This window comes from Arthrobacter sp. B3I4, from assembly GCF_030816855.1.
In the GTDB taxonomy this organism is placed as follows: Bacteria; Actinomycetota; Actinomycetes; order Actinomycetales; family Micrococcaceae; genus Arthrobacter.
Window position 1 is genome coordinate 2,209,422 of sequence record NZ_JAUSYK010000001.1, and the last position, 110,701, is coordinate 2,320,122.

The 110,701-nt window shown below is 66.2% G+C and carries 117 protein-coding genes, 6 tRNA genes, 4 pseudogenes and 1 riboswitch (2 of these 128 only partly in view); of the genes and pseudogenes, 63 read left to right on the forward strand and 64 right to left on the reverse strand.

Going from position 1 to position 110,701, the window contains the following annotated elements; genetic code table 11:
* Together QFZ61_RS10455 and QFZ61_RS10460 are read right to left on the reverse strand one after the other, a co-directional pair.
* Positions 1-171: the 5' end (the start) of a hypothetical protein gene (locus QFZ61_RS10455; protein WP_307035773.1), read on the reverse strand. Its footprint begins 369 nt before the window's first position; the window shows 171 of its 540 coding nt (coding positions 1-171); the start codon lies at positions 169-171; its stop codon lies beyond the left edge, outside the window.
* Between the two features lie 72 nt (positions 172-243).
* Positions 244-564 carry a hypothetical protein gene (locus QFZ61_RS10460; protein ID WP_307035775.1) on the reverse strand — a complete coding sequence of 107 codons (321 nt, stop codon included), beginning with the start codon at positions 562-564 and terminating at the stop codon, positions 244-246.
* Positions 565-1,045: 481 nt separating this feature from the next.
* On the opposite strand from QFZ61_RS10460, the gene QFZ61_RS10465 reads away from it, so the two are divergent.
* From QFZ61_RS10465 to QFZ61_RS10475, 3 genes are all read left to right on the forward strand, one after another.
* The gene (locus tag QFZ61_RS10465) at positions 1,046-1,345 is read left to right on the forward strand and encodes a hypothetical protein (RefSeq protein ID WP_307035777.1); all 300 of its coding nucleotides are present in this window, start codon (positions 1,046-1,048) and stop codon (positions 1,343-1,345) included.
* A gap of 275 nt (positions 1,346-1,620) precedes the next feature.
* On the forward strand, positions 1,621-2,325 hold the full coding sequence (locus QFZ61_RS10470) for a hypothetical protein (RefSeq protein WP_307035779.1): 705 nt from the start codon (positions 1,621-1,623) through the stop codon (positions 2,323-2,325).
* A 12-nt stretch (positions 2,326-2,337) separates the two neighbouring features.
* Positions 2,338-3,015: a helicase associated domain-containing protein gene (locus QFZ61_RS10475; RefSeq protein ID WP_307035781.1), complete on the forward strand. Its 678-nt coding sequence runs from the start codon at positions 2,338-2,340 to the stop codon at positions 3,013-3,015.
* A gap of 14 nt (positions 3,016-3,029) precedes the next feature.
* Here QFZ61_RS10475 and QFZ61_RS10480 read toward each other — a convergent pair whose 3' ends face one another.
* The 28 genes and pseudogenes from QFZ61_RS10480 to QFZ61_RS10610 all read right to left on the reverse strand — a co-directional run bounded on the left by QFZ61_RS10480 (position 3,030) and on the right by QFZ61_RS10610 (position 17,294).
* On the reverse strand, positions 3,030-3,200 hold the full coding sequence (locus QFZ61_RS10480) for a hypothetical protein (RefSeq protein ID WP_307035783.1): 171 nt from the start codon (positions 3,198-3,200) through the stop codon (positions 3,030-3,032).
* Positions 3,197-3,427 (reverse strand): hypothetical protein, encoded by a 231-nt coding sequence (locus QFZ61_RS10485; RefSeq protein WP_307035785.1) that lies wholly within the window; start codon positions 3,425-3,427, stop codon positions 3,197-3,199. The genes QFZ61_RS10480 and QFZ61_RS10485 overlap by 4 nt, the downstream gene beginning before the upstream one ends.
* Positions 3,428-3,518: 91 nt before the next feature.
* The gene (locus QFZ61_RS10490; RefSeq protein WP_307035787.1) at positions 3,519-4,049 is read right to left on the reverse strand and encodes a hypothetical protein; all 531 of its coding nucleotides are present in this window, start codon (positions 4,047-4,049) and stop codon (positions 3,519-3,521) included.
* Positions 4,046-4,204 (reverse strand): hypothetical protein, encoded by a 159-nt coding sequence (locus QFZ61_RS10495; protein WP_307035790.1) that lies wholly within the window; start codon positions 4,202-4,204, stop codon positions 4,046-4,048. Before QFZ61_RS10495 ends, QFZ61_RS10490 begins: the two co-directional genes overlap by 4 nt.
* Positions 4,201-4,407 (reverse strand): hypothetical protein, encoded by a 207-nt coding sequence (locus QFZ61_RS10500; RefSeq protein ID WP_307035792.1) that lies wholly within the window; start codon positions 4,405-4,407, stop codon positions 4,201-4,203. Before QFZ61_RS10500 ends, QFZ61_RS10495 begins: the two co-directional genes overlap by 4 nt.
* Before the next feature lie 96 nt (positions 4,408-4,503).
* The gene (locus QFZ61_RS10505; protein ID WP_307035794.1) at positions 4,504-4,866 is read right to left on the reverse strand and encodes a hypothetical protein; all 363 of its coding nucleotides are present in this window, start codon (positions 4,864-4,866) and stop codon (positions 4,504-4,506) included.
* Positions 4,867-4,927: 61 nt separating this feature from the next.
* On the reverse strand, positions 4,928-5,224 hold the full coding sequence (locus QFZ61_RS10510) for a hypothetical protein (protein ID WP_307035796.1): 297 nt from the start codon (positions 5,222-5,224) through the stop codon (positions 4,928-4,930).
* Positions 5,221-5,541 (reverse strand): hypothetical protein, encoded by a 321-nt coding sequence (locus tag QFZ61_RS10515; protein ID WP_307035798.1) that lies wholly within the window; start codon positions 5,539-5,541, stop codon positions 5,221-5,223. The genes QFZ61_RS10510 and QFZ61_RS10515 overlap by 4 nt, the downstream gene beginning before the upstream one ends.
* Positions 5,538-5,948: a hypothetical protein gene (locus tag QFZ61_RS10520; protein WP_307035799.1), complete on the reverse strand. Its 411-nt coding sequence runs from the start codon at positions 5,946-5,948 to the stop codon at positions 5,538-5,540. The genes QFZ61_RS10515 and QFZ61_RS10520 overlap by 4 nt, the downstream gene beginning before the upstream one ends.
* Positions 5,949-6,117: 169 nt before the next feature.
* Entirely contained in the window at positions 6,118-6,525 is a 408-nt protein-coding gene (locus tag QFZ61_RS10525) for a hypothetical protein (protein WP_307035801.1), read from the reverse strand.
* Between the two features lie 74 nt (positions 6,526-6,599).
* The gene (locus tag QFZ61_RS10530) at positions 6,600-9,134 is read right to left on the reverse strand and encodes a DNA methyltransferase (RefSeq protein ID WP_307035803.1); all 2,535 of its coding nucleotides are present in this window, start codon (positions 9,132-9,134) and stop codon (positions 6,600-6,602) included.
* Positions 9,131-10,681 (reverse strand): DNA cytosine methyltransferase, encoded by a 1,551-nt coding sequence (locus QFZ61_RS10535; protein ID WP_307035805.1) that lies wholly within the window; start codon positions 10,679-10,681, stop codon positions 9,131-9,133. Before QFZ61_RS10535 ends, QFZ61_RS10530 begins: the two co-directional genes overlap by 4 nt.
* The gene (locus tag QFZ61_RS10540; protein WP_307035807.1) at positions 10,678-11,067 is read right to left on the reverse strand and encodes a hypothetical protein; all 390 of its coding nucleotides are present in this window, start codon (positions 11,065-11,067) and stop codon (positions 10,678-10,680) included. Before QFZ61_RS10540 ends, QFZ61_RS10535 begins: the two co-directional genes overlap by 4 nt.
* Positions 11,067-12,059 (reverse strand): annotated as a pseudogene (gene dnaN / locus QFZ61_RS10545) (DNA polymerase III subunit beta); the annotation flags it as partial. The pseudogene dnaN and the gene QFZ61_RS10540, both read right to left, overlap by 1 nt.
* Before the next feature lie 192 nt (positions 12,060-12,251).
* Positions 12,252-12,554 carry a glutaredoxin family protein gene (locus QFZ61_RS10550; protein WP_307035809.1) on the reverse strand — a complete coding sequence of 101 codons (303 nt, stop codon included), beginning with the start codon at positions 12,552-12,554 and terminating at the stop codon, positions 12,252-12,254.
* 78 nt (positions 12,555-12,632) lie between these two features.
* The gene (locus QFZ61_RS10555; protein ID WP_307035811.1) at positions 12,633-13,157 is read right to left on the reverse strand and encodes a single-stranded DNA-binding protein; all 525 of its coding nucleotides are present in this window, start codon (positions 13,155-13,157) and stop codon (positions 12,633-12,635) included.
* On the reverse strand, positions 13,157-14,113 hold the full coding sequence (locus QFZ61_RS10560; RefSeq protein ID WP_307035813.1) for a hypothetical protein: 957 nt from the start codon (positions 14,111-14,113) through the stop codon (positions 13,157-13,159). The genes QFZ61_RS10555 and QFZ61_RS10560 overlap by 1 nt, the downstream gene beginning before the upstream one ends.
* On the reverse strand, positions 14,110-14,328 hold the full coding sequence (locus QFZ61_RS10565) for a hypothetical protein (protein WP_307035815.1): 219 nt from the start codon (positions 14,326-14,328) through the stop codon (positions 14,110-14,112). The genes QFZ61_RS10560 and QFZ61_RS10565 overlap by 4 nt, the downstream gene beginning before the upstream one ends.
* The gene (locus QFZ61_RS10570; RefSeq protein ID WP_307035817.1) at positions 14,328-15,176 is read right to left on the reverse strand and encodes a hypothetical protein; all 849 of its coding nucleotides are present in this window, start codon (positions 15,174-15,176) and stop codon (positions 14,328-14,330) included. Before QFZ61_RS10570 ends, QFZ61_RS10565 begins: the two co-directional genes overlap by 1 nt.
* On the reverse strand, positions 15,173-15,343 hold the full coding sequence (locus QFZ61_RS10575; protein ID WP_307035819.1) for a hypothetical protein: 171 nt from the start codon (positions 15,341-15,343) through the stop codon (positions 15,173-15,175). The genes QFZ61_RS10570 and QFZ61_RS10575 overlap by 4 nt, the downstream gene beginning before the upstream one ends.
* A 73-nt stretch (positions 15,344-15,416) precedes the next feature.
* Positions 15,417-15,542 (reverse strand): hypothetical protein, encoded by a 126-nt coding sequence (locus tag QFZ61_RS10580; RefSeq protein ID WP_307035821.1) that lies wholly within the window; start codon positions 15,540-15,542, stop codon positions 15,417-15,419.
* A complete protein-coding gene (locus tag QFZ61_RS10585; RefSeq protein ID WP_307035823.1) occupies positions 15,539-15,691 on the reverse strand; it encodes a hypothetical protein in 153 nt (50 codons plus the stop codon). Before QFZ61_RS10585 ends, QFZ61_RS10580 begins: the two co-directional genes overlap by 4 nt.
* Positions 15,688-16,035, reverse strand: coding sequence for a hypothetical protein (locus tag QFZ61_RS10590; RefSeq protein ID WP_307035825.1), 348 nt, complete (start codon positions 16,033-16,035; stop codon positions 15,688-15,690). Before QFZ61_RS10590 ends, QFZ61_RS10585 begins: the two co-directional genes overlap by 4 nt.
* A 122-nt stretch (positions 16,036-16,157) precedes the next feature.
* Complete coding sequence (locus QFZ61_RS10595) at positions 16,158-16,373, reverse strand: hypothetical protein (protein ID WP_307035827.1); 216 nt, start codon at positions 16,371-16,373, stop codon at positions 16,158-16,160.
* On the reverse strand, positions 16,370-16,576 hold the full coding sequence (locus QFZ61_RS16965; protein WP_373427148.1) for a helix-turn-helix domain-containing protein: 207 nt from the start codon (positions 16,574-16,576) through the stop codon (positions 16,370-16,372). The genes QFZ61_RS10595 and QFZ61_RS16965 overlap by 4 nt, the downstream gene beginning before the upstream one ends.
* Positions 16,563-16,835, reverse strand: coding sequence for a hypothetical protein (locus tag QFZ61_RS10600; RefSeq protein WP_307035828.1), 273 nt, complete (start codon positions 16,833-16,835; stop codon positions 16,563-16,565). Before QFZ61_RS10600 ends, QFZ61_RS16965 begins: the two co-directional genes overlap by 14 nt.
* Positions 16,832-17,008 carry a hypothetical protein gene (locus QFZ61_RS10605; RefSeq protein ID WP_307035830.1) on the reverse strand — a complete coding sequence of 59 codons (177 nt, stop codon included), beginning with the start codon at positions 17,006-17,008 and terminating at the stop codon, positions 16,832-16,834. The genes QFZ61_RS10600 and QFZ61_RS10605 overlap by 4 nt, the downstream gene beginning before the upstream one ends.
* 16 nt (positions 17,009-17,024) lie before the next feature.
* Positions 17,025-17,294 carry a helix-turn-helix transcriptional regulator gene (locus QFZ61_RS10610; protein ID WP_307035832.1) on the reverse strand — a complete coding sequence of 90 codons (270 nt, stop codon included), beginning with the start codon at positions 17,292-17,294 and terminating at the stop codon, positions 17,025-17,027.
* A 252-nt stretch (positions 17,295-17,546) separates the two neighbouring features.
* On the opposite strand from QFZ61_RS10610, the gene QFZ61_RS10615 reads away from it, so the two are divergent.
* From QFZ61_RS10615 to QFZ61_RS10635, 5 genes are all read left to right on the forward strand, one after another.
* Positions 17,547-18,020, forward strand: a complete 474-nt coding sequence (locus tag QFZ61_RS10615) for a hypothetical protein (RefSeq protein WP_307035834.1) — start codon at positions 17,547-17,549, stop codon at positions 18,018-18,020.
* Between the two features lie 8 nt (positions 18,021-18,028).
* Entirely contained in the window at positions 18,029-18,400 is a 372-nt protein-coding gene (locus tag QFZ61_RS10620; RefSeq protein WP_307035835.1) for a hypothetical protein, read from the forward strand.
* A 50-nt stretch (positions 18,401-18,450) separates the two neighbouring features.
* Positions 18,451-18,813, forward strand: coding sequence for a hypothetical protein (locus QFZ61_RS10625; RefSeq protein WP_307035838.1), 363 nt, complete (start codon positions 18,451-18,453; stop codon positions 18,811-18,813).
* Positions 18,814-19,232: 419 nt separating this feature from the next.
* Positions 19,233-19,478 carry a DUF3263 domain-containing protein gene (locus QFZ61_RS10630; RefSeq protein WP_307035840.1) on the forward strand — a complete coding sequence of 82 codons (246 nt, stop codon included), beginning with the start codon at positions 19,233-19,235 and terminating at the stop codon, positions 19,476-19,478.
* Positions 19,479-20,618 (forward strand): site-specific integrase, encoded by a 1,140-nt coding sequence (locus QFZ61_RS10635; RefSeq protein ID WP_307035842.1) that lies wholly within the window; start codon positions 19,479-19,481, stop codon positions 20,616-20,618. It abuts the gene before it with no gap.
* A gap of 111 nt (positions 20,619-20,729) precedes the next feature.
* Here QFZ61_RS10635 and QFZ61_RS10640 read toward each other — a convergent pair whose 3' ends face one another.
* Complete coding sequence (locus QFZ61_RS10640; protein ID WP_307035845.1) at positions 20,730-20,876, reverse strand: hypothetical protein; 147 nt, start codon at positions 20,874-20,876, stop codon at positions 20,730-20,732.
* Positions 20,877-21,156: 280 nt separating this feature from the next.
* Between QFZ61_RS10640 and QFZ61_RS10645 the strand changes: the two genes are divergently transcribed.
* The 3 genes from QFZ61_RS10645 (at position 21,157) to QFZ61_RS10655 (ending at position 23,889) form a co-directional block, all read left to right on the forward strand.
* Positions 21,157-22,650 (forward strand): glyceraldehyde-3-phosphate dehydrogenase, encoded by a 1,494-nt coding sequence (locus QFZ61_RS10645; protein WP_307035847.1) that lies wholly within the window; start codon positions 21,157-21,159, stop codon positions 22,648-22,650.
* Positions 22,651-22,718: 68 nt separating this feature from the next.
* Positions 22,719-22,928, forward strand: coding sequence for a hypothetical protein (locus tag QFZ61_RS10650; RefSeq protein WP_307035849.1), 210 nt, complete (start codon positions 22,719-22,721; stop codon positions 22,926-22,928).
* Between the two features lie 163 nt (positions 22,929-23,091).
* Complete coding sequence (locus tag QFZ61_RS10655) at positions 23,092-23,889, forward strand: HNH endonuclease family protein (protein WP_307035851.1); 798 nt, start codon at positions 23,092-23,094, stop codon at positions 23,887-23,889.
* Between the two features lie 148 nt (positions 23,890-24,037).
* Here QFZ61_RS10655 and QFZ61_RS10660 read toward each other — a convergent pair whose 3' ends face one another.
* The 3 genes from QFZ61_RS10660 to QFZ61_RS10670 form a co-directional block, all read right to left on the reverse strand.
* Positions 24,038-24,292, reverse strand: a complete 255-nt coding sequence (locus tag QFZ61_RS10660) for a hypothetical protein (protein ID WP_307035853.1) — start codon at positions 24,290-24,292, stop codon at positions 24,038-24,040.
* Positions 24,293-24,307: 15 nt separating this feature from the next.
* Complete coding sequence (locus tag QFZ61_RS10665) at positions 24,308-24,556, reverse strand: SRPBCC domain-containing protein (protein WP_307035855.1); 249 nt, start codon at positions 24,554-24,556, stop codon at positions 24,308-24,310.
* 101 nt (positions 24,557-24,657) lie between these two features.
* Positions 24,658-25,626 (reverse strand): 1-phosphofructokinase family hexose kinase, encoded by a 969-nt coding sequence (locus tag QFZ61_RS10670; RefSeq protein ID WP_307035857.1) that lies wholly within the window; start codon positions 25,624-25,626, stop codon positions 24,658-24,660.
* Positions 25,627-25,849: 223 nt separating this feature from the next.
* Here QFZ61_RS10670 and ppk2 point away from each other — a divergent pair.
* A pseudogene (gene ppk2 / locus QFZ61_RS10675) lies at positions 25,850-26,676 on the forward strand (polyphosphate kinase 2).
* A 6-nt stretch (positions 26,677-26,682) separates the two neighbouring features.
* On the opposite strand, the gene def reads toward ppk2, so the two are convergent.
* The 4 genes from def to orn form a co-directional block, all read right to left on the reverse strand.
* The gene (gene def, locus QFZ61_RS10680; protein WP_307035859.1) at positions 26,683-27,255 is read right to left on the reverse strand and encodes a peptide deformylase; all 573 of its coding nucleotides are present in this window, start codon (positions 27,253-27,255) and stop codon (positions 26,683-26,685) included.
* 36 nt (positions 27,256-27,291) lie between these two features.
* Positions 27,292-28,446 (reverse strand): acyl-CoA dehydrogenase family protein, encoded by a 1,155-nt coding sequence (locus QFZ61_RS10685; protein WP_307035861.1) that lies wholly within the window; start codon positions 28,444-28,446, stop codon positions 27,292-27,294.
* 97 nt (positions 28,447-28,543) lie between these two features.
* Positions 28,544-28,616: transfer RNA gene (locus QFZ61_RS10690), tRNA-His, on the reverse strand.
* A 132-nt stretch (positions 28,617-28,748) separates the two neighbouring features.
* Positions 28,749-29,396 (reverse strand): oligoribonuclease, encoded by a 648-nt coding sequence (orn, locus tag QFZ61_RS10695; RefSeq protein ID WP_307035863.1) that lies wholly within the window; start codon positions 29,394-29,396, stop codon positions 28,749-28,751.
* A 172-nt stretch (positions 29,397-29,568) separates the two neighbouring features.
* Here orn and mptB point away from each other — a divergent pair, with 172 nt between their 5' ends.
* Complete coding sequence (mptB, locus tag QFZ61_RS10700; protein ID WP_307035865.1) at positions 29,569-31,134, forward strand: polyprenol phosphomannose-dependent alpha 1,6 mannosyltransferase MptB; 1,566 nt, start codon at positions 29,569-29,571, stop codon at positions 31,132-31,134.
* Here mptB and QFZ61_RS10705 read toward each other — a convergent pair.
* The 3 genes from QFZ61_RS10705 to QFZ61_RS10715 all read right to left on the reverse strand — a co-directional run bounded on the left by QFZ61_RS10705 (position 31,127) and on the right by QFZ61_RS10715 (position 32,809).
* The gene (locus tag QFZ61_RS10705; RefSeq protein WP_307035867.1) at positions 31,127-31,804 is read right to left on the reverse strand and encodes a DNA alkylation repair protein; all 678 of its coding nucleotides are present in this window, start codon (positions 31,802-31,804) and stop codon (positions 31,127-31,129) included. The genes mptB and QFZ61_RS10705 overlap by 8 nt on opposite strands.
* A gap of 223 nt (positions 31,805-32,027) precedes the next feature.
* Entirely contained in the window at positions 32,028-32,531 is a 504-nt protein-coding gene (locus QFZ61_RS10710) for a lipopolysaccharide assembly LapA domain-containing protein (protein ID WP_307035869.1), read from the reverse strand.
* 205 nt (positions 32,532-32,736) lie between these two features.
* Positions 32,737-32,809, reverse strand: a tRNA-Arg gene (locus QFZ61_RS10715).
* Positions 32,810-33,024: 215 nt separating this feature from the next.
* On the opposite strand from QFZ61_RS10715, the gene QFZ61_RS10720 reads away from it, so the two are divergent.
* Together QFZ61_RS10720 and ettA are read left to right on the forward strand one after the other, a co-directional pair.
* Complete coding sequence (locus QFZ61_RS10720) at positions 33,025-33,567, forward strand: single-stranded DNA-binding protein (RefSeq protein ID WP_307035871.1); 543 nt, start codon at positions 33,025-33,027, stop codon at positions 33,565-33,567.
* 182 nt (positions 33,568-33,749) lie between these two features.
* A pseudogene (ettA, locus tag QFZ61_RS10725) lies at positions 33,750-35,433 on the forward strand (energy-dependent translational throttle protein EttA).
* Positions 35,434-35,530: 97 nt separating this feature from the next.
* Here ettA and tesB read toward each other — a convergent pair.
* Positions 35,531-36,511 carry an acyl-CoA thioesterase II gene (gene tesB, locus QFZ61_RS10730; RefSeq protein ID WP_307035873.1) on the reverse strand — a complete coding sequence of 327 codons (981 nt, stop codon included), beginning with the start codon at positions 36,509-36,511 and terminating at the stop codon, positions 35,531-35,533.
* A gap of 63 nt (positions 36,512-36,574) precedes the next feature.
* On the opposite strand from tesB, the gene QFZ61_RS10735 reads away from it, so the two are divergent.
* Positions 36,575-37,234, forward strand: a complete 660-nt coding sequence (locus QFZ61_RS10735) for a hypothetical protein (protein ID WP_307035875.1) — start codon at positions 36,575-36,577, stop codon at positions 37,232-37,234.
* On the opposite strand, the gene QFZ61_RS10740 is transcribed toward QFZ61_RS10735, so the two are convergent.
* Positions 37,231-37,863 (reverse strand): hypothetical protein, encoded by a 633-nt coding sequence (locus QFZ61_RS10740; protein ID WP_307035877.1) that lies wholly within the window; start codon positions 37,861-37,863, stop codon positions 37,231-37,233. The genes QFZ61_RS10735 and QFZ61_RS10740 overlap by 4 nt on opposite strands.
* 42 nt (positions 37,864-37,905) lie before the next feature.
* The gene (locus tag QFZ61_RS10745; protein WP_307035879.1) at positions 37,906-38,283 is read right to left on the reverse strand and encodes a GNAT family N-acetyltransferase; all 378 of its coding nucleotides are present in this window, start codon (positions 38,281-38,283) and stop codon (positions 37,906-37,908) included.
* A 268-nt stretch (positions 38,284-38,551) separates the two neighbouring features.
* On the opposite strand from QFZ61_RS10745, the gene QFZ61_RS10750 reads away from it, so the two are divergent.
* Positions 38,552-39,259 (forward strand): Pr6Pr family membrane protein, encoded by a 708-nt coding sequence (locus tag QFZ61_RS10750; protein ID WP_307035881.1) that lies wholly within the window; start codon positions 38,552-38,554, stop codon positions 39,257-39,259.
* A gap of 6 nt (positions 39,260-39,265) precedes the next feature.
* Here the strand turns inward: QFZ61_RS10750 and QFZ61_RS10755 are convergent, their stop codons facing one another.
* Both QFZ61_RS10755 and QFZ61_RS10760 read right to left on the reverse strand, forming a co-directional pair.
* Entirely contained in the window at positions 39,266-39,724 is a 459-nt protein-coding gene (locus tag QFZ61_RS10755) for a globin (protein WP_307035883.1), read from the reverse strand.
* Position 39,725: 1 nt separating this feature from the next.
* Positions 39,726-40,352: a mechanosensitive ion channel family protein gene (locus QFZ61_RS10760; protein ID WP_373427197.1), complete on the reverse strand. Its 627-nt coding sequence runs from the start codon at positions 40,350-40,352 to the stop codon at positions 39,726-39,728.
* A gap of 135 nt (positions 40,353-40,487) precedes the next feature.
* On the opposite strand from QFZ61_RS10760, the gene QFZ61_RS10765 reads away from it, so the two are divergent.
* On the forward strand, positions 40,488-41,495 hold the full coding sequence (locus QFZ61_RS10765) for an NAD-dependent epimerase/dehydratase family protein (protein ID WP_307035887.1): 1,008 nt from the start codon (positions 40,488-40,490) through the stop codon (positions 41,493-41,495).
* Here the strand turns inward: QFZ61_RS10765 and QFZ61_RS10770 are convergent.
* Together QFZ61_RS10770 and pepN are read right to left on the reverse strand one after the other, a co-directional pair.
* Complete coding sequence (locus tag QFZ61_RS10770) at positions 41,483-41,968, reverse strand: OsmC family protein (protein WP_307035889.1); 486 nt, start codon at positions 41,966-41,968, stop codon at positions 41,483-41,485. The two genes, QFZ61_RS10765 and QFZ61_RS10770, sit on opposite strands and share 13 nt — an antisense overlap.
* 13 nt (positions 41,969-41,981) lie before the next feature.
* Positions 41,982-44,534: an aminopeptidase N gene (pepN, locus tag QFZ61_RS10775; protein WP_307038120.1), complete on the reverse strand. Its 2,553-nt coding sequence runs from the start codon at positions 44,532-44,534 to the stop codon at positions 41,982-41,984.
* A 141-nt stretch (positions 44,535-44,675) separates the two neighbouring features.
* On the opposite strand from pepN, the gene QFZ61_RS10780 reads away from it, so the two are divergent.
* The 3 genes from QFZ61_RS10780 to QFZ61_RS10790 all read left to right on the forward strand — a co-directional run bounded on the left by QFZ61_RS10780 (position 44,676) and on the right by QFZ61_RS10790 (position 47,211).
* Positions 44,676-45,677, forward strand: coding sequence for a hypothetical protein (locus QFZ61_RS10780; RefSeq protein WP_307035890.1), 1,002 nt, complete (start codon positions 44,676-44,678; stop codon positions 45,675-45,677).
* A 128-nt stretch (positions 45,678-45,805) separates the two neighbouring features.
* Entirely contained in the window at positions 45,806-46,300 is a 495-nt protein-coding gene (locus QFZ61_RS10785; protein ID WP_307035892.1) for a ribose-5-phosphate isomerase, read from the forward strand.
* Complete coding sequence (locus QFZ61_RS10790) at positions 46,300-47,211, forward strand: Fpg/Nei family DNA glycosylase (protein WP_307035894.1); 912 nt, start codon at positions 46,300-46,302, stop codon at positions 47,209-47,211. The genes QFZ61_RS10785 and QFZ61_RS10790 overlap by 1 nt, the downstream gene beginning before the upstream one ends.
* 56 nt (positions 47,212-47,267) lie before the next feature.
* Here the strand turns inward: QFZ61_RS10790 and QFZ61_RS10795 are convergent.
* Positions 47,268-47,338: transfer RNA gene (locus tag QFZ61_RS10795), tRNA-Gly, on the reverse strand.
* Positions 47,339-47,468: 130 nt separating this feature from the next.
* Here QFZ61_RS10795 and QFZ61_RS10800 point away from each other — a divergent pair.
* From QFZ61_RS10800 to QFZ61_RS10840, 9 genes and pseudogenes are all read left to right on the forward strand, one after another.
* Positions 47,469-47,543: transfer RNA gene (locus QFZ61_RS10800), tRNA-Pro, on the forward strand.
* A gap of 68 nt (positions 47,544-47,611) precedes the next feature.
* On the forward strand, positions 47,612-49,021 hold the full coding sequence (tig, locus tag QFZ61_RS10805) for a trigger factor (RefSeq protein ID WP_307035896.1): 1,410 nt from the start codon (positions 47,612-47,614) through the stop codon (positions 49,019-49,021).
* 257 nt (positions 49,022-49,278) lie between these two features.
* Complete coding sequence (locus tag QFZ61_RS10810; RefSeq protein WP_307038121.1) at positions 49,279-49,884, forward strand: ATP-dependent Clp protease proteolytic subunit; 606 nt, start codon at positions 49,279-49,281, stop codon at positions 49,882-49,884.
* 38 nt (positions 49,885-49,922) lie between these two features.
* Positions 49,923-50,582, forward strand: a complete 660-nt coding sequence (locus QFZ61_RS10815; protein ID WP_307035898.1) for an ATP-dependent Clp protease proteolytic subunit — start codon at positions 49,923-49,925, stop codon at positions 50,580-50,582.
* Positions 50,583-50,791: 209 nt separating this feature from the next.
* A complete protein-coding gene (clpX, locus tag QFZ61_RS10820; protein WP_307035899.1) occupies positions 50,792-52,072 on the forward strand; it encodes an ATP-dependent Clp protease ATP-binding subunit ClpX in 1,281 nt (426 codons plus the stop codon).
* 142 nt (positions 52,073-52,214) lie between these two features.
* On the forward strand, positions 52,215-52,820 hold the full coding sequence (locus QFZ61_RS10825) for a DsbA family protein (protein WP_307038123.1): 606 nt from the start codon (positions 52,215-52,217) through the stop codon (positions 52,818-52,820).
* Positions 52,821-53,242: 422 nt separating this feature from the next.
* Positions 53,243-53,779 (forward strand): annotated as a pseudogene (locus QFZ61_RS10830) (trehalase-like domain-containing protein); the annotation flags it as partial.
* Between the two features lie 12 nt (positions 53,780-53,791).
* The gene (locus QFZ61_RS10835; protein WP_373427198.1) at positions 53,792-55,114 is read left to right on the forward strand and encodes a glycoside hydrolase family 15 protein; all 1,323 of its coding nucleotides are present in this window, start codon (positions 53,792-53,794) and stop codon (positions 55,112-55,114) included.
* 61 nt (positions 55,115-55,175) lie between these two features.
* The gene (locus tag QFZ61_RS10840; RefSeq protein ID WP_307035902.1) at positions 55,176-55,472 is read left to right on the forward strand and encodes a putative quinol monooxygenase; all 297 of its coding nucleotides are present in this window, start codon (positions 55,176-55,178) and stop codon (positions 55,470-55,472) included.
* Between the two features lie 95 nt (positions 55,473-55,567).
* On the opposite strand, the gene valS is transcribed toward QFZ61_RS10840, so the two are convergent.
* The gene (valS, locus tag QFZ61_RS10845) at positions 55,568-58,183 is read right to left on the reverse strand and encodes a valine--tRNA ligase (RefSeq protein ID WP_307035904.1); all 2,616 of its coding nucleotides are present in this window, start codon (positions 58,181-58,183) and stop codon (positions 55,568-55,570) included.
* Positions 58,184-58,268: 85 nt separating this feature from the next.
* Between valS and QFZ61_RS10850 the strand changes: the two genes are divergently transcribed.
* The gene (locus QFZ61_RS10850; protein ID WP_307035906.1) at positions 58,269-59,045 is read left to right on the forward strand and encodes an SDR family oxidoreductase; all 777 of its coding nucleotides are present in this window, start codon (positions 58,269-58,271) and stop codon (positions 59,043-59,045) included.
* 3 nt (positions 59,046-59,048) lie between these two features.
* On the opposite strand, the gene QFZ61_RS10855 is transcribed toward QFZ61_RS10850, so the two are convergent.
* On the reverse strand, positions 59,049-59,540 hold the full coding sequence (locus tag QFZ61_RS10855; protein ID WP_307035908.1) for an endonuclease/exonuclease/phosphatase family protein: 492 nt from the start codon (positions 59,538-59,540) through the stop codon (positions 59,049-59,051).
* The gene (locus tag QFZ61_RS10860) at positions 59,428-60,090 is read right to left on the reverse strand and encodes a hypothetical protein (protein WP_307035909.1); all 663 of its coding nucleotides are present in this window, start codon (positions 60,088-60,090) and stop codon (positions 59,428-59,430) included. Before QFZ61_RS10860 ends, QFZ61_RS10855 begins: the two co-directional genes overlap by 113 nt.
* A gap of 366 nt (positions 60,091-60,456) precedes the next feature.
* Here QFZ61_RS10860 and ileS point away from each other — a divergent pair, with 366 nt between their 5' ends.
* Genes ileS through ndk form a run of 4 tightly spaced genes read left to right on the forward strand, consistent with a single transcriptional unit; the run spans position 60,457 to position 66,046 of the window.
* On the forward strand, positions 60,457-63,789 hold the full coding sequence (ileS, locus tag QFZ61_RS10865) for an isoleucine--tRNA ligase (RefSeq protein WP_307035911.1): 3,333 nt from the start codon (positions 60,457-60,459) through the stop codon (positions 63,787-63,789).
* Positions 63,789-65,147: a folylpolyglutamate synthase/dihydrofolate synthase family protein gene (locus tag QFZ61_RS10870; RefSeq protein ID WP_307035913.1), complete on the forward strand. Its 1,359-nt coding sequence runs from the start codon at positions 63,789-63,791 to the stop codon at positions 65,145-65,147. The genes ileS and QFZ61_RS10870 overlap by 1 nt, the downstream gene beginning before the upstream one ends.
* A gap of 3 nt (positions 65,148-65,150) precedes the next feature.
* Positions 65,151-65,594, forward strand: a complete 444-nt coding sequence (locus QFZ61_RS10875; RefSeq protein ID WP_307035915.1) for a DUF4233 domain-containing protein — start codon at positions 65,151-65,153, stop codon at positions 65,592-65,594.
* A 38-nt stretch (positions 65,595-65,632) separates the two neighbouring features.
* A complete protein-coding gene (ndk, locus tag QFZ61_RS10880; protein ID WP_307035917.1) occupies positions 65,633-66,046 on the forward strand; it encodes a nucleoside-diphosphate kinase in 414 nt (137 codons plus the stop codon).
* 132 nt (positions 66,047-66,178) lie between these two features.
* Here ndk and QFZ61_RS10885 read toward each other — a convergent pair whose 3' ends face one another.
* Positions 66,179-66,853: a vitamin K epoxide reductase family protein gene (locus tag QFZ61_RS10885; protein WP_307035920.1), complete on the reverse strand. Its 675-nt coding sequence runs from the start codon at positions 66,851-66,853 to the stop codon at positions 66,179-66,181.
* Positions 66,854-67,325: 472 nt separating this feature from the next.
* On the opposite strand from QFZ61_RS10885, the gene QFZ61_RS10890 reads away from it, so the two are divergent.
* The 16 genes from QFZ61_RS10890 (at position 67,326) to QFZ61_RS10965 (ending at position 85,435) form a co-directional block, all read left to right on the forward strand.
* On the forward strand, positions 67,326-70,958 hold the full coding sequence (locus QFZ61_RS10890) for an Rne/Rng family ribonuclease (protein ID WP_307035922.1): 3,633 nt from the start codon (positions 67,326-67,328) through the stop codon (positions 70,956-70,958).
* 179 nt (positions 70,959-71,137) lie between these two features.
* Positions 71,138-71,236: riboswitch (TPP riboswitch) on the forward strand.
* Positions 71,226-73,016, forward strand: coding sequence for a bifunctional hydroxymethylpyrimidine kinase/phosphomethylpyrimidine kinase (locus QFZ61_RS10895; protein WP_307035924.1), 1,791 nt, complete (start codon positions 71,226-71,228; stop codon positions 73,014-73,016). It overlaps the preceding riboswitch by 11 nt.
* Before the next feature lie 365 nt (positions 73,017-73,381).
* Positions 73,382-73,690 carry a 50S ribosomal protein L21 gene (rplU, locus tag QFZ61_RS10900; RefSeq protein ID WP_116768429.1) on the forward strand — a complete coding sequence of 103 codons (309 nt, stop codon included), beginning with the start codon at positions 73,382-73,384 and terminating at the stop codon, positions 73,688-73,690.
* Positions 73,691-73,749: 59 nt separating this feature from the next.
* Positions 73,750-74,013, forward strand: coding sequence for a 50S ribosomal protein L27 (gene rpmA, locus QFZ61_RS10905; RefSeq protein ID WP_009372867.1), 264 nt, complete (start codon positions 73,750-73,752; stop codon positions 74,011-74,013).
* Between the two features lie 114 nt (positions 74,014-74,127).
* A complete protein-coding gene (gene obgE, locus QFZ61_RS10910; RefSeq protein WP_307035925.1) occupies positions 74,128-75,717 on the forward strand; it encodes a GTPase ObgE in 1,590 nt (529 codons plus the stop codon).
* Positions 75,707-76,852: a glutamate 5-kinase gene (gene proB / locus QFZ61_RS10915; protein ID WP_307035926.1), complete on the forward strand. Its 1,146-nt coding sequence runs from the start codon at positions 75,707-75,709 to the stop codon at positions 76,850-76,852. The genes obgE and proB overlap by 11 nt, the downstream gene beginning before the upstream one ends.
* Before the next feature lie 26 nt (positions 76,853-76,878).
* A complete protein-coding gene (locus QFZ61_RS10920; RefSeq protein WP_307035928.1) occupies positions 76,879-78,213 on the forward strand; it encodes a glutamate-5-semialdehyde dehydrogenase in 1,335 nt (444 codons plus the stop codon).
* A 91-nt stretch (positions 78,214-78,304) separates the two neighbouring features.
* A complete protein-coding gene (locus QFZ61_RS10925) occupies positions 78,305-78,538 on the forward strand; it encodes a hypothetical protein (RefSeq protein WP_307035930.1) in 234 nt (77 codons plus the stop codon).
* Position 78,539: 1 nt separating this feature from the next.
* Positions 78,540-79,220, forward strand: coding sequence for a nicotinate-nucleotide adenylyltransferase (gene nadD / locus QFZ61_RS10930; RefSeq protein WP_373427199.1), 681 nt, complete (start codon positions 78,540-78,542; stop codon positions 79,218-79,220).
* Between the two features lie 7 nt (positions 79,221-79,227).
* On the forward strand, positions 79,228-80,664 hold the full coding sequence (locus QFZ61_RS10935; protein WP_307035931.1) for a hypothetical protein: 1,437 nt from the start codon (positions 79,228-79,230) through the stop codon (positions 80,662-80,664).
* A gap of 106 nt (positions 80,665-80,770) precedes the next feature.
* Positions 80,771-81,172 carry a ribosome silencing factor gene (gene rsfS, locus QFZ61_RS10940; RefSeq protein WP_307035933.1) on the forward strand — a complete coding sequence of 134 codons (402 nt, stop codon included), beginning with the start codon at positions 80,771-80,773 and terminating at the stop codon, positions 81,170-81,172.
* Positions 81,173-81,288: 116 nt separating this feature from the next.
* A tRNA-Ala gene (locus QFZ61_RS10945) sits at positions 81,289-81,361 on the forward strand.
* A gap of 162 nt (positions 81,362-81,523) precedes the next feature.
* Positions 81,524-81,596: transfer RNA gene (locus QFZ61_RS10950), tRNA-Ala, on the forward strand.
* A gap of 120 nt (positions 81,597-81,716) precedes the next feature.
* Positions 81,717-82,823 carry an NAD(P)-binding domain-containing protein gene (locus tag QFZ61_RS10955; RefSeq protein WP_307035935.1) on the forward strand — a complete coding sequence of 369 codons (1,107 nt, stop codon included), beginning with the start codon at positions 81,717-81,719 and terminating at the stop codon, positions 82,821-82,823.
* Between the two features lie 68 nt (positions 82,824-82,891).
* Positions 82,892-84,055, forward strand: coding sequence for a methyltransferase (locus QFZ61_RS10960; protein ID WP_307035936.1), 1,164 nt, complete (start codon positions 82,892-82,894; stop codon positions 84,053-84,055).
* A 177-nt stretch (positions 84,056-84,232) separates the two neighbouring features.
* Positions 84,233-85,435 (forward strand): ROK family transcriptional regulator, encoded by a 1,203-nt coding sequence (locus tag QFZ61_RS10965; protein WP_307038130.1) that lies wholly within the window; start codon positions 84,233-84,235, stop codon positions 85,433-85,435.
* A gap of 48 nt (positions 85,436-85,483) precedes the next feature.
* Here QFZ61_RS10965 and QFZ61_RS10970 read toward each other — a convergent pair whose 3' ends face one another.
* Together QFZ61_RS10970 and QFZ61_RS10975 are read right to left on the reverse strand one after the other, a co-directional pair.
* Positions 85,484-85,681, reverse strand: a complete 198-nt coding sequence (locus QFZ61_RS10970) for a hypothetical protein (protein ID WP_307035938.1) — start codon at positions 85,679-85,681, stop codon at positions 85,484-85,486.
* 108 nt (positions 85,682-85,789) lie between these two features.
* Positions 85,790-86,296 (reverse strand): DUF2004 domain-containing protein, encoded by a 507-nt coding sequence (locus QFZ61_RS10975; protein WP_307035939.1) that lies wholly within the window; start codon positions 86,294-86,296, stop codon positions 85,790-85,792.
* A 98-nt stretch (positions 86,297-86,394) separates the two neighbouring features.
* On the opposite strand from QFZ61_RS10975, the gene QFZ61_RS10980 reads away from it, so the two are divergent.
* Entirely contained in the window at positions 86,395-87,822 is a 1,428-nt protein-coding gene (locus QFZ61_RS10980; protein WP_307035941.1) for an aldehyde dehydrogenase family protein, read from the forward strand.
* Positions 87,823-87,858: 36 nt separating this feature from the next.
* Here QFZ61_RS10980 and QFZ61_RS10985 read toward each other — a convergent pair whose 3' ends face one another.
* Complete coding sequence (locus QFZ61_RS10985) at positions 87,859-88,779, reverse strand: LysR family transcriptional regulator (protein WP_307038132.1); 921 nt, start codon at positions 88,777-88,779, stop codon at positions 87,859-87,861.
* 172 nt (positions 88,780-88,951) lie between these two features.
* On the opposite strand from QFZ61_RS10985, the gene QFZ61_RS10990 reads away from it, so the two are divergent.
* The 9 genes from QFZ61_RS10990 to nrdF all read left to right on the forward strand — a co-directional run bounded on the left by QFZ61_RS10990 (position 88,952) and on the right by nrdF (position 98,909).
* Positions 88,952-90,385, forward strand: a complete 1,434-nt coding sequence (locus QFZ61_RS10990) for an NAD(P)/FAD-dependent oxidoreductase (protein ID WP_307035943.1) — start codon at positions 88,952-88,954, stop codon at positions 90,383-90,385.
* On the forward strand, positions 90,382-91,113 hold the full coding sequence (locus QFZ61_RS10995; protein ID WP_307035945.1) for a DUF1365 domain-containing protein: 732 nt from the start codon (positions 90,382-90,384) through the stop codon (positions 91,111-91,113). Before QFZ61_RS10990 ends, QFZ61_RS10995 begins: the two co-directional genes overlap by 4 nt.
* Positions 91,110-92,504: a cyclopropane-fatty-acyl-phospholipid synthase family protein gene (locus QFZ61_RS11000; RefSeq protein ID WP_307035947.1), complete on the forward strand. Its 1,395-nt coding sequence runs from the start codon at positions 91,110-91,112 to the stop codon at positions 92,502-92,504. Before QFZ61_RS10995 ends, QFZ61_RS11000 begins: the two co-directional genes overlap by 4 nt.
* Positions 92,501-93,730, forward strand: a complete 1,230-nt coding sequence (locus tag QFZ61_RS11005; protein ID WP_307035949.1) for a cyclopropane-fatty-acyl-phospholipid synthase family protein — start codon at positions 92,501-92,503, stop codon at positions 93,728-93,730. Before QFZ61_RS11000 ends, QFZ61_RS11005 begins: the two co-directional genes overlap by 4 nt.
* A gap of 441 nt (positions 93,731-94,171) precedes the next feature.
* Positions 94,172-94,417, forward strand: coding sequence for a glutaredoxin-like protein NrdH (nrdH, locus tag QFZ61_RS11010; protein ID WP_018773329.1), 246 nt, complete (start codon positions 94,172-94,174; stop codon positions 94,415-94,417).
* 42 nt (positions 94,418-94,459) lie between these two features.
* Positions 94,460-94,948 carry a class Ib ribonucleoside-diphosphate reductase assembly flavoprotein NrdI gene (gene nrdI / locus QFZ61_RS11015; RefSeq protein ID WP_307035954.1) on the forward strand — a complete coding sequence of 163 codons (489 nt, stop codon included), beginning with the start codon at positions 94,460-94,462 and terminating at the stop codon, positions 94,946-94,948.
* Between the two features lie 38 nt (positions 94,949-94,986).
* On the forward strand, positions 94,987-97,107 hold the full coding sequence (gene nrdE, locus QFZ61_RS11020) for a class 1b ribonucleoside-diphosphate reductase subunit alpha (protein ID WP_307038134.1): 2,121 nt from the start codon (positions 94,987-94,989) through the stop codon (positions 97,105-97,107).
* 36 nt (positions 97,108-97,143) lie between these two features.
* Complete coding sequence (locus QFZ61_RS11025; protein ID WP_307035956.1) at positions 97,144-97,938, forward strand: NUMOD3 domain-containing DNA-binding protein; 795 nt, start codon at positions 97,144-97,146, stop codon at positions 97,936-97,938.
* A complete protein-coding gene (nrdF, locus tag QFZ61_RS11030) occupies positions 97,935-98,909 on the forward strand; it encodes a class 1b ribonucleoside-diphosphate reductase subunit beta (RefSeq protein WP_307035958.1) in 975 nt (324 codons plus the stop codon). Before QFZ61_RS11025 ends, nrdF begins: the two co-directional genes overlap by 4 nt.
* 832 nt (positions 98,910-99,741) lie before the next feature.
* Here the strand turns inward: nrdF and QFZ61_RS11035 are convergent.
* The 4 genes from QFZ61_RS11035 to QFZ61_RS11050 form a co-directional block, all read right to left on the reverse strand.
* A complete protein-coding gene (locus tag QFZ61_RS11035; RefSeq protein WP_307035960.1) occupies positions 99,742-100,776 on the reverse strand; it encodes an AAA family ATPase in 1,035 nt (344 codons plus the stop codon).
* Between the two features lie 62 nt (positions 100,777-100,838).
* On the reverse strand, positions 100,839-101,588 hold the full coding sequence (locus QFZ61_RS11040; protein ID WP_307035962.1) for a DUF4386 domain-containing protein: 750 nt from the start codon (positions 101,586-101,588) through the stop codon (positions 100,839-100,841).
* 3 nt (positions 101,589-101,591) lie between these two features.
* Positions 101,592-102,665: a hypothetical protein gene (locus QFZ61_RS11045; RefSeq protein ID WP_307035964.1), complete on the reverse strand. Its 1,074-nt coding sequence runs from the start codon at positions 102,663-102,665 to the stop codon at positions 101,592-101,594.
* A gap of 89 nt (positions 102,666-102,754) precedes the next feature.
* The gene (locus tag QFZ61_RS11050) at positions 102,755-103,819 is read right to left on the reverse strand and encodes a spore photoproduct lyase family protein (protein ID WP_307035966.1); all 1,065 of its coding nucleotides are present in this window, start codon (positions 103,817-103,819) and stop codon (positions 102,755-102,757) included.
* A gap of 121 nt (positions 103,820-103,940) precedes the next feature.
* Between QFZ61_RS11050 and QFZ61_RS11055 the strand changes: the two genes are divergently transcribed.
* A complete protein-coding gene (locus tag QFZ61_RS11055; protein ID WP_307035968.1) occupies positions 103,941-104,897 on the forward strand; it encodes an NAD(P)/FAD-dependent oxidoreductase in 957 nt (318 codons plus the stop codon).
* A 197-nt stretch (positions 104,898-105,094) separates the two neighbouring features.
* Positions 105,095-105,850 (forward strand): EAL domain-containing protein, encoded by a 756-nt coding sequence (locus QFZ61_RS11060; RefSeq protein WP_307035970.1) that lies wholly within the window; start codon positions 105,095-105,097, stop codon positions 105,848-105,850.
* 800 nt (positions 105,851-106,650) lie between these two features.
* Here the strand turns inward: QFZ61_RS11060 and QFZ61_RS11065 are convergent.
* The 4 genes from QFZ61_RS11065 to QFZ61_RS11080 form a co-directional block, all read right to left on the reverse strand.
* Positions 106,651-107,058 (reverse strand): four-helix bundle copper-binding protein, encoded by a 408-nt coding sequence (locus QFZ61_RS11065; protein ID WP_307035972.1) that lies wholly within the window; start codon positions 107,056-107,058, stop codon positions 106,651-106,653.
* Between the two features lie 115 nt (positions 107,059-107,173).
* Entirely contained in the window at positions 107,174-108,415 is a 1,242-nt protein-coding gene (gene rlmN / locus QFZ61_RS11070; RefSeq protein WP_307035974.1) for a 23S rRNA (adenine(2503)-C(2))-methyltransferase RlmN, read from the reverse strand.
* 97 nt (positions 108,416-108,512) lie between these two features.
* Positions 108,513-109,487 (reverse strand): aldo/keto reductase, encoded by a 975-nt coding sequence (locus tag QFZ61_RS11075; RefSeq protein WP_307035977.1) that lies wholly within the window; start codon positions 109,485-109,487, stop codon positions 108,513-108,515.
* 189 nt (positions 109,488-109,676) lie between these two features.
* Positions 109,677-110,701, reverse strand: partial view of a DNA polymerase IV gene (locus tag QFZ61_RS11080; protein WP_307038136.1) — the 3' portion only. Its footprint extends 31 nt past the window's final position; the window shows 1,025 of its 1,056 coding nt (coding positions 32-1,056); the start codon falls outside the window, past its right edge; it ends in the stop codon at positions 109,677-109,679.

Sequence of the window (110,701 nt, forward strand, 5' to 3'; positions counted from 1 at the left end):
AAAATGCATTGCACGTATGTCATCGGCGATTCCAGATGCGACCTTCGAACGATCCAGCAGTGTCTGCTTCCTGGCTTCAAGGGTCGGCGCGAAGACGTACTGCGCAATGACAGTCGTGAAGAAGGCAACGACGACGGCCGTGCCGGATGTCCACAGGGTCTGGTCATTCATTCGCTCGGCCCTGTCCCTGAGCCCGCACCGCTCGGTAGCAGGAGTCATCGAGATATTGATCAGGTCGCACGTCTATTGGCCTCTTCGTAGTTCGTTCAGTGCCTTGACGATCTCGCGCATCTTCTTCAGCTCTTCGGTTGGCTCATTGAGGTTCACGCCGGCTGCTGCTTCGGGTGTCAGGCCGAGAGTCGCAGGATCATGGTGGAACGTTTCGGTGTAAGTGCGAGAATCGGGGCCCGAGTAGGTAACCGTCATGTCGACGGGGATGTCGAATCCGGTTGCTCCCGATGAGCCTTGCGCGTCCCTTTTGCCGAGTGACCAGTATGTGCGGATGCTCGTGTCTGGTGGGAGGATCTGGGGGTGCTCGAACATTTTGCGGAGCGCTGTGGTCACTGCGTCCCTCCTCCGGCCAACCGGACACCTGAACGGTGAGGTTCTTGGCGGAGGAGCGGCCCGAGTTGCGAACGATGAGGTCCCATGCGGCGTCCCCCCCAATGCTGGGAACGATTCTGGCGTACACGTAGGGACGCGTTTGCTCGATGCTGTCTAGCTCCATCTGGCGGTTGGCCGCTTTGCTCTGCTCGAGCGTGGCTTTGGCGACTCGCCAGGCAAGATAAGCGCCCACCACGAGCAGAAGGGATAAGACAGCCGTCGCGAGGGCGGAGTATGCGGAGACCCAGGCGGCGTCAGCTGCAGATTGGGCGGCCTCGGCGGCGCGGCGGGCAATCTCATCGTCGTTCATGTGCTCATCCTGTCAGAGGTGATGATAGTTGATTATCGCTTCTCAGCCGTTTTCGGATCGTAAGGGCTACCATTTCGCATGCACATCACTCCTGATTTAGCGGCCCTAGTCGCCCAGGTTTATCCAGCACTCATGCTCGCCATCCTCATCGAGGGGCGGCTGCCGATCGTGTCACCCTCGACGCGAAGGTTCTTCTCTTTCGTGCATCACGTACGGTTTGCGGCCGTCAGTGGTGGCACCACGTCGACGTTCCTATGCCTTTACGTATTTGGGGTGCAGGCGCCGAACCCAGGCACGGACGTCATCGTCTCTATCACTGCCGTGGCATTGTTCTTCACCCTCGTGTTCATGACCGGGACAATCTTGGAACGGCAGCGATCAGAGGCCTTCGTGAGGTTCCCGGGCGAAGAAGAAGCCGCCAAGGGACGCTGAGTCCTCAGCGGAGCTCACCATCGCAGTCTCCGTTGTCACGGCCCGTGAGGATGCCCTTGATCTTGCCGTAGTCGAAGATACCAGCGCCCCAGTCGACTTCCATTGCGTGTAGGGCTTGGACGTTCCGGCGCTCCGCCTCACACTCCGGCACGTCAGGGATTGGGGTCACGGAGGTCACGGCCCCGCCGTGACCTCCGGCGTAAGCTGCATCATTGAGTCGCGGGACATCATGTAGTCTCCTTGATCTGGCTCGATAGAACTTTTCTGGGGGGGCAATGAATTCCGCACGACGGCTGCTGGTGCTGATCGACGGCTGGAGGACGAGCACGGCGAGCACTTCGGTTGCGCGACGAGGCGACGGCAACCCGGCATCCATGCAGTTCTGGGCCGAGCACCGACTCGCCATGCAATTGATGGATGACGTTGAATCGGCACTGAACGCGTTGGCGACGACCGGGACTGACATGTCCGCCTATCGTTCCGCGGTTCCAGCCTGGTATTCGGCCATCTTCTCGATGCCGTTGCCCTGGCACACACAGGGCACGAACCCGCGAGAGCTCATATCCGAAGACAAACTGAACATGCTTGGTGCACTCGCCAGCCTCCTCGATGTCGTCAACTGGGAGCCTGCCTGGCCAGGTGAAGAGGCCGACATCTTCGAGACGCTTACTCATGCGGAGCAGCTTCTTCGTGACGACCTTTCCATAGCTGATGCTACGAAGCGGTATCTTCTCGGCCTGATTGAGGAACTCAGGTATGCCGTGCAAAACATGGACGAGAACGGAAACGCACCGGCCCGAAAAGTTTCCATGGAGCTCGTCGGTGCCATGACCACGTTGGCGGTTACAACGCCCAATCCGAACGACCGAAAGAAGTGGTTTACCGTGGCGATGAAGATAGCGAAGCTTGTGGGGGTCTCCGCCGTAACGAAAGTCGTTGAGGGCGGTATAGATGAAATTATCAGAATGCTCGAGGCCTAAAGTGGTCTGATAATGACTGCGGGGGGATCGTTCCGGGGGCGCGAGTCGCTTCATCCTGAGTGGGATCTGATGTACCGGAAGGGCCTCACCGTGGCCCGGATCGCGGACCTGTGTTCCGTGGTCCGGCAAACGGTGGGCTGGCACATCCGGGCGCAGCGGGCGCTCCACCCGGACATGGAGGCGGAGCACCTGGCGAACCGGCCGGCGCAGAGGCCGCGGCCGCCGAGCGGCGCCTGGCTGGCGAACCTCCGTGCGGTGGCCGAGTACTGGCAGGCGCATGAAAGGTACCCTACGACGGCCGACCACGATGGTGTCGCCCGAGGGCTTGGCCAGTGGCTTATGGTGCAAAGGGCTCGTCTCCGGGCCGGCACCCTTCCGGAGGATCGGCAACAGCTTATGTCTGTCCTGCCCGGCTGGGCCGATAACCAGCGGGCTCGACTCGCCGGTGAACGCTGGAAGGCCCGACTTGGGCAGCTGATCGCCTTCCGAGCCGCTGAGGGGCGGTGGCCCACCTTCCGCGCTGCCAAAGATGAGCAAGAGCGTGTGCTGGGGGTGTGGCTTCATGCTCAGCGGCAGGCCTACGGCACAGGGCGGCTGACGGCTGAGCAGCTTGGCCTTCTGGACGAAGTGGTCCCCGGCTGGAACGCGTGGCGGGTGAAGCACCTCGCCAAGCGCACTTCCGGAAGGTAGCCGGTCAGCCTCGCTCATTGTGTTCCTTCCTGGTGGGCGGTCAGCCCTTCGATCTGGTGGCAGGTCTGGCCCGCGGCAGCCATGCAGCAGTGCCCGGCATGCACCCGGGCCGGTTCCGTCCAACACCGGCAGGGCTCCCCGTCGCCGCCGGCCAGCGAGTTCAGGTGCTCCGTGTAGTCGCTCACAGGCCGGGCTCCTTTCTGACCAGTCCGGACCGCTCGGGCACTAATGCGCTGGCGTTCGGAAACAGGTCGGATGCGGCGGCGAGTTGTGCGACATCCTCGGCGTTGAGAGCGAACGAGTGCAGCCGGTCAGCTACCGCCTGAGCCTCATTGATGGAGGCTTGCAGCTTGTCCGCTTCTTTGCCGGCCATGTCACGCAGGCGATACAGGACGTCGATCAAGTCGCTCATGCCTTCACCCGCGGTTGCAGGTGCCGGCCGGGGACGAGTTGCTCCCCGAAGAGGCATGCGAGGCGGCGGCGGAGCGTCCAACGCGCCGCCCTCACGTCGTAGCCCCCTTCTTCAGGTCGTTGTATGCCCGGCCCCGCCAGTAGTCCCGGATATGGGCGCAGGAGTGGTCCCAGTCATTGCCGCCGTTCGCAGTGAACAGCTCAAGGGCCTTTGCGTTGACCCGATCCCGCTCTTCCTGCGGTATGACCCGGCGCGCTGACCAGTACCCGTCGCCTTCGTAGTCCAGTTCGATCTGGTGGACGCCCAGGCCGGCGTTCTCGGCTTCCTCCTGCATGGCGTCACTCGCGGAGTCAGCAGCTGTGGCGGCACAGTCGTTGGATTCGGTCATCCAGTCGCCTTCGATGTTCTGGTGAAGGACGCCATGGCGGGTGAACTCGCCGTCGTCTTCCTCGGCTTCAGTCGGACTGTAGTCGGCGCACTGCTTGCATTCCCACCAGACGCGGCAGCTGCCATCGTCCGGGCATTCGACGGTGAATTGCACCGAATCGATGTAGTCCTCCTCCGGAATGCCCTCCACGTCGGTGTTGGGCACTGCGGTGACGGTGACGGTGTGGGCGCTCATGCGGCTGCCAGCTTGTCGCGGAGGGGCTGCATCGTCCCGGCCTGGTAGGCGTCGAACGCCTGAGCGTAGGCGGCATGCGTCGGGTAGTCCCGCGGCTGCGGTGCTTCAAGGGCCGCCGAGAACAACGCGTTCCGGGCCTGCTGACGGGAGCTCATGCGACACACCCAAGCTTCGCGGCCCGGTACTCGGCCTCCACAGAGGCGAGGCGGGTCCGTGCCTCCTGCGCCTCGGACGCGGCGCGGGAAGCGTCAGCGTCCGCCCGCTCACTTGCGACCTTCGCAATACGGACCTGGCGGTACAGCTTCGCCGCCTCAAGTTCCGGCACAGGCTGCCGGGTGGTTGCTGGTGTGGTGGTCATGGGTTTCCTTTTCGTGGACCGGGGGAGTTGCAGCTCCGAATTGCCGGGATGATGTGTACTCGTAAGTGTAACAAGTTGAACTTGTTTGAGCAACGACTATGAGTCGATGTGGTCGCGGTTTCCGTTCAGGATCGCCACGAACTCGCCGAGCGTCATCGTCACCCACTGATCCTCCGGCCGGCCCTTCCCGTGCCGCTTGTGCACCACCACGCCGGCCAGGGCGTCATCGTTGCCCCGCTCCACCTCGGCCTCAGCCGCCCATGGGCCGAGCAGCGTCTTCGCCGTGTTCTTGCATTCGATGACGAGGCGCTGGCCGAGGTGCCGGAGCCCGGCGATGTCTCCGCGGTCCTTCGAGCCGTTCTTTGTCCTCCGTTCGATCCGGTCGTCAACATGCTTGTTCAGGTAGCCGGCCGTCAGCGTCTCGAACGTTGCGCCCTTCTGGCGGTGGTACTTGGTCATCGTTCCTGCTTTCGTAGATCAGTACTTGTGAGCGTAACGCGCTGTACGCGTTTCTGAGGGCCTAGCAACGGTTCGGACGGCCAACCACCCCGGACCGCCCGTGCGGACGCGTCCAGCCCGGCGCCGCGGCCCGCTCGCGATGCGCCGCACGGAACGCCTCCAGTTCCACCCGCGTGGTCTCCACCCACGACCACGCATCATCCCGCTGCAACTCCGCCGCCACCCTGTCCTGACCACCCGACGAACGGACCCGATCCGACCACGCCTCATACACGTCGAGGGCTTCCTGGTAGCGCGCTCGGAGGGTCTGCTCTGTGTGGTGTGTGGTTGCCCCTACGGGGTGGGTCTGGATGGTCATGCCTTCGCTCCTGTGCATTCGCAGTTGCCGTCTTCGTCGTGGTGGTCTTCGTCGGCGTCGTTGTGGATGAGTTCGGTCTGGCTGAAGACGAGGGGTCCGTTGCCGTAGGGGTCGAGGTACTGGGTGGCTATCGCTTCGCCGTCTGCCGCCCACGCGGTGATGTCGTGGCCGCGTCCTGGGCGCACTTCTTCGGCGTACACAATTCCCCAGAAGCCGAGGTGCGAGCCATGCATGTTCTCGACCCTGCGTGCGGCTAGTTCGAGCGCGGCCCTCTGCTTTTCGGTCAGTCTGGGGAGGTCGTGGTTCCAGATGCTCATGATGCTTGCTCCTTTTCGGTGTGGTGTTTGCCGAGTGCCTCTGTGGGCCTGAGTCCGGCTTTGATGTCTGCCCAGCAGCAGCGGCAGTTGTGGGCCTGGAAGGTTGGGTGGTCTTCGCAGGGCGGCCCTGGTGGTTGGGGGTTGGGGGTTTCGCCGATGGGGTGGTCCCAGTGGCGGCCTGGCTGGTAGATGACTGCGGGGGTGCGGGCGGTGTGTGTGCCGTCTGGGTTGCGGCGGTTCGCTGCGGTGACTGCTGCGAGGACGAGTAGCGGGTACGGGGCGGGGTGGTCCCGGTTCCGGCCGATGAGGGTCATGAGTGCTGGGGTGCCCCATTCGGGCCGGAGCTGGTGGAGGATCCCGGCCAGCGCCTCGGCCTGGGGTTTGGTGATGGGCTGGTGGTCAGTCAAGTGTTCACGTCCTTCCCGCGTCACTTAGGTGACGATTGACTGATTTCTTCTTACAACTGGTGAGTAAAAACAGTGATGAGCGTTATCTCTTAGGTGAGTAAGAGTGGTTAGTGGTTAATGGTGCTAATCCGCTGCTAAGGGTTTGCTATGGCAGGTGCTTTAGCAGGTGCTAACCGGTTCGGGAGGCTCGGCAGTACTCGCAGCTGATGTCGACGATGCCCTTTTTTTCGTGGTGCCTGGTGTGCGCCCCTATTGCCCCGGCGGTGGATTTCTTCGCCTTGTGCAGTTCGATCTCGACCTTTGATTTCTGGTGCACGAGGTAGTCGTGCATGTAGTAGACACCGGTGGTTTTGGTGGTTTCCACCCAGCCGTTGAGGAGCTCGTCGGCGACTTTCTTCCCTTGGGCGTGGAGGACGGCGTGCTCGATGAGGCCGTCCGTCTGGAACTCGTTGCAGGTGCCCCACAGCTCCAGCAGGTAGAGCTTGGCCTTGTCCGAGAGGCGTCGGAACTTTGGGTGCCGGAACAGCTCATTCGTGACCGTGATGTATGGCCGTTTGTCCTTGTCAGCCTTCTCCACGATGGTCCTTTCTGGTGGTGCTGAACCAGCCGCGCCCGTTTTGCAACAAGCGCGACTGGTTACTGCGGGCATGGCTAAACGGCGGCCTTGAAGGTGTTGTCTTCCACTGTGGCCAGGTCGAACAGGGTGGGCATGTCCTGCTTCCGTTCTTCGGCTTCGAGGTATTTGACGGAGTCGAGGAAGTATCCGGGGTTCAGTTCGCTCGACCGGCCCTGCCGGCCGAGCTTCAGGGCCCGGAGCGGGACGGTTCCGAGGCCGCCGAAGGGGTCGAACACGAGGTCTCCGGGGTTGGTGTACCGCTCGATGAGCCGGTCGACGATGTCGAACTGGAGCGGGCAGACGTGCATCTGGACGTTGCGGCGTTTCTGCTCGCCGTTGAGGGTGAGCATCCGGTTCACGTCGTGCCAGACATCCGGCGCCCAGGACCCGGGCATGAGGGACATGAACGTGGCCGGGAGCGCGCCCTTGCCCTGCAGCGCCTCGCCAATCCGGACGTGGGTTTCGTAGTCGTAGACCTCGGTCAGGGTCTGCTCCGTGAACAGCCTAGAGCGCTGCTCGACGGGCAGGCCTGCGAGCTCGTCAGGGGTGAGGTGCCGGTTGCCGCTGGAGCGCCAGTTCGCGTGTGCGTCGACCTGCCACCGTGCCAGCGAGTAGTCGTCAACGGACTTCACCACCCGGTCGTCCGCGTACCCCTTCGACCGGTCTGTCTGGGGCTTGTGGAAGAGCAGGATGTACTCGGGGGAGCCGACGCCCATCTTCGTGCCGTCCTTCCGCATCTCCGTGTAGCCGAGGCGGTAGGTCTGGTTGTTTTCGCGGACGACGTCGGTGACGACGGTGATCATCCCCATGTAGTCGAAGCCGTGCTTTACCCCGTGGAAGAGCGCCTCGGCATGGAACGGGGAGACCGTGGGGATGCCAGCGCCGGTGACGTTGCCGAAGTTGATCCGGTCCTTGACGTGGCAGGCGTAGATCCGGCCAGGCTTGAGGACCTTCAGCAGCTGCGGGGTGAGGAAGTCCATCTGCGCCCAGAAGTGGTCGTTGTCGTCGGTGTGCCCGAAGTCGCTGTAGTCGGGCGTGTACTCGTAGTGGTTGGAGAACGGGATGGATGTGACGATCATGTCGACACTGTTCTCGGCCATGTGGTGGGTGGTTTCGTCCACGCAGTCGTTGTTGGCCAGGGTCCAGCCTTCGCCGAAAGTTTCGATGCGTTCGACGCCCATGGTGCGGGTCAGTGCTTCGGTGATCGAGTTCCGGGAGAGGCCGTACTGCTTGATGATGTCGGTCATGGTGGAGGTCAGCTCTCTGTGTTGCGCCCATTTGTCTTTCAGGGCGGTGACGACTTCGCCTTCGGATTCGGCGTGGATGAGGTGCGCGGTGCAGGGGCGGGTCTGGCCGAAGCGTTGGATGCGGTGGCAGGCCTGGATGGTGTCGTTGAACTTGTAGGTGACGCCGGCGAAGACGGCGACGTTGGCCTGCTGCAGGTTCAGGCCCTGGCCGAGCATCACAGGCTTCCCGATGAGGGCGTAGGTCTCCTTGTCCCGCCACTGGTCGAGGCGCCGCTCGGCCTCATCGGTGTCGAGCGAGCCGTGGACACTGGAGTAGCTGATGCCGGCGGCTTTGAGGGCCGCCTCGATCGCGTCCTGTTCGGCGTTGAGGTCGCACCAGAGGATGATCTGGCCGTCGTCGCTCGCATGGTGCGCGGCGACCATTTCCATGAGCTTCGCGATCCGGGCGGGGAGGCTGTCACGTTTCTCCTTGGCCACCCCCTGCAGGTCTTTGGCGCCGCCGCGGAAGAGCCGCGCCTGCCCGTCGCGATCGACTCCGGCCGTCGTGTGGTCCACGGGGACCTCTACCCAGTCGATGGCCAGCGGCGGCAGATCGTAGCCTTCGTCGGAGTAGCCGAGGTCGGAGGGCTTTTGCAGGAAGATCGACCACGAGTTCAGCCACATGAAGAACTCTTCCCGTTTGTGCGGGTAAAGCGTGAGGTTGTTCGCCTGCGTGGAGTCGCGCTGGAACCACCGGGTGAGCGCCTGGCCGGTGTCCATGACGCCGAGGAACCCGGCGTAGTGGATGAGCTCCTTGTACCGGTTGGGTGACGGGGTCGCAGTGGCCACGAACCGGTAGGCGACGTCGGCGAAGAGGCTGAGGAAGGTCTGGTAGGTCTTGGAGCCGAAGCTGCGCAACACCCCGGCCTCGTCGAGGCTGACCGCGGTGAACTCGTTGACGTCGAGTTTCCCGTCGCGGACGGTCTCGTAGTTGGTGATGTAGATGCCGTCGCCGTCGATGTCCTCAGCCCGGCGGATGAAGCGCACGTCGATGTCGAGTTTGCGGCCGTCGCGGATGAACTCGCCGCGGACCCCGAGGGGCGCGACGATCAGGGCCCGGCCGCCGGCGTGCGCGAGGGTGAGCCGCAGCGTCTCCAGCTGCATTATGGACTTGCCCATGCCGAACGCGGCGAAGATCGCCCGCCGCCCGCCTTCGACCGCCCAGCGGACAATGTCCCGCTGGTGGTCTTTCAGGATGGGGTTAACGGCCGTCGCCGGGACAGGCTGGCCATAGTCACGTTCGAAGTCGGCCTTCGCCTTCAAGAACTCGGTGTACTCGCTCATGAGGCCACCAGCGTTTCCGCCATGCAGGCTACGAGGTCACGGGCGGCCGGGGGTGTGACGGCGTTGCCGGCCATCTTGACCTGTTCGCGTTTGTTGCCGAGCATGATGTATTCCTTCGGGAAGGCCATGCCTGCCTTGATTTCGTGGGGTTCGAGCATCCGGAACTCGCAGTTGTCGATGTCGGGGACTTTCCATTCGGCCAGGCCGTGGTGGAGCCCGTTGGCGGCGAACGTGTCGAGCGGCTGCCCGACGTCCTTGGGTGCGTTGGTGCCGCGGAGGGTGGTGATCATCGCGAACCGGTCATGCGTGGTGATGGTCGGGATTGCCTTGGAGGTGGGGTGCATTTGACCGTTGCCGTAGTACTCCATGAGCATGTGGTCCCGTGGCGCCGTGAGGACCCCGGTCTCGTTGCGGGTGGTCTGGGTCCGCATCGCCTCGTGAACGGCCTGAGCCTGTTTCCCTTCGCGGCCCTCCACGGGAATGAGCAGCGACTCGTGCAGGCCGCCGGCCACGAGGGTCCGGAGGGGATCGCCGACGGTGGCCGTGCGGGTGTTGTCCGATCCGCTCAGGTTGTTCACGATGAGTGGGGTCAGGAGCCCCCGCGTGTAGCTCGTCGTCTGCGTGGCGAACGCTTCACGATCGACCGGTGTCAGGATCTGCGAGCCTCGCACGGAGTCGATGGCCAGGCGCTGGTTGCCGTACTTAGCGAGCCCGGCCCGGATCCGCGCCAGAGTCTTGTCGGCGAGGGGGCGCTTTCGGTCCCCGATGCGCTCGCCGCGCAGTGACCAGTCGATCGCGTGGGAGGCCGGCAGCCAGCCCGGCTCGACAACCTGGTTACGGCAGGCGGCCTTCGGGCAGCGGTAGACGTACTGGGCCCGGTAGCGTCCCCACTGCTCCGTCTTCTTGAACACCTGCAGCGCGTCCACGATCTCGTCGCAGCTCGAGCAGTAGGCCTTGGGCCGGAAGTACTTTTCCACGTCCGGCGCCTTGTTGCCTTTGAGCCAGAAGAGCACGTACATGCGGTCCCTGGACTGGGGTGCGGGGAGGCCGCCGTGCTGGGCGTGCATGGAGTTGAGGTACTGGATGCGGTGTTCGTAGCCGAGTGACTTCATGGCCATCAGCCAGGCGTCGAACATGACCCATTTGGCGGCGTCTACAACGTTCTCGGTGATGATGGCCCGGTACTTGTGGACTTCGGCGAACCGGGGGACATCCCACATGGTGGCGCGGGATCGGTCGGCGGCCTCGTCGGGCAGGGCGTCGCCGAACAGGTCGGGCTGGTTGGTGATGCGCTTCCGGCCCTTGGCCACGGAGTGGTTGGTGCATTCGGGGGAGGCCCAGAGGATGTCTGAGTGGCCGATGTAGCGGGGGTCGGTTTCTTTGATGTCGGCCTGGACGTGGATGGTGTCCGGGTGGTTCGCGTTGTGGGACTCCAGTGCCTTGTCCCAGTGGTTGAGGGCGGTCTTGACGGTGATCCCTGGGAGCGACGTCGCTCCGGTGGAACTGCCGCCGGCGCCGCAGAACATGTCAGTCATGGTGAGGCTCATGGTGTCTTCCTGAATTCGTCGGTGAGGTGGTTGCAGGGTTCGTAAACGCAGCTGGCCCAGAGGGTCAGACCGTGCGCGTGCTCGTGCCAGTCGGAGAGTCGTCGGCGGTTCGTCTCGTGGTCGGGAACGTCCGTGTCGTCGTAGCTGCCGCCGCAGTCGTCTTCGTGGTGGTAGCCGAGGGCTTCGAGGTCTTCTTTTTCGATCTCGAAATCAACGTCGACGTCCACCGTTTTCGAGCCGCTGAGGGTGCGGCCTTTCCGCCACTGGTAGTCCCGGTTCCATTCCTCTCGGGGAAGTTCCAGCACGGCCTTCTGCTCGGCGCGCTTGGCCTGGGTAAGGGTCTTCCGGATCTCGGCCAGCTTCTGGGCTGGCGTCTGCTCGGCCATTAGAGCCTCACCGGCATGAGGAGGTGGCGGAGCCCTTCTTGGCCGGATACGAGGGCGGGCTTCTTGGTGTTGTCCTGGAAGCCGAGGACGACGGCGGACGCCGGGGTGACGGCCAGCGACCATGCGAGGTACATCGGGTTGAACGCGACCTCGACGTCGTCTCCGGAGACGAGGCACTGGATGGTTTCGGTACCCGTAGCGTCTTCGCCGGTGCCCGCGTCCACGGTCATGGAGCCGTCTTTGGTGGTGAGCCGGACCGGGGTGTTGCGCTCGGCAACGAGGGAGACGCGGCCGAGGACGTCGGCGAACTCTGCGCGGTCCACGGTGACGTCAGTCGCGGTCGTGTCCGGGAAGAGGGTCTTGATCTTGGGGAAGTCGCCGTCGAGCATGATCGCCGTGGTGGCGCGGTTACCCGTGCGGATGCCGACGAGGTTCCCGTCCGCAAGGAAGGACGCTTCCCCGGCCAGAGTCTTGACGACGTCGGTGAGCCAAGATGCACGCACCAGGAGGTCGACGTCGCCTCCGGCGGGCTGCCAAGGGATGGTGACCTCGGCTAGTCGGTACCGGTCAGTCGTGCGCATGGTCAGCTCGTCGCCATCGGAGACGATCTGCACGCCCATGAGGACGGGCACCGAGTCGTCGGTGGAGGCGGCGCCGATGACCTGGCCGACGGCCGCGGCGAACACGTCGCCGTCGATCTTGCCCGCAACGGGCGGGAGGTCGGGCATGGGCGGGAACTCGGAGACGGGCATCGCGGCCATGGTGAACACCGCCGATCCGGCCGTGAGCGTGGCCCGGCGGTCGTCGACTGTCACGGTGACGGTCTTCTTGCCGAACTTTCGGATGATGTCGGTGAACATGCGGCCCTGCAGCAGGACCGTGCCCGGCTCGGCCACCTCAGCAGCGACCTGGGTGCGGGCGGACTTCTCGTAGTCGAAGCCGCTGATGCGGAGACCGCCCTGCTGGGCTTCGATCAGGAGGCCGGAGAGGACGGGGACTGGAGGGGCGGGCGCTGATGCCCTTGGAAGCGAATGCGGCGGCGTCGGCGAGGGCGTCCGCGGTGAGGGTGAATTTCAAGGTGAGGTCACTTTCGTAGTGGGAGCAGCGTTCTTAGTCGGAGCAGCGGCACTCGGCCGTTTGCGGGTTGATGACCCCGTTGCAGGACGGGCAACGTTCCTGCCCGCTCATGCGGCGTCTGCCCGGTGGGTGATGTGCTCTTCGATGAGGTCTTTGCGGAGCCCGTACCAGTGGTGGTCGCCGTCGAGGGTCGAGACGTAGACGACGGGGGCGCCGGTGTAGCCGAGGGTCTCCTTGACGTAAGCAAGAGCGCTGGCGTCCACGGTGACGTCGACTTCGGTGTAATAGATGCCTGCGTCGTCGAGTTTCTTCTTAGTGATCCGGCAGGGCTGGCACTGCGGCTTGCTGTAGAGGACGACGGCGACGCCGTCGCGTGCCTGGATGCGCTGGGTGAGGTCGGTGACAGTCAAGGGTTCTCCTAGTTGGACTGGTAGCGGACGCCTGCGACTGGTTTCCCAGGGCAGGCGTCCGCGAGGGGTCGGGGGTGTTTAGTAGGGTGGTTCGTCGTCGGCGCCGTTGGCCCATCCGCCGGCGGTGCTCGCTCCGGGTGTGGCCCAGGCGTCCGGCGAGTTATTGCCGGTCGAGCCCTGATTGCCGCCCCAGCCGCCACCGGAGCTCTGGTTACCGCCGCCCCCGGCAGCATTCTGCCGCTGCGTCCGGTTCACCTTGGCGTTCGCGTACCGCAGGGACGGGCCGATCTCGTCGACCTCCAGTTCGATCACGGTCCGCTTCTCGCCCTCCTTAGTTTCGTAGGAGCGGGACTTCAACCGGCCAGACACGATCACGCGCATGCCCTTCGTGAGGGACTCGGCCACGTTCTCAGCCGCCTCCCGCCATACCGAGTAACGAAGGAACAGGGTCTCCCCGTCGACAAACTCGTTCTTCTGCCGGTCGAACGTCCGCGGCGTCGAAGCGATAGTGCCGTTTGCGACCGCCGACCCTGAAGGGGTGAAGCGAAGCTCGGGATCGTTCGTGAGATTGCCGATCACAGTGATCGTGGTTTCGCCCGCCATCAGTTCGACGCCCCTGCAAGCCACTGCGCGTCGGCGTCCAGCTCGCCCTGCTCATCGACCGGCGGGTTCTCGGCCTCTTCGATGAACCGTGAGGCTTCAGCCTTCGTCAGGTCCTTGGACGTTACGATGGCTCGGCCCGTGAAGTTGGAGAGCTCCGCCAGACCGGATTCGCGGTCGCTGGCGCCGAGCTTGCCGAGGATGACGTGGATCTTGGTGAGTTGGGCAGTGGTGGCCAGCGGCTCGGCGGGCTGCTCCGACTCAGGCTCATCCTGCGGGGCCTCGTGGACTACGTTGGGGAGGTCCGGTGTTGGCGCAGCTGCTCGCTTGATGGTGCGCTTCGCCTTGGGCGCCTCAGTCTCGGCCGGCGCCTGTTCGCCGAGGTCGTCGAGCTCGACCTCTTCGACCGACGTCGCCGCGATACCGGTGAGCACGTCGGGGGCGATGACACGGCAGATCTCGGCCTGGCACTTCGCGGTGAGCATGCCGATGGGGTCAGTCTGGTACTTCTTGTTCGAGGTGTACCCGGCCTTCTGTGCGCGGGCGATGGTCCACTCCACGCGGGTGAAGGTGGTCTCGCCCTTGCGGCGGCCTTCGTAAATGACGCGCTGCTCGGTCGCTTCGATCCGGCGGATCGTGTGCCCTGCCTGCATGACGAGGGCGGCCATGGTGCGGGCGTACATCGAGGGGCGTCCGGAGACGACAAAGATGTTCGCCAGCGCGTTCATCGGGTCGAGGCCCAGAGACTTGCCAGCGAGGATCGCCGCGGCCGCGGCTTCCGGCTTCCCACGGAACGATGCGGGCACGAACTCGGTGCTGCACAGCGCGGTGCCGAGCTGATGGGCGGCGCCGAGCTCCTGCGCCCACTCCATGAGTGACACGGTCGCGGGGGTCGGCGCGAGGCCGGCGGCGTTGAATGCGGCGACGGGGGCCGCCTGGGGGATTGCTACTTCGCTCATGCTTCGATCGCTTTCTGGTAGCGGCTGCGGATGCCAGCCTGCATGGTTGTGAGTGTTTCGATGAGGAGTTCAACGGTGGCGGGGTTGAGGAGGATCTCGTGGTCGCCGCTGGGGTGGCGCTTGCGGTCCCAGGTATCGAGGGCGATGCTTTCGTCCTCGTAGTAGAGGGAGAGGCCGCGCTCGTGTTCGTGGTCGACGTACTCGAAGGTGGCCATCACGCTGCAACCTGGGCGGCTGGCGTGACCGGGGCGCCGACGATGGCTTCCCGGAGCTTGGTGGTCTTGTGGGTGTAGGCCGCGGCCAGGAACATCGCGTAGTGCCCCTTCATCTCGTCCCGGTTCTTCGCGAGCGGGTACAGGGTGGTGCCGAGCGGGGCGTCCCCGTACCGGGCGTTCTCGCCGGCCCGGTCCATGGGCGTCACGTGGGCGACGTAGGTCGCCACGATCTCCGGCATGGGGTGCTCATTGCCGTCCTCGTCCATGTAGAACTCGGCGAGCGAGTAAGCCCCGCATTGCAGCCCGGTTTCGCCGTAGACGAACTTGGAGGTCTTGAGGTCGATCATGACCGGCATACCGTCGTTCAGCAGGGGGGAGGTGGCGATCATGTCGAACTTCCCCGCGTACCAGTCCTTGCGGGACGCGACCGGCCGCTCCATGAGGAGCGGGGTGATCTGGAAGCGGTCAAGGAAGTCCGCGTAGCCCTCGACGTACCCGGCCAGCTCATCCGGGACGCCTTCGACGGTGCCGGTGGTGGCCAGGGCTTCGGCGAAGTCGTGCACCGCGGTGCCGCGAACGCCTGCGTCGTCGCGGACCTTCGCCGGGATGGCTGCCAGTTCCCGGACCATGTCGACGTCGTCCCGGCTGCGGAGCGAGTCGATCTCCGCCGGGTTCGCTTCGACGTACTCGGCAACGGTTTTCCCGGCCCAGTAGACGAGTGCCGGCTTCGGGATGCCGCCATTCAGGATGGTGGTAACTCCGGTGACGGGGAGCCCGTCGAGCTTGTACCGGTGCCCGTTGTGGGTGAAGGTCAACCCCTTCGGCGGAATTTTGGTCTTGGTGGTCATCGTGTCAGCTCCAATTTCTGGGCCCGGGCGTCGATCCCGGGGCGGGCGGGGTGCGTGTAGTCGGGGGTGGCGTGCTGCGGGGTTGGGTCTTCGTGGCCGGGGCAGAAGCAGACGTCCAGGCGGCAGGTCTCGCAGCGGTAGTGGCCGCCGCAATAGCAGACCGTCATGACAGGTCCGTTCCGCAGGCCGAGCACGTCATCGCGCCCTTGTCGTACGTGGTGGCCGGGTGCTCGCAGGCGTTCACAGTCCGGCCAGCTTCCCGGCGATCAGGACGGTGCCCGGGAGGACGAGGAAGGCGGCCAGGGCACCGAGCCCGTCGCGGACCCATTCGCCGCGTGCGGTGAGGTGGATGCGCTTGCAGATCATGGCTGCTCCTTCTTTGCTTCCGCGTGCTGGATGCTGTTCTGACCGGTGATGGTGCAGATCTGGGCGAGAGTCTGGGCCTGGGTGAGTTCGCCGCGGAAGTGCCGGTCAAGGACGGCGTTGATCTGGTCGATCGCGTCGTGGTCGTTCACGCCGCGAGCTCGTATCGGGTTTTGAAGCTGGAGACGACGTCGTTGATCGCTGTCGTCAGCTCGGATTCGAAGTAGTCGGCGAGCTCGGCGGAGTTGTCGAGGGTGCCGGCGGCGTTGACCACGAGCATGTCGTGCGTGTTGTCTGCCAGCCGGGCTAGGTCGTCGAGCCAGTTGAAAGCGTTTTCGACATCAGACGGAAGCACGAAGATTTCGAGTGCGCCGGTCAGGCGGCAGGCGAGACGCTCGGCGTCCTGGTCGGCGTTGTTGTGGGATTCCCAGTACCCTACGATCAGATGCCGTGCCACAGCTACGGCCTGTTCTTTGGTAAACTCGTACTCGTTCATCGAAGTGATCCTTTTCGTGGTTTCGGTGGGCGTGAGGTCCATGGGTTGCAGCCCGTGGACCTCTTTTTGTTGATGACCCGACTCTATCTACTACTTGTGACAAAAACAAGCGCAACTTGTTTTTACGCCGCGTTGAGCGGCGGCTTATCCCTCAGCTGGTACGCCCACTGCGCCGACGAGCCCAGCACGGCGGCCACCTCTGGGGCAGTGCAGCCAGCGTCGAATGCCTGCCGCACGGCGGCCCGCTTCCGATCCTGGGCCGCGGACGCAGCTGACTCCGCCTCCACCGCAGCCTCGTGCGCTGACGCCAAGGTGCTAAGCGCTTCATCCTTGCTCACTGGTTACTCCTCGTCGCCTGGTAGTGGTCGATCGCTTTGGGTGGGATCCGCCACGGGCTCGTCTTTCCGCCCGTCTTGTACGCCCCGCGGAGGGCCTGCGTCTGGCAGTGCCGTTTGATGGTTTGGACCGGTTCGGCCAGCATCTCTGCGACTTCCTGCAGCGTGTACGCCCGGCGGGGGAGTGTTGGGCTAGGCGCCGGCATCGGGCACCCCTCTCCATGCGTGGAGGAACCCTCCGTGCCGTGACTTCCTGGTGCTGGAGGAGTAGTCCGCCTTGGTGATGATCCCGCGGCGGCTCGCCGTCCCGAAGACGCTGCCCCACTGGTTGGGATGCGGGGGCTCCCCAACACCTCGTGCCCGGAGTGTGTCGGCGGTGAAAGTGGCCCCTGATTTGGCCAGGGCTTCAAGGTGGTCGAAGGCGTTCGCCTTCCAGTCCTCTTCGAGGACGGCTGCTTGCGTCACGAGAGCTCCGCTTCTGTTGGTTTGGTGAGTGTCCAGCCCATGAGCGTTTCCAGATCGAGTAGGGCGTTGTGGAGTTCGTCGGCCGTGACCATTGCACAGGCGTTGCCTTCGATGAGGTCTCTCAGTGCCTGGGTCGGTGCGGCGACAGTGGTGATCGTGGATGTGTCTGCCATGGGTGTCCTGTCTGGGTTAGGCGTTGGCGAGCTGGCGTTTGGTGCCTGCCGCGTTTGTCATTCTCGGCACGCGTGAGTCGACGTTCTTGATGAAGAGCTCGTCGACGTCACGGCGCAGCCATTTGGCGATTTGGTTTGCAAGGTCCTCGGAGCACTGCGTCATGGTCCCGCATTCGAGTGCGGAGATCGCAGCCTGGGTGCATTTGCAGAGCAGCGCTAGCTGGCGCTGCGAGTAGCCTTCACGTTCCCGACGCTTCTTGAGCGTGGCCGTGCTGATGGGCTTCATAAAGACCTCCCCCCGGAGTCGTGTTCTTGGCCGGCGTACTGAGCAGCGCCGGTCCTTGAGTTTTCCTTGGTACATGTACATCTTTCATCCTTTCGCATTTGCTGACAAGTGAAGCGTGCCGCACTTGTCGCTTACTTGTCAACAACACGCGCTTGTTTGCCCCGCAAATACAGGGATGCAGGGGATTTACTTGTATTTGGAAAACTTTCGATTGTTGGCACAAGTAGTACAACCGGTATGAGGATGAAGCCCATGGACAGCACACCAAAGACGTTGAAGGAAATCGCCCAGGCGGCTTCCGACAACAACGGGGGCGCTAGGGGGCGTCAGCTGGGCCGAATAGCAGAACGAAAAGGTCTCACACTGTCCTACACGACAGTCGACAAGATCATTGCCGGCACGTACACGTCACGTCCGAGCCGCAAGACCTTGGAGGCGCTTTCGCGACTATCAGGAGTACCAGTGGCACAGGTTTATGAAGCAGCCAACGAAGTACCGCCGCAAGCCCGGCTTGCCGACCAGCTTCCCCCGGACGTGGACACGCTATCGCCCGAACAGCGGAAAGTGATCATCGACATAGCCCGCGTGTTCCTCAAAGAGAACCGCACCATCCGGCGCCTCGAACTCGAGGTCGCCAGCACCGAGACCAACCAGGACGACTACCGGCTCGCAGCCCGCGAAGCCGACGAACACATCGGGCACGACCAACTGCCAGAAGATACGTAGGGGGACCATTGAAACGACACCTCGTCGTCGTGACAGTTGTGGCCGGCATGGCACTGGCCGGCTGCGGCGTCACCAAAGACGCCGAATACAAGGACATCAGCGAGCTGGGCAAGGCGTACGAGCAGGCCGTCGGCGACGGAGTGAAGTGCTCGGGCACGGCACCGAACATCGAGAAGAACGGCTGGACCCAGGACCAGTGCGGACCCACGGGCATCGTCATGATGTTCACCTCGGATGCCAAGCGCGAGGAAATCAAGCAAAAGAACCCCCTGAAGGCTGGCCGGCGCTGGGTGCAAGGAAAGAACTGGCTGATCGCCGCTGACCAGTACCAGGCAGAGAAAGCCCAGAGCGCCCTCGGCGGCCAGCTGCTTACCAGCTAGCCCATCCGTCGCCAGCTCCACAAGCATCACCCACGAAAAGGACCACACCCATGTCAGAAGGTAAGGCGCTGCAAAGCCTCATCAAAAACCTCCGCGGTGAGCGGAACAACGTAGAGTTGTCCCGTGACTGCGGGGGCATCCCCACCCAGTCCCGGCTCCAGCAGATCTCCACCGCTCCCATCAAGCTCTTCCCGGACCCGGAAACCATCCTGGGCCTGGCCCGCGGCCTCAACGTCACCGTCGGCGAAGTGGTCGGCGCCTGCGCCAAGGACCTGGGTCTCAACATGGGTGGCCCGGACGAATCGGCCCTCGTGCTGGCCGGCGCCCGCGACCTCCCGGATTCCGCGCAAAACCTGCTGGTCGGCATGTCCCGGGAACTGCAGTCGGCCTACCGTTCCAAAGCCTCACGCTAAAACTGTCAGACACCCGCTGTAAGTTCTTGCCCCATGGGGTTCGAACGGAAAGCGGAGGAGATGGGCGTCCGCATCGTATCCGGATACCCGCCGCATGGCTGGTGGGGAAGCTACGACCCGGACCACCACCGCATCACCCTCAGGCCCGACCTCGGCTACGTGCAGCTGCGCTCGACGGCCTGGCACGAACTCGGGCACGCGCACTACCGCCACATCGGTTGCACCCCTAAGCAGGAGCAGCAGGCCCGCGCATGGGCCGCCCCGCCACATCATCCGCCCGGCCGCCTTCATCGACGCTGCCCGCATCACGGACGACCTCGTGTCCATCGCGCACCGGCTCCACGTCATGCCCGACGATGTGCGCGCCTTCGAACAATCCCTCACTCTGGAGGAACTCATCTACTTCCGAAAGGAGATCAATGGACACGCTGACTGGCCGCGATAAAGGTCTGATCCGGCTCGCGGCCGCACCATTCAAATACCCGGCCGCCCGGGAACGGCAGGCCCGCGAAGAATACGCCCTGTCCGGCACGCGGTTCTGGCAGGAAGTGAACCGGATCCTTGACCTGCCGGATGCGTACGCCTGGAACCCGCAGGCCGTCGGCAGGCTCAAGGACCAGCGCACGCAGACCCGGCAGCGACCTCCTGTGCGGAGGCTGGTCTGATTGGCCAGGGTAGAAGACCTCTGGGTCCGGAAAGACAGAACCCGCACACCCGTCTACGGCAAGGGCATGCGCTACCGGGCCGAGTGGACCCCTCCGGGGGAGAACAAGCACCGCAAGAGCTTCGCCACGAAGGCGGCGGCCATGGACTTCCTCGCCGAGCAGGTCACCGGGATCAACCGTGGCACCTACGTGGCGAAGCGCCGCAAGGTCCTGCTCGCCGATTACGCCGACACGTGGCAGAAGAACCAGCTGCATCAGCGCCAATCCTCGCGTGGGCAGATCGCCCCAAAGTTCAAGCACTACATTCTGCCCAGCTTCGGGCACCGGGCGCTGGACGCTATCCAACGCGCCGATGTGCAGGAAGCTGTGGGGGAGTGGTCCGCAACGCTGGCCCCGTCCACGGTGAAAGTCACGTACGGGTACTTGGCGTCCATGTACAAGGCCGCGGTCCTTGACGGCGTTGTGGCCGTGAGTCCGTGCGTGGGGATCCGGCTGCCAACGGTGGAGGACGTCGCAGTCGTGCCGTTGCGCACGGAGACGGTGCAGGAGCTGGCTGACAGGATCTGGCGGCCGTACCGGCCCATGGTGGTGTTCTGCGCCGCTACCGGCCTGCGATCCTCCGAGCTGCGCGGTCTGACCTGGGACCGGGTCGATTTTGACGCATCGATGATCAGTGTGGACAGGCAGCTCGTGGGGAACAATTCGTCCGCCCCGGAGTGGGGTCCGTTGAAAACGAAGTCCAGTCGGCGCCGAATCCATGTTGGCGCCCAGACCATGCAGCTGCTCAAAGATCTCCGGGAAGGGCCGCAGGGTGCTGGGGACGTCGTGTTTCACTCGTCCGGCAGGGCGATCATGAGGGGCACCGCAGGGGAGGCATGGCGCGACGTACGGAAGAAGGTGGCGGGTCTGGGTGACGGGTGGCATGAGCTCCGCCACTATCACGCGAGCCAGCTGATCTCCGGGGGCATGTCCGTCGTGGCCGTTGCCCACCGCCTCGGACACAAGGATGCGACGGAGACGTTGAAGACCTACGCGCATTTGTGGCCGTCGGATGACACCCGGGCGGCTGCCCTAACGGATGGGCTGATTAGCCTGGTTGCCCATGATTTGCCCATGACCGGGCCGGAATCCCCACAGTAGCGGCGAATTAGTCAGAACCCGGCGTATCGGTCAACCCATCCCACCAACCGCAAGAGGCCGGCACCGACGGTGCCAGCCTCTTGGGGGTTAAAGCCGAATATCGGAGCAGGCCTAGACCCGCCGCTTCACCCAGCCCCATACCGCTGTGGCGACAAACAGGACCAGGCCGATGATGGCCAGCCAAAGCAGGCCCTTCACGACGAAGCCCAGGATCGAAAGGATGAGCCAGATGACAAGTAGTGCAACGATGAGTCCCATTCGGCCATCCTACGTCGGGGGACTCGGGAGGGCGTGCAAGGGCGTGTGAGTGATTTCACGCCGTCCCCGCCCGTCGGTACCACAGGGCCGCCCTAGAATGGAGAGTGAACGTAGAAGTTCTGCCATCGGTTCTGCGTTCGCAGCCGGTGGCTTTCTCTTTGCGCTCGACGCAGGCGGGCGGGGTGGACCGAATCCCCGTGCCGCCCAGGTTCCGGAGACCCGCCGGCAGCCGACTTCCACGTACGAGGACGTATGTGGTGGATTCTAGGAAGGTAGTTCTGTGAGCCAGACGTCAGATTCTTGTCTTGATACGTGGATGGGCCGGGAGGCGCTCGCCGAGGCCATGATTCCGGTGATCGGCCGGCTGTACCGCGAAAACAACGTGGTGACGTCCATCCATGGCCGGAGCCTGATCAACAAGTCCACCATGAACATTCTCAAGGCGCACCGCTTCGCCCGCCGGATGAGCAAGGAAGAGCTGCGCCTCGAAGAGACCGCGCCCCTGCTCGATGCCCTCACCAAGCTGGACCTCGGCGCTGCCGCCATCGATATCGCCCGGCTGACCGAGAAGTACCGCGCCGAAGGCAACGGCGCCAGCCTGGACGAGTTCCTGCGCGAGGAACTCGCCGACGTCGTCGGCAAGCGCGGCGGCGACGACCGCACCAGCACCGACGTCGTTCTCTACGGCTTTGGCCGCATCGGCCGGCTCCTGGCCCGCCTCCTGATCGAAAAGGCCGGTGGCGGCCACGGGCTGCGGCTGCGCGCGATCGTCGTCCGCCGCGGCTCGGACAATGACCTCAGCAAGCGCGCCAGCCTGCTGCGCCGTGACTCGGTGCACGGCTCCTTCGAGGGCACCATCAAGGTCGACCTGGAAAACGACACGATCACCGCCAACGGCGTCCAGATCCAGGTCATCTACTCGGACAACCCCGCCACCGTGGACTACACCGCCTATGGCATCCAGGACGCGCTGGTGGTCGACAACACCGGCCGCTGGCGCGACGCTGAGGGCCTGTCCCAGCACCTGCAGAGCAAGGGCGTTGCCCGCGTGCTCTTGACCGCTCCGGGCAAGGGCGAGCTCAAGAACATCGTGCACGGCATCAACCACGCGACGATCACCGACGAGGACAAGATCGTTTCGGCGGCGTCCTGCACCACCAACGCCATCACGCCGGTGCTGAAGGCCATCAATGACCGCTACGGCGTCGTGCACGGCCACGTTGAGACGGTCCACTCCTTCACCAACGACCAGAACCTGATCGACAACTTCCACAAGGGCGACCGCCGCGGCCGGTCCGCCGCGCTGAACATGGTCATCACCGAGACCGGTGCTGCCAAGGCAGTGGCCAAGGCGTTGCCGGAGCTGCTCGGAAAACTGACCGGCAGCTCCATCCGCGTGCCCACCCCGGACGTATCGCTGGCCATCCTGAACCTGAGCCTGGAAAACGGCACCACCAAGGATGAGGTCAACGACTACCTGCGGGAAATGTCGCTGCACTCCGAGCTGCGCAAGCAGGTGGACTACATCGATTCGCCCGAGGTGGTCTCCACCGACTTCGTCGGCTCCCGCCGCGCCGGCATCGTTGACGGCCTCGCGACCATCTCGAACGAGAAAAACCTTGTGCTGTACGTCTGGTACGACAACGAGTTCGGCTACAGCTGCCAGGTGGTCCGCGTTATGGAGGAAATGGCCGGCGTGAACCCCCCGTCGTTCCCCGCCAAGGACGCCGCCGCCGTTCTTGAGGCCGCAGGCCTGCCGGTCCAGGTCGGCTAGCCACCCAGGGTTGATCTTTCCCGGCCGTTTCTCTGGAATCGGCCGGGAAAGCGAACCACAATGGAGCCATGGAACAGAACCCGGCTCTGGAACACGAAACAACCCTCGAGCATGCGCTCGACGTCGCGCGGAAAAACGCCAAAGAAGCCAAGCGCCTCGTCGACGACGCACGCGCCAAACGCGCCGCCGGCGAGATCGACGACGCGCGGGTCAGCCAGCTGGAAGCGCTGCTGAACCTTGCCGACGAGGACCTCCGCCGGGTCACCAGGGAGCAGTAAGCCCCGGGCCCGCACGGCTGTGCAGCCGTGCAGCCTGGTCAACGGCGGCGGACGGCAACCCGCGACGGCACTTGTCCTGCACATTGTGGATAAGCGGCAACCGCACCGTGATCCCGCCTACGCTGTTGGGGGTGCAGCAGGCCCACGCCGTGCGGGACTCCCCGTGACCGCCACTTGGAACGACTTCCGGCGCGCACGGCGCCGGTCCCGCCAGGCGTGGGTCCTGTTGGCTGCCGGGGCGCTGGCAACGCTCGCAGCGCTCAGCTGGTTCTTCACCGTTGGCCAGTTTCTCCTGGCCGAACCGCCGCCCGCCGGGCCCACGGAAGCCCCGGTTCTGGCGGCAGGCTGGATGAAAGCCGTCGACGCTGTCCAGTCCGTACCTGCCGGCCGTGCCGCCGACGTGCTGGAAACCCTGCCGGTCAAAGGCCGGGCAGCGGGAAACACCTACGACCGCAGCGTCTTCGGCCAAGCCTGGCTCGACGTCGACCGCAACGGCTGCGACACCCGCAACGACATCCTCCGCCGTGACCTCACCGGCGCCCGCTTCACCGACGGGTCCCGCTGCCGGATCGGTGCAGGAACCTTCCAGGAGCCCTACACCGGCCGGACCACCCAGTTCCAGCGGGGGACGGACTCCAGTAAAGCGGTGCAAATCGACCACGTCGTCGCCCTCGGGGACGCCTGGCAAAAGGGTGCCCAGCAGCTCTCAGCCGTGCAGCGTCAGCACCTGGCCAATGATCCGCTGAACCTCGTGGCGGCGGACGGCCAGGCGAACCAGGACAAGAGCGCCGCCGACGCCGCCACCTGGCTGCCGCCGAACAAGTCCTTCCGCTGCCACTACGTCGCCCGGCAGATTTCGGTCAAGGCTGCCTATCGGCTATGGGTGACGCCGGCTGAAAAGGACGCGATGAAGCGTGTTCTCGGTGCTTGCCCTGGTCAGCAAACCATCGTGCCGCACTGAGGCCCCGCGCTGAGGCCCCGTGCTGAGGACCCGGTGAAATTTAGTCCCGTTGACCGGCGTCCCCGCTTCACCTTGCCACCGGTAGAAACTGTCATCGACCTCTACAAGGTGATGCCTTAGGTGCGCCAGCCTGGAGATTTTCAGCCTTCTAGGTGAGACGTGCGGCCAGTTCCTGGTAAGCGGGGTGAAGTTCTTGCCACCTGGCCCGCGCGTCGCAGCGGTCGCGGCCCGCTAGGAAGGCGGCAAGATCTTCGAGGTGAATCTGGTCTCCTGCTCCGTAGGCGGCGATCTGCGCCAGGGGCAGGCCCTGGTCTTCCAAGACCAGGATGGTCTGGCCGCCGTCAGTGGCTAGGGTGACCTCGATGATGCCTTCCGGTTCGTCCGGAGAGCTGGTCAGGATCATCAGCCGCTGCCGGGGCTAGCACGCCTGAACGCGACAGGTGCCTTCCCATCCGCTGGCAAAGTAGCGCGCACGGAAAACACCGCCCTCGCGGAGATCGCCCTCTACCTCGCCGAGCCAGCGGGCGAGAAGAACGGGGTCTGTAAGGGCCGACCAGAGGTCCTCGATAGCGGTGTCGAATCGGTCTTCAAGCCGTACGATGCCCTTGCCGTCCGCTGCTCGCAGGTCGCCGAGAGTGCCCACGCTTCGAGGTGTGTTGGTGGTCATCGTGTGCTCCTTTTGGTCACCCTTGGTGCGTGCTCAATATCCAAACCATACGGGTACCCGTCAAGGTTCTTGGCGGACAAGCGGCTGCGGTCAGAAGACGGTCAGGCGCCGAGGTCCTGCGTTGCCAGTTCGGCCTCCAGACGCTCGACATCTTCCCGGTGGCACAGCTCGGTGGCCTGGGTGGTGACGGTCGCGCTGCCGGCGGCGACGGCGGACCGGAACGCCTCCGCCAGGCTGCGGCCCTGCGCCAGGCGGAGCACGAAGGCGGCCAGGAAGCTGTCGCCCGCGCCGACGGTGCTCTGCACCCGGACCTGCGGGACCGCCAGCCGGAGCGTTTGCTCCCGCGAGGCCAGGACAGCACCCCTCCCGCCGAGGGTCAGGGCTACGTGCTCGGTGGATCCGTCGGCCACCAGTGCCATCGCGGCCTCGAGTTCGCTTTGTTCGCTGTCCAGTGTGGTGCCAAAGTGCAATCCGAGTTCCCGGCGGCTCGGTTTGACCAGGAAAACCCCTTCGGCCAGGGCAGCGGCCAGGGCCGGGCCGGAGGCATCCACCACGCAGCGCGCGCCCTGTTCCTTGGCCAGACGTGCCACCTCGGCATAGAAATCATCCGGAACCCCCGGAGGAAGGCTTCCGCTGGCGACCACATAGCCGCCCGGCTGGATCGAGTCGGCCACCAGCGTCAGGCACAGGCGCCATTCGGACTCGCTCAGTTCCGGGCCCTGGAGCACAAACCGGAACTGCTCGCCGGTGGAACCCTCATCGACGGTGAAGTCCTGCCGGGTGCTGCCCTGGATGGGCACCACCAGGGTGGGCAGCCGCTCGGCCTCGATGAGCCTGCGGTAGGCCTCGCCGGTGGGACCACCGGCGGTGTAGACGGCCAGCGGCCGCCCGCCGAGCCGCTGGACCACCCGGGCAACGTTGACGCCGCCGCCGCCCGGGTCCAGCCGGCTGGGTCCGCAACGGAGCTTGTGGCCGCTCAGTACCTTTTCCGTCGTGGTGCTGATGTCCAGGGCTGGATTCACGGTGACCGTGAGGATAGGCAACATCCGCGCCGGTGTGGAAGCATCCATGCGCCCAGCATAGGAGACGCAGCCGTGGTGCGGGCCGGAACCCCTTGTAGGCGGGCGGCCGCGGGGAGAAAATGGGCGCGGCAGGGCAGGCGGCACCACACCGCGGGGCGCGACCAGGGCGGACACGATGGCACACGGCAAGGGAGCACGCGGCAAGGGAGCGGCCGGCAAAGGGGGCCCAGGCAAGGGGGGTTCCGGTGGGGAGGGCGTCCGGAAGCGAGCAATGGTACCGGCGTCGGGAAAGCCCGAGCGGTTACCGCGCCGCGTTTACGAGGCCGAGCTCTCCCGACTCCAGGCGGAGCTGGTGGCGCTGCAGGAGTGGGTGCGCAGCACGGGCGCGCGCGTGCTGGTCCTTTTGAAGGACGCGACGCCGCGGGCAAGGGCAGCGCGATCAAGCGGGTCACGGAATACCTGAACCCACGCGTGGCCCGCATCGTCGTCCTGCCGGCGCCCACCGAACGGGAACGCGGCCAGTGGTACTTCCAGCGGTACGTGGAGCATCTCCCGGCCGCCGGGGAGATCGTCCTGATGGACCGCTCCTGGTACAACCGCGCCGGCGTCGAACGGGTGATGGGATTTTGTACGCCCGCGGAACACAAGCGGTTCATGGCCCAGTGCCCGGTCTTTGAGCGGCTGCTGGTGCAGGAAGGCATTCTGTTGTTCAAGTACTGGTTCTCGATCAGCCACGAGGAGCAGGAACGGCGCTTCAGGTCCCGCCTGGAGGACCCCTTGCGGCAGTGGAAACTCTCGCCCATGGACCGGGAAGCGATCCTGCGGTGGGAAGACTACTCGCGGGCCAAGGACGACATGTTTATGCAGACGGATACCGCCGAATCACCATGGTTTGTCGTCGAAGCAGAGGACAAGCGCCGGGCCCGGATCAACATGATCGCCCATTTGTTGTCCAGCATCGACTACACCGAAGTCCGGACGGAGCCGGTGACCTTGCCGGAACGGCCGCGCGCAGTCGACTACACGCGCCCGCCCCGGGACCTCTTCCGCTACGTGCCGGACAGCGCAACGCTGCTGCAGGAGCCGGGGGAGGAGTAGCCCGGCTCAGTGGCCGAAGGGATCCGGGTCCACGCCCGGCATCCAGGTCAGCCCCGGCACGCCCCAGCCGCTTTTCTTGGCCTGCTTCATGGCCTTGCGGGCATAGCGGTCGACCAGCCGGTTGACGTACAGCTTGCCGTCGAGGTGGTCATATTCGTGCTGGATCACGCGGGCGAACCAGCCCGTGGCCTCGAACTCGACCGGCTTGCCGTCACCATCGAGACCCTGCACCCGGGCCCATTCGGCGCGTTTCAGCGGGTACTGGCCGCCAGGGAAAGACAGGCAGCCTTCTTCTTCCTCGTCCGGGTCCGGGAGCGCCCCGGAGACCTTGGACAGCGTCAGCACCGGGTTGACGACGACGCCGGCCGGAGGGGCGCCGTCGTCGTTGGCGTATTTATATACGAAAAGCCGCTTGCCGACGCCGACCTGGGGCGCCGCGAGCCCCACACCGTTGGCCGCGTCGTTCGTCTCGAACATGTCCGCGATCAGGGTGCGCAGCTCATCGTCGAAGACGTCGACCTCGGCGGCCCGGCGGTGCAGCACGGGCTCGCCCCAGATGGTGATGGGTAGGACTGTCATAGCGAAAGAGTTCCTTTGATGCTGGTGCTGGTGTAGTCAGCCGGCGATGGTGCGGCCGACGACGTCGCGCATGATCTCGTTGGTGCCCCCGAAGATGGTGAGCAGCCGCGTGGCGAGGTAGGCCTGTGCCACCGGGTATTCCAGGATGTAACCGTAGCCGCCGTGCAGCTGCAGGCAGCGGTCGGTAACGGATTTCGCCCGCTCCGAGGCCCACAGCTTGGCCCGCGCCGCTGAGGCAGCGCCCAGTTCGCCGGCGTTGAAGGCGAGCATCGCCCGGTCCACGTACCCTTCGGTGACCTCGACCTCGGTGAGGATGTCGGCCAGTTCAAAGCGGCTGTTCTGGAAATCGATGATCCGCTCGCCGAAGGCATTGCGGTCCTTGGTGTAGGTCACGGTCGCTTCGTAAACAGCACGCGCGACGGCGGAACCGGCGACGGCGATGGCCAGCCGGCCCTGCGGCAGCTGCTCCGCGCAGTACTGCAGCCCCTTGCCTTCTTCTCCGACCAGATCCGCGTGCGGCACCCGGACGTTGTCGAAGAAGAGCTCGGCCGTATCGGACGCCTTGAGGCCCATCTTGTCCAGCTGCCTGCCGGTGTTGTAGCCCTCGCCCTTGCGGACCATGAACAGCGAGAAAGACCCGGCCCCGCCGCGTCCGCTGCTGCCGTCGGTCCGGGCCAGGACCAGGGAGGCGTCGCCGGAGATCCCGTTGCCGATGAACGTTTTCTGGCCGCTGATCAGCCAGTCGTCGCCGTCGCGCACGGCCTTGGTGCGTACGCCGCGCAGATCGGACCCCGCGCCCGGCTCGGTCCAGGCGACCGAGGTCACCGTCTCGCCCGAGACCATGCCCGGCAGCCAGCGGTGCTTCAAATCGTCCGAGCCGTACGCCAGCAGGTGGGGGAGGACCATGTCGTCGTGCAGATGGAAGGCCAGGCCCACGGCGAGGTGGTTGCTCTTGGCGAACTCCTCGTCCAGCACGGCCCGGAACCGGTAGTCGGCCATGCCCAGGCCGCCGAACTCCTCGGGGACCGCCAGGCCCAGCAGGCCCTGTTCACCCGCCGCCGTCCACAGCTCGCGGGGCATGATGTGGTCCTGGTCCCACTGACCGTAGTGCGGGGCAACTGCCCGGGTGTTGAACTCCGCGGCCATCTCACGGAACATCTCGTGGTCTTCTTCAAAGAGCTGGCGCTTCACTGCGGTTTCCTTCCGTGCACGGACAAACAACAAAGGCCGCACCGGATATCCGGTGCGGCCTTTGGCAAGGTCAGACAGTTCTGCCGTCCTTGGTGAGGGTGAGCGACGGGGGTTGAACCCGCGACCTCCTGGACCACAACCAGGCGCTCTGCCAACTGAGCTACGCCCACCATGTGCCCCGCCATGCCCTCCGGAGATCCGGCGGGTTGAAAAGGCAACGACAAATAGCTTACCTGCTGTTCGGGAGTACTTTCGCCACTTTCCGGGAAAACCTCGGAAATTTACCGTAAACGTGGCGCAGATTACTCCGCAGGCGCGGTTGCGGGTGCTTCGGCGGGTGCTTCGGCGGGTGCCATGACCGACTTGGCGATCCGCTGTGCGGTCGCGCTGTCCGGTCCGGGTGCCGGGACGAACACGGCCTCACGGTAGTACCGGAGTTCGTCGATGGAGTCCTGGATGTCCCCCAGGGCCCGGTGGCCGCCGAGCTTGGCGGGGGACTGGAAGTACGCCCGGGCGTACCAGCGGCGGGACAGTTCCTTGATGGTGCTGACGTCGATTACGCGGTAGTGCAGGTGCTCCACCAGTTCGGGCATGTCACGGACCAGGAAGACGCGGTCGGTGCCCACGGAGTTGCCGCCCAGAGGTGCCTTCTTCGGGTCCGGCACCCACTTCTTGATGTAGTCGAGCACCAGGGCCTGGGCCTCGTCCATGGTTTTGCCGTGCGGAAGCTCCGCCAGGAGCCCCGACCGGGTGTGCATGTCGCGCACAAAGTCGTTCATCTGGGCCAGCGCGGCGTCGTCGGGTTTGATTACGACGTCGACGCCGTCGCCGAGGATGTTCAGTTCCGAGTCCGTCACCAGGGCAGCCACCTCAATCAAGGCGTCATTCTTGGTGTCCAGGCCGGTCATTTCGCAGTCGATCCACACGATGCGTTCATTAGAAATAGGCACCCGCCAAGCGTACCGTTCCCTCGCCGCAGAGCGGTCCGGTGCTAGGATTTCGGGTACGCGGCGGTCGAAGTTTTTCGTCATCGCGGCGTGCCCCCTGGCTGCTTCGCCGGCCGGAAGAGGGCCGGCACCAGCCCCACAACACCAGCCCCACAACAGATTGGACGATCCTGAGATGACGGCGCCTGTACCTGCGGCGGGGGAAAAGGCCGTCGGTACGTCCCGGACCTCATCAAAGGCAGTTCTTGCCGACGTCGACAACGCCCGCTCGCCCATCCTGGCGGGATTCATGGGTTCCATGTTCATGGCAGTCGGCTCGCTTGGTGTCGGCTGGCTGGCACCGGTTTCCGAACTGCGCCGGCTGCCCCTGTTCATCTGGATGCGCACCGAAGCCGTGGGCGTCGGGCTGAGCATCGTGCTCCTCGCCGTGGGCGGCATGCTGCTGGTCCGGGCGTGGCTAAGGCTGGGGCAGCGTGTACGTCACTGGGGCGAGGGCGCCCGGACGGCAACGCTGGCGGCGGTGGCGGCGTGGGGGCTGCCGATGATGTTCTCGGTGCCTTTGTTCAGCCGCGACGTCTATGCCTATATCGGCCAGGGCCGGTTGATGGTCGAGGGATTCAACCCCTACGAGAACGGCATTTCGGCGCTGTCGAACTACTTCCAGCTGGGCGCGGACAAAATGTGGACCGAAGCGCCGGTGCCGTACGGGCAGCTTTTCCTCTGGATCGAACAGTTCGTCGTCTGGTCCACCAACGTGCACCCCGAAGCCAGCATCATGCTGTTCCGGTTGGCTGCCCTGATCGGCATCGTGCTTTGCATCATCTACGTGCCCAAACTGGCGGAGCTCCACGGCGTCAACCCGCACCGGGCGCTGTGGCTAACTGCCGCCAACCCGCTCTTCCTGACGAACTTCATCGCCAGCGTGCACAATGACGCGCTGATGATCGGCCTGGCCTTGGCGGGCCTCTACTACTGCGCCACCAAACGGGTGCTCTTCGGCCTGGTCCTGGTCACGTTGTCCATCTCGGTCAAGCCCATCACCATCGTTTTCCTGCCGTTTATCGGCCTGTTGTGGGCGGGAAAGAACGCCAGTTGGCCGCGAAAGTTCGTCTTCTGGGCCCTGACCGCCGGGATCAGCCTGGCGCTGCTGTACGCCATGAGCCTGGTCAACGGCTTCGGGTTTGGCTGGATCAACGGGCTCTCCGCGCCCGGCAGCATCTGGATCTGGTACGCGCCGGTGGGTCTGCTCGGGCTCATTGTTGCCTCAATTTTCAACGCCTTCGGCTGGGACGGCTGGGGGATGGCCAAGTGGGTGTACGACGCCGGCAAGCTGCTCGCGCTGGGCATCGTCGCCTGGCAGATTTTCCGCGGGGACTTCGACCGGCTGATGCGCCGCCTCACCCTGGCGTTCGCCGCCGTCGTGTTCCTGGCACCGATGATCCAGTCCTGGTACGTCGTCTGGCTCATCCCGCTGTTCGCCGTCACCGGCATCAGGGACGACTGGCAGGTGAAGGCGCTTTACTTCATGGTGTCCTTCTTCATGGTCTACGCCATCTCGGACCAGCTCGAAGTCTTCCCGTACCTGCAGACCGGGGACCTCGGGCTCGCCCTCGCACTTGCCCGGAACGCCGCGGCCATCATCGCTCTGCTCTTCGCGCTGTATTTGATCTTCCTGGACCCGAAGACCAAGCAGCTGTTCAGCAAGCCAGCAGAACCTGTCACCACCAGGCCCGTTATCTAAGCTTGCGCAACGCTTCCTTGCGCGACAACGGACTCAGCTTCGGGTGCTGCTGCACGAAGCTGCGCACCCAGTCCGGATCCGTGGCCGAGAAGTCGCGCAGCGCCCAGCCGATCGCCTTGCGGATGAAGAACTCGGATTCGGCCAGATTGGCCTCGATGACGTCGCCGAGCAGGTCCCGGTCGGTGGCGTTCTTCGCCCCGAGCTGCGCGGTAATGGAGGCCCGCCGGATCCAGAAATCCCGGTCGGTGCTCCAGCGACGCAGTACCGCGGCCATCTCCGTCGGATGCGCCCGAAGCAGTTGCCGGAGGCGGTGCGCGACGCCGTCGACCAGATCCCACCAGGCACCGCTGCGGATGATTTCCTCGTAGACCGGAAGCATCGCAAGCTCACCGGCCGCCGGACGCCAACCCGTGAGGTCGATTGCGGCGTAGCGTTCCTCCCGCCACCGAGCCTCCCGCCACAGGGCAAGGACAACCGCCTTGAGCTCTTCCAGCGCAGCCGGCGGGGACGCTGCAACCGCGTCGCGAACGATCCTGCGGACCTCGGGCGCGCGCACGCCAAGCATCGGCATGTCCGACTTCAGATACCTTTGCGCCGCTGCCGCCCGCGCCGGATCGGCAGCGGCCGACAGCGAGGAACGGATCAGTGAGACCAGGTCGGGCCCAGACATGGAATCACTCTAGAGGAACGACGCCGGGCCGCCAGCGGCGGCCGCATGGGCCGGGCGCGCGGTCCAACGACGCCGGGCCGCCCGCAGTGGCCACCTATTGCGGGCGGCGCGCGGCCCAACCACACCGGGCCGCCCGCAGCGGCCGCGCGTTGGCGGTTGTTGCGGACGGCCCGGTTATCTCAACGGTGCTGTCGCTGCTGGGTCGGAGCTAGCTCCGAGCGGTTCAGCGCGTCCGCGCGCTCTGGCCGACGCGCTGGCGGTGCGCTGCACGACGCAACTGGATGATGCGCGCAGCGCCCGCGATCGCCACCAGGATCCCGCCGCCGACCGCGGCGATGAAGAGGGCAATGCCGAGGGGGACGGATCCCTGAAGACCAAAGAACGCCACCTGAACATAGACCTGGTTTTGCAGGATGAAGACGATCAGCAGGACCAGGACCACGAGCGCGCTGGCAACCGCGACCCAGACCATGCCGGCGCGGGTGACCTTGTGATGCTCAGCGGCTGGCGCGCGCGTGCCGGCAGTCGCGGTGCGGGGAGCCTCCGCGGGCGAAGTCGCCACGGCGTCGGACCGGGCACCTGTTACCCCGCTGGTCCCGGCCGCCGGGCCGCCGGCTGGGTAGCCGGTGTCGGGGGTTTCGGCCGAAGCGTTTCCGGTAGTCGGGTATCGCGTGTTCGAGCCTTCGACAGGCTCCTGGGGATCGAATCCACGGGGTGTTTGGGTCATGGCGGCCATACCTTTCGGTTGCTCGCGGGACGGGCAGGCTTTCAAGTGCCCCGCTTGTTACTCCAATCCTAAGGGTACTTACGACTTTGAGCGTGGAGGGGGATCAGGTTCTTCGTTGTTTGCGGCCCTGGCCCGGCCGCGACGGAGCCGGCAACAAGAAAGCGGCCCTGGCCGGCGGATAGTCCGCGACCAGAGCCGCACAATGTGCCCCAGGAGGGAATCGAACCCCCGACCGGCGGATTAGAAGGCCGCTGCTCTATCCCCTGAGCTACTGGGGCATGGCGCCAGCCTGGTTGCTGCCGGGCGATGCCTCAAGAAGTTTACCGTGCCCGGCACGCGCAGCACGTCAGGGACGCCCGGTGTTCACGACCCGGGGTCCGGGCAATGGACCGGTCCGGGTTTTCCACATAGCCCAGTTGCCCACTGCCTCGCGTCCGGCCCCGGCAGGAGGCTGGGAGAGCCAGGAAATAACCCATCGAGACAGGACAGACCAATGAATGACAGCATTACGGTCCGCGGCTTTGTTGCCACCGACATTAAGAGTTCGACGACGCCGGGCGGTGTTGCAACCGCCTCCTTCCGGCTGGGTTCAACCGGGCGCCGCTTTGACCGCGCCACCAACACCTGGGTGGACCTGAATACCAACTGGTTCACGGTGCAGGGATACCGGCAGCTCGCAGGAAACATGGGTTGCAGCATCAAGAAGGGCCAGGCTGTCATAGTCGTCGGTCGGCTCAAGGTCCGCAGCTGGGAATCCGACGGCCGGGTCCACCACGCCGTTGATATTGACGCCGATTCCGTGGGCCACGACCTCATGTGGGGCTCCGCCAATTTCACCCGGAACGCCGGCCACAACCCGGCGAACGCCCGGGATGCAGCCTTCCCGGGGCGGATCGAGGGCGGGCCCGGCCTGGACGACCCGTTCCGCCACCTTTCAGCCGTCGGGGAGGGCGGGGACGTTGAGGGTGAGGCTGATGCCGACGACGAGCTGGAATTTGACGAGGAAACCGGCGAACTGAAGGAGCCTGCAGCCTGAGAGGACAAGCAGCCGCGCCGGTTGCGGAACGGCGCCGTGGCGGTGACGGACCTGCTGTGCCGGCAGAAGTTCATTGCCGGGCGGGTTCGCCAACGTCACCGTCGGGGTGAGCCCGCGGCCCGGACTCCGGTGCCAGGCGCGCAAATGTGAGATATCGGCTTCAAGCCACTAGATTTGTAGGCATGGCGGAATTTATCTACACAATGAGCAAGGCCCGTAAGGCCGTTGGCGAAAAACTCATCCTCGACGATGTGAGCATGTCCTTTTTCCCCGGCGCCAAGATTGGTGTCGTTGGCCCTAACGGAGCCGGTAAGTCCACCATCCTCAAGATCATGGCCGGGCTGGACACCCCCTCCAACGGTGAGGCGCGGCTGAGCCCCGGCTACACCGTCGGTATCCTGCTGCAGGAGCCGCCGCTGAACGAGGAGAAGACCGTCCTGGGCAACGTCCAGGAAGGCGTTGGCGAGATCTACGGCAAGATCCAGCGCTTCAACGAGATCTCCGAGGAAATGGCCAGCCCGGACGCTGACTATGACGTCCTCCTCGAGGAGATGGGCCAGCTGCAGGAGGCCATCGACGCCGCCGACGCCTGGGACCTCGACTCCCAGCTGGAGCAGGCCATGGACGCTTTGCGCTGCCCGCCGGCCGACGCGGACGTTACGCTGCTCTCCGGTGGTGAGCGCCGCCGGGTCGCCCTCTGCAAGCTGCTGCTGCAGAAGCCCGATCTTTTGCTGCTGGACGAGCCCACCAACCACCTTGACGCCGAAAGCGTGCTGTGGCTCGAGCAGCACCTTTCCAGCTACCCCGGGGCTGTCCTCGCCGTCACCCACGACCGTTACTTCCTCGACCACGTCGCCGAATGGATCGCGGAAGTGGACCGCGGGCACCTCTACCCGTACGAGGGAAACTACTCGACTTACCTCGAGAAGAAGCGCGCCCGACTCGAAGTCCAGGGCAAGAAGGACGCCAAGCAGGCCAAGCGGCTTACCGAGGAACTGGAGTGGGTCCCGCTCCAACGCCAAGGGTCGGCAGACCAAGTCCAAGGCCCGTCTGGCCCGCTACGAGGAAATGGCCGCCGAGGCGGACCGCACCCGCAAGCTCGACTTCGAAGAGATCCAGATCCCGCCGGGACCGCGGCTGGGCGGCCTGGTCCTGGAAGCCAAGAACCTGCAAAAGGGCTTCGAAGACCGCACCCTGATCGACGGACTGTCCTTCACGCTGCCACGCAACGGCATCGTCGGCGTGATCGGCCCCAACGGCGTCGGCAAGACCACGCTGTTCAAGACTATCGTCGGTCTGGAACCCCTCGACGGCGGCGACCTGAAGATCGGTGATTCCGTCAAGATCTCCTACGCTGACCAGAGCCGCGGCGGCATCGACCCGAACAAGACCCTGTGGGAAGTCGTTTCCGACGGGCTCGACTTCATCCAGGTCGGCCAGGTCGAGATGCCGTCCCGTGCCTATGTCGCCGCCTTCGGCTTCAAAGGACCGGACCAGCAGAAGAAGGCCGGGGTGCTTTCCGGCGGTGAGCGAAACCGCCTGAACCTGGCCCTGACCCTCAAGCAGGGCGGAAACCTGCTGCTCCTCGACGAACCCACCAACGACCTGGACGTTGAGACGCTCAGCAGCCTCGAAAACGCCCTGCTCGAATTCCCGGGCTGCGCCGTCGTGGTCTCGCACGACCGCTGGTTCCTGGACCGGGTGGCCACCCACATCCTCGCCTACGAAGGCGACGAGGAGAACCCCTCCAAGTGGTACTGGTTCGAGGGCAACTTCGAATCCTACGAGGAGAACAAGGTCGAGCGCCTCGGCCCGGACGCGGCCAAGCCGCACCGGGTGACGCACCGCCGCCTTACCCGGGACTAGGTCCGGAAAGAAGCCCGGCGGAATAGTTCCGCAGACCCAACACAAAAGGCAGGCTCCTAAGGAGCCTGCCTTTTGTGTGTCCGCGTACGGGTCTAGGTCAGCCCCGGTCGGCCTTGCGCATCTGGTGCTCCAGCACCTTCGTCTGGACGGCGCCCTTGACCTTGTTCTTGAAGTCGGTCGGCACCCGGATCATGCCCTCCTGGGCCACGGTCGCCACGTGCCGGCCGTCGCGGCTGAAGATCTTCCCGGTGGCCAGGCCGCGTGCCCCCTGGGCGCTGGGGGACTCCTGCACGTAGAGCAGCCATTCGTCCACGCGGACCGGGCGGTGCCACCACATCGCGTGGTCGAGGCTCGCCACGGACATCCCGGGCGTAATCCAGCTCATGCCGTGTTTGCGCAGGATCGACTCGAGCAGCGTGTAGTCGCTCGCATATGCCAGTGCCGCCCGGTGCAGCTCCGGATCATCCGGCATGCGTCCGAAGGTCCGCATCCAGACCGCGTTGCGGGCCTCTTTGGGGCCCTTCGCGGACACGTACAGGGCCGGGTCAACGTGGCGGATGTCGAAGGGGCGTTCGTAGGCCCAGTGCCGGGCCACCGGGTGGTCGTACTTGCCCAGCAGGTCCGCGGTGCTCGGTAGCGACTCCGGGTCGGGGACGCCGGCCGGCATCTCGGTCTGGTGTTCAATTCCCTCGTCCTCGTCCTGGAAGGACGCGATCATCGACAGGATGGGCGTGCCCTCCTGGTACGCGTGGACCCGGCGGGCTGAGAAGGAGCGGCCGTCGCGCAGCCGCTGGACGCCGAAGGTGATCGGCTTGTTGGCGTCGCCGGGACGGAGGAAATAGCCGTGCATGGAGTGCACGCCGCGCCCTTCCGGTACGGTGCGGCTGCCGGCCACGAGGGACTGTGCCAGTACCTGACCGCCGAAGACGCGCTGCCTCGGTTGCTTCTGGGACGGGCCGATGAAAATGTCCTCGTCCGTGCGTGCGCCCTCCAGCTCACCGAGGTTCAGCAGTTCGATGAGCGAGGTGGTGGGGTCCTCAAGGGACAACCCCGGCATTCCTGCTTCGGCTTCAGTCATGGTTTGACTCTAGACGGCACCCCGGCGCGGCTCAAAAGAGGCACAGCCGGTAGAGTCGGGATTGTGTCTGACGTCCTAACCCAGCCCCTGCAGTTCACCGACCACCGGGACCTTGATGACCTGCGCACGTTTGCCACCCGGGCCAGGGCCGTTGACGACGGCGCCATCCGGCTGAGCGCGGCCGGACCGGTCCTGGCCGCCTATGTGTGCGTTCTGCGGCCGCGTTTGCTGGGTGAGGCGACGCCGACCATCCTCGGGCTGCGGACCGTGGGGCTCGCAGAGCCGGCCGAGCTCGATGTGACGGTCCCGCTGTCCGCCGTCCTGGACCGGCTGGCGCGTGCGGGCGCGGACGACGTCGAACTCCCGGTGCCGCCGATGACCGTCACCGAGTCCTGGGCCGGCGTAGGGGCGCCCCGCAGCGGCTGGGTGCAGCGTGGGACGCTTTCCGACCTGGCGCTGCGGCAGGCCGCGGAAGCAGGCATCACCGAGATCGCCGGCATCATCCCGGACAAACCCGGCGCGCTGATAGTTAACAACGCTAGGGCCACCGTCTGGGGGCGGGCGCTGGCCGACGCCGGCGGGCTGCCTGCCGGGGCAGCGTTTGCGGCACTGACCCTGGGCTTCCTCGGCGACGGCGAGCAGGCCCTCTTCCAGGCGGGCCGCTGGTTCCGGCTCAGCAGCGGCCGGGGCCATGTCCTCGTCCGGACGGGTTCGGGTCTTTAGGCCCCGCCCGCAGCGACAGCCAAAATCACCGGACCGCTTTGGCCCTCCCAGGTTCCGGTCATGGACCGGGCCGGGGCGGGCTGCGCCGGAATGTCGAGCCTGCGTTTGACCAGCACTTCCAAATCCCCAGCCCGGACCACCGTCCCCGTGGCAGTGTCACGTGCCGTGATCTGCCTGACTGCGGGCCGTTCGGCCAGGAACGGCCCGGTGCTGCCCACCACGACGGACTCCGGCATCACCTCGAGCCTCCCGTCCACGTCCAGGTAGTGATTTGCCTGGGGCTGGCCGGTGAGGACTGTTGCGGCGAGAACTTCGGCGTAGCACGGGTCTGCACAGGCGTCATAAACCCAGCGCTTTCCGAGGACGGAATGCTCCATCGTCCCGACGAGAAACGCCTCTGCGCCAGCCAGGGGAGAAGCACGGTAGCTCAGAGGCACCTGGTACACGTCCTCGTCTGCGGCGACAAGAATGGTTTCGAGGCCGACCTCACCTGCCGGGTCGTCGAAGCGGAAGGCTCCCACCTTGCTGACGCCGGACCCCTTAGCCGTGAACCAGGGCCGACCAGGCAGCCAGCCCTCAAGGAGTTCCAATTTGGTCGGTTGCAGTTGCGCTTGATGAATGATCGCCATGCCGGTCAGCCTAGCCGCATCGGGCAGACCACAAAGTGAAGCTCACAAGGTGAGAACGTTTAACGCTTCCGCCGGCTGGAAACCGAGACGGGCGTAGAAGGTCCGCGAAGCGGGCGACGGCGAAAGCAGGATACGCACGGCCTTGATGTCCCGGGAGAAATCAATCGCCGCTTCGACCAGCCGGGCCCCGACGCCGGCGTTCCGGAAAGCGGGACGCACGTAAACGTTGCCCAGGTAGACCCAGCGCGAGGGTACCGTGCCGGGTTTGGGCATCCGCTCGAAAACCATCAGGTTCAGCATCCCGACGGCGTGGCCGTTTTCCTCGGCCAGGAAGAACTTGCGCGGGTTGGCGTCGAGCCACTCGCTGAAGGTCGCGTCGAAGTCCTCCTGCTCCAGCGACGTGGCGCTATGCGGGGTCAAGTCCTGCTCCGCGGTCCAGGACGCCCGGAGCGCCGCTAGCGCGGGCCGGTCCCCAGCTAATCCTCGCGGATAGTGATCATTGCCTCAGCCTACGGGGTCCACAGCACTTGCTGCTCCATACCCCAGCGGGTATTATTTAGGCAGAAAGACCCGGATGCATTCCCCCAAGTGCCTCCGGGTCTTTCCATCTGTCAGGGCCACGTTGCGGCGGAGGTGGCCAGCGTTTGAGGGACCCGGCCGGTCTTGACCCGCCTGCCATACTGGGCAAATGAGCGGCATGTCGGTGCTGGATCCACCGGTCGGACGGCACCCTGAATTCAACCGGGTAATGCACCCGGACCAGAACTGGATCCGGGTCCTGCGTTTCGTGGTCGGCGTCCTCGTGCTCGCCGCCCTGGTCCAGAAAACGTACGATGCGACGCTCCCCGGCAACGACGTCGACATCGCCCAGCTCTACTCCGAATTCACGGTGCAATCGAACCTTGCCCTCGGACTGGTGCTCGTGGTCTCGGCCGCCCGGCCGCGGGCCAGGCTGCCGTGGTGGTGGGACCGGCTGTTCGGTGCCCTGGCTCTGTATCTGGTGATGACGGGCATCATCTACGTGGTCCTCGTGGCGCCGCCCGGTGAGCCGTGGTGGAGCGTCGACTTGTACTGGCCCCAACTTGTGCACCACCGCCTGGCGCCGCTGTTCGCCGCCTTGGACTGGTTGCTGGTGACCCGGACGGTACGCGGCAGGTGGTGGCGTCCGCTGGCGTGGCTCGGCTATCCGGCCGCTTTCCTGATCTTCTCGTGGGTCCGCGGAGGCATCGACGGCTGGTACGTCTACGACTTCCTCGATCCAACGCTCGACGGCGGCTGGGGCGCTGCGCTCACGACGACGGCGCAGGTGCTCGCCGCGTTCCTCGTCGTCGCGGTTCTCCTGCATGTTGCGGGAAACGTCCGGGCGTCCCTTGCATCCCCGCCGGAACGGCGCTGACAGTTTTCAGGCTCCGGAGGGGCTGTTCACCATCGAAAGGGCCGCGCGTTCCATGTAGTCCCAGAGCGTTCCTTCATACAGCGGGGGCAGCTCGAGGGCATCAACGGCGGTGCGCATGTGGTGCAGCCAGGCGTCCTTGGCCTCGGGTGTGACGCGGAACGGCTGGTGGCGCATCCGGAGCCGCGGGTGGCCGCGTTCCTCCCCGTACGTGGTGGGCCCGCCCCAGTACTGTTCCAGGAACATCAGGAAGCGCCGCTTGGCGTGCGCCAGGTCCTCTTCCGGGTACATCGGGCGAAGCAGCGGGTCCGTGGCGACGCCGTCGTAGAACACGTCGATCAGCTTCACGAAAGTCTCGTGGCCGCCGACGGCGTCGTAGAAGTTGTCCGTGTAGCCGGGCCGGCTGAACGGATCGTTCTGCATCAGCTGTTTCGGCTGGCGGGGTTCACCGGCAATGGGGATGGTCATTTTATTCTCCGGCCTGTTGCTGGGGTGCCGGAGCGCCGTCGTCGGACGGGGTGACCGGCACGTAGGTGCCCTGCGAGCGGTTGCCCACCCGCAGAATTTCGCCGTTGCGCAGGTACCAGACGGTGCCGTCGTCGGCCCGGACACGGGTGATGCGCAGTCCCATGGACTCTACCGTGCCCACCACTTCCGAGGTCTCGATGACGTCGCCGATCCCGTACTGGTCCTCGATGGTGATGAAGATGCCGGCCAGGAAGTCCCGGATCAGCTGCTGGGCGCCGAAACCGATCGCGACGCCGAGGATACCGACGCTGGTCAGCAGCGGGGCGATGTTCACGTTGAGGTTCTGCAGCACGTACATCACCGTGATAACGACGACGAGCACGCTCACCACGCTGTTGAGCAGCGACCCGATGGTATTGGCACGCTGTTCGCGGCGCTGGTGGTCCAGGGCGCGCAGTGCCGGCGCCACCCAGCGGAAATGCGGTTTCTTGAAGAAGGTGGTGCCCGCGGCGACGCGCTTGGTGATGCGCACGATCACGAAGGATGCCACCAGCCACGCCGCGACACCGACCCCGATGCTGATCAGGACGCCCGGCAGATTGATGGACGAAATATCCGGCGGCGTCATGGGCTCGGCGGCGGTCAGACGGTACATCAGCGGGGGTTGCTCCTTTGGGCACGCCCGCGTTCGCCGGGCGCATAAGTCTCTGTTCGGCGCATTAGTCTCTGGCCAAGGTCAACTTTACCGCCGTAGCGTGGCCCCATGCGCATTCTGGTCCTCGGCGGCACCGCCTTCCTGTCCGCAGAAATCGCCCGGCAGGCGCTCGCCGCCGGCCACGACGTGCTGTGCCTGGCGCGCGGAACCGGCTCCGCGCCGCCCGAGGGTGCGACCTGGCTGAAGGCGGACCGTTCGCTTGGGCCGTCGGCCTACGACGCGGCCGTTGCTGCGGGGGAGTGGGACGCCGTCATCGACGTCGCCCGGGAGCCGCGGTTCGCGGTGGAGGCGCTGGAAGCTCTGGCCGGAAGCGCCCGGCACTGGACGTTCGTCTCCAGCTGCTCGGTTTACGCCGACCATTCTGTCCCCGGCGCGGCGGAGGACGCGGCCCTGCTGCCCCCACTCGCCGCCAGCAGCGAAGCCACGGCGGAGAATTACGGCGAGGCGAAGTCAGCCATTGAGCACGCGACGGCGGAGCTCGCTGCCGACAAAGCACACCTGTGCCGTGCCGGGCTGATCGGAGGACCCGGCGACGGCTCGGACCGTTACGGCTACTGGCCCGCCCGGTTTGCGCGGGACGCCGCGCCGGTTCTCGCCCCGGACATCCCGGCGGACGCCACGCAGATCATCGACGTCCGGGACCTTGCCGCCTGGCTGCTCGCCGCAGCGGCCAGCGGTGTGACCGGCGCGCTGAACGCCGTCGGTGAACCGGTGCCGTTCGCTGACTACCTTGAGGAATCTCGGCAGGTCGCAGGAGCGGCCGCCGAGGTGGTGCCCGTCCCGGCCAACTGGCTCGTCGCACACGGGGTCAACTACTGGGCGGGGCCCGAGTCGCTTCCCCTGTGGCTGCCGCCGGACCACGAGGGGTTTGCAACCCGCCGCAATGCCGCGGCGTTGTCGGCGGGGCTGCGGTTGCGTCCGTGGCAGGAAACACTGCAGGACACCCTGGCCGACGAACGGCGCCGCGGGCTCGGCCGGGGCCGCAAGGCGGGCCTCAGCCCCGACACGGAGCGCCGGCTGCTGCAGGAGTTCCGGGCAGAAACTCAGCCCGCCTGACCCTCGACTCTGGCGGACGGCTCGTGCCGTACCGGGAAGTTGACGCTCCGGGCAATGAAGCAGACGGCGTTGGCCGCATGATGCAGTTCCGCCAGCAGCTCCGCCGACACCGCGGCCGCCGTCGTGACGTGGGGCCTAAGCGTGACCGACTCGAACTGCCCGCTGCCGTCCCGGTTGGTCCGCATGACGCCCTCCGCCCGGTCCTCGTAGCCGGTCACCACCACGCCGTGCTTGACGGCCACGTGCAGGAAGGACAGCATGTGGCACTGCGAGAGCGCGGCCAGCAGCAGCTGTTCGGGGTTGTACCGCTCCCGGTCGCCGTGGAACGTCGGGTCCGCTGAGCCCTTCAGGACGGGCAGCCCAGGGATCTCGATGTCGTGGTCCCGGGAGTAGCCGCGGTAAGAGGAGGTCCCACCGCCCAGGTTCCCGGTCCAGCGGACGGTCAGGGCGTAATGGTGCTCGTCCAGGCTCATGCCGCCTCCGGTCCTAGACGTCAGCCGCGCGGGCGCGCAGGGCGCGGGCAACGCCGTCGCGGTTTTCCAGCATCATCCGGCGCAGCGCGGCGCTGTCTTCCGGTAGCGCCGCCAGGAACTCGTCGGTGCGGTCCACGGTCGCCTGCGTGGTCAGCTGCGCCGGGTAAAGCCCGACGACGATCTGCTGCGCGAGCGCGTGGGTTCGGTTCTTCACGATGCCCGGAACGGCGTCGAAGTACTTCTCCGCGTACGGCTCCAACAGCGAGGTGTCCAGTACCCGGGTGAAGCCGGCGACCGCCGAGCCCTGCAGTGCGTTGGACAGTTCGCCCTTGACCACAATCGATTCCCAGGCAGCTGCCTTGGCCTCGGCGGTGGGGATCGCGGCCTTGGCCAGTGCCGCGGCGTTCTGGCCGGTGGCGGTGTTGTCGTGGGCCAGCTCGGCGTCGATCTCCGGTTGCCCGGCGCGGCCACCGACCACCAGGGAGGTAAGCAGCTCCCAGCGCAGGTCCTGGTCCACGGTCAGGCCCTTAAGTTCCACAGTGCCCTCCAGCAGGCCGGTGACGGTGTCCAGCTGGGCGCTGCTGCGGGCGAGCAGGGCGTAGGACTTGACGAACTGCAGCTGCGCGTCGGAGCCGGCCGGGACCCGGGACGCGAGCTCCCAGAGCCGGTCGGCCGCGGCGGTCGCGGTGGCTTCCTTGTGCTCGGCGGCGACGTAGAAGTTCAGCGTCGTCGCGAGCTGGCGGAGCTGGACAAGGATGACGGACGAGTCGGATTCCTCGGCGATGTTGGCCAGGATCAGCTCCACATAGCCGCGGGCCGGGGTTTCGCCGTCACGTGCGGCGTCCCAGGCCGAGCCCCAGACGAGCGTCCGCGGCAGGCTCCGGCTGAAGTCCTTGAGGTGCGCCGTGGCGGTGGCCAGCGACTTCGGATCAAGCCGGACCTTGGCGTAGGCCAGGTCGTCGTCGTTGAGCAGGATCAGGTCCGGCTGCGCGAGCCCGGCCAGCGCCGGAACCGGGGTGCGTTCGCCGTCGACGTCGAGCTCCTCGCGGTGCACACGCTCGAGCTTTCCGGCGTCGTCCAGGTTGTAGAACCCGACGGCGAGCCGGTGCGGGCGGATGGTCGGCTGCGCGTCAGGGGCTGACTGCAGGATGGCGAAGGAGGAGATGGTGCCGTCCTCACCGACGGTCAGTTCGGGCTTGAGCGTGTTGACGCCGGCGGTTTCCAGCCAGAGCCGTCCCCAGTGGTCCAGGTCCCGGCCGCTGGCCTTTTCCAGTTCGATCATCAGGTCGCTGAGCTCGGTGTTCTGCCAGGAGTGCTTGCGGAAGTATTCGCGGACGCCGGCCATGAACTCCTCCGGCCCCACCCAGGCCACCAGCTGCCGGAGCACGGAGGCGCCCTTGGCGTAGGTGATGCCGTCGAAGTTCACCTCGACGTCCTGCAGGTCGTTGATCTCGGCGAAAATCGGGTGCGTGGTGGGCAGCTGATCCTGGCGGTAGGCCCAGGACTTCTCCACCGACGCGAAGGTGGTCCAGGCGGCGTCGAACTTGGTGTTCTCGACGGCGGCGAGGTGGGACATGTACTCCGCGAAAGATTCGTTGAGCCAAAGGTCGTTCCACCAGCGCATCGTCACCAGGTCGCCGAACCACATGTGCGCCAGCTCGTGCAGCACGGTGATGGCGCGCCGTTCCACCTGGGCGTCGGTGACCTTGCTGCGGAAGACGTAGCCTTCCAGGATGGTGACGGCGCCGGCGTTTTCCATGGCGCCGGCGTTGAACTCCGGGACGAAGAGCTGGTCGTACTTCTCGAACGGGTACGGGCAGCCGAACTGGGCCTCGAAGAACTCAAAGCCCTGGCGGGTGAGTTCGAAGATGTTCTCCGCGTCCAGGTACTGCATCAACGACTTGCGGGCGAACACCCCCAGCGGGGTGACTTTTCCGTCGGCAGACGTCACTTCGCTGCGGACGGACTGGTACGGACCGGCGATGAGCGCCGTGACGTAGGAGGAAAGCCGGGGCGTGGGGGCAAATTCCCAGACCGAACGTGCAGTGCCGTCTTCGCCGGGAATGGTTTCGACCGGTGCCGGGGTGGGGGAGTTGGAGATGATGTCCCAGTGCGAGGGTGCGGTGACGGTGAAGGTGAAGCTGGCTTTGAGGTCGGGCTGTTCGAAGACGGCGAACATGCGCCGGGAATCCGGGACCTCGAACTGGGTGTACAGGTAGACCTCGTTGTCCACCGGGTCCACGAAGCGGTGCAGTCCCTCGCCGGTGTTCATGTAGGGGGCGTCGGCGACGACCAGCAGCTCGTTCTCGACGGCAAGGTCCGGCAGCTGGATCCGGATGCCGTCGGAAACTTCCGCCGGGTCCAGTTCGCGGCCGTTGAGCGTGACGCTGTGCACCGTGTGGGTCACGGCGTCTATGAAAGTCGAGGACCCCGGCTTGGCGCTGAAGCTGACGGCGGTGGTGGAGCCGAAGACCTTATCGCCGCGGGTCAGGTCGAGGCTGACTTCATAGGAGTCCACGGCGATGAGGGCGGCGCGCTCGCGGGCCTCGGCGCGGGTGAGGTTCATACCGGGCAAGGGGTGCCTCCAGGAGTGGTGGGAACGGGAGAATCCATACGTGAAATCATTCTTTCACGCCCCGGGTGGTTGGCAAGTCAGCCGGTCCCGCCCGAAGCCTCCCGGCAGCTTGCGCAGGGGTAGCGTTGTGGCATGGGAAAGTTTCGGGAATCCGTTGATGTCAGGGCCCTGCGCTTCGCCGTGGGCTTCCCCCTTGCCCTGGCTGCGGCTTTCGTGGTCTGCGCGCTTCTGATCCGCTCGAACCTGCCCGAGCCGCTGGCCGTCCGCTGGTCCGGTGCGGGCGCTGTTGATTTCGCCCCCTTCGGAGCGGTGGTGGGGGTCGGTGCGGCCATGATCGTGCTGATCGGCTGGGCTGTGCTGTTGCAGGCAGCGCCGCTGTCCCGCCCGGCGCTCCTGCGCCGGTTCATGATGGGTATGGGGCTTACGGTGAGTCTCTTCGTCACCGCCGTGCTGGCCGCGGTGCTGGTCGGCCAGCTGGGCCTGGCCAACGCGAGGGAAGCCAAAGTGGACGTGACCATCCTGGCCATGGGCAGCGGTGCGGCGCTGGGCCTCGGCGTCGTGATGGGTTTCGTCTTCAAAGCGGACGAACGGTGGTCCGCCGACGACGAACGGGCCGTGCAGGCGGCGCTGGAACGGGAACTCGACCCCGACCTGGCCAAGGACTCCATGAGCCTCTGGGTCCACGCCCGCAGTTCCGTCTTCGTGATGCTGGCGATCGCCACGCTGTTTCCGGCGGCCCTGCTGAGCATCGCGGTTCCCTGGCTGTCAGCTCTTTTGGTGGCTGCCGCGGTGTTGGCGGCGCTGTTCCTCTTCGCCCGGATCCGGGTAGACCGCAGCGGGCTGCGGGTCTTCGCCGCCGGGTTCGTGCGGGTCCTGGACGTGCCCGCCGGCGCGATCTCGGCGGCCACCCCGAAACAGATCAAGGCCGCCGACTTCGGCGGCTGGGGCTACCGCAGCCACGGCGGCACGACGGCGATGCTCGTCGCCAGCGGGCCCGCCGTCGTCGTGGACCGCTCCGACGGCCGCCGCGTGGCAGTCAGCGGCGGCAGCGTGACGGCCGCGGACAACGTGGCGCAGGTGCTCTCCCGGGTGGCGGCCCGGGCCCGCCGCAACGGTGGGACCCCGGTCAGCTGAGCGGGCCGGCGGGACGCGGGCAGGTGTGCGAACCGGCGGGACGCCGCTCCGACAGCCCGAGTAGGCTTGGAGTAACCCTGAACAGCCGCGCCGGAAGTTCTCCGGCGCCCACAGAACGGACCGTCCCCATGGCCTCTGCCCCCGACTTCCCGCGCGTCCACATCGCCACCGACCACGCCGGCATGGAACTCAGCGCCCACCTCGTGGGGCACCTGGGCGCCAAGGGCTACGAGGTAGTCGACCACGGCCCGAAGGTCTATGACGCACAGGATGACTACCCCTCCTTCTGCATCAACGCCGCCCGCGCCGTCGTGGCTGACCTGGCAGCCGGCACCCCGGCCCTCGGCATCGTCCTGGGCGGCTCCGGCAACGGTGAACAGATCGCTGCGAACAAGGTCAAAGGCGTCCGGGCCGCCCTGGCCTGGAACCTCTCCACGGCCAAGCTGGCCCGCGAGCACAACGACGCCAATGTCGTCGCTGTCGGCGGCCGCCAGCACAGCGTTGACGAGGCCACGGAGATCATTGAGGCCTTCCTGAGCGAACCCTTCAGCAACGACGAGCGCCACGTCCGCCGGATCGGCAAGATCGCCGCCTACGAGGCCACCGGCGAGGTTGTCGAGTAGTGCCGGAAGGGCATTCCGTCCACCGGCTGGCCCGGCAGTTCGCGGACGTCTTCGTGGGGGAGCGGCTGGCCGTGTCCAGCCCGCAGGGGCGCTTCGTGCAGGGCGCGGCGCTGCTTGACGGCCACGTCCTCAGCGGGTCCGAGGCGCACGGCAAGCACCTGTTCCTCCGCTTCGAGCACGGCCTGGTGCTGCATGTGCACCTGGGCCTCTACGGCGCCTGGGACTTCGGCGGGGACGCCGGTTTCCGTGGCGCCTCCAGCATCGGCGCGCCCCGCAGAATAGGGGAGCGCGAGGTCTACGACGACGGCGGGGACAGCGAGCACCCGGGGGACGGGGAGTACGCCGGGCCGCCGGCTCCGGTGGGCGCCGTCCGGGTGCGCCTGGCGAGCAGCCGCGGCTGGGCCGACCTCCGCGGGGCCACCACCTGCGAGGCGCTCACCGATGCCGAGGCCGCTGCCGTGACCGCCCGGCTGGGTCCCGATCCGCTGCGGAACCAGCCCGGCGACCGGGACAGCTTTCTCGCGGCCCTGGCGAAGAAGCGCACCCCGCTGGCCACCCTGCTGATGGACCAAAAGGTGATTGCCGGCGTCGGGAACGTCTACCGGGCCGAACTGCTGTTCCGGCAACGGCTGGACCCCTGGCTGCCCGGAACGGCACTGCCGCCTGAAGCGGCCGCGCTGCTCTGGGACGACACGGTTGCCCTGATGTCCGACGGCGTGCGCGACGGCCGGATCATCACCACCCCGGCGCGCTACTGGGCGGACACCGCAGGCGGGCTGCCCGAGCCGGAGGACGCGCACTTCGTGTACCGGCGGCAGGGCCAGGCATGCCGGGACTGCGGAACGGCCGTGGCTCTGACGGAGCACGGTGCCCGGAAACTTTACTGGTGCCCGGCCTGCCAGCAAGGCTGAGCCGGCCGGGAACGAAAAAAGGCCCCCGGTGAGGGGCCCTGCTTCCTGATATTCGGAGGGGACGACGGGAATCGAACCCGCGTAATCAGTTTGGAAGACTGAGGCTTTACCATTAAGCTACGTCCCCGGGAACTTACTGGAACTCCAGCAAACTTCCGGGCGGCTGTTGAAGCCGGATATAACTAAACCCAATGCAGAGCCCCGGTGTCAAATGTGCAAATGGCCACATGATGACCGTAGACTGTTCTGTGCACTTACGGGGTGTAGCTCAGCTTGGCTAGAGCGCCTGCTTTGGGAGCAGGAAGTCGCAGGTTCAAATCCTGTCACCCCGACTCTGCAGCAGCTGCCACAGCTGTGGCATTGCAGAACCCCATCCCCCAAAACCAGGAGTACTTAGACTGTGAAGAGCGCTGTCGAGAACCTCACCCCCACGCGGGTCAAGCTCAATGTTGAGGTCCCCTTTGAGGAATTGAAGCCCAGCATCGCAGAGGCATACAAGACTGTTGCTTCGCAGATCCAGGTCCCCGGCTTCCGCAAGGGCAAGGTCCCTTCCAAGCTCATCGACCAGCGCGTCGGCCGCGGGTACGTCCTGGAGACGGCCATCAACGAAGGCCTCAACGGCTGGTACCAGGCCGCCGTGCAGGAAACCGGCATCCGCCCGCTGAGCCGCCCCGAGGTTGAAATCACCGAGGTCCCGGACCCGTCCGCCACCGACGGTGAGCTCAAGTTCCACGCCGAGGTCGACATCCGCCCGGAGATCGAACTCCCGGACTACGCCGGCATCAAGGTCGAGGTCGCCGCTGCCGAGTCCTCCGACGCCGACGTCGACAAGGCCCTCGACGAACTCCGCGGCCGCTTCGGCACGCTGAAGTCTGTTGACCGCCCGGCCGCCGATAACGACTTCCTGACGATCGACATCACCGCCACGATCGACGGCGCCGAGGTCGACTCCGCATCCGGCCTGTCCTACCAGGTCGGCGCCGGCACCATGCTCGAGGGCCTGGACGAGGCCGTCACCGGGCTCAGCGCCGATGAAGACGCCATCTCCGACACCACTCTCGTTGGCGGTGACCACGCCGGCGAGTCCGCTCAGGTGAAGGTTGTCGTCAAGGCCGTCAAGGAACGCGAGCTCCCCGAGGCGGACGACGACTTCGCCCAGCTGGCGTCCGAGTTTGACACCCTGGCCGAGCTCCGCGAGGACCTCGCCAAGCAGGCCGCCGACTCCAAGACCGTCGAGCAGGGCGTCGAGGCCCGCGACAAGGTGCTGGACAAGCTCGTCGAGCTCGTCGAGGTCCCGGTCCCGGAATCCGTCGTCGAAGAGCAGCTTGAGCAGCACTTCAGCGCCGAGAACTCCCACGGTGAAGGCGACCACGACACCGAGGAGCACCGCGCCGAGGTCAAGGCCAACACCGAGCGGGCCTTCCAGAACGAAATCATCCTTGACGCCATCGCGGAAAAGGAAGAAGTCAACGTCACTCAGAACGAGTTGATCGACTACATCGTCACCACCGCCAGCCAGTACGGCATGGACCCGAACCAGTTCGCCCAGATCATCGATCAGAGCGGCCAGGTTCCGATGATGGTTTCCGAGGTGCGCCGCCGTAAGGCACTCGCCGTCGTCCTCGGCCAGGCCGAGGTCACCGACTCCGAGGGCAACAAGGTTGACCTGAGCGACTTCGTCCGCCCCGGCGGCGAAGAGGCTTCCTTCGAGGATGCGTCCTTCGAGGAAGCAGACGTCGAGGGCGAAGCAGCCGAAGAAACCGCCGTCGAAGAGCCGAAGAGCGATGACCCCGCGGCAGTGAAGTTCTAGGCCGCACAGTCCCCGCAGTTCCCGCCCGCACCCCCGGATCACCGATCCGGGGGTGCCGCATTTAAGGCCGGTTTTTAAGCCGTGGACGAAGCCTCCGGGGCAAACGTGCGCCGTCAGCGAACAGCCCGGGGGCTGAGCACAAAGCGGCCGCGAAAACCGTTAGTGTCCATGTAGGAAAGTTCAGTGGCGCCGTTCAGTGGCGTCACCGTCGCCAGCGAGAGGTTATACACATGTCACAGCAAGCAGGGGAACCCCGGATGGCTACCGTCGATCCGGCAGCCCAGGACAACTACATCTACAACCGCCTGCTGAAAGAGCGCATTATCTGGCTCGGCTCCGAGGTCCGCGACGAGAACGCCAACGCGATCTGCTCGCAGCTGCTGCTGCTCTCGGCCGAGAACCCCGAGAAGGACATCTACCTGTACATCAACTCGCCCGGCGGCTCCGTCACCGCCGGTATGGCCATCTACGACACGATGCAGTTCATCCCGAACGACGTCGTCACCGTGGCAACCGGCCTGGCTGCGTCGATGGGGCAGTTCCTGCTCTCGTCCGGCACCAAGGGCAAGCGCTACGCCACCCCGAACGCCCGCATCCTGATGCACCAGCCCTCCGGCGGAATCGGCGGCACCGCCTCCGACATCAAGATCCAGGCCGAGCTCATCCTGCACATGAAGAAGGTCATGGCCGAACTGACGGCCGCGCAGACCGGCCAGACCGTGGAGACCATCCTCAAGGACAACGACCGCGACAAGTGGTTCACGGCGCCCGAAGCCCTCGAATACGGCTTCTTCGACAAGATCGCGGCACACGCCGGGTCCGTGGCTGGCGGCGGCGGAACCAACGCCGAGACCGAAAACTAACCGGCACGCAGACAGAACCGACTTCAGGAGCAAAGAACATGAACTACAACTTCGGATCGACTGCCGGTAACCTGCCGACCAGCCGCTACGTGCTGCCCCAGTTTGAAGAGCGCACCCCCTACGGCTTCAAGCGCCAGGACCCGTACACCAAGCTGTTTGAGGACCGCATCATCTTCCTGGGCGTCCAGGTCGATGACGCCTCGGCCGACGACGTGATGGCGCAGCTGCTGGTCCTCGAGTCCACTGACCCGGACCGGGACATCACGCTGTACATCAACTCACCGGGCGGCTCCTTCACCGCAATGACGGCGATCTACGACACCATGCAGTACATCCGCCCGGAGATCCAGACGGTCTGCCTCGGCCAGGCAGCCAGCGCCGCCGCGGTGCTGCTGGCCGCCGGTACCCCGGGCAAGCGCCTGGCCCTGCCGAACGCCCGCGTGCTGATCCACCAGCCGGCGCTTTCCGGCGGCCAGGGCGGGCAGGCCTCCGACTTGGAGATCCAGGCCGCCGAAGTCATGCGGATGCGCTCCTGGCTCGAGGACACGCTGGCTCAGCACTCCGGCCGCACCTCCGAGCAGGTCAACAACGACATCGAACGCGACAAGATCCTCACCGCCGCCGAGGCGATGAGCTACGGCCTGATCGACCAGGTGCTTGACTCGCGCAAGATCAAGCCGCAGGCCATCAGCCGGTAACAACAGGCAGTTCAACACCAGGACGCCGGTGCAGCTCAGCAGAATCGGGCCGCACCGGCGTCTTCTTTCCACCCATCAGGCCGAAAGTGACCTAGAGTGGAACATGTCACGGCGGGTGTCCCGAGAGGAACGTCCGTGATTCCAGTAACGGGTGCAATGCTGCACAGGAGCACGACCCACCCGGCAGCAAGATACAAAGGGGTTTCCATATGGCTCGGATTGGCGAGAGCACCGATCTGCTGAAGTGTTCTTTCTGCGGAAAGAGCCAGAAGCAGGTACGCAAGCTCATTGCCGGGCCCGGCGTCTACATCTGCGACGAATGTATAGAGCTCTGCAACGAGATCATTGAAGAAGAGCTCGCAGAAGTAGCTGACCTCGGCAGCTTTGAACTGCCCAAGCCCCGCGAGATTTTCGACTTCCTGCAGGAATACGTGATCGGCCAGGAGCCCGCCAAGCGGTCCCTCGCCGTCGCCGTCTACAACCACTACAAGCGGATCCAGGCCGGCCATGCCCCCAAGAGCGGCACGCTGGCCGACGCCGGCCACCACGACGACGTCGAGATCGCCAAGTCCAATATCCTGCTGATCGGCCCCACCGGCTGCGGCAAGACCTACCTGGCCCAGACCCTCGCCCGCCGCCTCAACGTCCCGTTCGCGGTCGCCGACGCCACCGCCCTCACCGAGGCCGGCTACGTGGGTGAGGACGTTGAGAACATCCTGCTAAAGCTGATTCAGGCGGCGGATTACGACGTCAAGAAGGCCGAGCAGGGAATCATCTACATCGATGAGATCGACAAGATCTCACGGAAGAGCGAGAACCCCTCGATCACCCGGGACGTTTCCGGCGAGGGCGTCCAGCAGGCGCTCCTGAAAATCCTGGAGGGGACCGTCGCCTCGGTCCCGCCGCAGGGCGGCCGCAAGCACCCGCACCAGGAATTCATCCAGATCGACACCACCAACGTGCTCTTTATCGTGGCCGGCGCTTTCGCGGGCCTAGAGGAGATCATCGGGTCCCGCTCCGGCCGCAAGGGCATCGGCTTCGGTGCCCCGCTGAACGAAGTCAAGAACAACTCGGACTCCTACGGCGAGGTCATGCCGGAAGACCTGCTGAAGTTCGGTCTGATCCCTGAATTTATCGGCCGGCTGCCCGTTATCACGACAGTCTCCAACCTGGACCGGGCAGCGCTGATCCAGATCCTGTCGACGCCGAAGAATGCCCTCGTCAAGCAGTACCAGAAGATGTTCCAGCTCGACGGCGTCGAACTCGTCTTCGAGGACGAGGCGCTGGATGTGATCGCTGACCAGGCCCTCGAACGCGGCACCGGTGCCCGTGGGCTCCGGGCCATCATGGAGGAAGTCCTGCTGCCGGTCATGTTCGACCTGCCGAGCCGCGACGACGTTGCCAGCGTGGTCATCACAGAGGACGTGGTGGCCAACAAGGCAGCACCCACCTTGGTTCCGCACGACGTGAAACGGCGAAAGTCCGCCTGATTCCGGCCCGCGCCCGGAATATATCTTCCCGGGGGCGCGCTGTGCCTAATGACGCGCCGTCCCGTCACAGCCACAGCTGCTGGCGGAGTGCCGGTGCACACTCGCCGCCCACGTCCTAAGGAGAACCCCTGTGCCTGAAAACATGACGAACAAAGCAGACTTCTGGTTTGACCCGATGTGCCCCTTCGCCTGGGTCACCTCGCGCTGGATCTCGGAAGTGGAAGACGTCCGGGACATCAAGACCGAATGGCACGTGATGAGCCTGGCCGTCCTCAACGAAGGCCGCGACGAACTGCCCGCCGACTACAAGGAGTTCCTGACCAAGGCCTGGGCGCCGGTACGCGTGATTGTCGCCGCCGCCCACAAGCACGGCGATGAGTACATCAAGCCGCTCTACGACGCCATGGGCACCCTGATCCACAACGAGGGCAACAAGGACATCGCCGAGGTCATCACCAAATCGCTGGCCGAGGTCGGCCTGCCCGTCGAGCTCGCAGCCGCCGGCCAGAGCGATGAGTTTGACGCCCAGCTGCGGTCCAGCCACGAAACCGGCATCTCCCTGGTCGGCCAGGACGTCGGGACGCCGGTGGTCGCGTTCAACGGAACCGCCTTCTTCGGACCGGTGCTTACCCGGATTCCGCGCGGCGAGGACGCCGGGAAGCTTTGGGACGCCACCGTGGCGCTGGCATCCTTCCCGTACTTCTTCGAGCTCAAGCGCAGCCGCACCGAAAGCCCCGTTTTCGACTAGGCGCGCTGCCACGGCAGGACGCGCCAGGGCCCCGGATGAACTACTCCCTTGTAGTTCGTCCGGGGCCCTTGTGCATGTGTGATGCCGGGAGAACAATAGAACTTACCCACTTCGAAAGAAGCGGGACGCGGGAACCAAAGATTCAGTGACACTCATCCGACGCAGCCTTCGGCAAAGTCAGATGATGGCTACCAGTGACGAGGTAGGAAGACCTGAAAGTCCAAGGATCCCGCCAGACTGCCTTAGACGTCACGTGGCAATCGAAAGTCGAAGCCCCACCAACCGCGAAAAGCTGATGGGGCTTCCCCTTTGCCCGAAATCCGTCCGCCCGAGGACGTTCGGCTGAAAACCGTCCGCCCGAGGACGCCTGCCCGAAACTCTTCCCGCCCACGGTAGCGGCAGGGTCAAAATGGCTTCAGAGTAGACCCATGAGTACCGAGCCCATCGCCGACTACGCGTTGCTCTCTGACTGCTGGTCCGCGGCGCTGGTGAGCGCCGCGGGGTCGGTGGACTGGCTGTGCTTCCCGCGGTTCGACAGCCCCTCGGTCTTCGGGCGGCTGCTGGGCCAGGACGCCGGACACTGGTCGATCCGGCCGGCGGGACGTTACTCGACCACTCGGCGCTACCTGGGCCCCTCGATGGTCCTGGAGTCCCTGCACACCACCGGCCAGGGCAGTCTCACTGTCACGGACGCCCTGGTCCTTGGCCCCGGGCGGCGCGGCCATGACCTCGGCCAGGCCTCACCCGGAACCCTGCTGCGCAGGCTCGCCTGCACCGCGGGGTCGGTTAAGGTCCGGTTTGGCTTTGCCCCGCGGCCGGACTACGGACTGCTCCGGCCAGAGCTGCTCAACGTCGACGGCGGTCTTCTGGTCAAAACGGGAACAGAGGAACTCACCCTGTCCGCGCCGGTGCCGTTCGCACTCGACGGCGGCACGGCCAGCGCCGTCGTTCAGCTCCAGGCAGGGGACGTCATGAGTTTCGCCCTGCACCGCCAGCGCGGCCCGGGGGAGGAGCCGGTCTTCTGGGGCCAGCAGGAAATGGCAGACCGGCTCGCTGACACCCTGGAAGGCTGGACCAGCTGGTCCGGCATCCACCAGAACTACCGAGGACCCTGGCAGGAACTGGTGGCTGCCAGCGGGCGGGTGCTACAGGCGCTCAGCTATTACCCGACCGGCGCGATCGTCGCCGCCCCGACCACCTCGCTGCCGGAGGTGGCCGGCGGGACGCGCAACTGGGACTACCGCTACACCTGGGTACGGGATGCCAGTATGACACTGCAGGCGCTGTGGGTGTCCGCGTGCCCGGACGAGGCCGGTAACTTCTTCCAGTTCCTGGCGACGGCTGCCGCCCGGCAGCTCGCGGGCGGCGAGGAACTGCAGATCATGTACGGCATCGGCGGCGAGCGGAACCTGCCCGAGCGGGTGCTCAGCCATCTGCCCGGCTGGCGGTCCAGCGCCCCGGTGCGGGTGGGTAACGGCGCCTGGGACCAGCGGCAGCTCGATGTGTACGGCGAACTGCTTGACGCGGCCGCGACCATGCCGGAGTTCCTCGCGGACCTGCCGCCGGACACCCTGCGCTTCCTTGCCGACACAGCCGACGCCGCCGTCGCCCGCTGGCGAAACCCCGACCAGGGCATCTGGGAGGTCCGCGGTGCGCCCCGGCACTATCTGTATTCAAAGCTGATGTGCTGGGTGGCGGTGGACCGGGCCATCATCCTCGCGGACGTGCTGCAGACCCCCGACCGGGTGCCGCGCTGGAAGCAGACCCGGGATGACATCACCGAGTCGATTTGCAGCCACGGCTGGAACGAGGCCGTGCGGGCGTACACCCAGGCCTACGGCTCCGAGCAGCTCGACGCCTCGGCGCTCATGCTCGGGATCGTCGGATTCCTGCCCGGGACAGACCCCGGCTTCCTCGCCACGATGGACGCCATCGAGCAGCGGCTCACCGACGGGCGCGGCCTGGTCTACCGCTATCACGGCGACGACGGGCTGCCGGGGGAGGAAGGTGCGTTCCTGCTCTGCACCTTCTGGCTCGCACAGGCCCTGGCCCTGGCCGGACTGACGGAACGGGCCCGGGCCGTCTTCGAACGCGCCGCCGGGTTCGCCACTGGCCTTGGCCTGATGGCCGAGGAAGTGGCACCGGACAGCCGGGAGCTGTTGGGCAACTTCCCGCAGGCCTTCAGCCACATCGGACTGGTCAATGCAGCCTGGGCGATCAGCGAAGCCGAACGCCGCATCCGGGAGGAGAGCCCGGGGACCGGGCTCCACGGAGGGGAACAACCGCCGCACTGACGCGGTTGGTCCAAAGGCAAGCAATTTCCGGCCCAAGACCAACCGCAAGCATTGGAGCGCCATGCCTATCACCGCCCACCTGGACCTGAACCTCAAAGCCGAAGCCGTTCCCACCGCACCGGACGTACTCCGCGGGATCCTCACCGACACGCGCGCCTTCGACGGCTGCCTCGGCGTCGATGTGCTGGTCGACCAGAGCAACCCCGCGCACGTGCTGGTGGTGGAGAAGTGGCAGTCTCTGGAACACGACGGCGCCTACCGCGCCTGGCGCGCCACCGACGAGGGGGCGAGCGGACTCGGAGACCTGCTGGCCGCAGCGCCGGTCCTGACGCACTTCGAGACGTCCGCCGAGATCTAACCTCACCGGTCAGACGAAAGGAGGGCCTTCCGCCCGGCCGAAGCCGGACCGGAAGGCCCTCCTTTCGTTTTACCTTCAAACGGTCCGTCGAAGCGTTACGCCTGCGGATCCTCGGCCGGAGCCAGGACGACGTCGCTCACGGTCAGTTCGCTGTCACCGGCCACCAGTGCCAGCTCGCGGGCGTTCGCGGCGGCCTTGAGGTCGCCCAGCCCGGCCTTGAGCTGGGTGGTCAGCGACTCCGATGCGGTGATGGTCGCCGAGAGCACCTCGGTGCGCTGTTTGACCTTCGCCTCGGACTTGGCCTTGCGGATCCCGCCAAGCGCTGCGCCGACCGTGGCGAGCAGGGTGGTGTCGCCGTCGATCTCCACGGCGGCCGGCCACTGCGCGCGGTGCACCGAACCGGTCCGCCACCAGCCCCAGACTTCCTCCGTCGCGAACGGCAGGAACGGGGCGAAGAGCCGCAGCAGCGTGTCCAGGCTGGTGGCGAGGGCCGCCAGCACGGACGCCTGCTGCTCCTCTCCGGCGGCACCGTACGCGCGGTCCTTGATCAGCTCCACGTAATCGTCGGTGAAGTGCCAGAAGAAGCTTTCGGTGATCTGCAGCGCCCGGGCGTAGTCGTAATTCTCAAACGCCTTGGTGGCCTGCTGGACGACGTCGGAGAGCTGGGCAAGCACGGCGCGGTCCAAGGGATTGGTCAGCACTGAGAGGTCACCGGAGACCACCGAGTCTTCGGTGGCACCCAGGTTCAGCACGAACTTGGACGCGTTGAGCAGCTTGATCGCCAGGCGCCGGCCGATCTTCATCTGCGCGATCTCGTAGGCGGTGTCCGCGCCGAGCTTGGCCGAGGCGGCCCAGTAGCGGACCGCGTCCGAGCCGTACTCGTTGAGCACGTCCGTGGGGACGATGACGTTGCCCTTGGACTTGGACATCTTCTTGCGGTCCGGGTCCAGGATCCAGCCGGAAATCGCCGCGTGCTTCCACGGGGCCACGTCCTGCAGGGCGTCGGCGCGGACGGCGGTGGAGAACAGCCAGGTCCGGATGATGTCGTGGGCCTGCGGGCGGACGTCAAACGGGAAGACCTTGGCGAACAGCGCCTCGTCGGTGCTCCAGCCGCCGACGATCTGCGGGGTCAGCGAGGAAGTCGCCCAGGTATCCAGCACATCGGCGTCACCGGTGAAACCACCCGGGGCGTCCCGCTGGGCTTCCTCGTAACCGGGAGCCGCGTCCGCTGCCGGGTCCACCGGAAGCTGGCCGTCGGCGGGCAGGATGGGCGCGTCGTAATCCGGGTTGCCGTCGGCGTCGAGCGGGTACCAGACCGGCACGGGCACACCAAAGAACCGCTGGCGGGAGACCAGCCAGTCACCGTTCAGGCCGGTGATCCAGTTCTCGTAGCGCGAGCGCATGAACGACGGGTGGAAGTCGATCTCCTTGCCGCGCCCGATCAGCCGTTCGCGGCGGTCCTCGTCGCGGCCGCCGTTGCGGATGTACCACTGGCGCGACGTGACAACTTCGAGGGGCTTGTCGCCCTTTTCGAAGAAGTTGACCGGGTGCATGATCTTCTTCGGTTCGCCGTCGAGCAGGTTTTCCGCTGCCAGCAGTTCCACCACGCCTTCCTTGGCGCTGAAGACGGTCTTGCCGGCGATCTTCTCGAAGGCCGCCCGGCCCTCGGCGCTGGTGATCCAGTCCGGGGTGTCGCCGATGATGCGGCCGTCGCGGCCCACGATGGCGCGCGTGGGCAGCTGCAGTTCACGCCACCAGGTGACGTCGGTGAGGTCACCGAAGGTGCAGACCATGGCGATGCCGGAGCCCTTGTCCGCCTTGGCCAGCGGGTGCGCCCGGACCTCCACCTCGACGCCGAACAGCGGGGAGGTGACCTTCTTGCCGAAGAGCGGCTGGTACCGCTCGTCGTCGGGGTTCGCCACCAGGGCAGCGCAGGCGGCGAGCAGTTCGGGGCGGGTGGTCTCGATGAAAATCTTTTCGCCGTCTTCGGTGAAGAACGGGTAGCGGTAGTAGGCGCCGGCGACCTCGCGGTCCTCCAGCTCGGCCTGCGCCACCGCGGTGCGGAAGGTGACATCCCACAGCGTGGGGGCCTCGGCCATATAGGCGTCGCCGGCCGCAAGGTTGGCCAGGAACGCGCGCTGCGAGATGGCCCGGGACTTATCGTCGATGGTTCGGTAGGTGAGGTCCCAGTCGACGGACAGGCCGAGGGTCTGGAACAGGTTCTCGAAGACCTTTTCGTCCTCGACGGCGAGCTCCTCGCACAGTTCAATGAAGTTGCGGCGCGAGATGACGTCAAAGTCGCGCTGGTTCTTCGCAGGCTCCGCCGGGGGGCGGTAGCCGGCGTCGTAGGGGATGGCCGGATCGCAGCGCACGCCGTAGTAGTTCTGCACCCGCCGCTCGGTGGGCAGCCCGTTGTCGTCCCAGCCCATCGGGTAAAAGACGTTCTTGCCGGTCATCCGCTGGTAGCGGGCCAGGACGTCGGTCTGGGTGTAGGAGAACATGTGTCCCACGTGCAGCGACCCCGACGCCGTCGGCGGGGGAGTGTCGATCGAGTAGACCTGCTCGCGCGTGGTGTCCGGGTTGAACTTGTAGGTCCCCTCGTCAAGCCAGCGCCGGGTGAGGGCGGTTTCCAGCCCCTCCAGCGCGGGCTTGTCTGGAACGTTGATGGGGGCAGTGGTGGGCGTGTCTGTACCCTGAGTGTCTTCAGCCATGGGCCAATTCTTCCACGGCGGGCGGGCACCATGGCACAGGGGTGATGCTCCCATAGGCGCTGGGCGGGTCCATTAGGGTGGTGCCATGACTGAGGGAATCGACCACAACGCAAAAGCAGCAGACAAAGCGGCGCTCGTCACCGGCGCCAGCACCGGGATCGGCGAGGCCACGGTGCGCGCGCTCCGGCAGGAAGGCTGGACCGTTTTCGCCGTCGCCCGCCGGGCCGAGCGGCTCGAGGCGCTCGCTGCCGGGACCGGCGCCGTCGCCCTTCCGGCCGACGTGACCGACGACGCCGACATTGCCCGGCTTCTGGACGAGGTGACCCGCGCCGGCGGCATCGACACCCTGATCAACGTCGCCGGCGGCGCCCGTGGCGCGGACAAGGTCGCCGACGCGAAGACCGAGGACTGGGAATGGATGTATGAGGTCAACGTGCTGGGCACCATGAAGCTCACCCGTGCGTTCTTGCCCATGCTGCGCGCCTGCGGGGAAGGCACCGTCCTGAACCTGACGTCGACGGCGGGGCTGTCCGCCTACGAAGGCGGCGGCGGCTATAACGCCGCGAAGTTCGCCCAGCACGCCCTCACCGAGGCGCTCCGGCTGGAAGAAGCCGAGCACAACCTCCGCGTGGTCGAGGTCGCCCCTGGCATGGTCCAGACCGAGGAGTTCTCACTGAACCGGCTGGGCGACCAGGGCGCTGCCGAGAAGGTCTACGCCGGGGTGGACAAGCCCCTCACCGCCGGCGACGTCGCCGACGTCGTCCGCTACGCCGTAACCGCCCCGCACCACGTCAACCTGGACCAGATCGTGATCCGTCCGGTGGCGCAGGCGTCCAACTTCAAGGTGATCCGCAAGTCCTGACCGCTAGCGCCGGGCCGGGACTGAGAGTGTCGCCAGAATGGCGGCGTGATCCGTTCCGGCCACGCGGTGCACCGAGTACCCGGCACTGAGAACCGACACGCTGGTCACCAGATGGTCCAGGGTGATTCCGGGCAACGGGAGGTCCTGCGGCCAGGTGGGAACCAGCCGCGCCCCTTGGGCGGTGCCGACGTCCACCAGCCCGACGCCGCCCGGGCTCGGGGTGACAAGCCGGCGGAACTCAAGATGGTCATAGCTGGCGTTGAAATCGCCCAGCAGCAGACCGTTTCCCTCAGTCGATGCGCCCCGTGCCAGTAAGGCCAGCTCACGGCGCCATTGCGGCAGGCCCCCGTCGACGGGGGCACGGGTGTGAACGTTCGTCACGTCAAGCTCCGCTGTGCGCCCGTCCCCTGCTAGCTCCAGACGTGCGGTGGCCATCCGAAAACGGGTCCCGGACAGGACGCCGGTGGCGGCCAGACGGTGTTTTGAGTAGAGCACGCCGCCGCCTGCGTCCGGCGCCGACGAGCCAACCCCGGTAGGGAAGCAGCTCCGGCAGGCCCGCGGCCCTGAGCCGGGATTCAAGGGCGGGCGTCTGTTCCTGGACGGCGAGCAGGGCGACCCGGTTGTCGCGGACCAGCCGGACGATTTCGTCCGCATCGGCCCGGCCCAGCTTGGCGTTGACGCTCATCGCAACCAGCTCCAGCCGGCCCGAACCGGACTCCGGGGAAGAATCCGTGGCAGGTACGGCGTGGCCTGGGGCCAGCAGCCACACCGCCTGCAGGGCCAGCAGCGCCGCGGCGACGGCCGCCGCCCAGGGCCGCCGGCCCAGGCCCGCGCAGAGCAGCGACAGCCCGGCCGGCACCGTCAGCCACGGCGTGAAGGCCAGTAGCTGGACCACAGGTTCGGGCCACTGCCACGGCGTTGCCCGGCAGACGGACAACGTAGCCACCGGAGCCGCAAGCAGCGCGGAGGACAACAGCCAGCCGCGGCGCCTGCCGGACGCGGTCGCCGCCGTCGCCGGCCCGGGACCCGCCGTCGCGAAAGTCATGAGCGCAAGTCTAGGCACCGGCCCCCGCTGCGGCGAGGCCCGGGCACGTCCCTCCGGAGGGCGGAAGAGTTTTCCGGTACCATCGACATATCAGCTTTGACCCGGCCATCACCGGTGAGCTTCCGGAAGAACGCCCGGCGCAGGAATGTTTCGACAGTTTGCGCGCCAGGGCCGGTAGAACCGGACGGGTAAGCCCGTCACAGCAGTCAACGAGCGGCCGACGCCGGAGCAGCCCCTTCCGAGGGACGGAACCGGTGCCGGTAAGTGAGGTGGTACCGCGGTGCCGGTGTTGTTCCGACAGCACAGGAGCCGTCCTCGCATCCTGAATGAATCCCGTTGTTCACCAGCTCAACCCAGGATGTCGAGATGACCCAATACCCCAAGGCCTCAGCCGCACCGTCAGACGCCACCACCTCGGGCGTGTCCACCTCCGTGAAGTTCCCGGAGATCGAAGAGCGCATCCTCAAGTACTGGGACCAGGACGGCACCTTCCAGGCCAGCATCGACCAGCGCGATGCCGGGGTCAACGGCAGCAACGAGTTCGTCTTCTATGACGGTCCGCCCTTCGCCAACGGCCTGCCGCACTACGGGCACCTGCTCACCGGCTACGCCAAGGACCTCGTAGGCCGCTACCAGACGCAGCGCGGCCACCGGGTGGAGCGCCGCTTCGGCTGGGACACCCACGGCCTGCCCGCAGAGCTGGAAGCCATGAAGCAGCTGGGCATGACGGACAAGACCCAGATCGAGGCCATGGGCATCGACAAGTTCAACGACGCCTGCCGTGCCTCCGTGATGAAGTACGCCGACGAATGGAAGAGCTACGTCACCCGCCAGGCGCGCTGGGTCGACTTCGAGAACGACTACAAGACGCTCAACGTCGAGTACATGGAGTCCGTCCTCTGGGCCTTCAAGCAGCTGCATGAGAAGGGCCTGACCTACAACGGCTACCGGGTGCTGCCCTACTGCTGGAAGGACGAGACGCCGCTGTCCAACCACGAACTGCGCATGGACGATGACGTCTACAAAAACCGCCAGGACCAGACCGTCACGGTGACCTTCCCGATCACGGCCGGGGACTCGGAGCTCTCACAGCAGCTCGCCGGCGTTCAGGCGCTGGCCTGGACCACGACGCCCTGGACCCTGCCGACCAACCTGGCGCTCGCCGTCGGGCCAGCCATCACCTATGTTGTGCTGCCCGCCGGCCCGAACGGAATCAAGGCCGCCTCGGCCGACGCTCCCGTCACCGGCAGCTTCCTGCTCGCCGCGGACCTGCTGGGCGCCTACGCCAAGGACCTCGGCTACGGCGACGGCGCGGAGGGTGCCGCCGCGGCCGAAGCCGCCGTCACCTCCCGCCACACCGGCACCGAGCTTGAGGGCCTGACCTACGAGCCGCTCTGGGACTACTTCTCCGACGCCGAGAAGTACGGCACCGAAAACGGCTGGCGCTTCCTCGTGGCCGACTACGTCACCACGACCGACGGCACCGGCATCGTCCACCAGGCCCCCGCGTACGGTGAAGACGACCAGAAGGTCTGCGAAGAGGCCGGAATCCCGGTGGTGCTCTCGGTCGACGAGGGCGCGAAGTTCCTGCCGCTCTTCGGCCACGGCGACCTTGCCGAGATCGCCGGACTGCAGGTGTTCGACGCCAACAAGCCCATCACCCAGGTGCTCCGGGCGCAGGGCCGGCTGGTCCGCCAGGCCAGCTACGAGCACAGCTACCCGCACTGCTGGCGCTGCCGCAACCCGCTGATCTACCGCGCCGTGTCCTCCTGGTACGTCGAGGTCACCAAGTTCAAGGACCGGATGTCCGAGCTGAACCAGGAGATCAACTGGATCCCGGGCAACGTCAAGGACGGCCAGTTCGGCAAGTGGCTCGCCAACGCCCGTGACTGGTCAATCAGCCGCAACCGCTACTGGGGCAGCCCCATCCCGGTGTGGCAGTCCAGCGACCCGGACTACCCGCGCACCGACGTTTACGGTTCGCTGGCCGAGATCGAAGCGGACTTCGGCCGCCTGCCGCTGAACAAGGACGGCCAAGTGGACCTGCACCGGCCCTTCATCGACGAACTAACCCGTCCCAACCCGGATGACCCGCGCAGCCCCGAAGAGGGCCAGTCCGTGATGCGCCGCGTCGAGGACGTCCTGGACGTCTGGTTCGACTCCGGCTCCATGCCCTACGGCCAGGTCCACTACCCGTTCCAGAACGAGGAGTGGTTCGACACCCACAACCCGGCCGACTTCATCGTCGAGTACATCGGGCAGACCCGCGGCTGGTTCTACATGCTGCACATCCTCTCCACCGCGCTGTTCGACCGGCCGGCGTTCCGCAACGTCATCAGCCACGGCATCGTGCTCGGCTCCGACGGGCAGAAGATGTCCAAGAGCCTGCGCAACTACCCGGACGTCTCCGAGGTCCTGGACCGTGACGGCTCGGATGCGATGCGCTGGTTCCTGATGTCCAGCCCCATCCTGCGCGGCGGCAACCTGGTGGTCACCGAGCAGGGGATCCGCGACGGCGTCCGCCAGGTCATCCTGCCGCTGTGGAACGTCTACAGCTTCTTCACGCTGTACACGAACGCCGCCGCTGGCGGGAAGGGTTACGACGCGAAACTGCGCTACGACGGCTACGCGGACACCCTTGACCAGTACCTGATGGCCAACACCGGCGACCTGGTCCGCAACATGACCGCGCAGCTGGACAGCTACGACATCTCCGGCGCCTGCGATGAACTGCGCGGCTACCTGGACATGCTCACCAACTGGTACGTGCGCCGCAGCCGGCAGCGCTTCTTCGACGAGAACGTCGACGCCTTCGACGCGCTCTACACCGCCCTGGAAACGGTCTGCCGGGTCGCGGCGTCGCTGCTGCCGCTGGTCACCGAGGAGATCTGGCGCGGCCTCACCGGCGGCCGGTCCGTGCACCTCGCCGACTGGCCCGACGCCGGCCTGTTCCCGGCCAACCCGGACCTCGTCGAGGCGATGAACCGGGTCCAGCAGGTCTGCTCCACCGGTTCCTCGCTGCGCAAGGCCGCCAACCTCCGGGTGCGCCTGCCGCTGCAGGAACTCACCGTCGTGGCGCCCGGCGCGGGTGCGCTGGAAGGCTTTGCAGCCGTCGTCGCCGACGAACTGAACCTGCGCTCGGTGCGGCTGCTCGACGCCGAAAGCGCCTCCCCGGAGGAGTTCGGCATCGAGCAGAAGCTCGTGGTGAACGCCCGCGCCGCCGGCCCGCGGCTGGGCAAGAACGTCCAGCAGGCCATCAAGGGCTCCAAGTCCGGCGACTGGTCGCTCAGCGAGGCCGGGGTGGTTAGCGCCGGCGGCCTGGAACTGGAGCCGCAGGAATACACGCTGGAAACCGTCGTGGCGGAGGCAGCCGAGGGCGAGGGTTCCCGGGCGGCGGCCGTCCTGCCCGGCGGCGGTTTCGTGGTGCTCAACACGCAGGTGACCCCGGAGCTGGAAGCCGAGGGCACCGCCCGGGACTTGGTCCGCGCCATCCAGCAGGCCCGCAAGGACGCCGGACTCAACGTCAGCGACCGGATCCGCACCACCGTCACGGCGAAGCAGGACACGGTCGAGGCGCTGCTGGCCCACGCCGACCTGGTCAAGACCGAGACCCTGACCCTGGAACTGGACACCGTTTTCGCCGAGGTCAAGGACCCGCAGGTCTCCGTGGCGAAAGTAACCGAAGAAGTAGGGGCATAATGACCGACGAATTTTCCGTAGAAAGCGTCTACGCCGAGCTGCTGGGCCGGGCGCCGGAAAACAAGATGGAGCCCCGGCTGGCTCCGCTGCGCCGGGCCATGGACATCCTGGGCGAGCCGAACAAGGCGTTCCCGATCATCCACATCACCGGCACCAACGGCAAGACCTCCACCGCCCGGATGATCGAGGCCGGGCTGCGCGCGCACGGGCTGAGCACCGGCCGGTACACCAGCCCGCACCTGTCCAAGGTCACCGAGCGGATCAGCATCGACGGCGAACCGGTTTCGGATGAGACGTTCGTCCGGATCTGGGACGAGATCCGCCCGTACCTGGACATCGTGGACGGTGAACTCGCCGCCGAGGGCCAGCCCCGGCTGACCTACTTCGAATGCCTGACCATCCTCGGCTTTGCCGTGTTCGCGGACCAGCCGGTCAACGTTGCCGTGATCGAGGTGGGCCTGGGCGGCATCACCGACGCGACCAACGTCGGCGACGGCCAGGTCGCCGTCGTCACTCCGATCTCACTGGACCACACGGACCTGCTCGGCGACACCACCGAGGACATCGCCTACGAAAAGGCCGGCATCATCAAGCCTGGCGGCTTCCTGATCAGCGCAGCGCAACCGGTTGACGCGGCCCAGGTCCTGCTGGAGAAGGCCAAGGAAGCGGATGTGCCGTTCCGTTTCGAGGGCGTGGAGTTCGGCGTCGAGTCCCGCACCGTCGCCGTCGGCGGCCAGATGGTGACCGTGCAGGGCATCGCGGGCCGCTACGAGGACCTGCTGGTGCCGCTGCACGGGGCGCACCAGGCGGAGAACGCCGCCGTTGCGATCGCAGCGCTGGAAGCCTTCTTCGGCGCCGAAAAACCGCTCGACGCCGAGGTGCTGCAGGAGGCCTTCGCCTCGGTCACCTCTCCGGGCCGCCTGGAGGTGCTGCGCACCGCGCCGACCGTCATCGTCGACGCCGCGCACAACCCCGAAGGCATCCGGGTCTCCGCTGAGGCCATCCACGAGGCTTTCAATTTCAGCAAGCTCGTGGTGGTGGTGGGCGTGCTGAAGGAAAAGGACGCCGAGGAAATTCTGCGCCAGCTCAAGGAGTCCCTGGGTGACCTCGCCGCGGAATATTGCTTCACCCAGTCCAACTCGCCGCGCGCCGTCCCGGCCGAGGACCTGGGCGAGCTGGCGCTGGACCTGGGTTTCGGCGAGGACAACATCCACGTCGCTGACAAGCTCGACGACGCCCTCGAGTGGGCCGTGGAACGCGCCGAGTCCAATGAGGACCTAGCCGGCGGCATCCTCGTCACCGGTTCCATCACGCTGGTCGCCGAGGCCCGGATCCTGCTCGGAAAGACTGAGGCGTAACCCATGGCCAGACTCACCAAGGCCCAGCGCGAGTGGCGCCCGGGCATTCCCAAGAAACGCCGCTCCACCAAAGTTATGTTCGCCTCCACGGTGCTGCTGCTGGAGGCCTTCGTGGCCCTCTTCGGCACCCTGGCGGTCTTCGGCCTGCGCCGGGGTGAACTGCCGCCGCTGCTGGTCTTCGGCGTCGGCCTCGGTCTGTGCGTGGTGCTCGTGGCCACCTGTGCCGTGCTCACGAAGGGGTGGGGCGTGGCGCTGGGCTGGATCCTGCAGCTGCTGCTGATCCTCACCGGCCTGGTCGAGCCCGCCATGTTCCTGGTCGGCGGGCTGTTCGCCATCACGTGGTGGTACGGCATCCGGACCGGCATCCGGATCGACCGCGAAGCCGCCCAGCGCGACCGCGAGCAGGCGGCCTGGGAAGCCGCGAACCCCGAAAGCCAAAGCAACTAGACTTGTCCCGAACCCCACCCCAACGCATTGGAGCAGCTGTGAGCATTGAGCGCACCCTCGTCCTGGTCAAGCCCGACGGCGTGGCCCGCAACCTGACCGGCAGCATCATCGCCCGGATCGAAGCCAAGGGCTACACCCTGGCTGAGCTGAAGAAGGTCAACGCAACCCGTGAACTCCTTGAACAGCACTACGAGGAGCACGTCGGCAAACCCTTTTACGAGCCGCTGGTTGAATTCATGCTCAGCGGACCGGTCGTCGCGGCGATCTTCGAAGGCCACCGCGTGATCGAGGGCTTCCGTTCCCTCGCCGGCACCACGGATCCGACGACGGCGGCGCCCGGCACCATCCGCGGTGACTTCGGCCGCGACTGGGGCGTTAAGGTCCAGCAGAACCTCGTGCACGGCTCCGACTCCGCGGAGTCGGCTGACCGGGAAATCAAGATCTGGTTCTAACCCCCTCCCGCGCGAACGGACACTTAAGACCCTCCGCCTAAGCGCGAACGTACACTTGGGGCCCCGATTTCCTAGGAAACCGGGGCCCCAAGTGTACGTTCGCGCTTTTCGCTGGCGGGGCGGGCGGGTGGCTTAGTACCCCGAGGTGCCGATGAACACCTGGATGAAGGCGAAGAAGATGGTGGCGATCACGGCCACGTAGAGCAGAGCTGTGAGAATCCAGCCCGAGTCCGCCAGGATGCGGGCAGCGCCGGAGGGCACCGGGATGAGGCCGGTGCTGACGTTGCGGACGGTCACCCAGATGAACAGCGGGATCATGGCCGCCCAGACGATCATGCAGAACGGGCAGAGGATGTGGATCGAATACAGTGCCTGGGACCAGAGCCACACGACAAAAGCAAAGCCCAGGGTGACGCCCGCCTGCAGCCCGATCCAGTACCAGCGGGCGAACGTGGCACCAGCCAGCATGCCCATGGCGGTGGTGATGATGACGGCGAAAGCCACTATGCCGATGAACATGTTGGGGAAGCCAAACAGGGAACTCTGCCACGTCTGCATCACCTGTCCGCAGGAGATCCAGGGGTTGACGTCGCAGACCGTGACGTGGCTTGGGTCTTTGAGAACTTCGAGCTTTTCCAGCACCAGAGTCCCCGAGGCAAGCCAGCCGACGACGCCGGTGATCAGCAACAGCCACGCAAACGGCCGGTCGCGGGTCATGGTTGGCTCAGGGCGGCCCGCCGCGGCCGCGCTGCCGTCCCGTTCGCGGGCGTCGACGTCGCCTTGGGCGGGGGAGATGCTGCTGGGCATGGATCTCAGTCCTTTGCGTTGGGTGCTCTTGGGCCGATTCTATCGCCGGAGGCTGAATGATTCCGGGCAGGCGCCCGCCGTCCACAGTGGTTCGGCCCGACCGTTGATCCGGATGCCCGGCTTACCCCTGCTTTTGCGGCTCCTGTGAGACAATGAAGCTGGCTGGGACACGAACCACATTCGGGTTTCAGTCCGGCGACTTTGTTTTCAAGACCGCCAATGAGGAGCAGGGACACTCCGGATCGTACGACCCGGTTTATCCCGCAATGCCATTGGACGGCACCTAGTTGTGACGGACAGATCAACGGGTTCAGAACAATTCCGCCGGCCCTCCAGGGCTGCCGCACCCCACTGCCGGTGCGAACCTGAGGGTATCCAATTGACTTCTGTCAATGCCCGCGGGTGTTGACAAATATTTGCCCCCACGGGTGCCGGATGTGGCGGTACATCAGGGGCAGGAGTGTGGCCACCTATGGATCATGAACAGCTAGTAACCGGCAACGACGAAGCACCCGTGAGCGAAGCACCGCTCGACGAATCTGCAGCCGCACCGGAAAGCGCAGCGGAAACCTCAGCCGCACCGGAAATCTCAGCCGCACCGGCGCCCAAGCGCGCCACCAGGACTCGGCGGAAAGCCGCCCCCGCCGTGGAGGGAGCGGATCTCGCAGCCGTTGCGGCCGGCGCCGTCGCCGAGGCAGCCGGTGCTGACATCGCCGCAGCTGACGCCGCCGCGGAAGTCAAGGCCCCCTCGGAAGCCAAGACCCCAGCCCGCCGGAGCCGGTCACGGAAGAAGGTCGAGGTAGACGACCAGACCGTGGTCAACCCGGCCGGAGATGCCCTGGCCACTGCCCTGGCGCCGGCTGAAGACGCGACGGCCGCCCACGCGGCGGCCGATCACACAACCGCCGACGCCGCGACGGCCATGACGGCAGCTGGGCAAGCACCGGAGAAGCCGGTCCGCCGCAGGGCCTCCCGTGCCAAGGCCGCGCCGGCCCCCGCAGCAACCGACGAAGCTCCTGCCTTGATCGAAGCGGCGCAAGTTAAAACCGCGCCCGATGAAACAGCGCAAACCGAAACCGACGCCGAAACAGCCGACGCCGAAACTCCGCAGGCCGCCCCCGCCGCCGCGGACACCACCGCTGTCGAAGACGCCGCTGGCAACACCCCGGCTGAGGCCCCGGCTGAGGCGCCCGCCGCGGACTCCGTTGCCGAATCACCTGAAGCGTCCTCCATGTTCCTCGCACCCGGGGCCGTCACCTCGATGATTTTCCAGGCCCCGGACCTGAGCGCCGTGGTCCGCCCGGCCCCCGTCGCGGCCCCGGCCGCGGCGGAGGACGCCGAGGAAGAAGACGAAGAGGCCGAGGGTGACGACGCCGGCAACCGCCGTCGGCGCCGCAGCCGCGGACGCCGCGGACGCAGCCGCACCGCCGGCGAAACCGACGCTGACTCCGACGCTGCCGTGGACGGCGCCGAGGAGGCCGATGAGGAGTCCGAGGGTGCGCTGGAAGAGGGCGTCACCTCCCGCCGTCGTCGTCGCCGTCGCCGCGGTGACCAGGACCTGGAGCTGACCGGCGGCGGGGACGACGACCCGCCCAACACAGTGACCCGGGTCCGCGCGCCGCGTGCCGTCAGCGATGCACCCGTCAACAACCGCGTCACCTCTGTCAAGGGCTCCACGCGGCTGGAAGCGAAGAAGCAGCGCCGCCGCGAATCCCGGGATACCGGCCGCCGCCGCACCGTCATCACCGAGGCCGAGTTCCTCGCCCGGCGCGAGTCCGTGGACCGCCAGATGATCGTCCGCCAGCGCGACGACAGAATCCAGATCGGCGTCCTCGAAGACGGCGTCCTGGCCGAACACTTTGTTTCCAAGACCCAGCAGGACTCCCTGATCGGGAACGTCTACCTGGGCAAGGTCCAGAACGTGCTGCCGTCGATGGAAGCTGCCTTCGTCGACATCGGACGCGGCCGCAACGCCGTGCTGTACGCCGGCGAAGTTAACTGGGACGCCGTCAACGTCGAGGGCAAGCAGCGCCGGATCGAGAACGCGCTCAAGTCCGGCGACTCGGTGCTCGTCCAGGTCACCAAAGACCCGGTCGGACACAAGGGCGCCAGGCTGACCAGCCAGATCTCCCTCCCGGGCCGCTACCTCGTCTACGTGCCCGGCGGCTCCATGACCGGCATCTCCCGGAAACTGCCCGACGTCGAACGCAACCGGCTCAAGCGGATCCTCAAGGACCGCCTCCCCGAGGATGCCGGCGTCATTGTCCGCACGGCGGCTGAAGGCGCGTCGGAGGAAGAGCTGACGCACGATATCAACCGGCTGCGCGCCCAGTGGGAGGGCATCGAAAGCCAGTCCACGTCCACGAAGCTCCTGGCACCCGAACTGCTTTACGGCGAACCGGACCTGACCATCAAGGTGGTCCGGGACGTGTTCAACGAGGACTTCTCCAAGCTCATCGTCTCCGGCGAGGAAGCCTGGGACACCATCGAGGCCTACGTCACCTACGTGGCGCCGGACCTGGTTGGCCGGCTGGAAAAGTGGACCAAGGAAACCGACATCTTCGCTGCCTGGCGGATTGACGAGCAGATCCACAAGGCGCTGGACCGGAAGGTCTTCCTGCCGTCCGGCGGCTCACTGGTGATCGACCGGACCGAAGCCATGACCGTCGTCGACGTCAACACCGGCAAGTTCACCGGCAGCGGCGGCAACCTCGAGGAAACCGTCACCAAGAACAACCTGGAAGCGGCCGAGGAAGTCGTCCGCCAGCTGCGGCTGCGCGACATCGGCGGCATCATCGTGATCGACTTCATCGACATGGTGCTGGAGTCCAACCGGGATCTCGTGCTGCGGCGCATGGTGGAGTGCCTCGGCCGGGACCGGACCAAGCACCAGGTCGCGGAGGTGACCTCGCTGGGCCTCGTGCAGATGACCCGTAAGCGGATGGGCACCGGGCTGCTGGAAGTTTTCGGCGAACAGTGCGAAGCCTGCGCCGGCCGCGGCATCGTCACCCACGACGAGCCGGTGGAACACCGCCGCGCCAACGCCGTCGCCGCCGAGCACTACGTTCCGCGCACCGAGCAGCAGCCCGCCGCGCGCACTGAGCGCAAGCGCCGCCGCGGCAAGGGCGGCCAGGGTACCGAGGGGATGCCGTCCGCTCCCGCCGCCGTGCACGCCGAGCCCACCGAGGCCGAGCGCCACGCGAAGGCGGAGGCGACCCGCGTCGCTCTGGCCAACATCGCAGCCGCCGCGCACGCTGCGCACCTGCACGACGGCGAAGCAACAGCAGCGCCCGACGCCGAGACCCGCCAGGCAGCGCTCGATGCGGCCGTGGAACTGGCCTCAACCGAGGAGGCTGCCGGACGTCCGGCGGCAGTGCTGACCTTCGGCGGCGAGCAGGTTGCCCTGCCGTTCGTCGAGCACGCCGAGGAAGCCCCGCAGCCTGCACTGACCCTTGATCTGCTCACTGAGGCGTTCGCCAACCTTGGCGACGCCGATGCAGGCGCCGGTACCGGCGCTGGCACTGCTGTGGGCAGGCCTGCGGAGCTTGCCCCGGTAGCCGAACAGCAGCGGCCGGAACGTTCCGCCCCGGCTGAGGCTGCGCGGGCCGAGTCTGCAGGGACCGAAGCTGCACCGTCGCGGGCGACCCGCGGCAGGGGCCGGGCCCGCACGGCCCGCATCCAGCCGCCGAACGCACGGAATCGAGATGCCGAGGCTCCGGCAGGGCAGGAAACCAGAAGGACACGTGCCCAGGCGCCGGCCGCGCAGGTTCCCGCCGCCGACACACGTGCCGCTCAAACACAGGGTACTCAAGCCCCCGCGGCGCAGGCGCCGGTCGCTAATGAGTCGGTTGCGCAGGCCCAGGTTGCGTCGGCTTCGGCTCAGGCGGCGGCAACCCCGTCCCGGCGGGTGCGCCGTAACCGCAGCGCCAGCCGCGCCCAGGGCGCCGCCAACGAGACGTCGGTGGAGCAGCGCGCCGCGACGCCGTCGGCCGCTACCGGTTCGGTCCATGAAGCGAAGGCGCCGGAGCCGGCGACAGCGGCTGCGACGCCGGCTGCAAACGAGCCGATCATCCTGGGTGTCGGCGTACCGGCCTCGGAGCTCTAGCACCCGGCATTCCACGAAGTAGGTGATCCGGAATCCGGAGCACCGCCCGGCTCGCGGGTACCGTGTCGGACTCGACGTAACGTCACGTCGAGTCCGGACGGTACCCGCGAGGCCGTTAACGTGCAGGTCAGGCAGGGGGCTGACCACAGGGGAAAGCAGGACAGGGGAGGGTTAGGCTGGTAACCGACACGGGGTGCCGGGCAACGAGCCCGGCTGAGATCCAGACCCGTTGAACCTGTCCGGTTAGCACCGGCGAAGGGATGTCTCTTGAATTCGTCGACCCAGCCCGCATCGCCCCAACCTGCACCGACCAAGCCTGCGCCACCCCAGCCCGCTTCAGCTCAGCCTGCACCGCCCCAGCCCGCATCAACTCAGCTCACGTCGATCCTGCGGTCCGCCTTCGCGCCGGCCGCGACCGGCGGACACGCCACCAGCCCCGGAGCGCCGGGCAACCCCGCCCCCTCGGCCGCTCCCACCAGTTTCCGGGCACCCGCAGCCCCCGGTGCGCCGGCGCTCCCGCGGGTGCTCGCGATTGCAGGCTCGGATCCTTCCGGCGGCGCCGGCATCCAGGCCGACCTTAAGAGCATCGCCGCCCACGGCGGCTACGGAATGGCCGCGATCACTGCGCTGACCGCGCAAAACACCCACGGCGTACGATCCGTGCACGTACCGCCGGCGTCGTTCCTGACCGAACAGTTGGACGCCATCAGCGACGACATCACCATCGACGCCGTCAAGATCGGCATGCTCGGTGACGCCGCGGTGATTGACGCCGTCCGCCTCTGGCTCGAGAAAGTCCGTCCCGCCGTCGTGGTCCTGGACCCCGTGATGGTGGCGACCAGCGGGGACCGGCTGCTGCAGGAATCCGCCGAGGCTGCCCTGCGTGCGCTGTTGCCGCTGGCGCACCTGATCACCCCCAACCTGCCGGAACTGGCCATGCTGCTGGACGAACCGCCCGCGGCGGACTGGGCGGCGGCGCTGGAGCAGGGCAAACGGCTCGCCGCGCTGGCCGGCACGACAGTACTGGTCAAGGGCGGGCACCTCGCGGACGGCGACGGCGCCGGCGACCGCGGCGACGACGGCGGTGGCTGCCCCGACGCGCTGGTCAACACCGCCGGACTGCTGGGCCGGGAGACTATCGAGGTGCCCGGCGAACGGATCGCTACCCGCAACAGCCACGGCACCGGCTGCTCCCTGTCCTCGGCGCTGGCCACCGTCCAGGCCAGGACGGGGGACTGGGCAGCAGCGCTCCGGGAGGTCAAGCCGTGGCTGGTCGGCGCACTGCGGGAATCGCAGAGCCTCCGGGTCGGCACCGGCAACGGACCGGTCCACCACTTCCACCACCTGCAGCAGACGCCCGGCAAGCAGACGCACCTGCAGCAGACACCCGTGCAGCAACCACCCCGGGAAGGTGAATTTGCGGCTGCCCTCGACGAGCACGCGGCGGCCGGGCTGGAGGCCATCTACGCGCTGGACTTCATCCGCGGCCTCGCGGACGGGACCCTCCCGGAGCGGCAGTTCGCCTACTACCTCGGCCAGGACGCCCTGTACCTCAACGGCTACTCCCGGGTGCTGTCCCGGGCCGCCGCGCTGGCGCCGTCGGAAGCCGAACAGCTCTTCTGGTCCCGTTCCGCACAGCAGTGCCTCGAGGTGGAAGCCGAACTGCACCGATCCTGGCTCGCTGGCCGCGCCGTGGACGCTGAGCCGGGGCGGGTCACCAAGGCCTACGTGGACCACCTGCATGCAGCCTCCCTCGCCGGCAGTTACGGCGTCCTGGTGGCCGCGGCGCTGCCGTGCTTCTGGCTCTACGCCGAAGTCGGCGCGACACTGCAGGCGGAGTTCCTCGCCGCCGGCGCGCCCGCAGGGCACCCCTACGCGAACTGGCTGCGCACCTACGCCGACGAGGCGTTTGCCGCCTCGACCCGGCAGGCAATTCGGTACATGGACGCAGCTGCCGTCCGGGCCTCCGAGCAGGACCGCAACGCCATGACCGCCGCCTTCCGGCATTCCGTGCGTTACGAACTGGAGTTCTTCGACGCGCCGACGCTGCGCGCCTAAGCAGGCGGGCCGGGGCCAGCCGGTAAGGTGGTGGGCGCGGTTCCGGAAGTTGCTGCGGCACCCAGTCCGACCCCTTCAGGGGAAGGCTGTGGCGGCTGTCACGCAGTACCCGCCGGGGCCAGCCTCGTTTGCGGCCGAAGGCAAAATTAGCGTAGTCTAGATCTTCGGTGCTTACGCCAACACTTGGGTTATGACCTTGAGGACCAGTCCAGCCGTACTACGGGCAGGATTATCCACGGGATAGCTCATGGGTTCCCCCGGGGAACCTGCCGGCGTTGAGGCACAGCGTGAGCCGGTCGGATTACTTCGACCCCAGGTTCCGCACGCAAATCTAGTAATAAACGTCGAGAGAAGTGAGTTCCACAGTGGTGTACGCGATTGTCCGCGCAGGCGGCCGCCAAGAGAAGGTTTCCGTTGGAGACTTCGTTACCCTGAACCGCGTCCCCGGTGGAGCCGGCAGCACCTTTGAGCTGCCCGCACTGCTCCTGGTGGACGGTGACAAGGTCACGTCTGCTGCTGCGGACCTGGCCAAGGTAACGGTTACGGCTGAGATCCTGGAGAACCTTCGTGGTCCCAAGATCGTCATCCAGAAGTTCAAGAACAAGACCGGTTACAAGAAGCGCCAGGGTCACCGTCAGGAACTGACCAAGGTCAAGATCACCGGTATCAAGTAACTAGCGTTACTGTTCAGGTTTTCAGCAGATTCCCCAGAATTTAAAGGCAGGCATTTCAAATGGCACATAAAAAAGGCGCGAGCTCCACTCGCAACGGCCGTGACTCCAACGCCCAGTACCTCGGCGTCAAGCGCTTCGGCGGCCAGGTCGTTTCCGCAGGCGAGATCATCGTCCGCCAGCGTGGCACCCACTTCCACCCGGGCGCCGGCGTAGGCCGCGGCGGCGACGACACCCTGTTCGCCCTGACCCCCGGTGCTGTCGAGTTCGGCACCCGCCGCGGTCGTCGCGTTGTGAACATCGTGGCTGCTGCAGCTGCAGAGTAACAACTAGTTCTAAATCGGTGGGGCGGGCCAGTTGGTCCGCTCCACCGGTGTTTTAACCGCATTACAATCATCTTGGGCCCCTGCGGCTCAAGGAAACGCACTGAGGAGATCCACGTGGCCAGCTTTGTAGACCGGGTAGTACTGCACGTATCCGGCGGTACCGGCGGCCACGGTTGTGTCTCCGTCCACCGGGAGAAGTTCAAGCCCCTGGGCGGGCCCGACGGCGGCAACGGCGGCAACGGCGGCGACGTCATCCTGCGCGTGGATCCCCAGACCACCACCCTGCTCGATTACCACCACGCCCCGCACCGGCACGCCACCAACGGCGGTCCCGGCATGGGCGACTGGCGCGGCGGCAAGAACGGCGAGACCCTCATCCTGCCGGTTCCCGAGGGCACGGTCGTCAAGAGCAAGGACGGCACCGTCCTGGCCGACCTGGTCGGCGAAGGCACCGAGTTCATCGCCGCCGCCGGCGGCCTGGGCGGCCTCGGCAACGCCGCGCTGTCCTCGCAGAAGCGCCGCGCCCCCGGCTTCGCGCTGCTCGGCATCGAGGGTGAGTCCAGCGACGTCGTCCTGGAACTGAAGTCGATTGCGGACATCGCGCTGGTCGGTTTCCCGTCCGCGGGCAAGTCCAGCCTCATCGCGGCCATGTCCGCCGCCCGGCCCAAGATCGCCGATTACCCGTTCACCACCCTGATCCCCAACCTCGGCGTCGTCCAGGCCGGGGACGTGCGCTTCACCATCGCCGACGTCCCGGGCCTGATTGAAGGCGCCAGCGAAGGTAAGGGCCTCGGCCACCACTTCCTGCGCCACGTTGAACGCTGCGCGGCCCTCGTCCACGTGCTGGATTGCGGCACCCTGGAGTCCGACCGCGATCCGCTGTCCGACCTCGCCGTGATCGAAGCCGAACTGGAAAAGTACGCCGTGGACATGAGCTACGCCGGCACCGACGGCGAAGTCGTGCCGCTGAACCACCGTCCCCGGCTGGTCGCCTTGAACAAGGTGGACCTGCCGGACGGCAAGGACATGGCCGAGTTCGTCCGTCCGGAACTTGAAAAGCGCGGCTACAAGGTCTTCGAAATCTCCGCCACCAGCCACGAGGGCCTGCGCCAGCTCGGCTTCGCGATGGCCGAGATTGTGAAGGCGGCCCGCGACGCCGTCGCTGCGACGCCGCCCAAGGTCCATGCTCCGGTGCTGCGCCCGCGCGCGGTCAACGAGTCCGGCTTCACGATCCGCCGCGAGGAAAAGGGCCTCGAGCCGCTGTTCCGTGTACTGGGCGAGAAGCCGGTGCGCTGGGTCAAGCAGACCGACTTCACCAACGAGGAAGCCATCGGCTACCTCGCTGACCGCCTCGCCAAGCTCGGCGTCGAAAATGAACTCTTCAAGCAGGGCGCGAAGCCCGGCGACATGGTCGTCATCGGCGAGGACGACGGCGTCGTCTTCGACTGGGAGCCGACCATGATGGCCGGTGCCGAACTGCTGGCCTCCCCGCGCGGCACCGATGTGCGCTTCGCAGACATCGGCGACCGCCCGACGCGCGGCCAAAAGCGCGAGGAGCAGCAGGAACGCCGCGACGCGAAGGCAGCCGCCCGGGCCGAGCTCGAGGCAGAGCGCAAGGCCGGCATCTGGACCGAATCGGTCAGTGGCCGCCGCGCTGCCCAGCCGCTCAAGGAGAGTGGAATCGGCGAAGCCGATGACGAGTAACGCCGTCGCCTCACCCGCAGCGGCACCGGGCCGTGCCCTGCTTTCCAGCGCGCGCCGGATCGTCGTCAAGGTCGGTTCCTCCTCGCTGACGTCCATCAAGGGCGGCATCGCCGAGGAAGCGCTGACCGGACTCGCCGATGCCCTCGCGCACAAACGCAACGCCGGCACCGAGATCATCCTGGTTTCCTCCGGCGCGATCGCCGCCGGGCTGGCGCCGCTGGGACTGGACAAACGGCCCCGCGATCTTGCCACCCAGCAGGCCGCGGCCAGCGTCGGGCAGGGCCTGTTGATGGCGCGCTACACCCACGCGTTCGGCGCGCACGGCGTCACGGTCAGCCAGGTGCTGCTCACCGCCGATGACTTCATGCGCCGCAGCCAGCACACCAACGCCTTCCGTGCACTGGACCGGCTGCTGAACCTCGGTGTGGTTCCGGTGGTCAACGAAAACGACACCGTCGCCACCCATGAGATCCGCTTCGGCGACAACGACCGGCTCGCGGCCCTCGTTGCCCACCTGGTCCGCGCCGACGCGCTCGTGCTGCTCTCCGACGTCGACTCGCTCTACGACGGGCCGCCCGCGCACGGAGCTAAGCGGATTCCGCACATTTCCGGCCCGCGGGACCTCGAAGGCATCTCCATCGGCAGCACCGGCAAGGCCGGGGTCGGGACCGGCGGCATGGTCACCAAAGTCGAAGCCGCGTCGATCGCCGCCGGTTCCGGAATCCATGCCCTGGTCACTTCGACGGCGAACGCCGCCGCCGCGCTGGCGGGGGAGGACGTGGGGACCTGGTTCTCCGTCAACGGCTCCCGCAAGCCGATCCGGCTGCTGTGGCTGGCGCACCTGGCCTCCGTGCGGGGCACACTGGTGCTCGACGACGGCGCCGTGCGCGCCGTCCGGGACCGCCACACCTCGCTGCTGCCCGCCGGGATCAGCGCCGTCCACGGCGACTTCGAAGCCGGCGACGCCGTCGAGATGGTCGGTAGCGACGGGACCGTCATCGCCCGCGGACTGGTGAACTACGGCGCGGCCGAACTGCCCCAGATGCTCGGGCGTTCCACCCGTGAACTCGGCAAGGCACTGGGACGCGGGTATGACCGTGAGGTTGTTCATGTTGACGACCTGGTGCTGGTCTAAGGCCCTTGCGCACCTAAACTGGGAACATGACTGAGGCATTGACTTCGCACCCCGACCTGCCGGTTTCCGATGCGCCCTCCGCCGGCCTGCCGGTGGCGGCAGTGGACGTCGAAGCCGCCGTGCACGCCATCGCCGACCGTGCCCGGGCCGCTTCCCGCCAGATGGCCCGCGCCAACCGGGCCTGGAAGGACCGCGGGCTGCGCGCCATCGGCGCCGCCCTGGTGCAGCACAAGGACACCATCCTCGCCGCCAACGCCCAGGACGTTGCCGCAGGCCGTGCCAACGGAACCTCGGCTGCGCTGCTGGACCGCCTTACCCTCACCGACGGCCGCGTGCAAAGCCTCGCCGCGGCCCTGGAGAACCTCGCGAACCTGCCCGACCCGGTCGGCAACGTCGTCCGCGGCCAGACCCTGCCGAACGGTCTGCGCCTGCGCCAGATCAACGTTCCGATGGGCGTGGTCGCAGCCATCTACGAGGCGCGCCCCAACGTGACCGTGGATATCGCCGGCCTGGCGCTCAAGAGCGGCAACGCCGTCATCCTCCGCGGCGGAAGCGCCGCCGCCGCCACGAACGCCGCGTTGCTGGGTGTCCTCCGCGACGCGCTGGACTCCGTGGGCCTGCCCGCCGACGCCGTCCAAAGTGTCGATGACTACGGCCGCGACGGCGCCAACGTGCTGATGCGCGCCCGGGGCCGGGTCGACGTGCTGATTCCCCGCGGCGGACGCGATCTGATCCAGACCGTGGTGATGAACTCCTCGGTGCCCGTCATTGAAACCGGTGAAGGCAACGTGCACATCTTCCTGGACGCCTCGGCGGACGAGAAGATGGCCGTCGAGATCCTGCTGAACGCCAAGACGCAGCGCCCCAGCGTCTGCAACACGGTGGAGACGCTGCTGGTGCATTCCGGCTTCACCGTGCTGCCCGCCGTCGCCGCTGCCCTGCGCGGCGCCGGCGTCACCCTGCACACGGACGAGCGGATCCGCGCCGCCCTGCCCGAAGCTGTGGACTCCGTTCCCGCCACCGACGAGGACTGGGCCACTGAATACATGGACCTGGACCTGGCCGTGGCCATGGTGGACAGCCTGGACGAGGCGGTACAGCACATCCGCACCTGGTCCACCGGGCACACCGAGGCGATCCTCACCAACGACCTGGCAAACGCCGAGCGCTTCATCGCCGAGGTCGATTCGGCCGCTGTGATCGTGAACGCATCGACACGGTTCACCGACGGCGGCGAGCTGGGGCTGGGCGCCGAGGTGGGTATCTCCACGCAGAAGCTGCATGCCCGCGGCCCGATGGGACTGACCGAACTCACCACCACCAAGTGGATCGTGCAGGGCGAAGGCCAGACCCGGGCCTAGCAACGCGGTAACATGGAACAGAAGCCAGCAACGGCGGGTTCCACCGGCGCCGTTAAGCCATCGTAGATATTTGAACTTAGTAGGGGAGAACATGCTGTTTCAGCAGATCGCCACGTCCGTCGCCGCAGCCGTCGAACACGAGGAACTCGCGCCGCTGATCGCGCCGCCGTTCGTTATTGGCGGGTCGATGTTCGTGCTCCTGCTGGTCCTGATGTTCATCACGCTGTCCTACGGCAACCTGGGCAAGCGCCACGAGGCCGTTGAGGAGCACGCGGACCCGCACCGTCAGCACCCCAACAAGCACGACCGCGGCCAAGGGCACTAATATTTCCGCCACGGAGAAGCAGCACGGCGCCAAGCGCCGCCTGCGACTGGGTGTGATGGGCGGCACGTTCGACCCGATCCATCACGGCCACCTTGTCGCGGCCAGCGAGGTCGCGGCGAAGTTCGGCCTCGATGAAGTGGTGTTCGTTCCGACCGGGCAGCCCTGGCAAAAGAGCGCCAAGAAAGTCACCCAGGCCGAACACCGGTACCTGATGACCGTCATCGCCACGGCCTCCAATCCGCGGTTTACGGTCAGCCGGGTCGACGTTGACCGGCCCGGCCCCACCTACACCATCGACACGCTGCGGGACCTGCACACGCTGCGGCCGGAAGCGGATCTGTTCTTCATCACCGGTGCCGACGCGCTGGCCCAGATCCTGTCCTGGAAGGACATCAACGAACTTTGGTCGCTGGCGCACTTCGTGGGTGTGACCAGGCCGGGGCACGAACTGGACGGCATGGGCCGCGACGATGTCACCCTGCTGGAAATCCCGGCCATGGCCATCTCCTCCACGGACTGCCGGGCCCGCGTTGCCGCCGGGAACCCCGTCTGGTACCTCGTGCCGGACGGCGTGGTCCAGTACATCGCCAAGTACGACCTCTACGACGGCCAGCCGGAGGCCGGACTCGACCTCCCCGACGCCGGTCTCCTCAAGACAAACCAAACCGCCAGCACCGAATGAGCCTTTCATGAGTCAGGAACAGCCCCCCATCCGCCGCCGCCGCGAATTGCGCCAGGCCTGGGATGAGCGCCAGGAAGTGAACCCGGACACTGGCGCCACTGGTGCCGATGCTGTTCGGGCTGCGCCGGGCCAGGACGGTGTGGCAGGTTCCGGCTCGAGCCCGTCGTCTGAACGCCCGGCCGAACCGACCGAGGCCGAAACGACCGGCCGCCGCCGTATTCCCGGTCCGGTGGACTCGGTGCGGACCACGTCGGCAGCCCAGCGCTCCTCGCAGATCCGCGCCCGGGACCGGGCGGCTCTCCGTACGATCAAGGAGCTCGCCGAGAAAGAAGGCCAGCTCTCACCCGGCGGCCCGCTCACTCGCCGCCAGCTGCGGCTGCAGCAGCTGGCCGAGGAGACGGCTCCGGCGACCTCGGCCAACCCCATCGTTCCGATGCCGTCACCGCGGACCCGGCCGCAGCAGTCTCCCGCCTCCCAGGGCTCGGCCGCGGCTCCTGCCGCCTCTGATGCTGCCGGCGGCTCAAGTGCGGCTCCCGGCCCGAACACGGTCTCCGCTGCCCCGGCTGGTTCGGCTGGCACCGCTGGTAAGCGGCCGGAGGGAATGAGCGTTGAGCAGGCTCTGGCGGCGCGCGAGCTCCTCGCCGAGCAGGCGCGCAACCAGCTGGCGAAGATGGACCATATCGCGGCCACGGATCCCGACGCCGTCAATCCCGAGGTGCTGGCCGAGCAGATCGCCCTGGCCGAACGTGCAGCCGTCCTGAACCGGCGTGCGGCCGCGAAGCAGAAGCTGGCCGAGCAAAACAACCAGCCCGCGGAGGCCGGCCAAAAACAACCCGGCCAGAAGCCGCGCACTGACCAGCGGCCCGGCGGCCAGCCCGGCGGCACCAAGCCGGCAACTGACAACCCCGCCGTTGAGAACCAAGACAACGGCCCCTCGACGGCGAGTAACCTGGCCATGGTCACCCCGCTGGAATTCGTCGAGGTCCCTGGCGTGGAGCGGCCGGTTATGAAGCGCCCTGCCACGTCATACGTTCCGCTGGTCACAAACCCCAGCCCCAAGGTCCAGCCACCGAGGACTTCACGCCGTCCCGGCTCGCCGCGGCAGCGCGACGCCGGCCCCGTATCGGGCCGGGCGGGCGTGCTGGCCAGGGCGGAAGAGGCCGCGCAAGCAGCAGCCCGGACGCGCGGTACTGCCGCTTCTGCACTCGCGGAGCCACCCGCACAAATGGCCGACGCGCATTCGGGCATTTTGGCCGAGGAGGATTACGCGGCGCGGCCGCCGGTGGCCGCCAATGCCGCGTACGGCCTCGACCCCTTGGACGCCGCCACCGCCGGATTGGCCCGGGCCCGGCGCCTGCAGGCGCTCCAGCTGGGAATTCTGGTGCTCGGCGTCCTCGCCTTGATTGCCGGCATCGTCCTCATCATTACCGGGATGGCCCGCTAGCTACGAGGCCGCAGCAGCCCCTCGCCGTTGTATCCGTTCACGATTCCCGGCCCTGAGGCCGCCGAATCTTTTCCACTTATAAGCTTTACCGTCTACAAGGAGTCCCGTGACTGCAACCGATTCATCCATCGCCACAGCCCGCCACGCAGCCCGCGCTGCAGCGGAAAAATTGGCCGAGGACATTGTGGCCCTCGACGTCAGCGAGCGGCTTGCCCTTGCTGACGTCTTCCTGATCGCATCGGCGCCGTCCGAGCGCCAGGTCAACGCCATTGTCGACGGCATCGAGGATGAACTGTCCAAGTTCGACCTCAAGCCGGTGCGCCGCGAAGGCCGCTCCGGCGGCCGCTGGGTCCTGCTCGACTATGCCGACGTCATCATCCACGTGCAGCACGAAGAAGACCGCGTTTTCTACGCCTTGGAACGGCTCTGGAAGGACTGCCCGGTCGTGGATCTGCAGCTTGGAGACGACGTCTCCGCGAAGGCCTCCGCCGCTACCGAAACCGAGTAGAGGAGCGGGTGTATTCGCGCCTCTGCCTGAATATGCCCGATTTGGAATTTTCAGAAGTGCTGTTCTAAGATATTTGAGTTGCTCCGGAGAGAACGAATTCGGAGCAGCGAAAATTCGGGGCTGTGGCGCAGCTGGTAGCGCACCTGCATGGCATGCAGGGGGTCAGGGGTTCGAGTCCCCTCAGCTCCACCGAGAATCCGCCGGAACCCTTCAGGGTTCCGGCGGATTTTTTTGTGCGGGGATGAGCGCCGCGCCGCGCGTGCCGATTAGCGTCTCGCGGCAATCTGGCTTAAGCTAATCAGGTTGCTTTATCAGACCGGCCTTTCCGCCGGCCAGGCAAGACAACAGTTCGGGGCTGTGGCGCAGCTGGTAGCGCACCTGCATGGCATGCAGGGGGTCAGGGGTTCGAGTCCCCTCAGCTCCACCGAACGAGGCCCCGCTCATCGAGCGGGGCCTCACTGTTTTCCGGCCGGGATTCCCGGGCACCGGCCTCGCGGGAAGGGGCCTCGGCTCAGTGACTGTCCCTCCGCCCTAGGATGGAGCAGTGAACTCAGCCCTCGCCGACGTCGTGGTCATCGGCGCCGGGCAGGCCGGATTATCGGCCGCCTACCACCTCCAGCGCCGGGGCTTCGTTCCCGCCGGTGCGGGTGCCGGCGCGTCCGCAGCCGTTCGGCCACTGACCTACGTGGTGCTCGACGCCGAGGACGGCCCCGGCGGAGCCTGGCGCCACCGCTGGAAAACGCTCCTGATGTCCACCGTGAACGGCATCAGCGACCTGCCCGGCGTGCCGCAGCCTGCCCTGGACCCAGAAGAGGCGAGCTCGAGCTTCCTGAGCCGCTACTTCGCCGGCTACGAAGCCGAGCTGGCCCTCGCCGTCGAACGACCCGTCAAGGTCCGCGCCGTCCGCCGGGCGGACGCCTACCCTGCCGGGCGCCTGCTCCTGGAGACAAGCCGGGGGACATGGTCGGCGCGGGCGATCATCAACGCTACCGGCACCTGGACCCGGCCGTTCTGGCCGATCTACCCGGGACAGACCAGCTTCCGGGGCCGCCAGCTGCATGTGGCCGACTACGTCTCCGCCGAGGAATTCCGCGGGCAGCACGTGCTTGTGGTGGGCGGAGGCATCTCGGCCGTCGGTCTGCTCGATGAGATCTCCAAGGTCACCCGGACTACCTGGTTCACCCGGCGGGAACCCGTCTGGCGCGACGACGCCTTCGACCGGCAGGCCGGCCGGAGCGCCGTCGCCCTGGTCGAAGACCGCGTGCGGCAGGGACTTCCACCGCAAAGCGTCGTCTCCGTGACCGGGCTGATTTGGACGCCGGCACTGCGCGCAGCGGCGGCCCGCGGGGTGCTTGACCGCCACCCCATGTTCACCGGCATTGAACCTGGGGGAGTGCGGTTGGCGGACGGTAACTTCCTGGCCGCCGACGTCATCCTTTGGGCCACCGGCTTCCGGCCCGAACTCGAACACCTGGCCCCGCTGCACCTGCGTGGCCCCGGTGGCGGTATCACGATGGACGGCACCCGCGTTGCCGCGGAGCCGCGCGTCCACCTCGTCGGCTACGGCCCGTCCTCGTCCACCATCGGGGCGAACCGGGCGGGCCGGGCGGCGGTGGCCGGGGTGGCCGCGCTCCTTGCCGGTTCGGGATAACGTAAAACGTTGCACCACACCCCAAGCCTGATCACTGACAGCCCGACAAGAACGGCGGCGACCCGCGCGTGGCGGACACCAACCTTGAACTCCTCTTCTCCCGGCTCCGGAGGTTCCCCGACGTCGAGGCCGCCAACCTGCAGGCCTGGGACGCCACCGACCGGCTGCTGCTGGATACAGCCGCAGAACTCGTGGCAACGGGGGAAGTTCCTCGCGGCGGCAGGATCGCCGTCGTCGGCGACAACTACGGCGCGCTCACTCTCGGCGCGCTGGCGCTCGGTCTGTCGGACAGCACCAACGCCGCCGTCCGGGTGCACCAAGACCTCATCACCGGCGAACGCGCACTGCGCCGGAACGCCGCGGCAACCGGATTCACAGAAGGGTTCGCCCAGCTTCCGCTGCCCGCCGCCGTGGACGGCGCCGCGTTGGTCCTGCTCCAGCTGCCGCGCTCCCTTGCCGAACTGGAGGAGTTCGCCGACGCCGTGGCACGGCACGCCGCCGCCGACGTCGTGCTGCTGGCCGGTGGCAGGGTCAAACACATGAGCCTCGGCATGAACGCCGTGCTGGCGCGCTACTTCGGCGAGGTGCAGCCGCAACTGGCTCGGCAGAAATCCCGAATTCTGCGGGCGCGGGCGGCCAGACCGGCGGGCGGCGTCCCGCCCTTTCCGGTCGAGGAACGCAATACCGAACTGGATCTCGCGGTCTGCGCCCACGGCGCCGTGTTTGCCGGGACCGGACTGGATATCGGCACCCGCTTCCTCGCCGGCTTCCTGCCGGACATGCCGTTCGTGGAGCACGCCATCGACCTGGGCTGCGGCACCGGGATCCTGGCCGCCCTGTACGCGAGGAGCCACCCGGACGCCACGGTTACTGCCACCGACCGGTCGGCTGCCGCCGTCGAGTCGGCCCTCGGCACCGCCCGTGCCAACGGCCTGGACCGGCAGATCCAGGTCCTCCAGGATGACGCGATGAGCACCCTGCCGAACGGATGCGCCGGCATGGTCCTGCTCAATCCGCCCTTCCACCTCGGTGCTGCGGTCCACGCCGGCGCCGGCATCAAGCTCATCGAGGCGGCGGCCCGGGTTTTGGTTCCCGGCGGCGAACTTTGGACAGTGTTCAACAGCCACCTGCACTACCAGCCGGCACTGGAACGGCTGGTTGGCCCCACCGGTGAGGTGGGCCGCAACGCGAAATTCACGGTCACAGCCAGCGTCCGCAAGCCATCAAGCTAATCACGACGACGGCGCCGCGGTTGGCGCGCGGCACCGGTACCGCGATCAAAACAACGGTACGGACCAGGCAGCCGGTGACGTACCATTTTTGACATAGCAGTGCTTGGCCGGCCTTGAGAGGTACCAGTGACTGAGATGCGCACACCCTCGCCGCGGCGCGGAACGAACCTCCCGCGGATGGGGGATTTCAACCTTACGGTCATCCTGGATGCGATCCGGCGCGCCCCGGCCGGGCTTAGCCGCGTCGAACTGGCGCAGATCGTCGGGCTCTCGCCGCAGACCATCTCCAATATTTCCCGCCGGCTGCTCGATCAGCACCTCATCGTCGAGGCCGGCAAGGAGGGAACCGGCCCCGGGAAGCCCCGCACCATGCTCCGGCTTAACCCCGGCGGAATGTACGCCGTCGGCGTCCACCTGGACCCGGCTGTCCTCACCTTTGTCGTACTGGACCTCGTGGGCGCCGTCGTCCGGCATTCACGGATCAAGACTCCCTCCTGCACCGATCCGGCGGCGATCATCGACACCATCGCCGCCGAGATCAAGCAAGTGATTGACGACTCCGGCGTGGACCGCTCCAAGATCGCCGGACTCGGTGTCGCCTCGCCAGGGCCCATCGACCTGGTACACGGTGCCGTGGTGAATCCGCCGCTGCTACCGGGCTGGGAACGCGTTCCGCTCCGCGATGCCCTGGCCGCGGCGACCGGCCTGACCACGCTTTTGGACAAGGACGCGACGGCCGCCGCCGTCGCCGAGACCTGGGCCGGCGGCCCCAGCGGATCCGGCAGCTTCGTTTTCGTGTACATGGGTACCGGGATAGGGTGCGGCCTGGTCCTCAATGACGAGGTGCTCCGCGGGACCTCGGGAAATGCCGGGGAGATCGGCCACATCATGGTGGACCCTGACGGACCGCTGTGCGACTGCGGCCGGCGCGGCTGTGTGAAGTCCTCCGCGATCCCGCAGGTCCTCGTCGCCCAGGCGGAGGCGGCCGGCGTACTGGATGGTTCCCCCGGGGACCGGAGCGCCCCGGTGGTGCAGGAACGCTTCGCGGAACTTTGCGCGTTGGCTTACGGCGGCAACGAGGCGGCCTTGGACATTTTGCGGAAGTCGGCCGTGCTGGTCAGCCGGGCCGTCTCCGCGGTCACCAACACCCTGGACGTGGACCGTGTGGTGTTCGGCGGCCCGTTCTGGACCTGCCTCGCACCGGCGTACCTCGAACTGGTTCCGGGGCTGGTCGACGAACACAGCGATACGCGCAGGATCCACGGAATCGAGGTGGTGGGCACCGGCGTCGGCGACGACGTCGGAGCGATCGGGGCCGCCTGCCTGGTGCTGGAGCACACCCTGGCGCCGCGCTCCCAGCGGCTTCTGCTCGAGGGCTAGCCGGCCGCCGGTAGTGAACCGGGCGGCCGTTGACGTCAGCGTTGAGCCTCAGTCAATGTCCTCGAGGATGGTACCGAACGGGAGGGTGCTGTCCAGGTGGGCCTGGTGGTCGTGCGGATGGATCACCACCCGGACGCCGTGCAGCTTGTCGGCCGCCGACTGCATCAACACCGGCCGCACGGCTTTGACGACGCTCTCGCTCTGGCCGGCGAGATACTCCTGGTAACTGGCTGGAAGCTCGATCATGCCCTCAGGATAGACCTGCACCGCGAAGCGTGGGGAGGGCATTCACTCATCGACTGCTGGGCCCAAGCCCTTTTGACCCCTCAAGAGGACCGTTATGGAGCAGCCGGTTCAGGATTCCCAGAGGATCTCGTCGTCCACGACGCCGTCCTCGTCCGCGGAGGCCACGAGGAGCTCGTCGGTGAAGTGCGCGCCCAGGGTGAAGTCGAGCACGAAGTACCGCTCCGGCTGGCCCGGGAAGATCCCCACGTGGCCCAGCTTCAGCGCTTTCAGGAAGACCTGGTGGGTGAGCTCGGACTTGGTGTCGACGCCGAAGATCTGCTTTAGGTGTTCGGGCTTGATGACGTTGCAGTGGAAGCGGAGGTATTCCTGCGGGCTGCTGCCCTCCTGCTCCAGCTCCTCGGCAATCATCTCCCGGACCTGGTCCACGATTTCAGGCAGGAACCGCAGCCGGTAGTCGACCTTGTGCAGGGCGGCCTCGTCGAAGTGGTCGTGGGCGTTGACGTTAAGGTCAAGCTCCAGCGTCTGGCCGGCAAGTTCGTGTTTGGCGGCGAAGTTGTGGTCACGCCCGTGGTTGAGCTCGATCTCTCCGAAATGCCGGCTCGCTACCTTGCTCATGTCTTCAACATAGCCCTGAATACGGGCCCTTTCCAGCATCGGGGCCATTTACCCGATACCGGCCCCGGTAAAGGCCGGCGGACCGGTAGATTGTTCGGATGCAGACAGTAGCCGACACCGTTGCCCGCGCCCGAGAAGTCTTTGACAGTGGAACCACCCGCCCGCTGGCTTGGCGGCTGGAGCAGCTCGGCAACCTCCGGCGGATGCTGGTCGAGCGGCGCAGCGAGTTCGCCGCAGCGCTTGCCAGTGACCTCGGCAAGCATGAGACCGAGTCCCAGATGACGGAGATCGGCTTTGTCACGGCGGAAGCCCTGCACCTGGAGAAACACCTGGAAGCGTGGCTGCGGCCGCGCCCGGTGTCCGTGCCGCTCGCCGTGCTGCCCGCGAAAGCCTGGACCCAGTTGACCCCGCTGGGCGTCGTGCTGGTCATCGGGCCCTGGAACTATCCGCTGCAGCTGGTGCTGGCACCCCTGGCCGGAGCCCTTGCTGCAGGCAACACCGTGGTGCTGAAGCCCAGCGAGCACGCCCCGGCGACCTCGGCCGCCCTGGCCCGCTGGGTCCCGGAGTACCTGCCCGGCGCCGCTTCCGTCGTCGAAGGCGGCATCCCCGAAACGTCGGCACTGCTGGCGGAGCGCTTTGACCACATCTTCTTCACCGGCGGGGAGGTGGCAGCCAAGGTGGTGATGCGCGCCGCTGCCGAGCACCTGACCCCCGTCACCCTGGAGCTCGGCGGAAAGTCACCGGCCTACGTGGATGCGACGACGGACCTGGCGAAGGCCGCCAAACGGCTCGCCTGGGGCCGGTTCATGAACGCCGGACAGACCTGTGTGGCACCGGACTACATCCTCGCCACCGAGGACGTGCTGGCACCGCTGGAGCAAGAACTGGTAAAGGCCATCCGCGCACTGTTCGGACCGGACTCGGCGCGCAGTGATTCCTACGGCCGGATCATCAACGACCGGCACTTCCAGCGCCTCGCCGGGCTCGCGGACAGCAGCACCGTGGTGCACGGCGGCGAGCGTGACGCCGCCAGCCGGCACTTCGCCCCCACGTTGCTCCGCCCGGCTCCCGGCGACGCGGTGATGGCGGAGGAGATCTTCGGCCCGCTGCTGCCGCTGGTCCCGGTGAGCGGCGCGGACGAGGCGATCCGGACGATCAACGCCGGGCACAAGCCGCTGGCCCTCTACGTCTTCAGCGACGACGCCGACACCCGGCAGGCGTTCGCCGAACAGACCTCCTCGGGCGCGCTGTGCTTCGATGTTCCGGCCGCACACCTGACTGTTCCCGGCCTGCCGTTTGGCGGGGTGGGCAACAGCGGCATGGGCAATTACCACGGCGAGTACTCGCTGAAGACGTTCTCGCACGAGCGTTCCACCCTCTCGAAGCCGCTCTGGCCGGAGACCCTGGCGGTGATTTTCCCGCCGTACACCAAGGTCAAGCACCGGATCATCAGCACCCTCGTCTCGCCATCCGGAAAACTCAGCAAGAGGCTCGGCAGGAAGACCGGCAAGAAGACCGGGCAGTAGTCCGGGCAGTTGCCAGCCCAGTGGGGCACCCGGGGTTCAGGGCCGGCGGGTGGTGCCGAGCTTGTGCAGTGTGTCCGAGAGCAGCTCCACGAACAGCTGGACCTGGGCCGTCTGTTTTTCCTTGGGCAGCAGCGCGAAGACGTTTCGCGCCAGCCGGATTTCCGGGACGTCGAGGACCACGACGCCGTCGGGCTGGTGCAGCAGCGCCAGTTCCGGCACCAGCGCCGCCCCCAGCCCGGCGGCCGCCATCTCGAGGCTGGCGTGGAAGTCATCGCTGTTGGCGACCACCCGCGGGTGCAGGTTGCAGCTGGCGAAGAGCCGTTCGATCACCGTCGCATCGGAGGTGCCCGGGTGGTGCATGATCCAGGGCATGTCCGAGAGGTGGTCGGGGGCCACTTTGGAGCCCGGTCCGATACCCCAGCCCGCCGGCAGCACCACCCGGAAGTCGTCGTCGCCAATCCACTGCCGGTTTATGGTGTGCGGCCATGCCAGACCGGATTGGCCCACCTGGTAGACCAGCGCCACGTCGAGCTCCCCACCGGCGCGCAGCCCCTGAATGGTCTGGCCGGGTTCGGCCACTGACACCCGCAGCTCGATACCCAGCTTCTTCCACGCCGGGTTCTGCAGGATCCGGGGAAGCACGTAGGTCGCCAGGGACGGGAAGATCCCCAGCCGGAGTTCCTGGCTGGCGCTGTTCTCGGTGCGGGCCGCCGCCGCCATCAGCGCATCGATGTCGGTGAGCACCTTGGCCGCGTGCCGGGTCATGACGACGGCGGCTTCGGTGGGGTGGATGCTGCGGGCTGAGCGCTGGAACAGGCCCACGCCGGTGTCCCGCTCCAGGGCAGACATCTGCTGGGAGACTGCCGATGCCGTGTAACCCAGCCGGGTGGCGGCCGCCGCAAACGAGCCCAACCGGACCACTTCAACCAGCGTTCGGAGGTGCACGGGGTTGATCACGGTCGGCCCTTCGGTGGTTGCGGTGCGGCGGGAGCGGAATCCCGCTTCATTCTGGCACATTGGTCCTCAAGCAGCTGCGGGGAAATCAGACTCATCCGGCTGGCCAACGGTTACGAATCGCCCTTAGCAAGATCTTTCAGGACGATTCCGGCGAAGCAACAGGAGCAGACCAGTGCAGCAAGCAGCAAGCATCCCGGACGGACGGCGGGTTGCCGTGATTGGAAGCGGAGTGGCCGGCCTGACCGCGGCCTACGTCCTGAACCGGCGGGATGAGGTGACGGTGTTCGAGGCCGACGCCCGGCTGGGCGGCCACGCCCACACCCACGACGTCGGCCAGGCCGACGGGTCCGTGCTGGGCATCGACACCGGGTTCATCGTGCACAACGAACGGACCTACCCCACCCTGCTGCGGCTCTTCCGGGACCTCGGGGTCCAGACCCAGGACTCGGAGATGAGCATGTCCATCCGCTGCGACGGCTGCGGGCTGGAATACGCCGGCGCCCGGGCCGGCGCTCGCGGCATCATCCCGCGGCCGTCCACCCTGTTGCGCGGCCGCTACCTGCTGATGCTGCTGGAGGTCACCCGCTTCTACCGTCGGGCCCGCGCCCTGCTCGCGGAGGCGGAGGCAGCCGGGGCCAGTGCGCCTGCACCCGAGCTGACCCTCGGCGAGTTCCTGGACCGGGAAAAGTTCAGCAGCTACTTCATCGTCCACTTCATGACCCCGGTGGTGAGTGCCGTCTGGTCCTGCGACCCCACCACGGCTCTGGCGTATCCGGCCCGGTACCTCTTTACCTTCCTTGGCCACCACGGGCTCCTTGGCGTGAAAGGCTCCCCGCAGTGGCGCACCGTCACCGGCGGCTCTCGCAGCTACGTGGACAAAGTAGCCGCGACGCTGCCGGACGTCCGGCTCTCCAGCCCGGTCGTCCGCGTCCGCCGCCACTCCGGCGGGGTGGAGATCACCACGCAGAGGGCGGCCGGTGGTGTACGTGCCGGCGGTGCAGTTGCCGGCACGGAGACGACGGAGAACTTCGACGCCGTCGTCATCGCCACACACCCGGCGCAGGCACTGCGGATGCTGGGCGATGCCTCCCCGGCCGAGCGCGAGGCGCTGGCCGGCATGCCGTACTCGGTCAACCACACCGTCTTCCACCGCGACGACGCGGTGCTGCCGGCCAGCGACAACGCCAAAGCCTCCTGGAACTACCGGCTGCCGTCCTGCGACGCCCGCCCCGACCGGGTGCTGGTCAGCTACGACATGACCCGGCTGCAGCGGCTGGAACCGGCCGACGGCAAGCGCTACATTGTCAGTCTCGGCGAATCCGAACTGATCGGGGACGGCACGGTGCTGGAGCAGATGGTCTACGAACACCCGCAGTACACCCCCGATTCACTGCGCGCCCAGCAGCAGATCCTGGGCCTCGGCGACGGCCGGCTGGCCTTCGCCGGCGCCTACCACGGGTGGGGCTTCCACGAGGACGGCGCCCTCTCCGGAGTCCGCGCCGCCGCCAGGCTGGGACGCGAGTGGGAACCGGCCGGCATTCCTGAACTGCAGGACGCCGGACTGCAGGATGCCGCACCGCGGGCGGCCGCCCTGGAGGGCGCATGAGCAGCAACACAGCGATCTACCGGACCTCGATAGGCCACGTGCGGCAGACGCCGCTGCGCAACACCTTCACCTACCGCAGTTACAGCTGGTACGTCGACGTCGATAGCCTGCCCAGGCTGCCGCGCTGGCTTGCCCCGCTGGCCGGGTTCTCCGCCGCGGACCATCTCGGCGATCCGGCCGGGACGCTGCGCGGCAACGTTGAAGCCTACCTGGCCACGCAGGGGATCACGCTCGACGGCGGCCGGATCACCATGCTGGCCGGCGCGCGCGTCTTCGGCCACGTCTTCAACCCGCTCAGCCTGTTCTGGTGCCACGACGCCGACGGGGCACTGCGCTGCGTGGTCGCTGAAGTCCACAACACCTACGGCGAACGGCACTGCTACCTGCTTGAGACCGACGCGGCGGGCCGGGCCACCGTGCCCAAAGCGTTTTACGTCTCGCCGTTCAACGACGTCGATGGCCGGTACCGGATGAAGCTGCCCGAGCCGGCCGAACGTCTCGCCGTCTCCATCGTGCTGGAACGCGACGGCCAAAAGCCTTTCGTCGCCACGATGGACGGCGTCCGCAGCGAAGCCACCGTACCGAACGTCCTGGCAGCGGCGCTCGCCGTCCCGCTGGCGCCGCTGCGGGTCGCAGTGCAGATCCGCTGGCAGGGAATCAAGCTTTGGGCGCGCCGGCTGCCCGTTATCAAAAGACCACACCACCCCTCACAGGAGGCAGTCCAGTGACCATGACCGAAGCGACCGGATCCCCGACCGGTTCCCCAGAACGATTCCTGGCGACGGAAACCACGACGCCGGCCGTGCCCTACACCGTTCCGCAGCCACCGGCCGTCATTGATGCCGCAGTCTGGCCCAGCATCGCCGCCGTGCCCTCAAGCCTGAAGGCCCGGCTGGCCGGCCGGGTCGCGGACATGATCTTCCGTGCCGCCGTGCGCAGCCTCCCGCTGGAGGTCCGCTTCCCGGACGGCACCGTCCTGGGTAAGGGCGCATCCGGCCAGCCGGCGTCGGGCGGCCGGTACCCGGTCATGACGATGAACCGTCCCGAGGTCTTCGCCGCCCGGCTTGGCGACAGCGGACTCATCGGCCTGGGCGAGTCGTATATGGCCGGCGACTGGGACGCCGATGACCTGACCGCCGTGATGGAAGTCTTCGCCGCCCGGGTCGGCAACCTTGTTCCCGAGCCACTGCAGAAGCTGCGCGGCCTCTACCTGCCGCGCACGCCGCGCACCGAGCGCAACACCGAGCAGAACACCCGCTCGAACATCTCCCGGCACTATGACCTGTCCAACGAGCTCTTCGCCACGTTCCTGGACAGCACCATGACGTACTCCAGTGCGCTCTTTCCGGAAAGCGGTGACGCGCTGCGGCAGGTCGCCTGGGACGGCCTGGCCGCGGCACAGCAGGCGAAGATCGACCGGCTGCTGGACAAGGCAGGCGTCACGGCCGGCACCCGGGTGCTGGAAATCGGCACCGGCTGGGGCGAACTCGCCCTCCGCGCCGCGGCCCGCGGCGCGACGGTTTACTCGGTGACCCTGTCCAGCGAGCAGCAGGAACTGGCCCGCAAACGCGTCGCCGACGCCGGCTACACCGACGCGGTCACCATTGAGCTCAAGGACTACCGGGCGGTGGAAGGCGAGTACGACGCCGTCGTGTCCGTGGAGATGATCGAGGCGGTCGGCTACGAATATTGGGCCACCTACTTCCAGACCATCGAACGGGTGCTGGCCCCCGGCGGGAAAGTCGCGATCCAGGCCATCACCATCGGCCACGACCGGCTGATCGCCACCCGGACCAGCTACACCTGGGTGCACAAATACATCTTCCCCGGCGGTGTCATCCCGTCGGTCCGGGCGATCGAGGAGATCACCGAGAAGCAGACCGGCCTCCGGGTCCGGGAACGCCTCGCCATGGGCGAGCACTACGCCCAGACCCTGCGGCTCTGGGAGGAACGCTTCATGGCCCGTGGCGAAGAGGTCCGCGCCCTAGGCTTCGACGAGGTCTTCCAGCGGATGTGGCTGTTCTACCTGTGCTACTCCCGCGCCGGCTTCGAGACCGGCTACCTGAACGTGCAGCAGATCGTGCTGGACAAGGTTGCCTCGAAGCGAGCCGCAGCATGACCGGCGCGCTGGCAAGCACCATCGCCGAGGTCCTGCGCCCGGTGGTGGGCGGGGACCTGCCGGTCCGGCTGGTTGTGTGGGACGGCAGCGAGGCCGGACCGGCCGGGGCTCCGGTGGTCCGGCTCACTTCGCCGAACGCTATCCGCCGGCTGCTCTGGGCGCCGGGGGAGCTGGGCGCGGCGCAGGCTTACGTCACCGGGGAGCTGGACGTCGACGGCGACCTCAACTCCGCGCTCGAGCACCTGTGGAAGGTGGTCCGGGACCGCGGCCTGTCCGGCATCCGCCCCACCCCTGCGGTGGTCGCCGGCGTGGCCCGGATCGCGAAGGCCGCCGGAGCCCTCGGCGCCCCGCCGGCGCCGCCGGCCAGCCAGGCCCAGGTGAAGGGCCGGCTGCACAGCCTGATCCGCGACCGCGCCGCCATCAGCCACCACTATGACCTCAGCAATGACTTCTACTCGCTGATCCTTGATCCGCAGATGGCCTACTCCAGCGGATACTGGACGGACTCGTCCGAAGGCTACGGGCTGGAGGACGCCCAGCGGGACAAACTCGATCTGGTCTGCCGCAAGATCGGGCTCAAGCCCGGGATGCGGCTGCTCGACGTCGGCTGCGGCTGGGGTTCGCTGAGCCTGCACGCGGCGCAGTACTACGGCGTCGACGTCGTCGGCGTCACGCTCTCCGTGGAGCAGAAAGCGTTCATCGACGCGCGGATTAAGGAACGCGGGCTCGAGGGGCACGTCGAGATCCGGGTGCAGGACTACCGCGAGATCCCCGACGGCCCGTTCGACGCCGTCGCCTCGATCGAGATGGGCGAGCACGTCGGGCAGCGGAACTACCCGGTGTACGCCGCCGCGCTGTGCTCCAACGTGGTCCCCGGCGGCCGCGTGCTGGTGCAGCAGATGTCCCGGCACGGCAAGCACCCCGGCGGCGGCCCGTTCATTGAATCCTTCATCGCCCCGGACATGCACATGCGCCCGGTCGGGGAGACGCTGGAGTTCCTGGAGGCCGCGGGCCTGGAGATCGAGGGTGTGCAGGGGATGCGCCGCGACTACGTCCGCACCCTTGAGGCCTGGTTCGCCCGCTTCGAGCAGAACCACGACGACGCCGTCGAGATGATGGGCAAGGAGATTGCCCGGGTGTGGCGGCTGTACCTTGTCGGCGCGCTAAGAAGTTTCGCCGAGGGTCGGATGGGAGTGGACCAGATCCTCTGCAGCCGGCCGGAGTAGCCGGCGGGGCATAAATAACGGCACAGAAGGCGGGTACCGGAAGGTGCCCGCCTTCTCTGTGCTCTCGCCCACCACATGTAGTGTGTCCGCCCACTTCGGACCCCAGCTGCGTAGAACCCCGACACGCCGTCTCCGGCGCGACACGCGGGGCGGTTAATTGTGGCTAACTACTCCACAGGGTGTGGATTTCGTCCGCGAAAACGGCTGGAATCCGGACATTTTGAAGGCCCTTGCTTGTGGATTAAAGGTGGGTTAAATGACATACTTGTAATACATCATCTTGGGGTCCACGCGGGGCTCTTGCACTACATGTAGTATCGACATACAGTTCGAGCGGAGCGGTTGTAGACCGCAAGGCGAGGCCAGTAACGGATAAGGATTCCTGTTCCGAGTCGGCCCCACCGGACACGAACCACAGACTTCAACAAAGGGGACCAGGACATGACCGTTACGGTTTACACGAAGCCGGCTTGCGTGCAGTGCAACGCTACCTACCGCGCTCTCGACAAGAAGGGCATCGCCTACCAGAGCGTCGACATCTCCCAGGATGCCGAGGCCCTCGAGCGCCTCAAGTCCCTGGGCTACATGCAGGCTCCGGTCGTCGTTACGGACCAGGACCACTGGTCGGGCTTCCGCCCGGACAAGATCGAAGAACTGGCGCAGGCTGCCGCCGTCGCGGTCGCCTGAAAGCCGGCACACGGCACCACCACGTCGGATGAGGTGACTCCCATGGCTGCACCGGCAACCGCCGGACCGCCGCTGGCAACGGACACTGTGGACTCAGCCACGATCCGGACCACCAGCAGCCACCTCATCTACTTTTCCTCCACCTCCGAGAACACCAAACGCTTCGTGCAGAAGCTCGGTGTCGACGCCGCCCGCATTCCCCTCCTCGCGAGGGAACCGGCGCTGCTGGCAACCGAACCGTACGTGCTGGTGCTTCCCACGTACGGAGGGACCGGGGGAGAGGGATCCGTTCCGAAGCAGGTCATCCGCTTTCTGAACGATCCGAGGAACCGGCAACAGCTCCGTGGAGTGATCGGGGCGGGCAACACGAACTTTGGGGACAACTACTGCATGGCCGGCGACATCGTGGCCGTGAAGTGCAAGGTCCCGCACCTATATCGATTTGAACTCATGGGGACGCCGGAAGACGTTGGCCGAGTACAACAAGGATTGGAAGAATTTTGGACACGACTGTCGCAAGAACAGAAGTAAGCGCCGAGAAGCACACGGTGCCCGGCGAGAAGCCGGCGATGCCGGCCGCCTACCAGGGCCTGGGCTACCACGAGCTCAACGCCATGCTGAACCTCTACGGCCCGAACGGCGAGATCCAGTTCGAGGCCGACCGCGAGGCCGCGCACCAGTACTTCCTTCAGCACGTGAACAACAACACCGTGTTCTTCCACGACCTTGAGGAAAAGCTCGACTACCTCGTGAAGAACGAGTACTACGAGCGCGAAACCCTCGACCAGTACACGATGAACTTCATCCGCGAGCTCTACAACCGCGCGTACAAGAAGAAGTTCCGCTTCGAGACCTTCCTGGGTGCGTTCAAGTTCTACACCTCGTACACGCTGAAGACGTTCGACGGCAAGCGCTTCCTGGAGCGCTACGAGGACCGCGTCTGCATGGTGGCCCTGCACCTGGCCCGCGGCGACGAGAAGCTGGCCACCCAGATGGTCGATGAGATCATCGAAGGCCGCTTCCAGCCTGCGACCCCGACGTTCCTGAACGCCGGCAAGAAGCAGCGCGGCGAGCTGGTCTCCTGCTTCCTGCTCCGCATCGAAGACAACATGGAATCGATCGGCCGGTCCATCAACTCCGCGCTGCAGCTGTCCAAGCGCGGCGGCGGCGTGGCCTTCGCGCTGACCAACATCCGCGAGGTCGGCGCGCCGATCAAGCAGATCGAGAACCAGTCCTCCGGCGTCATCCCCGTGATGAAGCTCCTCGAGGACAGCTTCTCCTACGCCAACCAGCTTGGTGCCCGCCAGGGTGCCGGAGCGGTGTACCTGCACGCGCACCACCCGGACATCTACCGCTTCCTGGACACCAAGCGCGAGAACGCGGACGAGAAGATCCGCATCAAGACCCTCTCGCTCGGCGTCGTGATCCCGGACATCACCTTCGAGCTGGCCAAGAAGGACGAGGACATGTACCTGTTCTCGCCGTACGACGTCGAAAAGGTCTACGGCATGCCGTTCTCCGACGTCTCGGTCACCGAGAAGTACTACGAGATGGTGGACGATTCCCGGATCAAGAAGACCAAGATCAAGGCCCGCGAGTTCTTCCAGACCCTCGCCGAGATCCAGTTCGAATCCGGCTACCCGTACATCATGTTCGAGGACACCGTGAACCGGGAAAACCCGATCGACGGCAAGATCATCATGTCCAACCTGTGCTCGGAGATCCTCCAGGTCAGCCAGCCCACGACGTACCACGATGACCTGTCCTACGACCAGACCGGCAAGGACATCTCCTGCAACCTGGGTTCGCTGAACATCGCCAAGGCCATGGACTCGCCGGACTTCGGCCTGACCATCGAGACGGCCATCCGTGCGCTCTCGGCGGTGTCGGACATGTCCAACATCACCTCGGTGCCCTCGATTGCCCGCGGCAATGACCAGAGCCACGCAATCGGCCTGGGCCAGATGAACCTGCACGGCTACCTGGCCCGCGAGCGGGTGCACTACGGCTCCGAAGAGGGCATCGACTTCACGAACATCTACTTCTACTCGGTGGTGTTCCACGCGGTCCGGGCCTCCAATCTGCTGGCCATCCAGACCGGCCAGACCTTCGGCGGCTTCGAGAAGTCCAAGTATGCAACAGGTGAGTTCTTCGACAAGTACACCAACCGGGAGTGGGTCCCGCAGACGGCGAAGGTTGCCGAGCTGTTCCAGAACATCCACATCCCCACCCAGGATGACTGGCGCGAGCTGAAGGCTTCCGTCATGGAGCACGGCATCTACAACCAGAACCTGCAGGCCGTCCCGCCGACCGGCTCGATCTCCTACATCAACAACTCCACGTCCTCGATCCACCCGGTGGCGTCCAAGATTGAGATCCGCAAGGAAGGCAAGCTGGGCCGCGTGTACTACCCGGCGCCGTACCTGACGAACGACAACCTGGAGTACTACCAGGACGCGTACGAGATCGGCTACGAGAAGGTCATCGACACGTACGCCGCGGCCACGCAGCACGTGGACCAGGGCCTGTCCCTGACGCTGTTCTTCAAGGACACCGCCACCACGCGTGACATCAACAAGGCCCAGATCTACGCCTGGAAGAAGGGCATCAAGACGATCTACTACATCCGTCTCCGCCAGCTCGCGCTGGAAGGGACTGAGGTGGAAAACTGCGTCTCATGCATGTTGTAATCAACCGGAAAAGGTTGACTTTCAGTAAGGGATGAGATGATGGAGACGACGACGGCGACGGGCGGTTTGGTCTACGGCATCCGGCTTCGGCGGGAGGTTGAGTACCGCTACGTTGGTATCACGACCAAGACGGCCAGTCGTCGTTTCCGTCAGCACCTCCGCGTTGCTGCAGAGGGGCGCAAGACGCCGTTCTACGACTGGGTCCGGAAACAGAATCCCTCGGATCTCATCGCGGACGAGCTGGACTGGGTTGAGGGGTTGCAGGAGCTGGGCCAGGCCGAGATGGATTGGATCAGCTATCTGCGTCGCGAGGGGGATCGGCTACTGAACCTGTCGGAAGGTGGCATGGGACCGACCGGGGTGGTGTGGACCGAGGAGATGCGGGAGGCCGCGCGAATCCGGAACACCGGGCGGAAGGGGTTGAGCCGACCCGGCGCTGCAAATCCTTTCTACGGTGGAAAGCACAGTGACGAGCAGCGCAAGAAGTGGGAAGTTACTCGCAAGGGAACGAACTCCGGCGCTCACAATCCGAACTTCGGCAAGTTCGGGGCGGACCACCCGAGCTTTGGCCACAAAATGAGCGAGGAATCCCGGAAGGCTCTTTCGGAAGCCAGGAAGGGCACGGGGAATCCCAACTTCGGTAAGAAGCTAAGCGCTGAGACCCGTGCGAAAATATCCGCGGCTCAGAAGGGCAAGCCGAAGCCCATCAGCCAGCGCAGTGCACACACCAGGCACCATACAAATAAAGGCATCGAGAAAGCCGACTGCAACTATTGCGTCGAGGACTCGGCCAAACCAAGTCTCTCTTCAGAAAGCGAGTCGGAGTCATGACAGAAAAAGTGAAGCTTCTCACCCACGTTCAGGCCATCAACTGGAACCGCATCCAGGACGACAAGGACGTTGACGTCTGGAACCGCCTGGTCAACAACTTCTGGCTGCCGGAGAAGGTGCCGCTGTCCAACGACGTCCAGTCGTGGAACACGCTGACCCCGGCTGAGCAGCAGCTCACCATGCGCGTCTTCACCGGCCTGACCCTGCTGGACACCATCCAGGGCACCGTCGGCGCCGTCTCGCTGATCCCGGACGCGCTCACCCCGCATGAAGAGGCCGTCTACACGAATATCGCGTTCATGGAGTCGGTGCACGCCAAGAGCTACTCGTCCATCTTCTCCACCCTGGCCTCCACCAAGGAGATCGACGAGGCGTTCCGCTGGTCCACCGAGAACGAGAACCTTCAGAAGAAGGCCCAGATCGTCATGGACTACTACCAGGGCGACGACCCGCTGAAGCGCAAGGTTGCCTCAACGCTGCTGGAGAGCTTCCTGTTCTACTCCGGCTTCTACCTGCCGATGTACTGGTCCTCGCGGGCCAAGCTGACGAACACGGCCGACCTGATCCGCCTGATCATCCGCGACGAGGCCGTGCACGGCTACTACATCGGCTACAAGTTCCAGCGCGCCCTGGAGACCGTTTCCGAGGAGCGCCGGCAGGAGATCAAGGACTACACCTTCGAGCTGCTCTTCGAGCTGTACGAAAACGAGGTCCAGTACACGCACGACCTGTACGACGGCGTCGGCCTGGCCGAGGACGTCAAGAAGTTCCTGCATTACAACGCCAACAAGGCCCTGATGAACCTGGGCTACGAGGCCATGTTCCCGGCATCCGTCACCGATGTGAACCCTGCCATCCTCTCGGCCCTGTCGCCGAACGCGGACGAGAACCACGACTTCTTCTCCGGGTCGGGTTCGAGTTACGTGATTGGCAAGGCTGTTAATACCGAGGATGACGACTGGGACTTCTAGGTTGTTGTGAGATCGGAAGCTAGTTGGCGATTTGAGAACTAGTTGGCGAACGAGTCCTGGATCGTTGGCGAAAAACTGGCCTAGTTGGCGGTACCACCAGGAGCCAGATTCAGAGCAGATTGACCCAGAGTCCCCTTGACTTCGATAAACGAGCACCATCTAGTTGCCATCCGGGCTGCCAACTAGATGGTGCTTGTTCAGAAACTCTGTCGTCGGTCAGCTTCGGTACGTGCTTGATGGGTTACCGATCATCGGGTGCAGCTGATGCGTAGAGCGGAAACAGCTTTGACGGAGGTTGGGACTTTCTAATGAGCGTGACGACCGCGGCCACTATGCGGAGGACGTCGTAAGGGCGCCTATCAAGGCGTAAAGAAGCAGGCCGATCGAAATCACGGTAAAGATCGCCACCGTGGTCCGTCCTCGGAAAGGCTGGCCATCGGATGACCGTTTGGAACGTGCGTAGAGCATGCTGCCTCCAAGAATGAGCAAGCCTGCAAACAGCGGTATCAAGGGCCAATAGGTCATCGAGCTACCTCCTGCGTGGGCGCTCGGGAGCGAGCACAGGATGATCATCGACTACGTTTGTCGCTTGGGGCAATAACTGAACCCAATACTTTCGCAAACAACGAGGACTATTCACGGTCAGTAGCATCGTGCGTGGACCTGGATCAGGCCGTCTTAGTGGCCCTGAATGAGGTTGACATAGTCAGTGGGAGTTGGGTTCAGCGGTCTTTTCGGAGTACAGGCATCGGGCACGCTAGTCGATCGGGGTAGTTGTGCTCTTTCCGCTCGGGGCTCGGGACGAGCCCCGCCTGGAGCGCCGCGGATCCGGTCAGCCCAGCCAGCGCCACCAGCGTGACTGCCCCGGTTCCGGCGTCGCTTCCGGCTCCGGCTCCTCGCCCAAAGCCAGCGCGGCCTCGACGATGTCGTCCGTGGTGAGCGTCATGACGGCCTCACGATCGAGCGCGTCCAGACTTTGTTCCTCGTCGAGCGACAGCCGCAGGGCCTGGCGGTTGAGCGCCTGCTCGAACAGCGTGCGGGCGAACCGCGCGTTGCCGGAGTCCTCGCCCGCGTGGAGCCCGGCGAGGATGCGGCGCAACATCTGGTCCCCACCCGGCTCCAGCGTGTACTCGTGCTGGGCCAGCATCTGGTGGAAGATCGTCTGGAGTGCGTCGACGGAGTAGTCGGGGAACGTTATCTCGCGGGCGAAACGGGAGCGCAGTCCGGGGTTCGAGAGCAGGAAGGACTCCATCAGCTGCGGGTACCCGGCCACGATCACGACCAGGCGGTGGCGGTGGTCCTCCATCCGCTTAAGCAGGACCTCGATCGCCTCGGGGCCGAAGTCCATCCGGCCGTCCTCCGGGGCCAGCGCGTAGGCCTCGTCGATGAACAGGACGCCGTCCAGCGCACGCCGAATCACTCTGTCCGTCTTGATGGCGGTCGCGCCGACGTACTGCCCCACCAGCCCCGAACGGTCGACCTCGACCAGATGGCCTTTCTGCAGCAGACCGACCGCGCGGTACATCTCGGCCAGGAGCCGCGCCACGGTGGTCTTGCCCGTGCCCGGATTTCCGAGGAACACCAGATGCTGTGATGTGGCCACCTCCGGCAGGCCGTGCGCCTTACGGCGGGCCTGGACCTGGAGCAATGCGACGAGGGCCCGCACCTGTTCCTTCACGGTCTCTAGTCCGACCAGCGCGTCGAGTTCGGCCTGCACCTCGGACAGCGGCCGGGCCGGCCCGGGCCTCGGACCGATGAGATCGCCGACCAGCTCGTCAACGCGCTCGGACCCGGGCAGCTTGAACTGATCGGCGAGATGGCCGATGGTTTCACGCAGGTCGTCGAGCGGATTGCGGCTGGCAGCCATGCATCCACTGTAGTACTCAATTCCCGACCGCGGCGTCCCGCCCCGAGCTGAATTGGCGCTGACTAGACTGCCTGGCCCACCCGGTGTGCAGCGGCTTCGGAAAGGATAGGGGAGGGCTTAAACCCCTTGAACGTCAGGTATAGCCCGAGGGACAGTTCCCAAAGGAAGATGGGCAGGGTCGCCACCGCGGACAGGACGGAAACCTGGTTGTTCAGGCCGAACATGCTGAGGATCGCCGACAGAAGCAGCAGTGGGGCCCCGATCAGTCCCAGGATGGGGATAACCCGCGGTACGAGCCGGGATCGGAACAGAAGGTAACCCAGCAGCAACGCGTTGACGGCCGGGATAGTCCCAGGTCCCACCAGGAACGTAGCATTCCGGACGGCCACAAGTGCCTGGCCGGCACTGAATAGTGACCCCGGATCCGCTCCGGCGGTTCCGCTCTGCCTCAGCGACACCACCGCCAACAGGCTAACAACGCCGATAGCGATGACGGCGGCTTCGAACAACCGCGCGGTGACAAAGCCAAGCGCCACGCTCTCGTTCTGCCGCTTGACCACCGGGAACAGGGCCACTGCGGTGCCCACGCAGGCGAAGGCGTTGATCAAATCAAGAAGGCATCCCCAGACCACGCTTGTGTCGTTGCCGGCGCTGACCACGTAGTCCGCATGATTCAACACGGGCTCCAAAAGGAAAACTGCAGGAATGGAGCTCGCGAAAGTAACGAGGTAGAACACTCCCGCAGTGAGCGCGGTCTTCCTGGTTGACTCCAATGTCACTCTTTCCATGGGATGGTTCGTGCGGCTGGCCATAGCCTAGCGAGCCCCCACCGTAGCGCCGCCCTTTAGTGCGAGCAGTGCCAGCCCGAGCATCTCGATCCCGGTCCACACGAGCGTCCCGCCCCAAAATTCGGGGGAGAAGCTGAGCGCCCCGTCGTGGAGCGCCACACCCGCGAAGTAGGCCGCCCAGAACACAACGGGAGAGAGGGCCACTGCGGTCAGGAGCCTTCCGGGGCGGTCCGGAGCGGGGCGCGCCACCGCCCACACCACACCTACAAGCACGGAACCCACGATGGCGGCCGGCACGAGCCAGGCGTCTCGCATCGCCACCATGAGCTGCATCCCCAGTGAGGGGACCAACACGAGAGCTGCCGGCACTATGGGGTGCAGCCGCCACCGTAGCGACAGCAAGAGGACCGGCACGAAGAGCACCACCGTGGAGACGAAGAAGGATCCCAAGGCGACCAAGATGCTCGACGACGTCGGGACCGTCACGCCGGGCTGGCCGCCGGCCGCGCCAACGTACGTCTGCACGAGCCCATGGCGAGCGAAGACCGCGAACTCCTGCAGGATGAACGCCGCGACCATCCCGGAGAGCAAGGCACTCACGACGGCGGGTACCAGTTCCCGCCGTGACCTGGCGGGCGTGCGCAACGCCGCGGAAAACGGCGCGCTGAGGATGAGGAGACCGCCCGCCGCGAGCCCCAAATGGGACGGGCTGAACAGCGCCTTGAGGCTCTGCTCAATACCGAACACGGAATGCCAGGCGAAGTCGGCCACCCCGGAGCCGAGGAAAAGCACGACCCCGACTGCCGCGGCCCCGTAGCCGGCCGGGACCGCTTCCGTCCACCGCGCGCCCGGGACGTGCCGGCGCCAGGTCAGAGCGGCGATCCAGAGGGCGCAGACCGCGAAGCCGGAGTACAACAGCGCATGCCACGGCGTGAAGAACGTCTCGAGGTCATGGAGATTGTTGTGCGCCCAGCCGTCCACGTAGGTCCCGGTAAGGAGCCAAACCCCGGCTGCGAGGGTTACGAAGTCTTCGGCGACCGTGGTGGGGCGGTGAACCGATACCGGCGAAATAGCAAAAGCATTAGCTGCTGCGGCGTCCATGGGTCCACAGTAGATCTCGCCGCCTTTCAGGACGAGAGGTAATCGCTGCTGCGGGGCGGTCAAGCAGGCATGCGATCAACAGCGGTGCCTCAGAATGCGTAGCGGATCCGGCAGTAGGGCGTGATCTCGGCAATGAGGTCCGTCAGCTGCTGCACGTAGCCGGCCTTGGCTCCTGACCGGTACCGGACGTTGGTGAAGCCGTTGGAGGACACCTTCGACTCCTGGAGGTCCGGACGCCAAAGCACGTTCTCCGCCTGGGGATGCCAGCCCAGATTGACCTCGTGGAGGCGCTCATTGTGGGTCAGGAAGATGACTTCTGCCGCGAGCTGGGCCTTCGCGGCGGCCGTCAGGGTGGCATCGAGCTGACGGAGCAGCTGCTCCCAGTCGCTGAGCCAGGTGCCCGTGATGACGACGGGGGAGAAGTTGACGTGCACCTCGTACCCGGCGTCGACGAAGTCGTTGATGGCAGCCATCCGTTCAGCTACCGGGGAGGTCCGGACGTCGATCGACTTAGCCAGGGCCGCAGGCATCAGCGAGAACCGGATCCTGGTGTGGCCGCCGTGGTCCCAGCCGAGCATGGCGGGGTTCACGTATTTGGTGGCAAAGGACAACTTCGCTGTGGGCAGGTCGCGGAAGAGCGTGACCAGATCTTCCACGTTGTCGCTGATCAGGGCGTCGACGGAGCAGTCACTGTTCTCGCCGATGTCGTACACCCAGAGCTGCGGGTCGCACTGGTTGGGCTCCAGCTTGATGCCCTGGCGGGTGGCGTGCCGCTCGAGCGCCCGGGCAATCTGGTCGATGTTCGCGAACACGGTGACCGGGTTGCTGTACCCCTTATGCCGGGGCACGTAGCAGTAGGCGCACGCCATGGCACACCCGTTCGCGGTGGAGGGAGCGATAAAGTCTGCCGACCTGCCGTTCGGCTTGACCGTCAGGGCTTTCTTGACCCCGAGGACCAGGGCCTCGGTCTTGATCCGGGACCAGCGCGGCACGTTCGTTTCATCCCCGTGCAGTTCCGGGATGTTCCAATGGCTATCGACAAGGACGACGTCGGCTTTCGGCCAGCGGTCGACGATTTCCCGGCCTCGGGGAAGCTCCAGTGCGGCAGCCTGCGCGTAGATGCGCTGGATCTGCAACAGGCGGTTGAATTCCATGGGCTTATTCCTTCAGGGCCGGAGATGCAGCTAGGGCACACCTTTGCCAGTAATGGTAAGTATGCTTGCTAACTAGTGAACTTACCGCAAAGTGATATCGCAGACTATGAGGCAGGCAAGAATGCAGCAAACCACGTATGACGTCGTGATCGTCGGCGGGGGAGCGGCGGGGCTTAGCGCCGCGGTGGCCCTCTGCCGATCCCTGCGGTCCGTGCTGGTCGTTGATGCAGGAGCTCCGCGGAACGGCCGCTCGGCTGGTGTCCATGGCTTCCTCTCCCGGGAAGGAACGGCACCCGCTGACCTCCTGGCGGCTGGCCGTGAGGAGGTCCTGGCCTATGGCGGTGAGATCACCACGGGAAAGGCCGTTTCGGCCAGCGGCGGGCCGGACGGCTTTACCGTGCTCCTAGAAGACGGCCGGACGATCGCCTCACGGCGGTTGCTTATCGCCTCCGGTTTCGAGGACGAGCTTCCCGAAGTTCCCGGTGTCGAGGAGCGCTGGGGTCGGGACGTAATGCACTGCCCGTACTGTCACGGGTGGGAAATCCGGCACCAGGCAATCGGGGTCCTTGCCACCGAACCGACAGCTGTCCAGGAAGCGCTGCTGCTGCGGCAGTGGAGCGATAACGTGACCCTGTTCCAGCACACCCTGCCGGCGCCAACTGCCGAGGAACTTGAACAGCTCGACGCGCGGTCAGTGGAGGTCGTGGAAGGCGAAGTAAAGTCGCTGCAAATCCTGAAGGACGCCCTGGCCGGAATAGTCCTGCACTCCGGGGACTTCGTTCCCTGCGAGGCTCTTCACGTCAGCCCCCGGGCAAAGACCCGGTCACCGCTTATCCGTTCGTTGGGGCTGCAGGACGAGGCAGCGGGCAGCGCAACTGCGCAGTACCTCAAGACCGATGCGGACGGACAAACGGCCGTCTCAGGAGTATGGGCGGCAGGGAACGTCACAGACCCGACTGCCCAGGTGGCCACGGCGGCTGCAGCCGGCGTCAAAGCCGCCTCAGCAATCAATGCGGACCTAGTGGCAGAAGACGTTCGAAGGGCGGTCGCCGCTGCAAGGCAGCAGGCACCTTCCTGACCGGCGCTTACGTCCGGGATGCTCCCCGGCGGCTGCTGGCAGCGCCCTGCTGCTTGGATTTTGAACTTCGACGGCGCGGTGACCCGCCATGACAGCTGGAAATAGCAACAATATGTGAGCGTTGACTTTCACTTGGCCGAGGTCTCCGCGGCCCGCGTCGGGCCACATGTGAGACGTAACCAGCGAGAGGAAACCACATGACATGCAGCGGCTGCACGGCATCGTCAAAGCTCGACATCGATTTCAGCATGGCCTTCCAGCCGATTTACGACGCCGCTGTCGGCCGGGTATGGGGTTATGAGGCGCTGGTCAGAGGCCGGTCGGGCGAGGGCGCTTATGAGGTCCTGTCAAAGATCTCGCCGGAGCAGAAGTACCGCTTCGACCAAGACTGCCGTGTCAAGGCAATTGAACTGGCTTCGCGCTTGTTCCCTGTTGGGGAGGAGTTGAAGCTGTCGATCAACTTCATGCCGAACGCTGTTTACGAACCGGCAGCCTGTCTTCGCGCCACGCTGCTCGCAGCCGCGCGCTGCAGCTTCCCGACGTCGGCAATTATGTTCGAGTTCACGGAAAACGAAGAGGTCTCGGACACGACCCACCTTACGAACATCATCACCGAGTACCGCAAGCATGGTTTCACCACCGCCATCGACGACTTTGGTGCCGGTCATGCGGGGCTGGGGCTTCTGGTCGAGTTCCAGCCGGACTTGATCAAGATCGACATGAAGCTCATCCGGGGCATTGATACCAGCCCGGCCCGCGAGGCCGTCGTTGCTGGCATTGTCGGTATCGCCAGGGAGCTGGACATCACGGTACTCGCAGAAGGGATCGAGACCGAGGCGGAATTCTTGGTTCTGAAGGCCGCCGGCATCCGACTGTTCCAGGGGTATTGGTTTGCGAAGCCGGCATTCGAGCAGCTGCCGCAGGTAGCGTCACCGGTGCCGCTGGGCGTTTAGTTTTCGGACCCGCGCGGCAACCACGGCTCAACCGGTCACACGGACGCCGCCCACTGCGCCCGTCCATGGCGTATCGCCCGGGCCGGCTAGCACCAGATGCGCGAAAACATAGCCCTGCTGAAGTGACAGGACGACGTGGGTGGTGGCCCCCCGACAGGACAGGGCCAGCTCAACCGGCTGAAAGGGGGCGCCCGGGTGCTCCTGCCCGACCGACACCTTCGCGCTGGCAGCACCAACGCAGGCCGCCGTGACGGTGTACTGCCCGGCAACGGGTACCTCCGCAGTGGCGCCAAAGCCCCGGACCGGACCGTCCAATGGCCCCTCATCAAAAAGGAGGACCGGTCCCGGTATCGCCTTTAGAAGCCTGTCCAGTGCACGGTAATTTCTGACCTCGCGCTCTAAAACCACGGGATCGACATACGGAGGCGGCAACCCTGCCCCCGATGACGGACCAGATGATGGACCTGGTGTTGAGGGCTGCGGCGTCTCCGCTTTCTCTGTGAAGGTGTGCACCGGCTCAAGCGACTCGTAAGCGCATGCGGCGGTTCCGCTCAGGGAAACCATGAGGCACGCGGCGAAGCCAAACCGGCACGACCTGCCCTTGATTCCCACTCTTTCATGGTGGGCAAGCGGGCACAGCAAAGCAACTAATGTGCAGGATATTTTGTGGAGGAGTACCGCGGCATGAGCCGGGAAGCGGTAAACGTACCCCATGGCGCCGTGCTGGCCCTCGACAGAAAGCGCTGGCCGAAGGGCGGAAGCCCGACGTAGGCCTGCTTCCGCTCCTGTTTTCGGCGGGCTCAGCCCATCGACGCCAGGAGATCAGCGCACGCCTGCTCGCAGCGCCGGCACGCCTCGGCGCAGACACGGCAGTGCTCGTGCATGCTTGCATGCTGGCCGCACTCATCGGCGCACGCCTTGCACGCGGTGCGGCAGGCCTCGAGGACAGCGCGGGTGAGGTTCGCGTCATACCCGGTGTGCCGCGACAACACCTTGCCGGTCGCGGCGCAGATGTCCGCGCAATCCAGATTGGTCCGGATGCACTTGGTCAGATCGGCGACCATGTCCTCGCTCAGGCATGCATCGGCGCACGCTGTGCAGGTCTGCGCGCACTCGAAGCAGGCCGCAATGCAGGCTGCAAGCTTCTCTCGGTCCACGCCGCCCAAATCCTTCGGGTAGGTCTCAAGCATGGAGGTGATATGGCTCATCGACTTGCTCCTTCTTCTCTGAATTTGGCTACGGGAGATGACCCGGCTGTAATAAACAGTAGCCTTACTAATTCAGGTGGGAAAGCCGGGAGGCGGTGTGCTTAAGCCGCAGGTCTTAGTCCGCGGCCGCGAGCTGGCCGCAGGCGCCGTCGATCTCCTTGCCCCGGGTGTCGCGCAGGGTGCAGGGCACGCCCGCGGCACGGAGCCGCTCGATGAACTCCTGCGCCACCGGCTTCTCCGAGGCGGTCCAGATGGATCCCGGGGTCGGGTTCAGCGGGATCGGGTTCACATGCACCCAGCCGCGGCCGCGCTGGTTCAGCTTTTTCGCCAGCAGGTCTGCGCGCCACGCGTGATCATTCATGTCCTTGATCAGCGCGTACTCGATGCTGACCCGGCGGCCGGTCTTGCGGTAGTACTCGTAGGCGGCATCGATCGCCTCGTCGACCTTCCAACGGTTGTTCACCGGGATGAGCTCGTCGCGGAGTTCGTCGTCGGGCGCGTGCAGGGACAGCGCGAAGGTGACCGGCAGGTTCTCGTCCGCAAGCTTGCGGATGGCCGGGACGAGGCCGACGGTGGAGACCGTGATGTTCCGGGCGGACATACCTAGGCCCTCGGGCGAGGGGTCAATGAAGCGGTGGAGGGCGCCCATCACGCGCTTGTAGTTGGCCAGCGGCTCACCCATGCCCATGAAGACGATATTGGTGACCCGTTCGTCGTCGTGCTCCTTCGGGCCCAGCTCGCCGGCGGCGATCGCGCGGTTCGCGGCGACGACCTGGTCGACGATCTCCGCGGTGGACATGTTGCGGGTCAGCCCGGCCTGACCGGTTGCGCAGAAGGGGCAGTTCATCCCGCAGCCGGCCTGCGAGGAAACGCACAGGGTGATCCGGCCGGGGTAGCGCATGAGTACTGACTCGACCAGCGCGCCGTCGAAAAGCCGCCAGAGGAACTTGATGGTGTCCCCGTTGTCGGTGCGGAGGCGGCGGACCTCGGTGAGCAGCGGGGGGAACATCTGGGAGACGAGTTCCTCACGGCCGGCCTTGGGCAGGTCGCTCATGGCTTCCGGGTCCGTGGTCCAGTGCTGGAAGTAATGCGTGGAGAGCTGCTTGGCCCGGAAGGCAGGGACGCCAAGCTCTTTGAGCTTCGCGGCGCGCTCGGCCAGGGTGAGGTCGGCCAGATGCGCCGGCGGCTGCTTGACCCGCGGGGAAGCGAACTGGAGCACGGGCCGGCCCTCGACCGTACGCGCCTGCTCCCAGCCCTCGGCTGTCGGGCGGATCTGCGGGCGGGCGGTCTCGGCGGCGTCGTCGCTCTTTCGGCGGGCGCGGACGGGAGCATCGGAGGAAGGGGTGGGGGAAGTCATCCCTCCCATCATCCCATGCCGGTTTTCACTTGGGGGAATCGGTGCCCTATGATCATGCTCCCGCCCGCACGCCGTCGAGGTGCCTCTGCGTGCGGCCTCAGTACCCCGCGACCGCGTGCGGGACGTAGGGGCTTTCCAGTTCTGCCTTTTCCTCAGGGGTGAGGGTCAGGTCAAGCGAGGCGACGGCGTCCTCGAGATGGGCCGGCTTGCTCGCCCCGACAATCGGCGCGCTGACCACGTTGTTGGAGCGGACCCAGGCCAGCGCCACCTGGGCGCGGGGCACGCCGCGGCGTTCGGCGATGACGCGCACGGCGTCGGCGACTGCCCGGTCGCTTTCTTCGGTGGTGTAGAGCGTCTTGCCGAACTCGTCCTTCTCAGAACGGTTGGTTTTCTCGTCCCAGTCCCGGGTGAGCTTCCCGCGGGCGAGCGGGCTCCAGGGCAGCACGCCGATCTTCTGGTCCGCGCACAAGGGGAACATCTCGCGTTCCTCCTCCCGGTAGACCAGGTTGTAGTGGTCCTGCATCGTGACGAAACGGGTCCAGCCGTTGAGCGTTTGCAGGTAGAGCGCTTTGCTGAACTGCCAGGCAGCCATCGAGGAAGCGCCGATGTAACGGACCTTGCCGGCTTTGACGACGTCGTGGAGGGCTTCGAGCGTCTCTTCGATCGGGGTGGCGGGGTCCCACCGGTGTATCTGGTAGAGATCCACGTAGTCCGTCCCCAGCCGGGTCAGGCTGGCGTCGAGTTCCGCGAAGATGGCCTTGCGCGAGAGGCCCCGCCCGTTCGGGCCCTGCCGCATGGCGCCGTGCACCTTGGTGGCGATGATGGTCTCGTCCCGCCGGGTGAATTCGGCGAGCGCCCGGCCCACGATTTCCTCGCTGGAGCCGTTGGAGTAGACGTTGGCGGTGTCGAAGAAGTTGATGCCTGCTTCTATGGCCTGACGGATCAGCGGCCGGCTCTCCTCCTCCGGCAGGGTCCACGGATGCGGGCCCCGCTCCGGGTCTCCGTACGTCATGCACCCCAGTGCCAGCGGTGAGATGTCCATTCCTGTGTTGCCGAGCTTGATGTATTCCACGTTTCGTCCTCCGTCAAAACAGCCACTGTCGCGGGCCAGGCTGCGGCCCTTGCCGACAACGTTATGCGAAGGACGGTGTTCCGGGGCGCAGACGGGGTGTCCCGGCGGCGCCGAAGCAGGTCGTCGAAAGTGGGCGGCGAAGCAAGGCGGCAAAGCATGTCGTCAAGGAAGGTGAGGGGGACGACGTCGTCACCAGCCGCCGCGGGTTGGCGTATGTCCCTTTCGCGCATCCTCGGGCATGGGCATTTCGGCACGGAGGCCGAGGAGCCGGATGGGACGGCCTGCCTCGATTTCGGCTGCAAGGTCCAAAGACCGGGCCTGGACTTCGTTCCGGTCGAACGTCTCCGGGATCTTCCGGGCGTGCGTCTTGGTGACAAACGGCGCGTAGCGAACCTTCAAGGTGAGTCCAATGACAGGCCGCCCTTCGGCTACGACATCCTCCAGAACCCGCGCTGCGAGCTCCCGCACGGCGTCGTCCACCTGGGCGGGTTCGGTGAGGTCCTGCTGGAAGGTTGTCTCCCGGCTGTGGCCGCGGGCAACCCACGGGGTGTCGTCAACAACCCTGGTGCCCTCCCCGCGTCCGAGCTCCGCGTACCAGGGGCCCATCCTGGGGCCGAACTCCGGAACCAGCTCCTGGGGGTCGGTGGCGGCGAGGTCGGCGACGGTCATGAGCCCGAGCTTGGCCAGCCGCCCCGATATTTTCGTCCCGACGCCCCACAGTTCCCGGGTCGGCCGACCGCCCATGACCTCGAGCCAGTTCCCGGCGGTGAGCCGGAAGACTCCGGCCGGCTTGCCGAAACCCGTGGCTACCTTTGCCCGCACCAAGGTATCGCCGATGCCCACGCTGCAGTGCAACTGCGTCTTTTCCAGGACGGCGGCCTGCACCTGCCTGGCGTAGGCTTCCGGGTCTTCTGACTCGATGCCGACAAAGGCTTCGTCCCAGCCCAGCACCTGCACGGTGGCGTCGGGCTGCGCCCGCAGGGTGGCCATCACAGTTTCCGACGCCGCGAGGTAGGCCTCGTGGTCGACGGGCAGGATCACGGCGTCGGGCACTTTCCGGGCCGCAACGCGTAACGGCATGCCGGAGCCGACGCCGAACGCCCTGGCTTCGTAGGAGGCGGTGGACACCACAGCCCGTTCCGTGGGATCGCCGCGGCCACCGACAATGATCGGCTTGCCCGCGAGTTCGGGCCGCCGGAGTACTTCGACGGCGG

Coding starts and splice junctions, on each gene's coding strand:
- QFZ61_RS10465 (WP_307035777.1), top strand. CDS start 1,046: ATGCTCGCCATCCTCATCGAGGGGCGGCTGCCGATCGTGTCACCCTCG.
- QFZ61_RS10470 (WP_307035779.1), top strand. CDS start 1,621: ATGAATTCCGCACGACGGCTGCTGGTGCTGATCGACGGCTGGAGGACG.
- QFZ61_RS10475 (WP_307035781.1), top strand. CDS start 2,338: ATGACTGCGGGGGGATCGTTCCGGGGGCGCGAGTCGCTTCATCCTGAG.
- QFZ61_RS10485 (WP_307035785.1), bottom strand. CDS start 3,427: ATGAGCGACTTGATCGACGTCCTGTATCGCCTGCGTGACATGGCCGGC.
- QFZ61_RS10490 (WP_307035787.1), bottom strand. CDS start 4,049: ATGAGCGCCCACACCGTCACCGTCACCGCAGTGCCCAACACCGACGTG.
- QFZ61_RS10495 (WP_307035790.1), bottom strand. CDS start 4,204: ATGAGCTCCCGTCAGCAGGCCCGGAACGCGTTGTTCTCGGCGGCCCTT.
- QFZ61_RS10500 (WP_307035792.1), bottom strand. CDS start 4,407: ATGACCACCACACCAGCAACCACCCGGCAGCCTGTGCCGGAACTTGAG.
- QFZ61_RS10505 (WP_307035794.1), bottom strand. CDS start 4,866: ATGACCAAGTACCACCGCCAGAAGGGCGCAACGTTCGAGACGCTGACG.
- QFZ61_RS10510 (WP_307035796.1), bottom strand. CDS start 5,224: ATGACCATCCAGACCCACCCCGTAGGGGCAACCACACACCACACAGAG.
- QFZ61_RS10515 (WP_307035798.1), bottom strand. CDS start 5,541: ATGAGCATCTGGAACCACGACCTCCCCAGACTGACCGAAAAGCAGAGG.
- QFZ61_RS10530 (WP_307035803.1), bottom strand. CDS start 9,134: ATGAGCGAGTACACCGAGTTCTTGAAGGCGAAGGCCGACTTCGAACGT.
- QFZ61_RS10535 (WP_307035805.1), bottom strand. CDS start 10,681: ATGAGCCTCACCATGACTGACATGTTCTGCGGCGCCGGCGGCAGTTCC.
- QFZ61_RS10540 (WP_307035807.1), bottom strand. CDS start 11,067: ATGGCCGAGCAGACGCCAGCCCAGAAGCTGGCCGAGATCCGGAAGACC.
- QFZ61_RS10555 (WP_307035811.1), bottom strand. CDS start 13,157: ATGGCGGGCGAAACCACGATCACTGTGATCGGCAATCTCACGAACGAT.
- QFZ61_RS10560 (WP_307035813.1), bottom strand. CDS start 14,113: ATGAGCGAAGTAGCAATCCCCCAGGCGGCCCCCGTCGCCGCATTCAAC.
- QFZ61_RS10565 (WP_307035815.1), bottom strand. CDS start 14,328: ATGGCCACCTTCGAGTACGTCGACCACGAACACGAGCGCGGCCTCTCC.
- QFZ61_RS10570 (WP_307035817.1), bottom strand. CDS start 15,176: ATGACCACCAAGACCAAAATTCCGCCGAAGGGGTTGACCTTCACCCAC.
- QFZ61_RS10575 (WP_307035819.1), bottom strand. CDS start 15,343: ATGACGGTCTGCTATTGCGGCGGCCACTACCGCTGCGAGACCTGCCGC.
- QFZ61_RS10580 (WP_307035821.1), bottom strand. CDS start 15,542: ATGATCTGCAAGCGCATCCACCTCACCGCACGCGGCGAATGGGTCCGC.
- QFZ61_RS10590 (WP_307035825.1), bottom strand. CDS start 16,035: ATGAACGAGTACGAGTTTACCAAAGAACAGGCCGTAGCTGTGGCACGG.
- QFZ61_RS16965 (WP_373427148.1), bottom strand. CDS start 16,576: ATGCCGGCGCCTAGCCCAACACTCCCCCGCCGGGCGTACACGCTGCAG.
- QFZ61_RS10605 (WP_307035830.1), bottom strand. CDS start 17,008: ATGGCAGACACATCCACGATCACCACTGTCGCCGCACCGACCCAGGCA.
- QFZ61_RS10610 (WP_307035832.1), bottom strand. CDS start 17,294: ATGAAGCCCATCAGCACGGCCACGCTCAAGAAGCGTCGGGAACGTGAA.
- QFZ61_RS10615 (WP_307035834.1), top strand. CDS start 17,547: ATGGACAGCACACCAAAGACGTTGAAGGAAATCGCCCAGGCGGCTTCC.
- QFZ61_RS10625 (WP_307035838.1), top strand. CDS start 18,451: ATGTCAGAAGGTAAGGCGCTGCAAAGCCTCATCAAAAACCTCCGCGGT.
- QFZ61_RS10630 (WP_307035840.1), top strand. CDS start 19,233: ATGGACACGCTGACTGGCCGCGATAAAGGTCTGATCCGGCTCGCGGCC.
- QFZ61_RS10640 (WP_307035845.1), bottom strand. CDS start 20,876: ATGGGACTCATCGTTGCACTACTTGTCATCTGGCTCATCCTTTCGATC.
- QFZ61_RS10650 (WP_307035849.1), top strand. CDS start 22,719: ATGGAACAGAACCCGGCTCTGGAACACGAAACAACCCTCGAGCATGCG.
- QFZ61_RS10660 (WP_307035853.1), bottom strand. CDS start 24,292: ATGATCCTGACCAGCTCTCCGGACGAACCGGAAGGCATCATCGAGGTC.
- QFZ61_RS10665 (WP_307035855.1), bottom strand. CDS start 24,556: ATGACCACCAACACACCTCGAAGCGTGGGCACTCTCGGCGACCTGCGA.
- QFZ61_RS10670 (WP_307035857.1), bottom strand. CDS start 25,626: ATGGATGCTTCCACACCGGCGCGGATGTTGCCTATCCTCACGGTCACC.
- def (WP_307035859.1), bottom strand. CDS start 27,255: ATGACAGTCCTACCCATCACCATCTGGGGCGAGCCCGTGCTGCACCGC.
- mptB (WP_307035865.1), top strand. CDS start 29,569: ATGACGGCGCCTGTACCTGCGGCGGGGGAAAAGGCCGTCGGTACGTCC.
- QFZ61_RS10705 (WP_307035867.1), bottom strand. CDS start 31,804: ATGTCTGGGCCCGACCTGGTCTCACTGATCCGTTCCTCGCTGTCGGCC.
- QFZ61_RS10710 (WP_307035869.1), bottom strand. CDS start 32,531: ATGACCCAAACACCCCGTGGATTCGATCCCCAGGAGCCTGTCGAAGGC.
- QFZ61_RS10720 (WP_307035871.1), top strand. CDS start 33,025: ATGAATGACAGCATTACGGTCCGCGGCTTTGTTGCCACCGACATTAAG.
- tesB (WP_307035873.1), bottom strand. CDS start 36,511: ATGACTGAAGCCGAAGCAGGAATGCCGGGGTTGTCCCTTGAGGACCCC.
- QFZ61_RS10740 (WP_307035877.1), bottom strand. CDS start 37,863: ATGGCGATCATTCATCAAGCGCAACTGCAACCGACCAAATTGGAACTC.
- QFZ61_RS10750 (WP_307035881.1), top strand. CDS start 38,552: ATGAGCGGCATGTCGGTGCTGGATCCACCGGTCGGACGGCACCCTGAA.
- QFZ61_RS10755 (WP_307035883.1), bottom strand. CDS start 39,724: ATGACCATCCCCATTGCCGGTGAACCCCGCCAGCCGAAACAGCTGATG.
- QFZ61_RS10760 (WP_373427197.1), bottom strand. CDS start 40,352: ATGACGCCGCCGGATATTTCGTCCATCAATCTGCCGGGCGTCCTGATC.
- QFZ61_RS10765 (WP_307035887.1), top strand. CDS start 40,488: ATGCGCATTCTGGTCCTCGGCGGCACCGCCTTCCTGTCCGCAGAAATC.
- QFZ61_RS10770 (WP_307035889.1), bottom strand. CDS start 41,968: ATGAGCCTGGACGAGCACCATTACGCCCTGACCGTCCGCTGGACCGGG.
- pepN (WP_307038120.1), bottom strand. CDS start 44,534: ATGAACCTCACCCGCGCCGAGGCCCGCGAGCGCGCCGCCCTCATCGCC.
- QFZ61_RS10780 (WP_307035890.1), top strand. CDS start 44,676: ATGGGAAAGTTTCGGGAATCCGTTGATGTCAGGGCCCTGCGCTTCGCC.
- QFZ61_RS10785 (WP_307035892.1), top strand. CDS start 45,806: ATGGCCTCTGCCCCCGACTTCCCGCGCGTCCACATCGCCACCGACCAC.
- QFZ61_RS10810 (WP_307038121.1), top strand. CDS start 49,279: ATGGCTACCGTCGATCCGGCAGCCCAGGACAACTACATCTACAACCGC.
- QFZ61_RS10815 (WP_307035898.1), top strand. CDS start 49,923: ATGAACTACAACTTCGGATCGACTGCCGGTAACCTGCCGACCAGCCGC.
- clpX (WP_307035899.1), top strand. CDS start 50,792: ATGGCTCGGATTGGCGAGAGCACCGATCTGCTGAAGTGTTCTTTCTGC.
- QFZ61_RS10825 (WP_307038123.1), top strand. CDS start 52,215: ATGACGAACAAAGCAGACTTCTGGTTTGACCCGATGTGCCCCTTCGCC.
- QFZ61_RS10835 (WP_373427198.1), top strand. CDS start 53,792: ATGAGTTTCGCCCTGCACCGCCAGCGCGGCCCGGGGGAGGAGCCGGTC.
- QFZ61_RS10840 (WP_307035902.1), top strand. CDS start 55,176: ATGCCTATCACCGCCCACCTGGACCTGAACCTCAAAGCCGAAGCCGTT.
- valS (WP_307035904.1), bottom strand. CDS start 58,183: ATGGCTGAAGACACTCAGGGTACAGACACGCCCACCACTGCCCCCATC.
- QFZ61_RS10850 (WP_307035906.1), top strand. CDS start 58,269: ATGACTGAGGGAATCGACCACAACGCAAAAGCAGCAGACAAAGCGGCG.
- QFZ61_RS10860 (WP_307035909.1), bottom strand. CDS start 60,090: ATGACTTTCGCGACGGCGGGTCCCGGGCCGGCGACGGCGGCGACCGCG.
- ileS (WP_307035911.1), top strand. CDS start 60,457: ATGACCCAATACCCCAAGGCCTCAGCCGCACCGTCAGACGCCACCACC.
- QFZ61_RS10870 (WP_307035913.1), top strand. CDS start 63,789: ATGACCGACGAATTTTCCGTAGAAAGCGTCTACGCCGAGCTGCTGGGC.
- QFZ61_RS10875 (WP_307035915.1), top strand. CDS start 65,151: ATGGCCAGACTCACCAAGGCCCAGCGCGAGTGGCGCCCGGGCATTCCC.
- QFZ61_RS10885 (WP_307035920.1), bottom strand. CDS start 66,853: ATGCCCAGCAGCATCTCCCCCGCCCAAGGCGACGTCGACGCCCGCGAA.
- QFZ61_RS10890 (WP_307035922.1), top strand. CDS start 67,326: ATGGATCATGAACAGCTAGTAACCGGCAACGACGAAGCACCCGTGAGC.
- rpmA (WP_009372867.1), top strand. CDS start 73,750: ATGGCACATAAAAAAGGCGCGAGCTCCACTCGCAACGGCCGTGACTCC.
- proB (WP_307035926.1), top strand. CDS start 75,707: ATGACGAGTAACGCCGTCGCCTCACCCGCAGCGGCACCGGGCCGTGCC.
- QFZ61_RS10920 (WP_307035928.1), top strand. CDS start 76,879: ATGACTGAGGCATTGACTTCGCACCCCGACCTGCCGGTTTCCGATGCG.
- QFZ61_RS10925 (WP_307035930.1), top strand. CDS start 78,305: ATGCTGTTTCAGCAGATCGCCACGTCCGTCGCCGCAGCCGTCGAACAC.
- QFZ61_RS10935 (WP_307035931.1), top strand. CDS start 79,228: ATGAGTCAGGAACAGCCCCCCATCCGCCGCCGCCGCGAATTGCGCCAG.
- QFZ61_RS10965 (WP_307038130.1), top strand. CDS start 84,233: ATGGGGGATTTCAACCTTACGGTCATCCTGGATGCGATCCGGCGCGCC.
- QFZ61_RS10970 (WP_307035938.1), bottom strand. CDS start 85,681: ATGATCGAGCTTCCAGCCAGTTACCAGGAGTATCTCGCCGGCCAGAGC.
- QFZ61_RS10975 (WP_307035939.1), bottom strand. CDS start 86,296: ATGAGCAAGGTAGCGAGCCGGCATTTCGGAGAGATCGAGCTCAACCAC.
- QFZ61_RS10980 (WP_307035941.1), top strand. CDS start 86,395: ATGCAGACAGTAGCCGACACCGTTGCCCGCGCCCGAGAAGTCTTTGAC.
- QFZ61_RS10995 (WP_307035945.1), top strand. CDS start 90,382: ATGAGCAGCAACACAGCGATCTACCGGACCTCGATAGGCCACGTGCGG.
- QFZ61_RS11005 (WP_307035949.1), top strand. CDS start 92,501: ATGACCGGCGCGCTGGCAAGCACCATCGCCGAGGTCCTGCGCCCGGTG.
- nrdH (WP_018773329.1), top strand. CDS start 94,172: ATGACCGTTACGGTTTACACGAAGCCGGCTTGCGTGCAGTGCAACGCT.
- nrdI (WP_307035954.1), top strand. CDS start 94,460: ATGGCTGCACCGGCAACCGCCGGACCGCCGCTGGCAACGGACACTGTG.
- nrdE (WP_307038134.1), top strand. CDS start 94,987: ATGCCGGCCGCCTACCAGGGCCTGGGCTACCACGAGCTCAACGCCATG.
- QFZ61_RS11025 (WP_307035956.1), top strand. CDS start 97,144: ATGATGGAGACGACGACGGCGACGGGCGGTTTGGTCTACGGCATCCGG.
- nrdF (WP_307035958.1), top strand. CDS start 97,935: ATGACAGAAAAAGTGAAGCTTCTCACCCACGTTCAGGCCATCAACTGG.
- QFZ61_RS11035 (WP_307035960.1), bottom strand. CDS start 100,776: ATGGCTGCCAGCCGCAATCCGCTCGACGACCTGCGTGAAACCATCGGC.
- QFZ61_RS11040 (WP_307035962.1), bottom strand. CDS start 101,588: ATGGCCAGCCGCACGAACCATCCCATGGAAAGAGTGACATTGGAGTCA.
- QFZ61_RS11045 (WP_307035964.1), bottom strand. CDS start 102,665: ATGGACGCCGCAGCAGCTAATGCTTTTGCTATTTCGCCGGTATCGGTT.
- QFZ61_RS11050 (WP_307035966.1), bottom strand. CDS start 103,819: ATGGAATTCAACCGCCTGTTGCAGATCCAGCGCATCTACGCGCAGGCT.
- QFZ61_RS11055 (WP_307035968.1), top strand. CDS start 103,941: ATGCAGCAAACCACGTATGACGTCGTGATCGTCGGCGGGGGAGCGGCG.
- QFZ61_RS11060 (WP_307035970.1), top strand. CDS start 105,095: ATGACATGCAGCGGCTGCACGGCATCGTCAAAGCTCGACATCGATTTC.
- QFZ61_RS11065 (WP_307035972.1), bottom strand. CDS start 107,058: ATGAGCCATATCACCTCCATGCTTGAGACCTACCCGAAGGATTTGGGC.
- rlmN (WP_307035974.1), bottom strand. CDS start 108,415: ATGACTTCCCCCACCCCTTCCTCCGATGCTCCCGTCCGCGCCCGCCGA.